110 protein-coding genes and 7 pseudogenes (1 of these 117 running past the window's edge) are annotated in these 113,321 nt (G+C 49.2%); 70 read left to right on the plus strand and 47 right to left on the minus strand.

Going from position 1 to position 113,321, the window contains the following annotated elements; all coding sequences use genetic code 11:
• The first annotated feature begins 65 nt into the window (after window positions 1–65).
• The 3 genes and pseudogenes from KDD30_RS18065 (at window position 66) to KDD30_RS18075 (ending at window position 2,907) form a co-directional block, all read left to right on the plus strand.
• Window positions 66–745: pseudogene (locus KDD30_RS18065) on the plus strand (C39 family peptidase).
• Between the two features lie 14 nt (window positions 746–759).
• Window positions 760–1,287, plus strand: coding sequence for a hypothetical protein (locus tag KDD30_RS18070; RefSeq protein WP_211651393.1), 528 nt, complete (start codon window positions 760–762; stop codon window positions 1,285–1,287).
• Window positions 1,288–1,560: 273 nt separating this feature from the next.
• A complete protein-coding gene (locus KDD30_RS18075; protein ID WP_211651394.1) occupies window positions 1,561–2,907 on the plus strand; it encodes a sigma-54 dependent transcriptional regulator in 1,347 nt (448 codons plus the stop codon).
• Window positions 2,908–2,995: 88 nt separating this feature from the next.
• On the opposite strand, the gene KDD30_RS24770 is transcribed toward KDD30_RS18075, so the two are convergent.
• Window positions 2,996–3,124, minus strand: coding sequence for a hypothetical protein (locus KDD30_RS24770; protein WP_256449244.1), 129 nt, complete (start codon window positions 3,122–3,124; stop codon window positions 2,996–2,998).
• Window positions 3,125–3,293: 169 nt separating this feature from the next.
• Entirely contained in the window at window positions 3,294–4,277 is a 984-nt protein-coding gene (locus KDD30_RS18080) for an endonuclease/exonuclease/phosphatase family protein (protein WP_211651395.1), read from the minus strand.
• Between the two features lie 222 nt (window positions 4,278–4,499).
• On the opposite strand from KDD30_RS18080, the pseudogene nrdD reads away from it, so the two are divergent.
• The 3 genes and pseudogenes from nrdD to KDD30_RS18095 form a co-directional block, all read left to right on the plus strand.
• Window positions 4,500–6,320: pseudogene (gene nrdD, locus KDD30_RS18085) on the plus strand (anaerobic ribonucleoside-triphosphate reductase); the annotation flags it as partial.
• Window positions 6,321–6,353: 33 nt separating this feature from the next.
• Window positions 6,354–6,854, plus strand: coding sequence for an anaerobic ribonucleoside-triphosphate reductase-activating protein (gene nrdG / locus KDD30_RS18090; protein ID WP_211651397.1), 501 nt, complete (start codon window positions 6,354–6,356; stop codon window positions 6,852–6,854).
• A 204-nt stretch (window positions 6,855–7,058) separates the two neighbouring features.
• Window positions 7,059–7,322, plus strand: a complete 264-nt coding sequence (locus KDD30_RS18095) for a DUF2960 domain-containing protein (protein ID WP_211651398.1) — start codon at window positions 7,059–7,061, stop codon at window positions 7,320–7,322.
• A 1-nt stretch (window position 7,323) separates the two neighbouring features.
• On the opposite strand, the gene KDD30_RS18100 is transcribed toward KDD30_RS18095, so the two are convergent.
• Window positions 7,324–8,142, minus strand: coding sequence for a hypothetical protein (locus KDD30_RS18100; RefSeq protein WP_211651399.1), 819 nt, complete (start codon window positions 8,140–8,142; stop codon window positions 7,324–7,326).
• Window positions 8,143–8,150: 8 nt separating this feature from the next.
• A complete protein-coding gene (locus tag KDD30_RS18105; RefSeq protein ID WP_211651400.1) occupies window positions 8,151–8,747 on the minus strand; it encodes a class I SAM-dependent methyltransferase in 597 nt (198 codons plus the stop codon).
• A gap of 242 nt (window positions 8,748–8,989) precedes the next feature.
• Here KDD30_RS18105 and KDD30_RS18110 point away from each other — a divergent pair, with 242 nt between their 5' ends.
• The 9 genes from KDD30_RS18110 to KDD30_RS18150 all read left to right on the plus strand — a co-directional run bounded on the left by KDD30_RS18110 (window position 8,990) and on the right by KDD30_RS18150 (window position 16,154).
• Complete coding sequence (locus KDD30_RS18110) at window positions 8,990–9,343, plus strand: DUF2750 domain-containing protein (protein ID WP_211651401.1); 354 nt, start codon at window positions 8,990–8,992, stop codon at window positions 9,341–9,343.
• Between the two features lie 158 nt (window positions 9,344–9,501).
• Window positions 9,502–10,053 (plus strand): hypothetical protein, encoded by a 552-nt coding sequence (locus KDD30_RS18115; RefSeq protein WP_211651402.1) that lies wholly within the window; start codon window positions 9,502–9,504, stop codon window positions 10,051–10,053.
• A gap of 11 nt (window positions 10,054–10,064) precedes the next feature.
• Window positions 10,065–10,463 (plus strand): carboxymuconolactone decarboxylase family protein, encoded by a 399-nt coding sequence (locus KDD30_RS18120; protein ID WP_211651403.1) that lies wholly within the window; start codon window positions 10,065–10,067, stop codon window positions 10,461–10,463.
• Between the two features lie 261 nt (window positions 10,464–10,724).
• Window positions 10,725–12,779 carry a PhoX family phosphatase gene (locus KDD30_RS18125; RefSeq protein ID WP_211651404.1) on the plus strand — a complete coding sequence of 685 codons (2,055 nt, stop codon included), beginning with the start codon at window positions 10,725–10,727 and terminating at the stop codon, window positions 12,777–12,779.
• 127 nt (window positions 12,780–12,906) lie between these two features.
• Complete coding sequence (locus KDD30_RS18130) at window positions 12,907–13,623, plus strand: triacylglycerol lipase (protein ID WP_211651405.1); 717 nt, start codon at window positions 12,907–12,909, stop codon at window positions 13,621–13,623.
• Window positions 13,620–14,195, plus strand: a complete 576-nt coding sequence (locus tag KDD30_RS18135; RefSeq protein WP_211651406.1) for a GNAT family N-acetyltransferase — start codon at window positions 13,620–13,622, stop codon at window positions 14,193–14,195. The genes KDD30_RS18130 and KDD30_RS18135 overlap by 4 nt, the downstream gene beginning before the upstream one ends.
• Before the next feature lie 7 nt (window positions 14,196–14,202).
• Window positions 14,203–14,364 (plus strand): hypothetical protein, encoded by a 162-nt coding sequence (locus tag KDD30_RS18140; protein ID WP_211651407.1) that lies wholly within the window; start codon window positions 14,203–14,205, stop codon window positions 14,362–14,364.
• Window positions 14,365–14,413: 49 nt separating this feature from the next.
• A complete protein-coding gene (locus tag KDD30_RS18145) occupies window positions 14,414–14,938 on the plus strand; it encodes a GNAT family N-acetyltransferase (RefSeq protein ID WP_211651408.1) in 525 nt (174 codons plus the stop codon).
• Window positions 14,939–15,197: 259 nt separating this feature from the next.
• On the plus strand, window positions 15,198–16,154 hold the full coding sequence (locus KDD30_RS18150; protein WP_211651409.1) for a diguanylate cyclase: 957 nt from the start codon (window positions 15,198–15,200) through the stop codon (window positions 16,152–16,154).
• Window positions 16,155–16,195: 41 nt separating this feature from the next.
• Here the strand turns inward: KDD30_RS18150 and KDD30_RS18155 are convergent, their stop codons facing one another.
• Window positions 16,196–17,488 carry a DEAD/DEAH box helicase gene (locus KDD30_RS18155; RefSeq protein WP_211651410.1) on the minus strand — a complete coding sequence of 431 codons (1,293 nt, stop codon included), beginning with the start codon at window positions 17,486–17,488 and terminating at the stop codon, window positions 16,196–16,198.
• 182 nt (window positions 17,489–17,670) lie between these two features.
• Entirely contained in the window at window positions 17,671–18,390 is a 720-nt protein-coding gene (locus tag KDD30_RS18160) for a glycerophosphodiester phosphodiesterase family protein (RefSeq protein WP_211651411.1), read from the minus strand.
• A gap of 571 nt (window positions 18,391–18,961) precedes the next feature.
• Here KDD30_RS18160 and KDD30_RS18165 point away from each other — a divergent pair.
• The 6 genes from KDD30_RS18165 to aroG all read left to right on the plus strand — a co-directional run bounded on the left by KDD30_RS18165 (window position 18,962) and on the right by aroG (window position 25,858).
• Complete coding sequence (locus KDD30_RS18165) at window positions 18,962–19,543, plus strand: nucleoside triphosphate pyrophosphohydrolase family protein (RefSeq protein ID WP_211651412.1); 582 nt, start codon at window positions 18,962–18,964, stop codon at window positions 19,541–19,543.
• 203 nt (window positions 19,544–19,746) lie between these two features.
• Complete coding sequence (locus KDD30_RS18170; protein ID WP_249199407.1) at window positions 19,747–21,039, plus strand: MATE family efflux transporter; 1,293 nt, start codon at window positions 19,747–19,749, stop codon at window positions 21,037–21,039.
• Between the two features lie 50 nt (window positions 21,040–21,089).
• Entirely contained in the window at window positions 21,090–21,917 is an 828-nt protein-coding gene (locus tag KDD30_RS18175; protein ID WP_211651413.1) for an alpha/beta fold hydrolase, read from the plus strand.
• Between the two features lie 24 nt (window positions 21,918–21,941).
• Window positions 21,942–22,892 carry a bile acid:sodium symporter family protein gene (locus KDD30_RS18180; RefSeq protein ID WP_211651414.1) on the plus strand — a complete coding sequence of 317 codons (951 nt, stop codon included), beginning with the start codon at window positions 21,942–21,944 and terminating at the stop codon, window positions 22,890–22,892.
• Window positions 22,893–23,054: 162 nt separating this feature from the next.
• Window positions 23,055–24,527 carry a cobyric acid synthase gene (locus tag KDD30_RS18185; protein ID WP_211651870.1) on the plus strand — a complete coding sequence of 491 codons (1,473 nt, stop codon included), beginning with the start codon at window positions 23,055–23,057 and terminating at the stop codon, window positions 24,525–24,527.
• A gap of 275 nt (window positions 24,528–24,802) precedes the next feature.
• Entirely contained in the window at window positions 24,803–25,858 is a 1,056-nt protein-coding gene (aroG, locus tag KDD30_RS18190) for a 3-deoxy-7-phosphoheptulonate synthase AroG (RefSeq protein WP_211651415.1), read from the plus strand.
• A 67-nt stretch (window positions 25,859–25,925) separates the two neighbouring features.
• Here aroG and KDD30_RS18195 read toward each other — a convergent pair whose 3' ends face one another.
• Entirely contained in the window at window positions 25,926–26,453 is a 528-nt protein-coding gene (locus KDD30_RS18195) for a DUF4136 domain-containing protein (RefSeq protein ID WP_211651416.1), read from the minus strand.
• Window positions 26,454–26,582: 129 nt separating this feature from the next.
• Here KDD30_RS18195 and KDD30_RS18200 point away from each other — a divergent pair, with 129 nt between their 5' ends.
• From KDD30_RS18200 to KDD30_RS18215, 4 genes are all read left to right on the plus strand, one after another.
• Window positions 26,583–27,083, plus strand: coding sequence for a hypothetical protein (locus KDD30_RS18200; protein ID WP_211651417.1), 501 nt, complete (start codon window positions 26,583–26,585; stop codon window positions 27,081–27,083).
• A gap of 122 nt (window positions 27,084–27,205) precedes the next feature.
• A complete protein-coding gene (locus tag KDD30_RS18205; RefSeq protein WP_211651418.1) occupies window positions 27,206–28,015 on the plus strand; it encodes a crotonase/enoyl-CoA hydratase family protein in 810 nt (269 codons plus the stop codon).
• Between the two features lie 89 nt (window positions 28,016–28,104).
• On the plus strand, window positions 28,105–28,683 hold the full coding sequence (locus KDD30_RS18210; protein ID WP_249199408.1) for a rhomboid family intramembrane serine protease: 579 nt from the start codon (window positions 28,105–28,107) through the stop codon (window positions 28,681–28,683).
• Window positions 28,684–28,694: 11 nt separating this feature from the next.
• Window positions 28,695–29,027: a DUF1840 domain-containing protein gene (locus KDD30_RS18215; protein ID WP_211651419.1), complete on the plus strand. Its 333-nt coding sequence runs from the start codon at window positions 28,695–28,697 to the stop codon at window positions 29,025–29,027.
• Between the two features lie 16 nt (window positions 29,028–29,043).
• On the opposite strand, the gene KDD30_RS18220 is transcribed toward KDD30_RS18215, so the two are convergent.
• Both KDD30_RS18220 and KDD30_RS18225 read right to left on the minus strand, forming a co-directional pair.
• Window positions 29,044–29,685: a DJ-1/PfpI family protein gene (locus tag KDD30_RS18220; RefSeq protein WP_211651420.1), complete on the minus strand. Its 642-nt coding sequence runs from the start codon at window positions 29,683–29,685 to the stop codon at window positions 29,044–29,046.
• Window positions 29,686–29,782: 97 nt separating this feature from the next.
• Window positions 29,783–30,421: an HAD hydrolase-like protein gene (locus tag KDD30_RS18225; protein WP_249199409.1), complete on the minus strand. Its 639-nt coding sequence runs from the start codon at window positions 30,419–30,421 to the stop codon at window positions 29,783–29,785.
• Window positions 30,422–30,573: 152 nt separating this feature from the next.
• Between KDD30_RS18225 and KDD30_RS18230 the strand changes: the two genes are divergently transcribed.
• The gene (locus KDD30_RS18230; RefSeq protein WP_211651422.1) at window positions 30,574–31,239 is read left to right on the plus strand and encodes an alpha/beta hydrolase; all 666 of its coding nucleotides are present in this window, start codon (window positions 30,574–30,576) and stop codon (window positions 31,237–31,239) included.
• Between the two features lie 34 nt (window positions 31,240–31,273).
• On the opposite strand, the gene KDD30_RS18235 is transcribed toward KDD30_RS18230, so the two are convergent.
• Window positions 31,274–31,654, minus strand: a complete 381-nt coding sequence (locus KDD30_RS18235) for a PH domain-containing protein (RefSeq protein WP_211651423.1) — start codon at window positions 31,652–31,654, stop codon at window positions 31,274–31,276.
• A 173-nt stretch (window positions 31,655–31,827) separates the two neighbouring features.
• On the opposite strand from KDD30_RS18235, the gene KDD30_RS18240 reads away from it, so the two are divergent.
• On the plus strand, window positions 31,828–32,568 hold the full coding sequence (locus KDD30_RS18240) for a sulfite exporter TauE/SafE family protein (RefSeq protein ID WP_211651424.1): 741 nt from the start codon (window positions 31,828–31,830) through the stop codon (window positions 32,566–32,568).
• 58 nt (window positions 32,569–32,626) lie between these two features.
• Window positions 32,627–33,082: a GyrI-like domain-containing protein gene (locus tag KDD30_RS18245; protein ID WP_211651425.1), complete on the plus strand. Its 456-nt coding sequence runs from the start codon at window positions 32,627–32,629 to the stop codon at window positions 33,080–33,082.
• Between the two features lie 64 nt (window positions 33,083–33,146).
• Here the strand turns inward: KDD30_RS18245 and KDD30_RS18250 are convergent, their stop codons facing one another.
• Both KDD30_RS18250 and KDD30_RS18255 read right to left on the minus strand, forming a co-directional pair.
• Entirely contained in the window at window positions 33,147–34,142 is a 996-nt protein-coding gene (locus KDD30_RS18250) for a hypothetical protein (protein WP_211651426.1), read from the minus strand.
• Between the two features lie 200 nt (window positions 34,143–34,342).
• Complete coding sequence (locus tag KDD30_RS18255; protein ID WP_211651872.1) at window positions 34,343–34,918, minus strand: glutathione peroxidase; 576 nt, start codon at window positions 34,916–34,918, stop codon at window positions 34,343–34,345.
• A gap of 480 nt (window positions 34,919–35,398) precedes the next feature.
• Here KDD30_RS18255 and KDD30_RS18260 point away from each other — a divergent pair, with 480 nt between their 5' ends.
• Window positions 35,399–36,448 carry a hypothetical protein gene (locus KDD30_RS18260; protein ID WP_211651427.1) on the plus strand — a complete coding sequence of 350 codons (1,050 nt, stop codon included), beginning with the start codon at window positions 35,399–35,401 and terminating at the stop codon, window positions 36,446–36,448.
• A gap of 76 nt (window positions 36,449–36,524) precedes the next feature.
• Window positions 36,525–37,619 (plus strand): hypothetical protein, encoded by a 1,095-nt coding sequence (locus KDD30_RS18265; protein ID WP_211651428.1) that lies wholly within the window; start codon window positions 36,525–36,527, stop codon window positions 37,617–37,619.
• Here KDD30_RS18265 and KDD30_RS18270 read toward each other — a convergent pair.
• Window positions 37,598–38,500, minus strand: coding sequence for a LysR substrate-binding domain-containing protein (locus KDD30_RS18270; protein ID WP_211651429.1), 903 nt, complete (start codon window positions 38,498–38,500; stop codon window positions 37,598–37,600). The two genes, KDD30_RS18265 and KDD30_RS18270, sit on opposite strands and share 22 nt — an antisense overlap.
• A gap of 177 nt (window positions 38,501–38,677) precedes the next feature.
• Here KDD30_RS18270 and hisC point away from each other — a divergent pair.
• The 9 genes and pseudogenes from hisC to KDD30_RS18315 all read left to right on the plus strand — a co-directional run bounded on the left by hisC (window position 38,678) and on the right by KDD30_RS18315 (window position 47,085).
• A pseudogene (gene hisC, locus KDD30_RS18275) lies at window positions 38,678–39,786 on the plus strand (histidinol-phosphate transaminase).
• 9 nt (window positions 39,787–39,795) lie between these two features.
• On the plus strand, window positions 39,796–40,572 hold the full coding sequence (locus KDD30_RS18280; RefSeq protein ID WP_211651430.1) for an ABC transporter substrate-binding protein: 777 nt from the start codon (window positions 39,796–39,798) through the stop codon (window positions 40,570–40,572).
• 218 nt (window positions 40,573–40,790) lie between these two features.
• The gene (locus KDD30_RS18285) at window positions 40,791–41,642 is read left to right on the plus strand and encodes a hypothetical protein (RefSeq protein ID WP_211651431.1); all 852 of its coding nucleotides are present in this window, start codon (window positions 40,791–40,793) and stop codon (window positions 41,640–41,642) included.
• Window positions 41,643–41,839: 197 nt separating this feature from the next.
• Window positions 41,840–42,877 carry a S66 peptidase family protein gene (locus KDD30_RS18290; protein ID WP_211651432.1) on the plus strand — a complete coding sequence of 346 codons (1,038 nt, stop codon included), beginning with the start codon at window positions 41,840–41,842 and terminating at the stop codon, window positions 42,875–42,877.
• An 89-nt stretch (window positions 42,878–42,966) separates the two neighbouring features.
• Window positions 42,967–43,485, plus strand: a complete 519-nt coding sequence (locus tag KDD30_RS18295) for a hypothetical protein (RefSeq protein ID WP_211651433.1) — start codon at window positions 42,967–42,969, stop codon at window positions 43,483–43,485.
• A 68-nt stretch (window positions 43,486–43,553) separates the two neighbouring features.
• Window positions 43,554–44,075, plus strand: coding sequence for a GNAT family N-acetyltransferase (locus KDD30_RS18300; protein WP_211651434.1), 522 nt, complete (start codon window positions 43,554–43,556; stop codon window positions 44,073–44,075).
• Window positions 44,076–44,215: 140 nt separating this feature from the next.
• On the plus strand, window positions 44,216–45,046 hold the full coding sequence (locus KDD30_RS18305; protein ID WP_211651435.1) for a patatin family protein: 831 nt from the start codon (window positions 44,216–44,218) through the stop codon (window positions 45,044–45,046).
• Between the two features lie 37 nt (window positions 45,047–45,083).
• Entirely contained in the window at window positions 45,084–45,632 is a 549-nt protein-coding gene (locus KDD30_RS18310; protein ID WP_249199411.1) for an ASCH domain-containing protein, read from the plus strand.
• A gap of 136 nt (window positions 45,633–45,768) precedes the next feature.
• Entirely contained in the window at window positions 45,769–47,085 is a 1,317-nt protein-coding gene (locus KDD30_RS18315; protein ID WP_211651436.1) for a DUF2254 domain-containing protein, read from the plus strand.
• 166 nt (window positions 47,086–47,251) lie between these two features.
• On the opposite strand, the gene KDD30_RS18320 is transcribed toward KDD30_RS18315, so the two are convergent.
• Entirely contained in the window at window positions 47,252–47,743 is a 492-nt protein-coding gene (locus tag KDD30_RS18320; protein WP_211651437.1) for a MarR family winged helix-turn-helix transcriptional regulator, read from the minus strand.
• Window positions 47,744–47,877: 134 nt separating this feature from the next.
• Between KDD30_RS18320 and KDD30_RS18325 the strand changes: the two genes are divergently transcribed.
• Both KDD30_RS18325 and KDD30_RS18330 read left to right on the plus strand, forming a co-directional pair.
• Window positions 47,878–48,786, plus strand: a complete 909-nt coding sequence (locus KDD30_RS18325; RefSeq protein WP_211651438.1) for a DMT family transporter — start codon at window positions 47,878–47,880, stop codon at window positions 48,784–48,786.
• On the plus strand, window positions 48,752–49,321 hold the full coding sequence (locus KDD30_RS18330; RefSeq protein WP_211651439.1) for an NADPH-dependent FMN reductase: 570 nt from the start codon (window positions 48,752–48,754) through the stop codon (window positions 49,319–49,321). The genes KDD30_RS18325 and KDD30_RS18330 overlap by 35 nt, the downstream gene beginning before the upstream one ends.
• A gap of 31 nt (window positions 49,322–49,352) precedes the next feature.
• Here the strand turns inward: KDD30_RS18330 and def are convergent, their stop codons facing one another.
• Window positions 49,353–49,868, minus strand: a complete 516-nt coding sequence (gene def, locus KDD30_RS18335) for a peptide deformylase (protein ID WP_211651440.1) — start codon at window positions 49,866–49,868, stop codon at window positions 49,353–49,355.
• A gap of 135 nt (window positions 49,869–50,003) precedes the next feature.
• On the opposite strand from def, the gene KDD30_RS18340 reads away from it, so the two are divergent.
• Window positions 50,004–50,288, plus strand: coding sequence for a hypothetical protein (locus KDD30_RS18340; RefSeq protein ID WP_211651441.1), 285 nt, complete (start codon window positions 50,004–50,006; stop codon window positions 50,286–50,288).
• A gap of 57 nt (window positions 50,289–50,345) precedes the next feature.
• Here KDD30_RS18340 and msrB read toward each other — a convergent pair whose 3' ends face one another.
• Window positions 50,346–50,789 (minus strand): peptide-methionine (R)-S-oxide reductase MsrB, encoded by a 444-nt coding sequence (msrB, locus tag KDD30_RS18345; protein ID WP_211651442.1) that lies wholly within the window; start codon window positions 50,787–50,789, stop codon window positions 50,346–50,348.
• 245 nt (window positions 50,790–51,034) lie between these two features.
• On the opposite strand from msrB, the gene KDD30_RS18350 reads away from it, so the two are divergent.
• The 4 genes from KDD30_RS18350 to KDD30_RS18365 all read left to right on the plus strand — a co-directional run bounded on the left by KDD30_RS18350 (window position 51,035) and on the right by KDD30_RS18365 (window position 54,438).
• A complete protein-coding gene (locus tag KDD30_RS18350) occupies window positions 51,035–52,015 on the plus strand; it encodes a rhodanese-related sulfurtransferase (RefSeq protein WP_211651443.1) in 981 nt (326 codons plus the stop codon).
• Between the two features lie 154 nt (window positions 52,016–52,169).
• Window positions 52,170–52,724, plus strand: coding sequence for a peptide-methionine (S)-S-oxide reductase (locus KDD30_RS18355; RefSeq protein WP_211651444.1), 555 nt, complete (start codon window positions 52,170–52,172; stop codon window positions 52,722–52,724).
• Window positions 52,725–52,851: 127 nt separating this feature from the next.
• On the plus strand, window positions 52,852–53,682 hold the full coding sequence (locus KDD30_RS18360; protein ID WP_211651445.1) for an arylamine N-acetyltransferase: 831 nt from the start codon (window positions 52,852–52,854) through the stop codon (window positions 53,680–53,682).
• A 99-nt stretch (window positions 53,683–53,781) separates the two neighbouring features.
• A complete protein-coding gene (locus KDD30_RS18365; RefSeq protein WP_211651446.1) occupies window positions 53,782–54,438 on the plus strand; it encodes a DsbA family protein in 657 nt (218 codons plus the stop codon).
• Between the two features lie 66 nt (window positions 54,439–54,504).
• Here KDD30_RS18365 and KDD30_RS18370 read toward each other — a convergent pair whose 3' ends face one another.
• On the minus strand, window positions 54,505–55,482 hold the full coding sequence (locus KDD30_RS18370; protein ID WP_211651447.1) for a DUF2860 family protein: 978 nt from the start codon (window positions 55,480–55,482) through the stop codon (window positions 54,505–54,507).
• 22 nt (window positions 55,483–55,504) lie between these two features.
• Window positions 55,505–57,049 (minus strand): bifunctional GNAT family N-acetyltransferase/carbon-nitrogen hydrolase family protein, encoded by a 1,545-nt coding sequence (locus KDD30_RS18375; RefSeq protein ID WP_211651448.1) that lies wholly within the window; start codon window positions 57,047–57,049, stop codon window positions 55,505–55,507.
• 163 nt (window positions 57,050–57,212) lie between these two features.
• On the opposite strand from KDD30_RS18375, the gene KDD30_RS18380 reads away from it, so the two are divergent.
• Complete coding sequence (locus KDD30_RS18380; protein WP_211651449.1) at window positions 57,213–57,701, plus strand: hypothetical protein; 489 nt, start codon at window positions 57,213–57,215, stop codon at window positions 57,699–57,701.
• 49 nt (window positions 57,702–57,750) lie between these two features.
• Here KDD30_RS18380 and dgt read toward each other — a convergent pair whose 3' ends face one another.
• Together dgt and KDD30_RS18390 are read right to left on the minus strand one after the other, a co-directional pair.
• Entirely contained in the window at window positions 57,751–59,244 is a 1,494-nt protein-coding gene (dgt, locus tag KDD30_RS18385; RefSeq protein WP_211651450.1) for a dGTPase, read from the minus strand.
• A 435-nt stretch (window positions 59,245–59,679) separates the two neighbouring features.
• Entirely contained in the window at window positions 59,680–60,102 is a 423-nt protein-coding gene (locus KDD30_RS18390) for a DMT family transporter (protein ID WP_249199412.1), read from the minus strand.
• A 98-nt stretch (window positions 60,103–60,200) separates the two neighbouring features.
• On the opposite strand from KDD30_RS18390, the gene KDD30_RS18395 reads away from it, so the two are divergent.
• Window positions 60,201–61,127, plus strand: coding sequence for a LysR family transcriptional regulator (locus KDD30_RS18395; RefSeq protein WP_211651451.1), 927 nt, complete (start codon window positions 60,201–60,203; stop codon window positions 61,125–61,127).
• Here the strand turns inward: KDD30_RS18395 and KDD30_RS18400 are convergent.
• From KDD30_RS18400 to KDD30_RS18420, 5 genes and pseudogenes are all read right to left on the minus strand, one after another.
• The gene (locus KDD30_RS18400; protein ID WP_211651452.1) at window positions 61,113–62,069 is read right to left on the minus strand and encodes a transposase; all 957 of its coding nucleotides are present in this window, start codon (window positions 62,067–62,069) and stop codon (window positions 61,113–61,115) included. The genes KDD30_RS18395 and KDD30_RS18400 overlap by 15 nt on opposite strands.
• Before the next feature lie 196 nt (window positions 62,070–62,265).
• On the minus strand, window positions 62,266–62,733 hold the full coding sequence (locus tag KDD30_RS18405) for an urease accessory protein UreF (RefSeq protein ID WP_211651453.1): 468 nt from the start codon (window positions 62,731–62,733) through the stop codon (window positions 62,266–62,268).
• Entirely contained in the window at window positions 62,717–63,313 is a 597-nt protein-coding gene (locus KDD30_RS18410; RefSeq protein WP_249199465.1) for a HupE/UreJ family protein, read from the minus strand. Before KDD30_RS18410 ends, KDD30_RS18405 begins: the two co-directional genes overlap by 17 nt.
• A 51-nt stretch (window positions 63,314–63,364) precedes the next feature.
• A pseudogene (gene ureC / locus KDD30_RS18415) lies at window positions 63,365–63,574 on the minus strand (urease subunit alpha); the annotation flags it as partial.
• A gap of 2 nt (window positions 63,575–63,576) precedes the next feature.
• A pseudogene (locus KDD30_RS18420) lies at window positions 63,577–63,917 on the minus strand (urease subunit beta).
• A gap of 1,079 nt (window positions 63,918–64,996) precedes the next feature.
• On the opposite strand from KDD30_RS18420, the gene KDD30_RS18425 reads away from it, so the two are divergent.
• A complete protein-coding gene (locus KDD30_RS18425) occupies window positions 64,997–66,412 on the plus strand; it encodes a cytochrome-c peroxidase (RefSeq protein WP_211651454.1) in 1,416 nt (471 codons plus the stop codon).
• A gap of 96 nt (window positions 66,413–66,508) precedes the next feature.
• Here the strand turns inward: KDD30_RS18425 and KDD30_RS18430 are convergent, their stop codons facing one another.
• Window positions 66,509–67,423: a pirin family protein gene (locus tag KDD30_RS18430; protein ID WP_211651455.1), complete on the minus strand. Its 915-nt coding sequence runs from the start codon at window positions 67,421–67,423 to the stop codon at window positions 66,509–66,511.
• 110 nt (window positions 67,424–67,533) lie between these two features.
• Window positions 67,534–67,842, minus strand: coding sequence for a hypothetical protein (locus KDD30_RS18435; RefSeq protein ID WP_211651456.1), 309 nt, complete (start codon window positions 67,840–67,842; stop codon window positions 67,534–67,536).
• Window positions 67,843–68,150: 308 nt separating this feature from the next.
• Between KDD30_RS18435 and KDD30_RS18440 the strand changes: the two are divergent.
• The 3 genes and pseudogenes from KDD30_RS18440 to KDD30_RS18450 all read left to right on the plus strand — a co-directional run.
• A pseudogene (locus KDD30_RS18440) lies at window positions 68,151–68,435 on the plus strand (GNAT family N-acetyltransferase); the annotation flags it as partial.
• Window positions 68,436–68,537: 102 nt separating this feature from the next.
• Window positions 68,538–69,037, plus strand: a pseudogene (locus KDD30_RS18445) (N-acetyltransferase family protein).
• A gap of 17 nt (window positions 69,038–69,054) precedes the next feature.
• Complete coding sequence (locus KDD30_RS18450; protein WP_211651457.1) at window positions 69,055–69,366, plus strand: cupin domain-containing protein; 312 nt, start codon at window positions 69,055–69,057, stop codon at window positions 69,364–69,366.
• Window positions 69,367–69,467: 101 nt separating this feature from the next.
• On the opposite strand, the gene KDD30_RS18455 is transcribed toward KDD30_RS18450, so the two are convergent.
• A complete protein-coding gene (locus tag KDD30_RS18455; RefSeq protein WP_211651458.1) occupies window positions 69,468–71,900 on the minus strand; it encodes a M9 family metallopeptidase in 2,433 nt (810 codons plus the stop codon).
• Window positions 71,901–72,407: 507 nt separating this feature from the next.
• Between KDD30_RS18455 and KDD30_RS18460 the strand changes: the two genes are divergently transcribed.
• Window positions 72,408–73,340 (plus strand): EboA domain-containing protein, encoded by a 933-nt coding sequence (locus KDD30_RS18460; protein ID WP_211651459.1) that lies wholly within the window; start codon window positions 72,408–72,410, stop codon window positions 73,338–73,340.
• Window positions 73,341–73,431: 91 nt separating this feature from the next.
• Here KDD30_RS18460 and KDD30_RS18465 read toward each other — a convergent pair whose 3' ends face one another.
• Window positions 73,432–74,502, minus strand: coding sequence for a hypothetical protein (locus tag KDD30_RS18465; protein ID WP_211651460.1), 1,071 nt, complete (start codon window positions 74,500–74,502; stop codon window positions 73,432–73,434).
• Window positions 74,503–74,899: 397 nt separating this feature from the next.
• On the opposite strand from KDD30_RS18465, the gene KDD30_RS18470 reads away from it, so the two are divergent.
• Complete coding sequence (locus KDD30_RS18470; RefSeq protein WP_211651461.1) at window positions 74,900–75,259, plus strand: hypothetical protein; 360 nt, start codon at window positions 74,900–74,902, stop codon at window positions 75,257–75,259.
• A 96-nt stretch (window positions 75,260–75,355) separates the two neighbouring features.
• On the opposite strand, the gene KDD30_RS18475 is transcribed toward KDD30_RS18470, so the two are convergent.
• Complete coding sequence (locus tag KDD30_RS18475) at window positions 75,356–76,660, minus strand: mechanosensitive ion channel family protein (protein WP_211651462.1); 1,305 nt, start codon at window positions 76,658–76,660, stop codon at window positions 75,356–75,358.
• 302 nt (window positions 76,661–76,962) lie between these two features.
• Here KDD30_RS18475 and KDD30_RS18480 point away from each other — a divergent pair, with 302 nt between their 5' ends.
• Entirely contained in the window at window positions 76,963–77,583 is a 621-nt protein-coding gene (locus KDD30_RS18480) for a class I SAM-dependent methyltransferase (protein WP_211651463.1), read from the plus strand.
• 86 nt (window positions 77,584–77,669) lie between these two features.
• On the opposite strand, the gene KDD30_RS18485 is transcribed toward KDD30_RS18480, so the two are convergent.
• The 4 genes from KDD30_RS18485 to KDD30_RS18495 are packed head-to-tail and all read right to left on the minus strand — an operon-like array spanning window position 77,670 to window position 81,086.
• A complete protein-coding gene (locus tag KDD30_RS18485) occupies window positions 77,670–78,659 on the minus strand; it encodes an ABC transporter substrate-binding protein (protein ID WP_371826138.1) in 990 nt (329 codons plus the stop codon).
• Window positions 78,545–78,934 carry a hypothetical protein gene (locus tag KDD30_RS24610; protein ID WP_249199413.1) on the minus strand — a complete coding sequence of 130 codons (390 nt, stop codon included), beginning with the start codon at window positions 78,932–78,934 and terminating at the stop codon, window positions 78,545–78,547. Before KDD30_RS24610 ends, KDD30_RS18485 begins: the two co-directional genes overlap by 115 nt.
• On the minus strand, window positions 78,931–80,376 hold the full coding sequence (locus KDD30_RS18490) for an ATP-binding protein (protein ID WP_211651464.1): 1,446 nt from the start codon (window positions 80,374–80,376) through the stop codon (window positions 78,931–78,933). Before KDD30_RS18490 ends, KDD30_RS24610 begins: the two co-directional genes overlap by 4 nt.
• A 14-nt stretch (window positions 80,377–80,390) precedes the next feature.
• Window positions 80,391–81,086, minus strand: a complete 696-nt coding sequence (locus KDD30_RS18495; protein ID WP_211651465.1) for a response regulator — start codon at window positions 81,084–81,086, stop codon at window positions 80,391–80,393.
• A 316-nt stretch (window positions 81,087–81,402) separates the two neighbouring features.
• Between KDD30_RS18495 and ptsG the strand changes: the two genes are divergently transcribed.
• Entirely contained in the window at window positions 81,403–82,845 is a 1,443-nt protein-coding gene (gene ptsG, locus KDD30_RS18500; RefSeq protein ID WP_211651466.1) for a glucose-specific PTS transporter subunit IIBC, read from the plus strand.
• A gap of 147 nt (window positions 82,846–82,992) precedes the next feature.
• Here ptsG and KDD30_RS18505 read toward each other — a convergent pair whose 3' ends face one another.
• A complete protein-coding gene (locus KDD30_RS18505) occupies window positions 82,993–85,308 on the minus strand; it encodes an FdhF/YdeP family oxidoreductase (RefSeq protein ID WP_211651467.1) in 2,316 nt (771 codons plus the stop codon).
• A 387-nt stretch (window positions 85,309–85,695) separates the two neighbouring features.
• On the opposite strand from KDD30_RS18505, the gene KDD30_RS18510 reads away from it, so the two are divergent.
• From KDD30_RS18510 to KDD30_RS18525, 4 genes are all read left to right on the plus strand, one after another.
• Complete coding sequence (locus KDD30_RS18510; RefSeq protein WP_211651468.1) at window positions 85,696–86,436, plus strand: response regulator; 741 nt, start codon at window positions 85,696–85,698, stop codon at window positions 86,434–86,436.
• A 21-nt stretch (window positions 86,437–86,457) separates the two neighbouring features.
• Window positions 86,458–87,897, plus strand: a complete 1,440-nt coding sequence (locus tag KDD30_RS18515; protein ID WP_211651876.1) for an ATP-binding protein — start codon at window positions 86,458–86,460, stop codon at window positions 87,895–87,897.
• Between the two features lie 106 nt (window positions 87,898–88,003).
• Window positions 88,004–89,245, plus strand: coding sequence for an ABC transporter substrate-binding protein (locus KDD30_RS18520; RefSeq protein WP_371826139.1), 1,242 nt, complete (start codon window positions 88,004–88,006; stop codon window positions 89,243–89,245).
• A gap of 53 nt (window positions 89,246–89,298) precedes the next feature.
• Window positions 89,299–89,805, plus strand: coding sequence for a histidine phosphatase family protein (locus KDD30_RS18525; protein WP_211651469.1), 507 nt, complete (start codon window positions 89,299–89,301; stop codon window positions 89,803–89,805).
• A gap of 70 nt (window positions 89,806–89,875) precedes the next feature.
• Here KDD30_RS18525 and KDD30_RS18530 read toward each other — a convergent pair whose 3' ends face one another.
• The 6 genes from KDD30_RS18530 to KDD30_RS18555 form a co-directional block, all read right to left on the minus strand.
• The gene (locus KDD30_RS18530; protein ID WP_211651470.1) at window positions 89,876–91,192 is read right to left on the minus strand and encodes a PAS domain-containing methyl-accepting chemotaxis protein; all 1,317 of its coding nucleotides are present in this window, start codon (window positions 91,190–91,192) and stop codon (window positions 89,876–89,878) included.
• A 653-nt stretch (window positions 91,193–91,845) separates the two neighbouring features.
• Entirely contained in the window at window positions 91,846–92,997 is a 1,152-nt protein-coding gene (locus tag KDD30_RS18535; RefSeq protein WP_211651471.1) for a hypothetical protein, read from the minus strand.
• Window positions 92,998–93,017: 20 nt separating this feature from the next.
• Window positions 93,018–93,782, minus strand: a complete 765-nt coding sequence (locus KDD30_RS18540; protein ID WP_249199467.1) for an outer membrane lipoprotein-sorting protein — start codon at window positions 93,780–93,782, stop codon at window positions 93,018–93,020.
• A gap of 75 nt (window positions 93,783–93,857) precedes the next feature.
• The gene (locus tag KDD30_RS18545) at window positions 93,858–96,197 is read right to left on the minus strand and encodes an RND family transporter (protein ID WP_249199415.1); all 2,340 of its coding nucleotides are present in this window, start codon (window positions 96,195–96,197) and stop codon (window positions 93,858–93,860) included.
• 220 nt (window positions 96,198–96,417) lie between these two features.
• Window positions 96,418–97,206 carry a TetR/AcrR family transcriptional regulator gene (locus KDD30_RS18550; RefSeq protein ID WP_211651473.1) on the minus strand — a complete coding sequence of 263 codons (789 nt, stop codon included), beginning with the start codon at window positions 97,204–97,206 and terminating at the stop codon, window positions 96,418–96,420.
• Between the two features lie 243 nt (window positions 97,207–97,449).
• Complete coding sequence (locus tag KDD30_RS18555; RefSeq protein WP_211651879.1) at window positions 97,450–98,607, minus strand: iron-containing alcohol dehydrogenase; 1,158 nt, start codon at window positions 98,605–98,607, stop codon at window positions 97,450–97,452.
• 170 nt (window positions 98,608–98,777) lie between these two features.
• On the opposite strand from KDD30_RS18555, the gene KDD30_RS18560 reads away from it, so the two are divergent.
• Window positions 98,778–99,683 (plus strand): AraC family transcriptional regulator, encoded by a 906-nt coding sequence (locus KDD30_RS18560; protein WP_211651474.1) that lies wholly within the window; start codon window positions 98,778–98,780, stop codon window positions 99,681–99,683.
• A gap of 56 nt (window positions 99,684–99,739) precedes the next feature.
• Here the strand turns inward: KDD30_RS18560 and murP are convergent, their stop codons facing one another.
• Together murP and murQ are read right to left on the minus strand one after the other, a co-directional pair.
• Window positions 99,740–101,194: a PTS N-acetylmuramic acid transporter subunit IIBC gene (murP, locus tag KDD30_RS18565; protein WP_211651475.1), complete on the minus strand. Its 1,455-nt coding sequence runs from the start codon at window positions 101,192–101,194 to the stop codon at window positions 99,740–99,742.
• Window positions 101,195–101,284: 90 nt separating this feature from the next.
• Window positions 101,285–102,190: an N-acetylmuramic acid 6-phosphate etherase gene (murQ, locus tag KDD30_RS18570; RefSeq protein ID WP_211651476.1), complete on the minus strand. Its 906-nt coding sequence runs from the start codon at window positions 102,188–102,190 to the stop codon at window positions 101,285–101,287.
• Window positions 102,191–102,425: 235 nt separating this feature from the next.
• On the opposite strand from murQ, the gene KDD30_RS18575 reads away from it, so the two are divergent.
• The 6 genes from KDD30_RS18575 to KDD30_RS18600 all read left to right on the plus strand — a co-directional run bounded on the left by KDD30_RS18575 (window position 102,426) and on the right by KDD30_RS18600 (window position 107,624).
• Window positions 102,426–103,289 carry an SIS domain-containing protein gene (locus KDD30_RS18575; RefSeq protein ID WP_211651477.1) on the plus strand — a complete coding sequence of 288 codons (864 nt, stop codon included), beginning with the start codon at window positions 102,426–102,428 and terminating at the stop codon, window positions 103,287–103,289.
• Between the two features lie 63 nt (window positions 103,290–103,352).
• A complete protein-coding gene (locus KDD30_RS18580) occupies window positions 103,353–103,715 on the plus strand; it encodes a hypothetical protein (RefSeq protein ID WP_249199416.1) in 363 nt (120 codons plus the stop codon).
• A gap of 82 nt (window positions 103,716–103,797) precedes the next feature.
• On the plus strand, window positions 103,798–104,457 hold the full coding sequence (locus KDD30_RS18585) for a DsbA family oxidoreductase (RefSeq protein WP_211651478.1): 660 nt from the start codon (window positions 103,798–103,800) through the stop codon (window positions 104,455–104,457).
• 390 nt (window positions 104,458–104,847) lie between these two features.
• Window positions 104,848–105,666, plus strand: a complete 819-nt coding sequence (locus tag KDD30_RS18590; protein WP_211651479.1) for a hypothetical protein — start codon at window positions 104,848–104,850, stop codon at window positions 105,664–105,666.
• 79 nt (window positions 105,667–105,745) lie between these two features.
• Window positions 105,746–106,588 (plus strand): hypothetical protein, encoded by an 843-nt coding sequence (locus KDD30_RS18595; RefSeq protein ID WP_211651480.1) that lies wholly within the window; start codon window positions 105,746–105,748, stop codon window positions 106,586–106,588.
• Between the two features lie 193 nt (window positions 106,589–106,781).
• Window positions 106,782–107,624, plus strand: coding sequence for a hypothetical protein (locus KDD30_RS18600; protein ID WP_211651481.1), 843 nt, complete (start codon window positions 106,782–106,784; stop codon window positions 107,622–107,624).
• Between the two features lie 114 nt (window positions 107,625–107,738).
• Here the strand turns inward: KDD30_RS18600 and KDD30_RS18605 are convergent, their stop codons facing one another.
• Window positions 107,739–108,170, minus strand: a complete 432-nt coding sequence (locus KDD30_RS18605; RefSeq protein WP_211651482.1) for a DoxX family membrane protein — start codon at window positions 108,168–108,170, stop codon at window positions 107,739–107,741.
• Window positions 108,171–108,392: 222 nt separating this feature from the next.
• Between KDD30_RS18605 and KDD30_RS18610 the strand changes: the two genes are divergently transcribed.
• On the plus strand, window positions 108,393–109,334 hold the full coding sequence (locus tag KDD30_RS18610) for a hypothetical protein (RefSeq protein WP_211651483.1): 942 nt from the start codon (window positions 108,393–108,395) through the stop codon (window positions 109,332–109,334).
• A gap of 224 nt (window positions 109,335–109,558) precedes the next feature.
• Entirely contained in the window at window positions 109,559–110,308 is a 750-nt protein-coding gene (locus KDD30_RS18615; protein ID WP_211651484.1) for a metallophosphoesterase, read from the plus strand.
• Window positions 110,309–110,404: 96 nt separating this feature from the next.
• On the opposite strand, the gene KDD30_RS18620 is transcribed toward KDD30_RS18615, so the two are convergent.
• Window positions 110,405–111,313 carry a DMT family transporter gene (locus KDD30_RS18620; protein WP_211651485.1) on the minus strand — a complete coding sequence of 303 codons (909 nt, stop codon included), beginning with the start codon at window positions 111,311–111,313 and terminating at the stop codon, window positions 110,405–110,407.
• A gap of 110 nt (window positions 111,314–111,423) precedes the next feature.
• On the opposite strand from KDD30_RS18620, the gene KDD30_RS18625 reads away from it, so the two are divergent.
• Complete coding sequence (locus tag KDD30_RS18625) at window positions 111,424–112,314, plus strand: LysR substrate-binding domain-containing protein (protein WP_371826117.1); 891 nt, start codon at window positions 111,424–111,426, stop codon at window positions 112,312–112,314.
• Window positions 112,315–112,349: 35 nt separating this feature from the next.
• Here KDD30_RS18625 and KDD30_RS18630 read toward each other — a convergent pair whose 3' ends face one another.
• Together KDD30_RS18630 and KDD30_RS18635 are read right to left on the minus strand one after the other, a co-directional pair.
• The gene (locus KDD30_RS18630) at window positions 112,350–112,568 is read right to left on the minus strand and encodes a deoxyribodipyrimidine photo-lyase (protein ID WP_211651486.1); all 219 of its coding nucleotides are present in this window, start codon (window positions 112,566–112,568) and stop codon (window positions 112,350–112,352) included.
• A 68-nt stretch (window positions 112,569–112,636) separates the two neighbouring features.
• Window positions 112,637–113,321, minus strand: the 3' portion of a protein-coding gene (locus KDD30_RS18635; RefSeq protein ID WP_211651487.1) for a LysR family transcriptional regulator. The gene runs 281 nt beyond the window's last position; 685 of the gene's 966 nt are visible here — the last part of the coding sequence; its start codon lies off the right edge, out of view; it ends in the stop codon at window positions 112,637–112,639.

A 113,321-nucleotide genomic window follows, 5' to 3' on the forward strand; every position in this document is an offset into this window, starting at 1 on the left:
ATAATAAATTCCTTAACAGAATGCGAACGAATTACCCTGTCAGTAAGATTGAAAAGGGTGTCATCATGAGATTGAAATTGGTAACCCTGGCCTTGACCGGAATCATGCTGAGTGCATCAGTCAGCGCACTGGATTATTTCCCCAGCCGAGGCGCATATAATGTGAAAGTGAAGAGTTATCAGGAGCAGATGTTTGGCGATGTGATGCGTCAGCAGTATGACTTTAGCTGTGGTTCAGCAGCCGTCGCCTCCCTGATGAAATATCACTATGGTATCGAGACATCAGAAAACACTGTCTTCAAGTATATGTTTGAAAATGGTGATAAAACCAAAATTGAAAAAAGCGGTTTTTCAATGTTTGACATGAAAGAATATATGCAGTCTGTCGGATTGGATGCCAATGGTTACCGGTTACCCCTCGATAAATTTCAAACTTTAGGTGTGCCCGCAATTACAATTGTGAATTTCGACGGCTATATGCATTTTGTCGTCATTAAAGGGATGAACAGTGATCAGGTTATTTTAGGTGACCCGTCCCGGGCACCATGGTCATGAAGATCAGTGAATTTAAACCCTATTATCGTGGCTCTGTGCTGTTGGTGAAAAACATGGTGAAAGAAGGGCGCGAGAGCTTTATTACTCAGGAAAACTACAGTGTTTATACACCATCCCCAGTGTCTGATGCTGTGACAAGGGATTCATTGTCAACGTTTAGTATTACATTGCCAGGTTCAAACGACTATTAAAGGCAGAGGCTAGTATGAATAAGCTATCACAATATGCAGTCGCCGTGACGCTCGGAGGCGCTGCTTTTATAGCAAGTACTTACGCGGATGCATACACCACCCCGCATTATGGTGTGTTGTTAGATGACAGCAGCCTGATCACGATGACAAAGTCGGAAATGTCCGCGATTCGTGGCGGTTTCTCGGCGGAGGGATCCTTGATCAGCATTGGTCTGAGCATCATCACCGCGCTTAACGGCGAAGAAATTCTGCGCTCTCATATTGCGAATTTCACCATCAGTAACGGTGTGCTCAGTACAACCGCAGGTTCGGCTTACGCAAGCGGAGATATGATTACTTTGCGGCAAGTCGGTGATAACAACACCTTTGAACGTCCGAATCTGTTGCCAAACAGCATTATGCAGGTCGTTCAAAACAGTCTGGACGGCAGCAGTATCCGTATCGAGCGCAGTGTAGATATTAATGCTGATCTGAATGGCTATATTCAGAACAGTGTCCTGAAAAGCCGACTTGAGAATGCAATATTGCATACAGGCTATTAGTTCATTTGTTGTAGAACATTGCAATAAAAGGCATAAGGTACAGCATTCGTCTGTACCTTTTTTGTATGCAATTTCGTCCCAAATGGTATGTGAGCTTAAAAAAATCTGATGGCAACGCTTTGCATAACTGGCTGAATCTTAGTTTATTCTGCTGTCTCACCGCTTTTCTCAAGACAATTCTTACTTCTGATACCACGCGGCCCTGCGCTTTCTTGCCTATATTTTTCAATGAACATTAATAATAAACGTGCATTGAATTGAAGGTGACTTCTGATGGTAGCTCAATGTCAAAATAAAGCTCTAAACGGACGGCTGGTGGCAATCGGATGTAACTACGAGCCTTGGATAGCGCTTCTGGAACAGTCAGGTTGGAAAACCCAGTGCTGTTATGACTTAAGAACGGTTGATTCAATCCTGGAAGAGTTCAGCCCCTGCATCTGCATCGTTGATTTAAGCAATAATGATTTTAGCTTAAACAGCATCTCTTTGAGGGCAAATAAAACCAAACAAGTAAGATGGATTGCTTTGATCAAAAAAGAGCAATTAAAAACTGACGCAATTTGCCAGTTTATTAATAACTTTTGCGTTGATTATTTTACGGTGCCCGTACCAGGCAGTCATTTATTAGATACTGTGGGACATCAGTTGGGGATGCTGGATATTGAATCCTCATCCTGGCATGAAATTACCACACAGCATGAAATGGGACTGTACGGAGAATCAAAATCAATTAAACAACTGCGGGATATGGTGCGTCGTGTGGCGTTAACGGAAGTGAACGTCTTCTTGACCGGGGAGAATGGCACGGGGAAAGAGCTGATTGCCAAATCAATTCATAACCTGTCGAAACGCAAACATGCGCCATTTGTCACCATTAACTGTGGGGCTCTCAGCAAAGATGATGAGAAGTTGAATTTCCTGAAACATGTCTCAGCCTCTGATGACGAAGAAGGCGGATTCAACGGCACCATTATGCTGGATAACGTGGAAGAGCTGACCCGAGAGTTTCAGGAGTTACTGCTGTCCTTTATACAGGCGCCAAGTAGTGATTCTCTGGATGGCGACTCGGCTTGTGATGTTCGGATTATTGCTGCAACCAGTGCGGATCTGGATGCGCTGGTGGCAAAAGGTGATTTCAGTAAAGAGCTGTATTACCGTCTGAACGTTTTTCACATTAAAGTGCCGACATTGCGTGAACGGGGCTCGGATATTTTTCTGCTGGCAGAAACGTTTCTGCAGAAGTTTGCTAAGGAGTACAGCACCATGGCGTCAAACTTCTCGGAAGACTCGAAACAGCTGTTATTGCGTTACAGCTGGCCGGGGAATGTTCGTGAATTGATCAATCAGGTCAAGCGGGCGGCATTGCTTGCTGAGGGAAATGAAGTCCGGGCCGAACACTTTGATTTGCCAAGTAAAGCGAACTTGAAGCAAAGCTTGCGCAATATTAAAGATGAAGCCGAGAAAGACGTGCTGGTTGCCGTACTGGAAACCCACCGGGGACAGGTTGCTTCTGCAGCGAAAGATCTTGGGGTGTCCAGAGCGACGATGTACCGACTGCTCAATAAACACAATATTGTGCCGGATGTCCGCCACTACAATTCAAACTTTATGCGAGAGTAGTGTGATCACACAGCCAGACAAAACTGAAACACCCCGCATGGCGGGGTGTTTTTTGTCGAATCAGGTTTTCGACCTGTCGGGAATGTTTTTACAGAGACAACAGAATGACTTCGTTGTGCTCATCTGATTCGGTATTGGTGAAGACACATTCTGGCTGGTCAACCATGAGTTCGTCCATGGTTGGCACAACCAGTGTGGCCAGGTTGCTGTAATCCATTTGTGTTCCTTACTGCTGAAAAGGGTTCACTGTTGTGTTGCTCAAACCCTAAATCGATTCAATGACACTATCATGACAGCGCATCGATGTGGATCCCCTTTTTTGTGTTGACGGCTCTGCCATTGATCTTTGTCCACAAATTCTCAGGGATATCTCTGAACATTGGTGTCTAGGTCTCAGTTGTATGCAACGGTAACCTCAGGACAATCGGACAATGATCAGACAAAGTCAAACGCCGTACGGCTTCCTGCGAAAATTTCAGCTGGTGCAGGTGTTCTGGTGTGACACCTGCTGCGAGATCTGCCGATGCCAGGAAGTGGTCAATCAGACGGGTGTAATGTCGGTAGCTGGCTTTTTTGCCCGGACGATTGAGCCGAACATAACATGAACCCTGAAGCGTCTTTGTCAGCAAACGGACAGAAGATCCAGTGAGCGTGTGAGAGAACCGGCTGTCGGGGTCGGCCATCCGGTGATTGAAGTCGCCGCCGATCAGAAAAGATTCTTGCTGGCTGACGCGTTGATCAATCCATGTCCGGAGTACATCACCCTGATAAGCCAAAACCCGGCAGGATGCCGATTGAGACTTGATGCGGGCGCTGTAACAGCCGGATTTCAGGTGAATGTTCAGCAGGTGCAGCGGCTTTCCGGTTTCGGGGTAAACCACGATGTAAGCTCCATATCTCAGCCGTCCACGCTTTGGCTGTTGAGCCGGTTTGGGGGCTCTGCGAACATTCAGTTCGGCCAGATCGTTCGGGTCTTCAACTCGCAGATGAGTTTTGACGGCAAACCCGGTGTACTGATTACCATCCCGGAAAGTCTCCTGTTTTCTGTGATGCCGGTCGGACAGATAAATCCGGTATTGACTCTCGGGCAGAACCTCAAGGAGAGCTTCGGCACGATCAACTTCCTGAAAGGCGAGCACATCCGGTGAGACTTCTGTCAGAAGCTTGGCGATATAAGCTTTATCCATCGTGGTTCTGGGCTGGTTTGCTGTGCCAAACCAGGCCATGTTCCACGTCATGATGGTGAGAAAAGACTGGGCTGGGATGCCAGAGGGCGGTGATTGTGCCGCCAGCGGCGACAGACTGAATAATCCTAAAGCGGCAGTCAGCAGCGCCGCCATCCCCCCTGTTTGTAATCGCCATCCTTGCATATCCAAAACACCTGCATTCCAAAGCAAAAAAGTCATTTCGTCTGAAGTGTAACCGACATGCAGGCATCCCTGATGCAGATCAAAGTAAGCTTGCGGCACTTGTCGCTAAATACACAATATCTTGTGTTCTTGATAATAACATTTTGCATATCTAGTGATTTTGGGGTGGGTGTGGTGACGGAGAAAAGGAACAGCGGGCAGCTGCTGGATGGCATGCTGGACGATATTCGCGGACTGATGGCGCAGACCGCAGCGGATTTGCTCAATGAAAATGCCAATAAAGACAGCCGGGTCATTCCGACGCAACGCGATCTGCTGGCGGGCATTGTGTCAAAGCATTATGCCCGGCAGTTTCTGCTGCCTTCGCATGTCGCGGCTGCGCATGAATCCGGCGAAATTCATTTTCATGATCTGGACTACGCGCCATTTTTCCCGATGTTTAATTGCATGCTGATTGATCTGGAAGGCATGCTGACGCAGGGATTCAAAATGGGGAATGCGGATATTGATACCCCGCGCTCCATCTCCACAGCGACGGCGGTCACCGCGCAGATCATCGCACAGGTCGCCAGCTATATTTATGGTGGTACCACGGTGAACCGGATTGATGAAGTGCTGGCACCTTATGTTACCCGCAGTTACCAGAAGCACCTGACGGTTGCTCGGGAATGGGAAATTTCTGATGTCAGAGCCTTTGCCCGCCAGCGCACGGAAAAGGAATGTTTTGATGCGTTTCAGTCGCTGGAATATGAAGTGAATACGCTGCATACCGCAAACGGGCAGACGCCTTTTGTCACCTTAGGATTTGGGCTGGGAACATCCTGGGAATCCCGGCTGATTCAGCAATCGATTCTGAAAAACCGGCTGGCTGGTTTAGGGAAGAACCGAAAAACCGCGGTGTTTCCAAAGCTGGTTTTTGCCGTGAAGGACGGGATCAACCACAAGCCCGAAGATGGCAATTACGATATCAAGCAACTTGCGTTGCAATGTGCTGCCAAGCGCATGTATCCGGATATTCTGAATGTCGAGCAGGTTGAAGCGATTACCGGCTCATTCAAAACCCCGATGGGCTGCCGGAGTTTTCTGGGACGGTATGAAGAAAATGGCACTGCGATTCATGAAGGCCGGTGCAATCTCGGGGTGGTCAGCCTGAATTTGCCCCGGATTGCCATTGAAGCGAAAGGGGATGAAGCGGTGTTCTTTCGTGTGCTGGATCGGCGACTGCTGCTTGCTCGTCAGGCTTTGATGTATCGTATTCAATCTCTGGATGGCGTGAAAGCCAGCGTGGCTCCGATCCTTTATATGGAAGGCGCTTGCGGGGTCCGGCTGAAAGCGAACGATGACATTGCGGAGATCTTCAAAAATGGACGCGCCTCTATTTCACTGGGATATATTGGCTTGCATGAAACGTTGACAGCTTTGTATGGGCAATCGACACATGTGTTTGACTCTGACGCTTTGCAACGCAAAGCACAGGCGATTGTACGCCATTTGCGAGCTGCCGTGGACCGCTGGAAGGACGAAACCGGGTATGGCTTCAGTTTATATGCGACACCGAGTGAAAACCTGTGCAGCCGGTTTTGCACGCTGGATCGTCAAGCATTTGGTGACATCCCCGGTGTGAATGACAAAGGATACTACACCAACAGTTTCCATCTGGATGTCGAGAAGCAGGCTAACCCGTACGACAAAATTGATTTTGAAATGGCGTATCCGGCCATCTCCAATGGTGGTTTTATCTGCTATGGCGAATATCCGAATATGCAGCACAACCTGGAAGCGCTGGAAGATGTGTGGGATTACAGCTACGACCGTGTGCCTTACTACGGCACTAATACGCCGATTGATGAGTGCTATGACTGCGGTTTTCAGGGGGAATTTAACTGCACCAGCAAAGGTTTTGTCTGTCCTGCGTGTGGGAATCATGAGCCGTCGCGGGTCTCCGTCATTCGCCGGGTTTGCGGCTATCTGGGCAGCCCGGATGCCAGACCGTTTAATGCGGGGAAACAGGAAGAAGTGAAACGCCGCGTGAAACACCTGTAATGGTGGCGCGCATCATGTTGTTCAGAGGTTAGGATGCATTATCACCAGTATTACCCTTGTGACGTTGTCAACGGACCGGGAACCCGCTGTACCTTGTTTGTATCAGGCTGTGAGCATCAGTGCCGCGGTTGTTACAACCAGTCGACCTGGCCGCTGCACAGTGGTAGGCCTTTCAGCCGTGATATGGAAGACCGTATTATTGCGGATTTGCAGGATCAGCGTATTCGCCGCAGAGGCTTGTCTCTGTCCGGCGGGGATCCGCTGCATCCGGCCAATCTGTCGGCAGTGAAACACCTGATACAGCGGGTCCGGCGTGACTGTCCCGGTAAAGACATCTGGGTGTGGACCGGTTACGTGATGGAAACCCTGACCCGTGCTCAGCAGGAGGTCACAGCGTTGATTGATGTGCTGATCGACGGCCCGTTTGTTCAGCATTTATCTGATCCTTCACTGCCCTGGCGTGGCAGCAGGAATCAGCGCGTGCTTCGTAAAGCCGGTTCTCAGGGGGTCTGGATGGAAGCCGTGGACAACTAGAGTTAACCCACTCTTTCTGCATGGCTTTTATTGATAACTCATGAAGTTATCCACCGTTTCTGTGTATAACTGTGGGAAAATCAAGTGAATGAATCAGAGCGCAGTGGATAAAGCACAGCGGTCCAGGCGCGTCCCGACTAGGCTTAGGCGGGATTATCCGTTACACTTCGCCCTTGGATTCATACAGAGACATCAGGTTTCACCATGGCACGTACCGTGAATTACACCTATAAAATGCAGGAGAAAAGCATCAGCTTTTCTTACAGTCAGTACCGTTCAATTCATGAAGCTGTTGCCGCAGCGGAAGGCATTGATCTCAGAGAATATCTGAAGATGGAGCAACAGGTTGAAGCTGTCTCCAGTGGTGAAAAAGCTGTCCGGGATTTTCGTGACAGTCACTTCCGTAAACTGGGCTTTGGCAAGATTGCTCTGGCACCGAAAGAGCACCGGGGAATCGGGGAAAAATAAGTCACGTCCGGCGTAGTCGCTGACGTAACATCAGATAAACCCACCCTCCGGCACATGCGGCCAGCACGTGTTTTACACAATGGCCGCTGATAATACCCTGTGTCATGCCCCAAACCTCCGCATCCAGAGATTCCGCTCCAATGGCCACTCCGTAGCACATGAATGCTGCCAGATAGTACGGTCTGTCCGGCCAGCGTCCCTGATAAAGAAGCAAAATTAAGGGCAAATGCAGAATGGGCAGCAACTGTACCAGCATGTAGGCGCTCAAATCGGCCGTGCCCGAAGCGGCTGTCGTCATCCAGTACCAATACACCACAGAGAACACCGCATAGATATTGAGCGGAAACAGCAGTTTTGTGCCCAGCGCGGGCCGGACATATTCGCTCAGAACGATGCAGTACAGCGAGACGAGCGCGATTGCACCGGGAATTCTGTCCAGCATCAGCCCAAACGGTGTTGGCAGCAAATCGTAATATACAGCACCAAGGCTGGTTGCCAGCAACGCTTGAAAGAAGAGGAAATAGGCTGTCGCAATTTCAGGCTCGACAACCCGATCGGCTTGCTTTTTGGGGATCAGACTGAGCATTCGGATCCCCATGAAACCGACAATCGCCAAAGGCAGACTGGAGACAATCACGTGCAAAGGATGAACATCGGATATCTGGCGGGAAGATGTGTCTGTGTCAACATCCGGAGGCAGGATCACCGGAGACTGCAGTAAAATCAGCAACACCAGTATGCAGGCCGAAGCAATCAGTAAGAGCGTTCGGATACGGTCAGAACGATACTGTGATAATGCCCGGGACGACTTCAGCTTCATGGAACGACTTACTTTTTCATCGCGATCAGGGTGTGGATGTGCCACTGGCGCTTTTCACCGGTGAGCCGGGCCGAAATTTCGTGCCTTTGCTGCCAGGACACCACATAGAACTGACTGAAGAGCCGCTCAAGTTCTGGCTTGCTGTGGGTCATGACTTTATCGGAATAGTCGGTTTCATCATGGTTCATGCCCAGAAAGTGGCCACAGAACAGCCCGCCCGGATAAAGGCATTGCACCATTTTTTGCCAGACGGCGTAAAAGTCCTGCCGCGGACAAAAGAATAAGGAAGCACTGGCATTCACCAGATGAGCTTTGGGGAAGCGGTACTCGCTGAATGTACAATGCTGAAGATCGAGTAACGGATTGGATGCAGCCAGCGGATGCGTTGACAGTTGTCTCAGGCTTTCCAGATGGCTGTCGAACGCATAGACCCGGTATTGGTTTTCCAATAAAAAGAAGGTATCGCGGCCCTGGCCGCATCCACAGTCAACGGCCACTTTGCCCCGAAGTTGATCGTCGAGTAACTGGTGTGCCTCAACGAGATGCGTGCGAGGGGGCTGCAAGGCAGATGGATGAAGATAAGATTGCCAGTCAATGGTGGCCATGATTACCTCGATAATGCTCACTTCGTGGTCAATACAAGTATAAGCATGCCCTCGGCAGGCGATCGTTCAATTCTTAGACGATACCCCAAACATCAAAAAATTGAGGATGCTCAAGGCGCTGGATCTCCCTTTCAGGGCGATTCGGGTATAAAAATTTGATCTTACATGTCCGGGAATCTTTGCTACTATTTGCGCCAACAGCCCGCTGAACCGCGAGCCCCTTAATGAAAGAGAGAATCGCCATGACGAAATTAACTGCAGACGTACAGAAGAATGCTGATTTGTTCTTCACCGAATCGAAAGAGACGCAAGTCGTGTATGGCCTGTGTAATGAAGAAGGGGATTGGTTGTCGGTTGATTCCAGCGAGTTTGAAGAATCTGAAGTGATGCCATTTTGGTCGAATGAAGCCGATGCAACTTACCATTGTGTCGAAGAGTGGGCGGAGTTCCAGGCGACAGCGCTGCCGCTGGATGTTTTTGCGGAAGACTGGATGGTCACTCTGGCTGAAGACGGTGTGTTGGTTGGTCTGAACTGGAATGATCGTCTGGAAGGGGTCGAGATGGAACCCCAGGATGTTGCGAAGCAATATCTGTAAATCTGTCATTCGCCAGGAAAACCGCCTATCGGGCGGTTTTTTTATTGATACGGTTCAATAACCTTGATTACTATCAATTTTTTGTGATGTTCAGGTTGAAAGCATGCTTCACGGGCGGTCTAATACGCCTCCCTGAAATACATGAACATGGAAGCATAATGAATCAAGGAAAAACGCTGCTTGCTGTCGCACTGGGATTGTCGTTAAGTGGCTGTTCGGTTCTGCAAGGATTACCTGAAGATAAAAGTACCGGCGCACTGGCGCTGTATCTGGAAACCGACCGGGATTCAGGCAAGCCGATGCCCTGTCGCTCAATTTCGGTTCGGCTGAATGAGGTGACAGAAGCCATCAATACTTCACCGGCTGTCTGGAGTGAAGAATCTTTCTATGATGAAAGTAAGCAAGCAACGATCATCCCCGGAATTCAGGCGGGCACGTATGTCATCAACGGGTTTCGCTGTTACGCAGGCGCCCGCGTTGTCTTTGAAAACTACGCGCGGTACATTGATCAGCCGACTTTCGAAGCCGTGACGATTCACAAAGGTAAAATTACCCTGAGCGGCATGGCGTTCGTCACCGGTCATTTCACGGATAAGGAAGGCCGTGTTTATTTTCAGTTCAGAGATGCAGGTTCCCTGAAGCAGGATGCGCTGATCAAGGCGCTGCGGGCCAATGACGATTACCGTGGCTGGGAGCTTGTTGCCGATTAATTGAGTGCAGTATGGCAGACGAAAAACGATATCAACAAGGACTGGCGAAACTCAGCGAGCTGGATCCGAATGCAGCAGAACATCTGAAAGCCAGCTTTCAGTCGATTTGCCCTGAGCTGGCCGATTTCATCATCGCCTTTCCTTTTGGTGAGGTGCTTTCCCGTGATGGGCTGGATTTTCAGACCCGCGAACTGGCGACCATTTCAGCGTTGACGGCGATGGGCAATTGTCAGCCACAATTGGCCAGCCATATTCAGGGTGCGTTACGGATTGGCTGCAAGCCGCAACAGATTGTGGAAGTGATTTTACAAATGGCTGTCTATGCAGGCTTTCCGGCAGCCATCAATGGCATGACGACTGCAAAACAAGCCTTCGAAGCGGAAGGTATTTTGCCGCCTGAAACGGCATAGTCATCTTCCGAGCAGGCCTTGTTCTGCGATGCTGATATCACGCCACACAGGCACTGGCCTGTGTGGCGTTTGTTTTTTGCGAACTCACCTAATTTCCTCGTTTTCCGACTTCACACCAGACAGCCGGACTGAACCCATGGTTTTTTAACCGATTGAAACCAAAGCGTCATTGAATTCACGCCTGCCTGTCATACCCCGCCCTCAGAATGTATGCCCGTCATGACACTGATGAATAAAAATACAGACAATTAGGGAAGACAAATGAGCAAGGCGACATTCGATCCAACCCGTTATAACAAGAGTGGTAATGAAACCTTTCAGGAAGTTCTCGATAAACATTTATCCCGCAGAACAGCATTGAAAAGCACGCTCGGTCTGGGTGCATTAACCGCTTTAAGTACTTTTGGTCTCGCAGGTTGCGGGAGCGACAATGATTCCGGGAAGTCCGGTCATGGGACTGACACCAATCCGGATGCAGCAAACCGGAGTACTGCGGTACTGAATTTTGATTCGATTCCAGGGTCGCTCCTGGATGCCGTTGCTGTACCAGCCGGGTACAGTGCTCAGGTGCTGGTGCCATGGGGTACGCCACTGAATACCAAAGCGAATGCTTGGGATAGCAGCGGTCAAAACTCGGATGACGATCAGGCCAATGCGATGGGGATGCACCACGACGGCATGCACTTTTTCCCACTGAACGATGCCGCAGATGATGGTTTGCTCTGCATTAACCATGAATATATCGATCAGGATGCACTGCACCCCGCGGGGCCAACGGAAGTCGGGGGGCTGAGAACAAGCGTTGAAGAAATCCGCAAGGAAATCAACGCTCATGGCGTGAGTGTGGTTCGGGTCAGGCTGATCGGCAATACCTGGCAGATCGTGGACAATGATCCGTTGAACCGCCGTTTTACGGCCGCAACCGTGATGGATATGGGAGGCCCGCTGGCTTATACCGGTTATCTGGAAACCCGGTTTTCACCGGATGGCAGCCAGACGCGCGGCACCCTGAATAATTGCGGCAACGGCTACACGCCTTGGGGCACTTATCTGACATGCGAAGAAAACTGGCCGGGTTACTTTGTCAATCAGGGCACTTTGACAGAAGATCAGAGCCGCATTGGTGTCTCTTCGTCCGGCACACGCTACGGCTGGGATGATCTGGCGGGTGATGCGGATGAACGTCTGGACGAGTTCAGTCGTTTTAATGTGACGCCTTCGGCGGCCAGTGCCGCAGGAGATTACCGCAATGAAGCAAACGGCTTTGGTTATATTGTGGAAATTGATCCATACGATGCGAGAGCAAGGGCGGTCAAACGCACAGCACTGGGTCGCTTCCGCCACGAAGGCTGTGCTTTCGGCAAGCTTGAAGAAGGCAAGCCGGTTGTTTTCTATTCAGGCCATGACTCGAAGTTTGAATACATCTACAAGTTCGTTTCAGATGCCTTATGGGATCCGGCAGATGCTAATCCAGTGAATCGTCGCGTCACCGGTGATAAGTACATGGATCACGGGACGCTTTATGTTGCGAAATTCTCGGATGAAGGGGTTGGCCAGTGGCTGCCTTTGACCCTGGACAGCCCGACGAAAGATGCGGGTGTGCTGGGGGATCATTTTGAATCGTTGGCTGCCATTTTACTGAACACGGCAGGGGCTGCGGATCGGGTGGGCGCGACCCCGATGGATCGTCCTGAGTGGACGACTGTCGATCCGTTCACCGGTACGGTTTATCTGACCCTGACCAATAATTCCAGCCGGACCGAAGGGAATGTGGCCAATCCACGTCTGAAAAACTATTACGGCCATGTCATTCGCTGGGATGAAGGGGATGACGCCACTTCCTTTCTCTGGGACATTTTCCTGTTTGGTGCGCCGTCGGATGCCGATGCAGCAACCAACCGGTCGGGTCTGACGGATCTGAATATGTTTGCCAGTCCGGATGGTCTTGCCTTTGATCCCCGTGGGATTCTCTGGGTGCAGACGGACAACGGCGCGCCGGATGTGACCAGCTACACCAATGACCAGATGCTGGCGATTGTGCCGTCTGCGATGGTTGACGCACAAGGAAAGCAGCAGGTCGTCACAGGTGAGAATCAGATGCAGCTGAAACGTTTCTTTGTCGGTCCGAATGGTTGCGAAGTCACTGGGTTTGCCATCAGCCCGGACTACAAATCGGTCTTTATTAATATTCAGCATCCCGGGAACTGGCCCTATTCAGAGAATGCTGCCGAGCAGACACCTGCCGGAACCACAGTGCGGCCCCGTGCGGCAACGGTTGTGATTCGTCGCAATGACGGCGGTGAAGTGGGCGTGTAACCGCTTCGTTTCTGAGCACACAGCCCGCAACTCAGTTTGCGGGCTTTTTTCGATTGTGGTATCCGAAATGGACGACTTGATGCATAATCCCCTGTTGTAAGAAGGATTTCTGTTCACCGGGACGTTGATGCACGCTTTCATTTTACTTTTTCTGATGTCGTTATTCGCGGCACCTTTAGCAATGGCTGCACAGGCTGGAATCACGTCGCCGGGGTGCGTTATCTTGCTGCATGGTCTGGCAAGAACTGCGCATTCGATGGATAGGTTAGCTGATGCGCTGTCAGATGCTGATTATCAGACGGTCAATGTGGATTACCCGTCGACCCAACATCCGATTGAAACCCTTGCTGCCACCGTGATTCCTGATGCTTTGTCTCAGTGTGATCACACGCAACCGGTGCATTTCGTGACACACTCAATGGGCGGGATTTTAGTCAGACAGTACTTGTCACAGCATGATTTGAACAATTTAGGGCGGGTCGTGATGCTGGCGCCACCGAATCAGGGCAGTGAGGTGGTCGACAGTTTTCACGATCTGGCGCTTTTTCAGTGGATCTACGGCCCGGCTGGACAGCAGTTAGGCACGGAGAGAACCAGTGTGCCCAAACAACTGGGCCCTGTTCATTTTGATCTGGGTGTGATCGCTGGCAACCGCAGTCTGGATTTTCTGACTTCCTGGCCATTACCTGAGCCGCATGATGGAAAAGTCAGTGTCCCAAGTACCCGGGTTGAAGGGATGCGTGCCCATCTGGTGATGCCTGCGACGCATACCTTCATCATGCGAGATGAAACCGTGATCGCGCAGGTTATTTATTTTCTGCAACATGGACGATTCCAACCATGAGTCAATCCCCGTTTTTATTACAGACGCCTCGTTTTTCTCTGACTGATTTCCGGCCATCCGATACAGATGATTACGTGGCCATGGCGACAGATGCAAAATACCAGCGTTTTTATAGTGAAGCCGACTGTGAAGAAGAGAAAATGTGCGCTTTGGTCGCTTTATTTATCCAACAGGCGACAGAGCGGCCACGGCAAGCGTATCAGCTCGCGATTCGCTGGCCAGCCGCTGAGGGAGAAAGCGAGCAGTTCGCAGGAACGGCGGGCCTGAGAATTGTGCGTCCCGGTGAAGCTTCGGTGGGTTGTGGTCTTGCCCGGGCTTTCCATGGACAGGCGATTGCGGATGAAGCCATGTCTGCGCTGATCCATTACGGTTTTGGCACGCTGGGGTTGAACCGCATTTATGCTGAAACGCTGGCGGATAACCGGGCGGCAATGGCACTTTGTCGCCGGCTGGGCCTTGAAGTCTCGGAAAGGATTGCAGATCACTATCACTTCAAGGGTCGTCCATGGGACGCTGTGATTTTGTCTGTGCAGCGTGAGCAATGGCTGAATCGCGCACAGATTCGAGAGTGAGGTCAGCATGAAATTTTTGATGAAAGTGGTTGTCGTTTTGCTGTTGATGGCTGCCAGCTTCTGGGCTGGCATGCAAGTTGAGCGCCTCCGCTATGAAGATGTTTGTCTTGATATGGGCGGCGGTAAGAATCCTGGCGATTATCCGATTTGTGTGATCCAATCACCGTAATGATGGAACGAGTTTTTAAAGATGCTGTTTCCATAACGGAGAAATGAACATGGAAGTGATTGAAATTCATCAACCTGAGCTGATTCACGGGCAACTGACGGAACTGCTCCAAAATTGTGTCGCAGATGGCGCGTCGATTGGATTTCTTCCGCCTCTCAGTACGGAAGAAGCCAGTGATTACTGGCTGGGAGTTGCTGCAGAACTGGGTGAAAACCGGAAGCTCTGGGTGGCAAAACAGGGTCGTCAGATCATCGGGACGGTGCAATTATCGCTGTGCGGGAAACGCAATGGATCCCACCGGGCTGAAGTGGAAAAGCTGATGGTACATACACAAGCCCGGGGGCAAGGTGCTGGCCGGGCATTGATGGTGGCCGCTGAGGCACAATGTGCAGCACTGAATCGAACCTTACTGGTACTGGATACCCGTGAAGGCGATGTTGCTTCAGAACTGTACAAAAAATTAGATTATGTTGAAGCGGGTAGAATTCCTGAATTTGCCAGAAGCGCTTCCGGCACTCTGGACGCCACGATTTATTTCTACAAGCAGATTGAAGCATCCCGAATCTTGCAGTAACCGAAAGCAGATGATGCGGGTACATGGTCGGATCTGGCTGTCGGTGACGAACAATGTGGTCGGCATCATCTGTATTTATACTTATAGTGATAAATGTTGATTTTTAATTATTTTTCAGGATTTTAGCGGTATTATTTTCTCCTGTTGAGTCCCGAGAGACTGGAAATCTCACAATAAACCCGCGCGAAAAGGTTCTTCTTAAGGGTTCATTGGTATATTTTGGGGGCAGGTAAAGCAACATGAATAAGGAAGGGTCGCAATGCTCGTGCCAGAGAAGCCCAGAGACGAAGTGGAACGCCTTCAAAGTCTCCATGCCCTGACACTATTAGACACGGATCGGGAAGAACGGTTTGACCGGGTCACCCGGTTGGCCCGGCGGATGTTTCAGGTCTCTATGTCGACAGTGACGCTGGTCGATGAAAACAGACAGTGGTTCAAATCCTGCATCGGCGCTGATGTGACCGAAACCCCGAGAGAGATTTCTTTCTGCGGGCACACCATTTTGGGAAATGATCCCTTTATTATTCCGGATGCGGCGCAAGATGCCCGCTTCAAGGATAACCCGTTGGTGACGGGTCCGCCGCACATACGATTTTATGCAGGTGTGCCGCTCTTATATGACAATGAGTACAAGCTGGGTTCGTTATGTATCGTCGATCAGCAGCCTCACACATTAGATGAAGAGCAAATCAAAGATCTGGTTGATCTGGCAAAAATGGCTGAGCAGGAATTGGCTGCGCTTTATGATGCAACCATAGATGAATTGACTCAGATCTCGAACCGGCGTGGTTTTGTCAAACTGGCAACGAAAAGCTTACAGCACTGTCAGCAGCGGGGGACGTCTTTCTCACTGGCTTTCTTCGACCTGAATAAATTTAAAGCGATCAATGATCAGCTCGGACATCAGGTTGGCGATCAGGCGCTGAAAGATTTCGCGATGTTGCTCAGCCAGAGTTTTCGGTATTCAGATTTATTTGCCCGGGTTGGGGGAGATGAGTTTGTCGTGCTTTACACGGGCATGAACGAGATGGAAACCCGACGGGCGATTCGCCGCTTTGAACAGAATGTCAGTGAGTTTAACCGCAGGCAGCACCGACCTTATCAGCTTCTATTCAGTTCCGGGCTGTATACCGTACCGGCTGGCCAGACAATGGATCTGGAAGAGATTCTTGCGAAGGCCGATTCCAGAATGTATCTCAATAAGATGGCACCCTGAATGAAAAACAGCCCCGTTTTTTACCGGGGCTGTTTTCAGTTTTACTTTTTCAGTTTCTTGGGGGCGGTGTTTTTATCCCGAATCGCGCGCTGTAACCGCATGCGGCGTTCCGCTGCGGATTGGTCCGGGTTATTGGTCCGGCTCTTCCGGTCCCGATACGCAGCTTTGGTATTCAGTTTTTCAATCAACGCATCCCGTTTTGCGGGTTCATAACCTTCCAGCAGTACCCGGCGAATCCGTTGTTTAATGATCTTCTCAACCTGCAACAGTGTCAGTTCTTCTTCACTGCTGACAAAAGAAACCGCATGGCCTTGCTGGCCTGCGCGTCCTGTCCGGCCAATCCGGTGAACATAGTCTTCTGCCAGAAACGGCATGTCGTAATTCACCACGTGCGGCAGCCCCTGAATATCCAGTCCACGTGCGGCGACTTCTGTTGCGACCATCACGCGGGCTTTGCCGGAGGTGAACTCTTCCAACGCGCGACGGCGTGCACTTTGTGCTTTATCGCCATGACACAGTACAGCTTTGATGCCGTCCAGTTTCAGTTCTTTCACCAGCTCGTTGGCGGTTTCTTTGTAATTGACGAAGACCAGCACCTGTTGCCAGTTCTTTTTGCCAATCAGTTCCGACAACAATTCACGCTTACGGTTTTCGTCGACCGGATAAACCACATGGGCAACGGTTTCAGCTGTCGAGTTTTCTGGCGTCACAGAAATGCGTTTTGGCTTGTTCAGAATTTCTCCGGCCAGCTTATTCATCAGGCTGGAAAACGTCGCCGAAAACAGCATGGTTTGCGGATGACCTTCAATCCCGTTCATGATGACGCGGATATCGCCGATAAAGCCCATATCCAGCATCCGGTCGGCTTCATCGAAGACCAGAAATTCAAGATTGCTTAAAGACAGGTTGCCCAGCTCAATATGCTCAAGCAATCGGCCAGGTGTCGCAACCAGGATATCTACACCGGATTCCAACTGCTTTTCCTGACTGGACATTTTCTTGCCGCCAAAAACAGCCGTCACTTTCAAATCCAGATACTGGCTGTAATCGGAAACATTCCGGGCAATCTGCTCGGCCAGTTCACGGGTTGGTGCCAGAATCAGCGCACGGGTGCTGAATCCTTTACGCGGTTTGGGTTCATCCACCATGCGCTGGATAATTGGCAGAGAAAAAGCGGCTGTTTTTCCCGTCCCTGTCTGGGCGTTCGCCAGAATATCTTCGCCGCGGCGGGCAGCAGGCATCGCTTTCTGCTGAATCGGGGTCATTTTTTCATAACCACACTCATCCAGAGCGCGAACAATTTCCGGTGCAAAATTTTGTGAAGCAAAAGACATCTCAGATTCCTAAAGACGGTATACCGAACGAAACGCACTGCTCAGACAGAGGATTCCGTTTGGTATGACAGACCAAACCCGGGATTATAGAGCATTTATTGTGATCTGTGGCACTAGATTTGTTTATTGGCTGAAAAATTAAACGTGGCATCTGAGAAATGGCCGGGATTTCCCCGGCCACTTTAGTTGATTGCCTGCAAAAGCAGCGGGGGATTATCGGTGATAATAATATCAACACCCCATTGATAAAATTGCGGGACCAGTTTGGGCTGATTCATGGTCCAGATATGCAGGTCCAGGCCTGCCTGTTTGATTTGGCTGGCCAGTGACGCGGTCAGCAAACGATGGTCCAAATGCAGGCTGAACAGCGCCATGGATTGAGCCAGTCTGAATAGATCTTTAGGCAGTTTGTCGCAAATCAGACCACGACGAATCTGTGGCATGTACTGCCGGCAATAGTCGACGGCTGCTTCTGAAAAGCTGGATAAGATGAGCGCATCGGGAGAAATCCCATTGTGAGCAATGGTCTCAGCGACTTCGCGTACTAAGCGCTCCGCTTCTGCTTCGTCGTGAACTTTAATTTCGAGATTGAGGTTCAGGCCGTACAACTGGCACGCATTCAGGGCTTCGTCGAGCGTCAGTATGCGTTCGTTCACAAACTGTGCATCAAACCAGCTCCCGGCATCCAGCGCTTTTAACTGAGCCAGGTTTAACTCGCGGACTTTCCCGCGACCATTGGTACACCGGTTCACCTTTTCATCGTGAAACATGACCGGGATGAAATCGGCGCAAAGCTGGGTGTCCATTTCAACCCATTTCAGGTGATGTCGTGCTGCTTCCTGTAAGCCAGCCAGGGTATTTTCAGGTGCCAGCGCAGCGGCACCACGATGTCCGGAAATCATATCAGTATTTACCGTTACTCATTGAAGAGACAAATGATTCTTGTTGCCGAGTATGAGCCAGGAATATAACAATTCAATGACGGCCTTACGACGATTTTTCACCCATCACCGCTCGTTTGTTGCTGCACCCATATAACTGCCGAGTTTCACAAAATAGGGACGATGGCACTGACTACACTGATACTTATGACAATGCTTGCGAAAAATTTTATCGATGAAGGACCGGCGAATTCGTTGCGGTACACTTTTACTCTGGCAGTGCGGACACATAAGAACTCCCAAACGCTAGAAATGAAAATGCATTCTATGCCACCAGTTGATAACTTCCGTGATGCGTGTCGCAAAATATTGTTGCATATAAAGCAGAGTGATATTTGAATTGATGCATTTGACTACTTCTTATGCAACACCAAGCGCTTGTCTGCTTTAACCGGAAGAACCATGAAAGCTTTGCCGGATGTGTGTTACCATCAGCCCACTTTTTCTGTGAAGGTCTCCGCAAGTCCAGATGGCAGACACGCGGGTCATTTCGGGCCGACACAATAATGATGAATCGATGAGGAAAATCAGTATGAAGCTGACTGTGCTTGATCAGGCATTGTTTGACCACTTGTATCGTGACATTCGAGAGTTTCGTACTACGTTTGATCTGGACATAGAAAATCCGTCGTCGCTGAACGATCAAATGGATCAGCTCCATACCTCGCTGGCTGTGGAAGAGATGACAGAATTAGCAGAAGCTGACTCTCTGGTAGAGCAGGCAGATGCGATTGTTGACTCAGTTTATGTGTTGATGGGCCGATTGGTTCATCTGGGCGACAGCAAAGTTGAGGATAATCTGGGCATCAGCTACCTGATTGATCTGCTGCTGCAGATTGCCCAGCGACTGAATATTGATTTTGTACCCTGCTGGGACGAAGTGCATGCCAGCAATATGAGTAAAGTGTGCAGAAACGAACAGGAATTTGCAGAAACCCAGGCTTTTTATGCCAAGCAGGGTGTAGAAATCACGGGTAGTCAGAAAGGAGATTACATCATCGCCAAGTGCGGCCAGGATGTAACACTGGAAGATAAAGTGATTCGTAAGGGCAAGGTGTTGAAATCCGTCTATTATCGCCCGGCTGATCTGGTTAAACTTGTCACGAATTCCTAACCGGATGACACCCGTTTTTGATCCCTGCCTCATGGGCAGGGATCACCTCCGAAACTTCTGCAAGACAGGCTTCGCACTGTCTGTATCACGCTTTACACTGTCTTCTATTTATCTGACGAAATTGATTTATGTTCCGAAGAATTGCAGCTGATTCACAGCATGCAGACTCGCTGCCCAGACAACTTTTTTCCATGACCTGGCCCATGATGTTTGGCGTACTTTCACTGATGAGCTTTCAGCTGATTGATAGTGCGTTTATTGGTCAGCTTGGTGTGCTGCCACTCGCGGCGCAAGGTTTTACGCTGCCGATGCAGATGATCATCATTGGGATTCAGGTTGGTTTAGGGATCGCAACAACCGCCGTGATCTCCCAGGTGCTTGGCAGTGGTGATGAAAACCGTGCCCGTCAGTTAGGCGGGCTCGTCGTTCTGACCGGGGCGCTGATTGTCGCCCTGATCGGACTGGTGATCTGGTGGTTACGGGAACCGATTCTGACGCTGCTCAGTGCGCCGGATGATGTCCGTCCGCTGATCGATGCTTACTGGCCATCATGGCTGGTCAGTGCCTGGGTGGGTGCCATGGTTTATTTTGCTTACAGCCTCTGTCGCGCCCACGGAAACACATTCCTGCCGGGGATCATGATGGTCGTGACCAGCGTATTAAATATGATCTTGGATCCGCTGTTCATTTTTACTCTGGATATGGGACTGGTTGGCGCCGCGGTCGCGACCATTGTTGCCTTTGTCATTGGGATGCTGATTATGTTCCCGGCGGTTGTGAAACGCCGCTGGATGTCACTGAACTGGCAAGGTTTGCATGTGGTCGCTTCGGTAAAAGAATTGCTCAATATCATGGCTCCCGCAATGATGAGTCAACTCATGCCGCCATTGGCGTCCATGCTCGCCACTAAGCTGGTTGCGGGGTTTGGTGCTGCTGCAGTTGCTGCCTGGGCATTGGGCTCCCGGCTGGAGTTTTTCTCGATTGTTGTGGTTCTGGCACTGACCATGTCGTTGCCACCCATGGTGGGTCGTGCTTTCGGCAAAAGAGATATGGAGACCATCTCATCGCTGATTCGGATTGCCGTCAAATTTGTTATGGTCTGGCAATTTGCCATTGCAGCAGTACTGCTGGCTTTATCCTTATGGCTCCCTGCGTTGCTGAGCAGTGATCCTTCTGTCCGGAATATCCTGATGCTTCACCTGCGTTGGGTGCCGGTGAGTTTAGGGCCGCTTGGAATTTGTATGATCATGGTTTCCGTCAGTAACGCACTGGGAATGCCAATGCGTGCGCTGGTGATTTCCTGTCTGCGTCTCTTCGCCTGTTTTCTGCCGCTGATCTGGCTGGGCGCCTATTGGGGCGGGATTCAGGGCCTGTTTATTGGCGCGATGTTTGGTAATCTTGCCGCCGGTTTTGTGGCTTGGATGTGCTTTCAGCAGGGGATGCAGAAAGTCGTTGCCAGGTACGCACCGCAAGTCATGGCAGAGTCCAACGGATAATCTGTCCAGCGTTCCAACGAATGAACAGAAAAATGAAGACTGGAGTATCAATGAGCAGTATCTATCCGGCCAGCAAAGCACAATTTGAAGGGATCTGTTATCTGGATATCGGGCAGGGGCCAGCATTGGTTCTTGGTCACCCCCTGATGTGGGACAGTGCAATGTGGCGTCATCAACTGGCCGAACTCAGCCAGCATTTTCGCTGTATCGTCCCGGATTTCTGGGGACACGGTGATTCTGATCCCGCTCCGGGGGCAACTGCGACGCTTGCAGATTATGCGGCGTCGGTACTGGCTTTGCTTGATCATCTTAAAATACAGCAGTTTGGCTTGGTCGGTCATGGCCTGGGAAGTAGTTGGGCGATTGAATGTTGCGTTCAGGCGCCGGGCCGGGTGAAGGCACTGGTGCTCATGAACAGCTTTGCGGGTCTGGAACCTGAAGTTGTCAATCTGAAGTACCAGGCGATGTTACGTGATGCGGATGAATCTCAGGCGTTTCGCCCGGCGTCAGTGGAGTCATTTACGGCCCTTCAGTTTGGTCAGCACACGCTTGCAAATTCACCTGAGCTGATTGAAGATTTTCGACAGCGTCTTGGCGCGATTCAGGGCAAGCAAGCACAAGCGCTGGCACAGGCCGGAAGAATGTGGTTTGGTCGCCGGGACAGCTTTGAAGATGCAGAAAAACTGGCTTTGCCCTGTTTGCTGATTGCGGGTGCCGAGGACAAGATCCGCTCTGTGCTCGAATCTTATCTGATGCTGGATGGGATGACGGGTAGCCAGTTACACCTGATCGAAGGTGCAGGGCATCTGTGCCCGCTGGAAAAACCAGGACTGGTTACAGAACATCTGATGAACTTTTGTCTGCGTGTCATGGACTGACGGCAATCATTACAAGGAAACAATATGCTAGGGACAGTCATCCGGCTCTTTCCGCTCTGGGCCATTTTGTTATCACTCTTCGCGTACCAGCAACCCGCGCTTTTCATTGACATGAAATCAGCAATCGTGCCTTTGTTGACGGTGGTTATGCTGACGATGGGGTTAACCCTGAAACCTCAGGACTTCTTGGATGTGGTGAAAAACCGGCGTGCGGTCAGCATTGGTATTCTGCTTCAATTCACCGTGATGCCGATGGTCGCGATTGTGATCAGCCTTGCGCTGGGTTTTAATCCGGAACAAACCGTGGGGATGGTGCTGGTGGGCAGCGTCGCCGGGGGAACGGCATCCAATGTCATCTGCTATCTGGCGAAAGGTGATGTGGCTTTATCCATTTCGATGACAGCCATTTCGACGTTACTCGGGGTCTTTCTGACCCCAGTGCTGACCGGAGCTCTGGCGGGCCTGAGTGTTGAAGTCCCTATGACGGCAATGCTGATGAGCCTGATCAAAATTGTCCTGTTGCCCGTGGTTGGCGGGGTATTGATTAATTCATTCCTATCGGGCCTGACACAAAGACTGCTTCCGGTGTTGCCATTGATTTCCGTGAGTGCGATTGTTGTGATTATTGCGATAGTGGTGGCTTTGAACGCTGCAAGTCTGGCTGTGATTGGCCCGGCCATCGCGCTGGCAGTGATTCTGCACAATGGGCTGGGATTGGCTGCGGGCTATTATGCCTGTCGCTTGCTGGGCATGCCTGAGATTGTGTGCCGTACCATTGCCATTGAAGTTGGGTTACAGAACTCAGGATTAGCAACGGCGCTGGCCATGAAGTTTTTTACTCCGGTGGCAGCGATTCCGGGGACGCTCTTTTCGATCTGGCATAACATTTCCGGGTCACTGCTGGCTGCATACTGGTCGAAGACGCCTCAGATGAAGCGCCCTTCAAAGCCGTCTGCAGATTTTTCAAAAGGGTGAGGTCTCAATTCATCGCGAATGACTCATTTTGAACGGATTTCTCTGATTGGAAACGGCCAGCCTCTTGCTGGCCGTTTTTATAAGACATATTGAATTTATTTTAGTGACGCTGTCACTTTTCTGGTGAGGAAAATAATTTTGCTACCCACGCATCAGGCTCTCATGGTTCAGGGAACCACTTCAGACGCAGGAAAAAGTGTGCTGGTCGCCGGTTTGTGCCGTGTTCTGGCCAGGAAAGGAATATCGGTCGCGCCATTCAAGCCGCAAAACATGGCGCTGAACAGTGCAGTGACCCAAGACGGGGGAGAAATTGGCCGGGCACAGGCTGTCCAAGCGTTTGCCTGCGGTATTGAGCCGACGGTGGATATGAATCCGGTGCTGCTCAAGCCCAATACGGATACCGGAGCGCAGGTGATTGTGCAGGGGAAAGCGGTGCAGGATATGGATGCAATTGGTTATCAGGGCTATCAACGCTTTGTTCTGCCACCCATTCTTGAATCTTTCAGTCGCTTACAGCAGCAGTTCGGCACGGTGCTGATTGAGGGAGCGGGCAGTCCGGCTGAAATCAATCTGCGTGAAAATGATGTCGCCAATATGGGCTTCGCAGAACCTGCTGACGTACCCGTCATCATCGTGGCTGATATCGATCGGGGCGGCGTCTTTGCACATCTGTATGGCACACTGGCCTTGTTGTCGGAATCGGAGCAGGCCCGCGTACAGGGCTTTGTGATCAACCGGTTCCGGGGCGATTTATCCCTGCTGCAATCGGGTCTGGACTGGCTGGAAGCAAAAACCGGGAAGCCTGTGCTGGGGGTGTTGCCTTATCTCCATGGTTTGATGCTGGAAGCAGAAGATGCCATCACCGATGCACAGGTCGACAAAGCGGACAATCCGCTTCAGGTGGTGGTCCCGGTACTCACCCGTATCAGTAACCATACCGACTTTGATGTGCTGAGAATGCACCCGCAAGTGAATGTCCACTTCATTGGAAAAGGACAGCCGTTACCACCGGCCGATCTCATTGTGTTGCCCGGCTCTAAAAGTGTGCGCAGCGATCTGGCTTATCTGCGCGAACAGGGATGGGACAAACAGATTGAACGGCATTTGCGGCTGGGCGGAAAAGTTGTCGGCATTTGTGGCGGATACCAGATGCTCGGAGACATGATTTCAGACCCGACTGGTCTGGAAGGTGAAGCCGGAGAAAGTCAGGGGTTGGGTTATCTGCCGGTTCAGACAGTTCTGGCGCCGGAGAAGCAACTCAAACGCTCTCATGGGCTTTTGATTTTACCCGGCGAGGCCGCAGTGCCGGTCCGTGGTTATGAGATTCATGCGGGGGTGACGTCTGGTGTCGATGGGGCGACAGCGCCTGTAACACTTGAAACGCCGGAAGGGCCGGTTGCTGATGGTGCCATCGGATTGTCGGGTCAGGTCTTTGGTACTTATTTGCACGGTGTCTTCGATGAACCGGCTGCATGCGATGCCATTTTGCGCTGGGCTGGACTGACGGCCTGCCAGACGCCGGATATGGAAAAACTCAAAGCAGCGCACCTTGAACGGCTGGCGGATGCGATAGAGACCCATCTGGATCTGGCTGCCCTCTGGCCGGAATGGGCCTCTTATTTTCAGCGTTTATGAATAAATGGATTGTGTGTTTAACTGCATATTTGAAAGCGAATAGTGTTTTGTGAGTCAAATCAGTGCTTATTTGATTTAATCTGTCGTTATTCTGTGTTTCGCATCCAAATTTGCTGATGCCCTGTGCTGAAAGTGAGTCACGCCGCTTGTAATTCAATTTCAATTAGCGTTTGCACATGCTGGTTGAAGGCGATAAGTTAATTGGCTGTTGGAGTAGATGATCGGCCTGATACTGACCATACCAGGCCATGACATGTTAATTGGAAGCAAGCAGTATGCATAAAACAGACGACGTAAGAATTAAAGAAATTAAAGAATTGTTACCGCCAGTGGCCGTGCTGGAAAAATACCCGGCAACCGAAAATGCGTCGGAAACCGTTTTTCAGGCCCGTGATGCCATCCATCATATTCTGAACGATGAAGATGATCGCCTGCTGGTGGTTGTGGGTCCCTGTTCAATTCATGATCCAAACGCTGCACTGGAATATGGTGCGAAGCTGAAAACCCTTCGGGATGAACTTAAAGGTCAGCTCGAAATTGTGATGCGGGTTTATTTCGAAAAGCCACGCACCACGGTCGGCTGGAAAGGGCTGATCAATGACCCCTACATGGATGACAGCTTCCAGCTCAATGATGGTTTGCGTTTGGGGCGTAAACTCTTGCTTGACCTGACCGATATGGGTATGCCAACTGCAGGTGAATTTCTCGATATGATCACCCCTCAGTACATGGGGGATTTGATCAGCTGGGGTGCGATTGGCGCGCGAACCACTGAATCTCAGGTGCACCGTGAACTGGCCTCCGGTTTATCCTGCCCGGTTGGTTTTAAGAACGGGACAGACGGCAACATTAAAATTGCGACGGATGCCATTGGTTCATCCAGTGCGCCGCACCATTTTCTGTCTGTGACCAAGTTCGGGCATTCTGCAATTGTTTCGACAGCGGGCAACGAAGACTGTCATATTATTCTGCGCGGCGGTAAAGAGCCCAATTACAGTGCTGACCATGTCAACGCTGTGGTTGAGCAATTGGCCAAGGCCGGTCAGCGTCAGAAAGTGATGATTGATTTCAGCCATGCCAACAGCCTGAAGCAATTCAAACGTCAGATGAATGTCGCCGAAGATGTTGGCGAGCAAATTGCACAGGGCAATCAGGCGATTTTTGGTGTGATGATTGAAAGCCATTTGGTTGAAGGACGTCAGGACATCGTGGATGGCAAGGTTGCCACCTATGGTCAGAGTATTACGGATGCCTGTATCGGCTGGGACGATACCGAAACCGTGCTTCGCCAATTAGCCGAAAAGGTTGAACAACGTCGTCAGCGCTCCTGATGCATGTCGTCTGAGGCATGAAAAAGCGAGGAGACTGACCATCTCCTCGCTTTTTCTTTTCTGGCAATTACCCTCTGGAAGGCGGATATTGGGCAAACATTTCGCCCACCTGCTCCTGAATAAAACTTTCTCTGGCGGCAGGCGTCATATTTTCAGTCAGTTGACGACGGGAAACTGAACGCCAGACAACTTTATTCGTTTTGTTATCAATCAGCTCAACGATGAGTTTGCCGTAAGTATATTCCCGGAACCGGACCGGCGTAGAATAAGCGATACTGCTGTATCTGTAGCCCACACCAAACCCAACGGAAGTGCCATAGGAATCGAAATCGGTCATCTCGCGAATGTAGGGATTCACGGTCAGATCGGCTTGCTGGTCTGATGGTTGAAGTCCTTTAAAGCGAAGCTCCCGCTTGATGGTTTCTTCCAGGCGGTCTTTGTCCAGGCTGACGATGGATGATTCGGCTTTCTCCGCAAACTGATAAGTCTGGTACTGACTGAAATCCACGCCAGCATTGTAGTCTGTTGCAACTTTGGCACTGCATCCGCTTAACAGAAGCAGGGCGCAGGGAATCATGATCTTCAACAACCGCATACCATTCATCCTCAATCTCTGAATGTAACTGTCTGTATTGAGTATAGCGTTTTCGGCTCTTGTATCATCTAGACTCAAACTGAACTGCCTGTATCCGGGTGAATCAGCGAGCTGTGACAGGAGTGAGTGATGAGAAGGAATCTGGCCAGTCTGATAGGATTCATCTTCATTGCATCGGGTTCGTTTCTGATTGCCGATGAGCAGCCGCCAGCCAGCGACTTTTCTGATCCCATCAGCCTGGTGGTGGATCTTATCCATCGCACCCAGGCTGATATTTCAGCAGAAACCAGGCGATCAGATGTATCGAATGGACCATTGTTCCATCCAGTGGCAGGGTATGCGGAATTTGAGCAAATCTGGTGTTTGTCGGCAAAATATTCTGTGCAGGCGCTTTCAGCTCGGGTTCAAGGATTTTGCGAGGCTCAGCAAGGGGAGATGCGCGGCGAATGGTGCAGTCATCGCACGGACCACCAGCCGCTATTCAGTGTGACATTTGATTGGGTTGGCAGCCAGTGTGCGCATCAGGGGACGCTGGCTGGCGTTCATGTATTCCAGCCCATCAAACCTGCCAATCCGGAAGGCTGGCTGCAATTTGCCGTCATGATGGGGTTTCTTCCGTATCAGCCCTGACGCTGGCGTTGTCTGCCGGTGAATCACATCTGTGGTGTCGGGCAGGTTTTCATGTCAAGGATGCTGCTTTTTATACGGTGATCGGTAAACTGGCCTGACCAGATACTTTGCAAGGATGTTCTATGACCCACTGGCAACGTTTGAAAGTGACGGAAAATGACGGAATCGTCACGGTTTCCCTCAACCGCCCTGAAAAACTGAACGCACTCGATGTGCTGATGTTTCAGGAACTGGATAAAGTCAGCCGCTCTTTACGACAGCGAAAAGATATCCGCGCCGTGATCCTGACCGGTGAAGGCGGCAATTTCAGCAGCGGGTTGGATGTGCAGAGCGTGGCAACCTCTCCGGCGAAGGTGTTGGGAATTTTGAAAAAGTGGTTGCCGGGGAATGCCAACCTAGCCCAGCGTGTTTCCAGAAACTGGCGCAAAATCCCTGTCCCAGTGATAGCAGTCATTGAAGGTCGCTGTTTGGGCGGTGGCATGCAGATTGTTCTGGGCGCTGATTTTCGGCTGGCAACACCGGATGCTGAACTGTCGATTATGGAAGTGCGTTGGGGCCTGGTACCGGATATGGCGGGTTTACTGTCATTGCGGGAACTGGTAGCGAAGGATGTTGCGATGAAGCTGACCATGACCGGAGAAATCATCGCCGGAACTCAGGCGAAACACATGGGTTTAGTCACTGAAATCCATGAGGCTCCCTTGGCTGTGGCAGAGGCATTTGCACGTCAGATCACTCAGGCATCGCCAGATGCCATTGCTGCCATCAAATCGACCACCAATCAATGCTGGACCCGGAGTGAGCGTTATCTGCTCGCCAGAGAAACCCTGAGCCAGATCCGTTTAATCCTGGGGAAAAACTTTCAGATTGCTGGCCACCGGCAACGGAACAAAAGTGATAAGGCGTACCAAAATCGTCAATCTTTCTGGTGATTTCATTTGTTTTCCTGAATTGTTGTCCCATGCATCTGACATCGACTTAGGTATATACTCTCTATACTGAATACTTGGAGGAAAGCCTGTTGGATCAAAGTGATAAAGATGCATTCCCGTTTATCGGGACTGTGGTTGTTCTGTGCTTCGTGATTCACGTTGTGAATATGCTGCTGGGCGGTATGCTGATGGATTACGGTTTGTTACCCCGGCATGTGACACATTCAATCGGGTTGGTGGCTTATCCGTTTATCCATGGTTCCTGGGGGCATTTGTTCAGTAACATGCTGTCATTTGCTGTGCTGGGCTATCTGGTGTCCCGCTCCGGGATGTCCCGGCTCATGGCTGTTTTCCTGATCAGCTGGGCCATCAGTGGGGCAGGGGTCTGGCTTTTTGGCCGGATGCATTATCATATTGGTCTGAGTGGGATTATTTACGGGCTTTGGGCTTATCTGCTTGTGTATGCCTTGTTGCGACGCAGTATCAAATCCATCGTCATTGCAGTGCTCGTGATGATTTTCTATGGCTCTATGCTGGCTGGAATTATTCCGGCACACAGCTGGATCAGTTATGAGAGTCACTTATTCGGGGTACTGGGCGGCGCGTTTGCCGGATATATCTTTGCCCGGCGAGATAAATCCCGGTCGTTGGCCAATGTTGAACAATAAGGGGAACAGACATGCTGATTACATTTCACAGTAAAGCCAGTGCGAACATCACGATGTTTGGTGAGGTTGCACAACAACTGATTCATATGATGGGATTTTGCGAAAATATCCCCGGTATCATCGACGTGGACGATGTCCCACAAGCGCTGGACAATCTGCAGAAAGCACTTGCTGTTACCCAGCAACAGGAAGCGAGTCAGGAAGCATCTTCTGAAGACACTTCAGATCCCTGGGAAGACGAAGAACCAAGGATCAGCATGCTGACCCGTGCCCGACCTTTGCTTGAAATGCTGGAATCTGCCATCGCAGAAGAGTGCACTGTGATGTGGGAATCTGACAGTTAAGGCTGCTGTGTTCGCATCATTCGACTAAATGAAGCGGTGCGAACGGATCATCGTCCGGATCATTGCGCCAGAGATACTCTGTATCAATGGCCACTTTCCGGGCGGTTTCTTCACCCATCAGAAAACAGATTAATCCCAGTGTCATATCCAGCCCGGCAGCTGTGCCGGACGCTGTAAAACGATGATCATCCTCAACCCAGCGGGCCACGGGTTGCCACTGAACTTTGTCGTTCAGTTCACTCACCCAATGATAATGCTGCTTATTGGTTGTGGCCGATTTCCCATTCAGTATCTCAGTCTGCGCCAGCAGTGCCGCTCCGGTACACACTGAACAGCAGATTCTGGCTTTACGCGTTTGATGGCAGAGCCAGGTCGTCAGGGCTGAATTTTCTAATGCTGCCTGAACCCCTTCACCGCCCGGAACCAGCAGAACATCGCAAAAAACATCATCTTCAAAGCTGGCATCCGCAATCAGTTTTACCCCTTGCTGGCTGGTGACCGGCGTTCCCTGTGCCGAAATCAGGCTGAGACTGACTTCATCGTCCAGCGCTGCGAGCAGTGTGGCCGGGCCACTGATATCCAGCAGGTTAAAATCAGGGTACAGCAGCATCAGGACATGGAGTCCGCTGCGTTTATCCGGGGCTAAAGCTTCTGTCATTTCTGCTCACTATTTTGGGCTGACTTTAGGTAAAGCATAGTTCCTTCGGGCCAGAGGAATAAATCAGCTCAGCCTGAAGTCGAGCCAGACTCAACCGTTAACCCGCGATCAACCGTAACAGTTGTGAGGGCTGTTCGAAGAGGTAAGCCGGTTGTTCATGGTCCAGCTCGTCCTGGGAGCCGTAACCCCAGAGTACGCCCGCAGCCTGCAGGCCGTTTTTGTGTGCCGCAGTTAAATCGACAGCCCGGTCGCCGATCATGATGGCGTGCTGGCTGATGGTGAATTGATTTTTCAGTGTTTCGAGTTGCTGCCACTTTTCAATGCCAATATCGCCGCCACTGACAAATTCAAACATGGCTTCCAAACCGAATAACGCCAGAATCTGCCGGGCAAAATCTGCACGCTTAGAGGTGCAGATGCCCATTCGGACTTGTCGCGAATGCAGCTCTGTCAGCGTGTCTTTGATACCCGCGTAGAGGGTGTTTTCTGCGTAGCCCACCTCGGCATACCGTTCCCGGTATTTTTCGACGAGACTGGCAATGAAAGCCGGATCCTGATTGTGAGTCAGTGCAATGAACGTCTGATCCAGAGGAGGGCCGATATGCGCAGCAATCTCGGTTTCTGCCAGTTCAGGCAGGTGATGCTGGGATAAGGCAAAATTAAAAGAACGAACGATGCCTTCTCTGGGATCGCTGATCGTGCCGTCCAGATCGAAAATGAGTAAATCATGCTTCATGATGAGGCCCCGGTTGACTTTGCTGAGATGAAATTCTGAACTGTCCTGAGTCAGAATCAAATGCATGTCATTGTATATGAATAAACAGTGCTGGTCATCGATTCCCGGATTGCGGTACAGTGACGGCTTCTTTGATCCATAAGGAAATTCTCATGCCGATTTTAGAATCTGTTGAGGTCAACCCGAAAGTAAAACCAACAGCAACCGTGATCTGGCTGCATGGCCTGGGCTCGAACGGACATGATTTTGAAGCCATATTGCCTGAGTTAAATTTACCTGCAAATGCACCGGTTCGCTTTATATTTCCTCATGCGCCGTCCATGCCGGTGACCGTCAATGGCGGCATGGTGATGCCTGCCTGGTATGACATTCTGGAAATGGGAATTGGCAGAAAACTCGACAAAGAGCAACTACTTGAATCGTCAGAGAAAATTTCAGGTTTGATTGACAGAGAGCGTGCCCGGGGGATTGCCAGTGATCGCATTGTACTGGCGGGTTTCTCGCAGGGTGGTGCCGTGGCTTATCAGACGGCGTTGACTTACCCGCACCCCTTAGCGGGGCTGCTCGCGCTATCGACCTATTTTCCTACGGCAAAGGGGATCAAAACCGCTGCTGCAAACCGACAGATTCCCATTGAAGTGATGCATGGCAGTTATGACCCTGTGGTTCTGCCATCACTGGGCAAAGCTGCGGTCGAGGATTTAGAAGATCTGGGATATGCGCCGCAGTGGCGCGTTTATCCGATGGAACATCAGGTTTGCATGCAGCAGGTGAAAGAGATTGCTGCCTGGCTGAAACACATTCTGAAGCTTGGCTGATTGCTTCTCAGGCCCGGCAAACTACTTTGCCGGGTTATTTTCCCGCGACTTTTTCAGCGAGCAATCCCTGAAGCTTGTAAATATTGGTCTTGCCGCTGAATGTCATACCTAACGGGTCATGCTGACCAGAAATCCAGATTTTCAATTCGGCATCCAGATCAAAATTCCCGGTCGATTCAACCAGAAACATGGTGATTGACTTATAGGGGACCGACCGATATTCCACTTTTCGCCCGGTGACACCTTGTTTGTCGATCAAAATCAGACGGCAGTTGGTCAGCACCAGCATATCCCGGATAAGTTTATATGCCAGTTCTATTTGTTCGTTTGGCCCAAGGATCGTCTGAAGCTCTTCAGTTGCCCCCGGAATATCCATTTCCCCTGCATTACCAAGTAACTTATCAAGAATACCCATCTTGATTCCCTTTTTGATCAGTTGTTTAATTTGTTCAGGTTAATACTGTGACACTGTTAAAACAATATGCTGATTTGAGTGTATGGCTAAAAAATCAGTTTGACTGCATATTATGTGTCTGTATATTCATACAGTAATTTTGTGGCGTACATAAATTTGCTTGAGGTGCTCCCTTGGTTGATTTTTCGGTATCTCTGTGGACGATTCTGGGGCTCAGCGGGATTGCAATGCTGGCGTCGGTCGTTGCGGCTGTGCTGGGTTTTGGTGGGGGGATGTTGCTGATTGCATCCATGCCAGTCTTTCTGCCAGCTGCGGCAGTGATTCCTGTGCATGGTGTGACGCAAATGGTCAGCAATGTCAGCCGGGCTTTTTTCTCCAGACGGGATATCGCCTGGCATCTAATGCCTGCCTTTGTTACTGGGGCTGTATTCGGCAGCTTGCTGGTGGGCCTGACGGTTGTTCAAGTTGCGATGGCCTATTTGCCCTTGTTTATCGGTGCATATATTTTACTGAACGTCTGGCATCAGGGCTTTATCCAATGGGTGAGCCGGTTTGAGTCTATGCTAATGGCAGGGTTTGTGCTGTCTGGACTGGGCTTACTGGTCGGGGCGCCAGGCCCGGTGTTTCACCCGATGGTGATGAAAAAAGTCGATGGGAAGCATCAGCTGGTCGCGACAACAGCCTTGATGATGACGATTGTCCATGCTTTCAAATTGTTGGTGTTCGGTGTGATTGGGTTTGCTTACCTTGATCAATGGCCGTTGCTGCTGGCTTTAATCGTATCTGCAATTGCGGGCTCTTGGTTGGGCACGCATATCCGTTATCGGACGCATGATCAACTCTGGACAACGGTCATGAAACTTCTGCTCAGTAGCCTGGCTGTGTCCATGATTCTGAATGCACTCATGAAATAGATTGCATTGCAAAACGATCAAGCAAAATGGGGATAGACCCTGTTCATAATGGAGATGAATGATGCAAAAGGAACAACTCGCTTCATGTTGGCTGGCTTATGTCGAAGTGAAAGGGCCGTATGGCGATAATTATCAACCTGCGCTTGAGACGCTGTTTCTCTGGGCCGACAAACACGGTCTTTCAGGCGGGCAATGTATTTTCGTGTATATGGACGATGTTGAAACTACACCGCCTCAGGATTGCAGAACACGGGTAGGGCTGAGTGTGCCTGAAGATACTCAGGCCGAAGGAAGCATCGAAACGATGTTCTTGCCCGGTGGTGACTACGCGACCTTACGAAAAATGATAACGGACAGCAGTCAGTATCCGCTGTATTGGCAACAACTGCAGCAGGAAATCTCCGAAACAGGAGATTATCAGTTTGATTTTGAGCGTCCGTGTTTCGAGTTGTATCACAGCATTGATGAAGAAAATGATATTTGCGACACCAGTATTTGTATTGCTGTGAAGTAAAAAAACATTCCTCAGGCTCGTTAAAACGGGCCTGAGGATGATGATATCGTAGCAAGCGAACAACTTAATCTGGTTCTGCCAGATCCATATATTCAATCATTTCAGCAAGCTGCCTGCTACGTTCTGCGGTCAGGATTCCCATCCAGGCTTCTTTGCTGATGCCCTGATTTAAGGATGCCAGTAAGCTTGCTGTTTGTTCGCGGTACTTTTTCCAGGCACGCTGAACACTTTCAACATCTTTGGCCGTGACTTCCAGATTAAAGTCTTCAATGGGTTCTAATTTGAGCCGTTGTGTCAGGTTGCTGTAGGTTTGTTGCAACATATAGTCGGCTTCATCGAACATTGGTATTTCATCTGGCTGATGTCCGGCAATGGTATCAATGATCTGTGAGAGATACCGGTCGTTTTGAATGGAGACCGACTCGATCCGAAACGCAGCATGGCTGGAGCCGCTGTGCAGTTCTTCGTAGGTTGCTCTGTGTTCAAAAAAGTCATTGGCCATCTGAACAGCGTCTTTGACCGCTGCTTTTTGTTCCGAAGACAAATGCTGTATTGCAGTTGTTTGGCGTTGAATTCGGGCTGTTTGCTGTTCTCCGGCAAATCGATTGGTACAAAATGCGGCACCCACACCACTGGTGATGTACTGACATAAATCAAATTTGAACGCGAGCTGATGCTGCCAGTGATCATAGATATCCATCACCGCATACTTTACTTCTGCAGGCGCGAATCCACCCTGACAGGCAATTTGCAATGTGAGTTGCGTTCTTTTTTGTTGCGGATATGCCGTGTTTTTTGAAACCTGTTCAGCGACTTCCCAGATTTGATACAGCGAATTATCTGCCAGAGCCTCTTGATAGGCTGTTTGATCAGACAGAGTCAGTTGCGTCGTCATTACGGGGCCAGCCTGCGAGCATCGTTGTGCTGTATTTGGGTCAGCGTAATGTTTTGCCGCGACGGGTTCAGCAGCAATCGCAGGAAAAGTGAACAGGTAAGTGAGAACAGACAGAGTCGAAATCTGTGTTGTGGCAAATGGGCCGATGATGTTGAGTCCTGACATAATGGAGAACTTGGTGGAACACAATGAATGCCGTTAAGATCGCAGGTTGTTCGCGAAAGAACAAGGGGAGAACGTAAATTTTCAGGGGAAGAATGATGCAGATCAGTTACATTCAGATCTGAATGAGTGTGGGCGTCATTCCACCGGGCCAGTTCTGAGTGAAAGCCGAATCATTTCAGGCACTGGCCCGGTTTTACAGATTAGTTTGTCTTTTTCAGCAGTTGCTCAATGCTATGCGTGAGCTGGCTGTCATCGGGTTTCGTGGTGCTGGCAAAAACGGTGACTACTTTGCCTTCCCGGTCGACCAGATATTTATAAAAGTTCCATTTGGGCGTCACGCCGGAATCTTCTGCTAATTGATGGAAGACTGGGTTGGCATCACTGCCGCGTACGGCACTGCGATTCACCATCGGGAAGGTCACGCCATAATCCAGATAGCAGATCTTTGCCGTATTCTCTTCGCTGCCGCGGTCCTGGAAAAAATCGTTCGACGGGAATCCAATGACCGCAAATCCCTGATCTTTGTAGGTTTGATAAAGTGTCTCCAGACCTTTGTATTGTGGTGTAAAGCCACATTGGCTGGCGGTGTTCACAAACAATAAGACTTTTCCTTTGAATTGCTCACAAAGGTTCATCTTGTCGGTGGAATTCAGTTTGCCAAATTCATGATCAAGCAAAGCAGGACATGTTTCTGTTTTAGCCTGAGCTGGAATCCATGCGGCAAGTGCAGCCGTAATTAAAGTGATCTGAAGGAATGGCTTGATGAATGAATGCATCATGTCGAGCTTCCTGTAAAAAGTAGAGAAGAATCAGACAATTTACCTGTCTTCGGTTCGTTTCGCGAGTAATTCATCAGCTTGATTGTAGGTGCCTGATGTATTGATCGCCAAACCGCTGCCGCTTTCACTGCATCAATCCCCTCTGGCTTTATGAAATGAGTATGAAATCACTCAAATTTTGAATTTATCTTTTGTTTTTGCCTGATTTTTTGTTTTAAGCAGCACTTATGTTCTAATTATTCGATAAAACAATTATTTACCTCCAGTTTTCAAACAAGACTATTTCGGGATCATGCTGGCGGGGCAGAGTTCGATTGTTTTTGTTAAATTTTTGTCATAAAAATTTTATGATTTTGATCTATTTTCCGACACGCTAGGCAAGCAAAGTGTCTGATATCGCAAATACTTTGTGCTGCGTATGGAGACAAACTTGCGCATTTCTGACAAGTACTGGACGACAACAGAAGAAGAATGAAGATGAAGACACTTTCTATTTGCCTTTCGTGGGCTGCGCTGTTTTGTGCGGGTACAGCACAAGCTGCAATGAATGATTATGCCGTGGTCCTGGTTCATGGTTTACAGCCGGACCAACTGAAATCCAGGCCGAATGCTGAACAGGTGACGCTTGAAGGCGCAGAGTACTGGCAGGATTTCTGGCTGGCTCATGCCGACGCCCGAATCGACTGGCCATCCCATGAAAGGATTGCCGGAAAGATTTCCACCGATTATGTCTGGCCAGCATTGAAATCATTATCTGAACAGGGAACCTGTCAGCCTGGGTGTGTTTTTGTCACACACTCAACCGGGGATCTGGTCACTCGCTACATCATTGAGAATCAGGCGAACTGGCTGAGTCAGGCTGGACTAGCGCCATTGAATATTGTGGCAACCTTCGACTTTGCAGGCGCTGGTGGCGGTTCTGAGCTGGCTGATGTCGCAGTGAACGTTGCGGAAGGCGGCGGCGTCTGGAATACCACTTTGCGATACGCTGTTTCGTTGTGGCTGGGGGAACTGCCGGACAGTCATAACACGGGTACGTTGAATGATTTGCGGGTCGCCAATGCCCGTCAGTTGGCCGCTTTACCGGACAGCCGGGTGCCACGGCTGCGCTTTGCGGGGGACAGCAGCGATTATCTGGGTGTGACATCCGGCTTCTTGCCCGGCCATGATGATGGTGTGGTTGCGAGCCATTCTTCTTGCGGCGCAAGCACAGTGGGAGACTTCAACAGTTGTTCGGTCAGCGTTGGCTATAACGGCAAACTTGCCCGCCAGTCGCGGGGTGTCAGCCAGTTCATGCCCTATCATTATCCGGTCCTGATGGGAGAAGACTACAGCCATAACGCGCTGATCGGCAATCGGCATCAAGGGGAAGTCACCACAGTGACTGATCAGGTGAATCTGGGAGACGGAAAATCTGTCCGGATCAATTCAACGGACGAGTGGTACTGGCTGAACGGCTATTACTACCGGTATGTCGATGGATCGGATTCTCAAACCATGTCTGAAATTGCCCGGCAGTTTCTGTAACCACGGTGCTCAGGCTTTGGCAGCGTCCAAAGCCTGATTGTTGTTCGGCCTGAAATCTCTCAGTTTGAGTTGAATCATGAAAAAACTGCAACGGATTGTTTTGATCGGTTCCGCTATCGGCTTGATCGGTGTTGCTGGCCGGTTCTTGTTTTCCACAGAACATGCGGCAGCAATGCAGGGGCAGTTGTCCTCTGCCATTGAGCCGGAGAGTCCTGTGCAAGCGTCGAACCTTATGGCAAGAGCGCAAAGGGCAGACAGGCGCACGGAGATTGTCTCTGAGGGTTCGCCTTCTCCGGAACCAGAAGCGGGAATTGTAATGCCCGTTGAGATGAAAGCGCAGTTTGCTGTGTTGTCTCAGGTTTATGCTTCCGAGCTGACGCACCCAGCTTACTCCCGGCCCTTAACGTCTGCAGATTCGCAGTGGCTGAATCCGAATCAGTATGAATTGGTGGCGACGCCAGTGCTGGACGGGCAAAGTCAGGCCAGTTTACGACTGGAAAAATTCAGGTTTTTCTATCCTGAGCCTGTTTCTGTGACCGTTCAAAGTGATCTTGCAGTTGAAGGGATGCAGGTTGAGCTGATTGATGTGGACACCAGAGAGCAATTGGCAAACGTCAGATTTGCCGGAAATCAGGCTCGTTTTGCTTCCCGGGATACCTGGCCGCAGGAAATCCGAATCAAAGCAACGGTGGACTTTGAAAGCGGGACAGACACCTTAACTTCGGACTTCCGTTTTGAGGTGCCGGTCGCCGAGTTGACTCAGATCGGGCTACCGGCGATCGACGGCGCCCATGTGAATATTCCGGGGATTTTGCTGATTGAGCGATCCGGCATTTACCGGATTCGGGGGAATCTGTTCACACAAAGCGGGCAGCCTGTTGCGGTGCTGACGGCAAAACAGACCCTGCAAACGGGTGAGCAGGGGATTCAGTTTCAGGCGCATCAAAGTGTGTTCTCTGGTGGGACAGGTCCAGAAACTTATGAACTGAGAACGCTGCAAATCGAAAAAATGTCCGGGTTTCCCGGCGAGCAAAGTCAGTATGGCATCAGCCGTCAGTCCGTTTGGCCGCTGGGACAGATTGACACCGGTCAGCTATCAAACGAGGCATATCAGCCCACGGCGGAGGAGCAATCGCGGATAAAATTTCTTCAATCCGCGGCTTCGGGCTGAAGCATGCTTGAATCGGTGTCTTCAAGAATCCAGTCAAACAACAGGCTCAGTGCCGGGGTTGGTGCGCTGTTTGGCCGCACCAGAAAATAGCTTTTTCCGGAAGGGACACGTTGCGGAAAAGGCATCACCAGACGACCCGCATTTAAATCTTGTCTGGCCAATTCGACGTCACCTACGGCAATTCCAAATCCCTGAATAGCGGCACTGACTGCGAGATCCAGCGTTGCAAAACGCTGGTTCTGTGTCGCCAGTTTTCCCTGATAACCCACATGGTCCAGCCATATTTTCCAGTCGGTTTGCTGCGCTGTCGCATGAAGCCAGGTCTGCTGACTGAGCTGTACCAGATCGGTCTGATCAGCATCCGGCCTGAGCAGACCCGGGGCACACAGCGGCGATAAATACTCATCAAATAACCGAAATGCTTTCATATCTTTCTGTGGTGTCTGTTCGGTATAGCAGATCGCCGCATCAAAGGGTTCAGAGGCGAAATGAACGTTGTGCATGATGGCGGAAGTCAGGGCGACATCAATATCAGGGTGCGCCTGTTGAAAGGTCATTAACTTGGGCAGCAGCCAGGAAGTAATACAGCTCGGTGCTTTCAGTTTGATTTGTTGCTTTTCATTTGACACCTGATCCACGGCTTTCTGCAGTTGTGCGAGCAACTGCTGGACCAGTGGCAGAAACTCATTGCCTTTGGTGGTCAGTGTCAGGCCACGCGCATGACGCTGAAATAAGCGGACCTTCAATTGTGCTTCCAGAGCTTGTATCTGGCGGCTGACCGCCCCCTGAGTGACATTGAGCTGTTTGGCTGCGGCAGTAAAATTGAGCTGCTCTGCGGTGATCAGAAAAGCCTGAAGTTCACGGGTTGAAGGTAATCTCATGCGTTTGTGTTTCCAGCTATGCATTTTTCTCATGGCTAGTATGCCGACATTTCGATTCTTATTTCAAATTTATTTGTTTAATTTATGTAAACACAAGATAGAAAGATTCCAGGATTGAATGCTTAGTCATAATTCTGGGTTTTGTTCAGTTTTTCATGCGCTGCGAAGAGGTGTGCTGTGACGTCGCTAGCTACGAAATTAGTACCAGAGATGGTAAAAAATCTCATACCCTACCAGTCTGCCCGCCGAATTGGTGGTCAGGGACATATCTGGCTGAATGCCAATGAGCTTGAAGAGAGTGAATCTTACGGAGAATCAGCGCGTTATAACCGCTATCCGGACTTTTTACCGCATGTGATTGAGCAGGCCTATCTGGAATATACGCAACAACAGAGTCTGGATGGGGCAGCCTTGTCGGGGAAAGTACTGGCTGTTCGGGGGCTGATGAAGGGATCGATCTGCTGATCCGCACCTTTTGCCAGCCGGGTCAGGATCAGATTATCGTGTGTCCTCCGACCTATGCGATGTATGAGTTTTGTGCTGATTCTATTGCGGTCAGGACACGTAAAATTCCATTGGCTGAGGATTTCAGTCTGGATGTTGCGGCCATTCTGCCACACCTGAGTGAGAGTAAATTGCTGTTTTTATGCTCTCCAAACAATCCGACAGGCAATGTGATTCCTCAGGCGCAAATGATCGCCTTGCTTGAAGCAGCAAAAGACTCAACACTGGTGGTGGTCGATGAAGCGTATATCGAGTTTGCACCCGAGAGCAGTGTGGTCAGTCTGATGGCACAATATCCGCATCTGATTGTGATCCGGACGTTATCGAAAGCTTTTGGTCTGGCATCTATCCGGGTCGGTTTCTTGCTGGCAGACAGCAGTGTGATGGGTTATGTGAAACGTTTGATTCCGCCTTATCCGATTGCAGATCCAAGTGCACTGATTGCGAAGAAGGCTTTGTTGCCAGAGGGGCTTCGCGCAATGCACGAACAAACAGAGACGCTGATTCGGGTTCGGAATGCATTTGCAGCGGCTGTTGCAGAACTGAGTTTTGTCGAGAAGGTTTATCCATCGTCGACCAATTTTGTTCTGGTGAAGTTCAATACAGATGATTGTCTGTATGAGTATCTGCTGCAAAAAGGTATCGTGACGCGAAATCAGGCTCATGATCCAAGGCTGCACCGGTGTGTCCGGATTTCTATCGGGACAGAATCAAGCATGCTGGAAACCCTTCAGGCTTTGAAGGATTATCCATTCAATACAATGAATCAAGCGACGGCGTAAGAGGGACGTATGATGAAAAAACAATTAGGACTGGCGCTGATGCTGGCCACCACGCTGACTTGTCAGCTTCAGGCTGCAGAGCGGCCGGTGAGACTGGCCTCTGACTTTACCTATCCGCCATTTAACTACAAAGATGCAGAAGGGACGCCGAGAGGCTTTGATATCGAAATTGCTGACGCATTGTGTCAGGAAGCGAAACTGAACTGTGAGTGGGTCACACAAAGTTGGGATGGTCTGATTCCGTCACTGCTGGCACGGAAGTCCGATGCCATTATGGCTTCGATGCGGATTACGGATGAGCGTAAGAAACGAGTGCTGTTCACAGACAAGTATTATCAGACACCAGCTCGTTTTGTGGCGCGTAAAGATGCCGGTTTCCAGATTGATACCGCCGGTTTGGACGGAAAACGTATCGGGGTTCAGTTGGGCACGATTCATGACCGCTATGTGACGGATATGTATGGCGATGTCGCCAAGATCCAGCGGTATACCGGCCAGGATGAGGTGTATCTGGATCTGGTCTCTGGCCGACTGGATGCTGCTTTCGGCAACTCAGATCAGCTGGCACTGGCCTTTCTGGACAAAGCACAGGGAGAGGGATTTCAGTTCGTCGGAGAAGCTGTGACCGATAAAGCCTACATCGGTGAAGGAACGGCACTGGCGTTGCGAAAAACTGATCAGCAACTGGTGGATAAATTTAACAAGGCAATCAAAACGATCCGTGAAAACGGCACTTATGATCGGATCGCCAGTAAGTACTTCAAGTTCGATATTTACGGTGAGTAATCCAAGCTGACCGTTGCAAATTGATCCGTGAATCAGAACTGGCCATCAGGCCAGTTTTTTGCTTTTGAGCGTCCTGATTTCATCATCACTGGGATGTGATGACCTCACGTTTTGCAGTACTTCCGACTATGCTTAATCATAAGCGCCGGAAAACAGACAGGATTTTCCCGGCCAGCCTTATATGCGAAGCGTGATTTCAGGCAGGGAGGGAAGCAGCAATGAAAGCCTTAGTCGCAGGCGGAAATACAGTGTTAGGTAAATATGTGGTCCGCCATCTGATTGATCATGGTTATCAGACGTTTGCGATGAGTCAGCAGCCGGAACAAGATAATCCGCTTGCCATTCCGCTGGCCGCCAAAGATCAGCAGCTCTCCGGAAAGTTCGATGTCGTGATTTGTTGTGCAAGGCCCGTCATTGCACCTTATGCGCAGGAATCTCAGTCGATTCACGCCGCCCCCTTGATGGCAGATTTAGAGCGTTTTGCAAAACCGCACGCGGCCAAGATTTTCACGTCAGGTATTGAAGTCTTCGGTTGTGCTCAGGAAGTCGTTGAAGATGATCTCTGCTTTGATCCGTTAACGGCTGCGGAAAGCGAGGTTGCTGCGCTTGAAAAAGCGATGAGAGCGGGCTGGACGGCACTGTTTGTTCCCACGCTCAGTTATGGTGGGCCGGATTGTCCGATCCGAACGGCAATCTTGCAGCGGGAATGCCCCAGAATTCCGGTACTGATTCCCGCATCCGGCCATTATTACGCAGCACATCTTGACGATCTGGCAGAGTTTCATATCACCATTGCAGAGCAAACAGTGCGTGAACCCGTGTATTTTCTTGCGGAGCGTCAGTGCTACAGTCCTGAAGATTTGGCCGATTTACTGGTCAGGCATGGTTGGGCTGAAGGGGTCACTTGCTTGTCATTACCCAGCTTTCTGAAACGTTACGGTCCGGAAGTGCTGGCACTGGAAACGATGCATGTCACTGTGCCCATTTCGGATGCGTTTGCACCGAAACATCGTTTGCCAAAGTATCTTGCTCAAACCCGCTTTGCCTCAGTCCCTGATCACCCCCAATAACCCGATGTCCTTCTGAAGATGAAGAATGAGTACCAATCTGGCAGGCAATAAATTCGACAAATACCATTTTAATGGCGGTTAATTCCGAATTTTTAAGTGATTGGTAGCGTATCGTTTTGCTGTTCGTTTGTTCTACTTGATTTATTTCTTTTTTGCCGTACTGTTAAGGCCTTTGTTTCATATTGGTGTGAGGCCTTATGCGTTATCCGTCTCCTTTGCAGCCCGGTAGTACCGTTGCGGTGACTGCATTCTCTTCCGGGGTGCCTTCAGCATGTCATGAACGTCTGGATATTGTGATTCAGGGGTTGCGTGATCAAGGTTTTAAGGTGCTTGAAGGTCAGTGTCTCCGTGAAAATCACGCCCATGTCAGTGCACCGGCAGCGGTTCGCACGAAAGAGCTGATGGATTTTTTGCTGGATGACCGGGTGGATGCGATCTTTCCCCCCTGGGGCGGTGAACTGGCGATGGAAATTCTGCCCCGGATAGACTGGGACTTATTACGTCACGCCAAACCGAAATGGTTAGTTGGATTTTCAGATATCAGCACCTTGTCTGCAACGCTGACGGCAACCTGTGGCTGGGCCAGCCTGCACGCTGCAAATTTAATGCAACTCCATCCGGCAGAGCAAGATCCTCTGACCTCTGCTGTGTTTTCAGTACTGAGTTTGCCGGAAGGGGAGTCTGTTGCTCTGGAGCAGTCAGCCTGTCACGAGCAAATACCGTCGAATTACGCTGCAGATCCGAATGCGCTGCTGGCTTTGTGTCAGCCAACACAATGGCAGTTGCTGTCGTCCGGACAGTTGAAAGGTGCAGTGCAGTTCAGCGGTCGGCTTATCGGTGGTTGTCTGGATACGCTGGGCCTGTTGTCGAACACGCCCTATCTGGATCTGAAGTATCTGAAATCACAATATCCAGCGGACGGGCTGATCCTGTTTCTGGAAAATTCGGAGCTGTCTCCGACAGCCATGGCTCGCATGCTCTGGACAATGAAGCTGAATGGCGTGTTTGAACAGGTGAATGGCATACTGATTGGACGGGACGGTTCTTCGAAGAAACATGAAAAGTCCCTGTCTCATGTGGCGGTGTTGGAGCAGGTACTGGCCGATTTACCGGTGCCCGTGGTGTATGACACCGATATCGGCCATGTTGCCCCCAATATGCCTTTAGTGAACGGGGCATTTGCTGAAGTCAGTTTTCAGGACGGGCAAGGGTGTATCCGGCAGACGTTCAGGTAATACATCCCGGATGGCAAGCGGCACTGTGGGGTGCAAGTCGGACTATACTCTCATGAATCATTTTCAATGCATGAGAAAAGCCCTGAACGATGAGAGACGACAACACTGCAGTGCTCTTTCAGCATGCGCGCTCTGCTTTGTCAGACGCGCAGCAGTATGCACGCCATCTGGATGAAAAAGCGGCTCGTTTGCTGGGATTGCATTCTGCGGTGATTGCGGGTTTCACCATTGTGGTGTTTGTCTCTTCCTCGCTTTTTCTGCCACCGCAGCATGGGGTTGGGTGGCTGGCTGCTATCAGTATCGGATTCACTTATGTGGGCCTGATCTCTGCATGGAGTCTGTTATTTCGGCTATTGCGTCCTGTTGCGGATTACGGTGTATGTTTACCGGACACCTGGCTGGAAGAGATGAAACAGCAGGGTGCGAATCAGAATGCTCATCTTGCGGTGGTCCGCTGCTATGAAGTGTGGCAAAAGCTGCATCAGAGTAATGGGCAGAAAAATTCCCTGCTGGATAAGGCTTACCAGGATATTGTATTTTCAGGCTGGTTGATTGCTATTTCTTTGCTCCTGTTGCTGGCAGCGAATTATCTGGCTCCGGCACTCTAAAATCAGCATACTTGGTGTCTCTGTCTGGAATCATCATGATTTCGGAATTGTGTGCATCAGGAGGGAAGATGCAGTTTGTTCACTGTACGTATGAATCTCACGGGGAAGCCATTCTGGCGATTTTCAACGACGCCATTTTGAACACCACCGCTTTATATGAGTATCAGCCGCGAACGATGGCCGTGATGCAAACCTGGTTCGAAACAAAACAAGCGCACGATTTTCCGGTGATAGGTCTGGAAAATGAAGCGGGAGAGCTGATGGGTTTTGCCAGTTACGGGACTTTCCGTGCCTGGGCGGCCTTTAAATACTCTGTGGAACACTCCGTCTATATTCACCCGGATCATCAGGGGAAAGGATTAGGAAAAGTGTTAATGGTGGCATTAATTCAGGCTGCCCGTTCTCAGAATTACCATGTGCTGGTGGGGGGGATTGATTCTTCCAATGCGGGGAGTATCGCATTACATAAGAAGCTTGGCTTTCAATATTCAGGCACCATTCAGCAAGCGGCTTATAAATTTGACCGTTGGCTCGATTTAGATTTTTACCAGCTGACACTGGAAACACCGTTACAACCTGTGGCGGGTTAAATCCATTGCCCCTGAATTGACCAGAATATGGGGCATTTCCAAAGAAGGACATCGGATGTTGATGAATTGTCCGCTCAGTATTGAAAATAGATGTAAACCCTTTCAGCCTGAAGGAAACTGAACCTCAAAAGGAGCCTGAGATGCAAACCCCTCAAAGTACAAGCGCCTTGGTTGTAGAAGGTGGCGCTATGCGCGGTATTTTTGCGACTGGTGTTCTGGATGGTTTTTTAGAACAAGATTATCGTCCGTTCGATTTTTGTATTGGGGTTTCTGCGGGTTCCACCAATCTTGCGGCCTGGCTGGCGAATCAGCCGGGTCGTAATTATAAAGTGATTACTGATTATTCCTGTCGTCCTGAATTTATCAGTTTACGCAAGTTTGTCCGTGGCGGGCACTGGTTGGATCTCGACTGGTTGTGGCAAGTCACCATTGATGAAATCCGGCTCGACCTGGAAACCTTCGGCGCACAACCGATCCCTTTATATGTGGTGACAACCTGTGTCGCGACGGGCGAGGCGGTATACACGCAAGCCACCGCTGCAAATCTGGAGCCGTTGCTGAAGGCGTCCTGTTCGGTCCCGATTGCTTACCGGGCGTTTCCTGAGCTGGATGGCGCGCCGATGACAGACGGTGGTGTTGCAGATTCTATCCCGGTGATCAGAGCTTACGAGATGGGAGCCCGGGAGATCACCGTGATTTTATCCCGGCCACTGGGTTATCGTAAAAAAGCCAGTCGAGCCACTTGGCTGGTGCGGCGAATGCTTGCGGATTCACCTCAGCTGGCGCAGGTGATGCTCAATCGCGCCCAGCGCTATAATCAGGCCATTGAATTTATTCAGAACCCGCCGGCCGATTGCAGTATCCGGGTGATTGCGCCGCCGGCAGAATTTGATGTCGGACGGGTGACAACCGATAAAAAACGCCTCGATGCCGGATATCAGATGGGCCTGGCTGCCGCACTGACAGACTGAGAATCTCTCTGATTCAGTTGAATGAACACGGATTGTGATGATGTTTAAGAATTTTTCCCCAGAGACACTGGCCGGACAATTTCAGCTTTCAACGGAAGCTGCCCATTTTCTTTCTGCGTATTTGGTGACTTTACCAGAAGCCCGGATTCTGGAGATTCCGAGTGTCAGCGCAGATTACTTTTGTGCGGATCAGGAAAATGCGGATCTCTGTGCAGCGTTGGTGCTGAAACGGCAGAAGCAGGCCAGTTGCAGCATGAAGTACTGGTATGAAACCGGCGATGAAAACGGGCCTGAGCCGATGCCTTGCGTTGGTCATCTTCAGATTGTGACAAACTGGGCGGGAGAGCCCGTTGCCATCACGCAAATCACAACAGTCAGTGAATGTCGTTTTCAAGACGTATCACCTGCTTTTGCTGCGGCAGAGGGAGAAGGCGACCAGTCACTAGACTGGTGGCGGGAAGCGCACTGGCAATTTTTCAGCCAGGAGTGTGATGCACTGGGGATTGAGATGACAGAAGAGGTGATGCTGGTGCTTGAGCATTTCAAAACGGTTTGGCCGGCAGCGTCACGCGACACACGGATCTGAGGGCTGCCTGAACCAAACTGATCAAGGCTGGTTTCAGATCGGTTAAATACTTCACCGGACTGCACTTTATTGCAAGTGGGCTGAGTGGTTCTGCTATCTTTAAACACATCTTCAGGTGCGTGATAGTTGGGCTGACATGAAAACCTACTGGATGAATCGCTGGGAAACGATCCGAAACAGCTTCTGGTTTGTTCCGGCGATGTTAGTGCTGATTGCGGTCGGGTTGGTCCGTATTGTTGTGACATTAGACCGTCATCTTCATCAATTCCCTGTCAGCTTGCCCGAGATAGGTTTTGCCGGTGGCGCGGAGGGTGCCAGAAGTATTCTGTCGACGATTGCAGGCTCCATGGTGACGGTTGCCGGTGTGGCGTTTTCGATCACCATTGTTGCGCTGACTCTGGCATCCTCTCAGTTTGGTCCCAGATTGCTGAGAAACTTTATGCGTGATCCCGGCAATCAATATGTGCTGGGCACCTTTATCGCCACCTTTATTTATTGTTTGCTCGTCCTCAGTAGCGTGACGGGTCAAAACGGGCAGATATTCGTCCCCCGAATTGCAGTGAATCTGTCTTTGCTGCTTGCGCTCATGAATGTCGGTGTCCTGATTTACTTTATTCATCATGTCGCGACTTCCATACAAGCGGATAATGTGGTGAATGGTGTGTACGAAGAGCTCAATCAGCATATTGAGCATTTTTTTCCGGAATCTCTGGGAGCGGCAGTTGAAACGCCTCAAAAGGTGCATTTGCAGCGAACGGGTATGTTTCACCGGACTGTGCCGGCTGCTGCGGAAGGATATCTGCAGGCTGTGGATCGGGCATGCCTGCAACAACTGGCGGCTTCCTCAGATTGCCAGATTCAACTGAGATACCGTGCCGGGGCATTTGTTGTGAAAGGCAGCTCGCTGGCGGTGGTCTCATCTGAGAAAGCCTTAGAGGAGACGCTGGATGATCAGCTTCAGTCTTGCTTTATTGTGGGGAAGATGAGAACACCAGAGCAGGATCCTGAATTCGCGATTCATCAGCTGGTGGAAGTGGCTGTCCGGGCTTTGTCTCCTGGGATCAATGATCCCTATACGGCAATGACCTGTGTGGACCGGCTCAGTGCCATTTTATGTACCTTGACGGGACGGGCTTTTCATCCGGCAAAATGGTATGACGACATGGGGACACTTCAGCTGGAAGAACCGGCACTGACATTTTCGGGTGTCCTGGCCGCTTCTTTTGATCAAATCCGCCAGCACAGCCTGACGGATGTCGCGGTTTCAATTCGTCTACTGGAAGGACTGGCACGGATTGCAAGTCACTGCCGGACGCAGGCGCAACAGCAGGCTGTTTCCAGTCAGGCAGAGATGATTTACCGTTCACGTCAGAACAGTCTGCCCGTTGAGGAAGACCGGGCAGATATGACGCAGCGTTATCAGGCCGTTCAGGATGAGCTGCGCCAGCTTTAATCCTTGATACCAATCGCAGTCAATCACGGGTCATCCTCGCTTGTTCAAATGTTCGATAACTGCGATATATTTTTTGATTGTAGAATCACGACTGATCTAAAAATCTGCCTTGTTCTCAAACATTCTCCCTGCGCTATTTCTGATGATTGACTGACTTTGATTGGTATTATTTCAGGTTGGATTCATGCGCCAACAGAAATTTTCGAAGCAGATTTGCCAGCTCAGTTTGCTCATCTTTATCTAAAACGGCCAGCATTCGATGCTCGTTTGCGACATGGGCTGTGACCGCCTGATCAATCAGTGCCTGTCCCGATTCCGTGAGTGAGACGGTGCAGCTGCGCCTGTCGTTATCGCTGGGCTGACGGTAGATAAACCCACGCTGTTCAAGCTTATCCAAGCGAGTCGTCATTGCGCCGGAGGTCAGCATGACTGTGTGGTACAACTGCGTGGGTGTGAGTGGCTCACCGGAGCGACGCAGGGAAGCTAGAATGTCAAACTCCACCTGTATCAGCCCGAACTTTTTAAAGACCTGATTGATTTGCTCCGTCATGATCTTATGGCCCCGGTACATCCTCCCGATCACACCCATTGGCGAACAGTCTAAATCTGGTCTGTGTTCCTGCCACTGTAACAGCAGTTTATCGACATGATCCTGCATGGTGAATTCCTGTATGCGTCATCGAATGAATGGTGAATTACTTACTTTTAATAAAGATACTTGATCTAAAGATAAAAGGCCACTAATCTATCTTTAAGTAAAGATACTTTTTCAGTTATGAAGGAACAAGACAAATGAACTATCTTTTGGCATTCATGGTTCCGGTGCTCTGGGGCAGCACTTATGCTGCGGTCGGGTTATTTTTGCAAGATATGTCACCTTACTGGGTCGCGGTATTCCGAGCGTTGCCAGCCGGATTGGTGTTATTGCTGATTCGCCCGAAATTGCCGCCATTGAGCTGGCAGCGTATGACGTTGCTGAGTTTCTGCAATATTGCCGCATTTTTCGTCTTGCTGTTTATTGCGGCATACCGCTTGCCAGGATCGGTTGCGGGGACACTTGGTGCAACCATGCCCCTTCAGATGATGCTGCTGCAATGGCTGGGCGAGGGCAAAAGGCCGGATCCTATTGCTGTGGTATTGGCTGTGCTGGGCTTGATAGGGGTTGGTTTATTACTCAATCCATCAGCAGATCTGGATCCAATCGGGACAGTCGCAGCTTTAGCGGGGACAGCACTGGTCGCGCAGTCAGCACTTTGGATGAAACGCTGGACTGTCAGCGACGCACTGGGGTTCACGGCCTGGCAGCTCGTTTTAGGTGGCTTCATGCTGGTCCCTTTTGCCTGGATGGTTGCCGGGGCACCGGCGGCAATCACGATGCATGAAGTCCCGGGACTGCTGTGGCTTGTGCTGTTAAACACTGCATTTGGTTATTGGGCATGGGTTCGCTCAGTCAACACGCTTGGCCCGAATGTGATGTCGATGCTTTCTCTGGTCAATCCGGTGACAGCCGTGATTTTGGGAATTGGTCTGGTTGGCGAAAGCCTTGGCATTCTGCAGTGGGTGGGTATAGGTTTAATTTTACTGGCTCTGTTATTGATGAAAAAAACAGCAAAGCGGGGACAGACATCACACGCGGGAAAACCGAAAGTAAAAGGAGTTCAGATCCATGAGCAAAGCAAAAATACTGTTTCTGTCCGGTAGCTGCCGAAAGCAATCCCTGAATAAACAACTGGCACACTATGCGTCGGGTGTTGCAGCTGAACTTGGCGCAGAGGTGACCTATATCGATCTGGCGGATTACCCGATGCCGCTTTACAACGGGGATCTGGAATCGGCTGAAGGAATCCCGGACAATGCCCGGGCATTAAGAGACATTTTTGTTCAACATCAGGGGGTTTGTATTGCCTCACCTGAGTACAATTCAAGTTTTTCGCCACTGCTGAAAAATACACTGGACTGGATTTCCCGTCCGGATGGGGAGGTGCCCGGGTTGGTTGCGTATCAGGGGAAATCAGCCTACTTGCTGAGCACTTCTCCCGGCCGGCTTGGAGGATTGCGAGGACTCACCATGTTGCGCATGGTACTGGGCAATATCGGTGTGCTTGTGATGCCAGATCAACTGGCGATTCCAGCCGGAAATCAGGCGTTTGATGCTCAGGGGGCGCTCACTGATCCACAACAGGCAGAAACTTTACAGGTGCAGATGAAACGCTTTATTGCACATTTGTCTCGCTGATCCCGTCAAAAAGCGGTTACGGCCGCTTTCGCTAGTTTAAACGGATTCGACGCTGATATTCAGACTCAGTGGCATAATCCAGTGGGTCAGCCCGGTCCAGAAAAACAATCCCGTTCAGATGATCCAGTTCATGCTGAAAAATGCGTGCGATAAATCCGGTCATTTCACACTGAATTTTCTCGCCGTTGAGCTGTTCATAGCTGACCCGAATATGCGTGGACCGCGGTACCAGTGCGCGGATGCCCGGAATGCTCAGGCAGCCTTCCCAGCCTTTTTCCATTGTGTCGCTCAACCGTTCAATCGACGGGTTCAGCATCAGAGTGGGGGTCATGAACGGGGCATTGGGATAGCGTGCGTTTGGTGCCGAGGCCACAATAAAAGCGCTGACAGATTCACTGACCTGAGGGGCTGCAATCCCGACGCCCTGGTGTCGTAACATCAGTTGCTCCAGTTCGGCAAAGAAAGGCCCATAGGATTGCCATTGTGAAGTGCTCAGTGTTTTGGCTTGCTGACGTAAGACCGGGTTGCCTAATTGTGCAATTTTCATCCTTGCCTCCTGAGACGTGCTTTAGTGCGTTATAACGCTTGTCGCCATCTGCTGCAACCTTTTGCGCTCAGAGCGCATTCAGCAACTATGCTTATGGGACAAATTCGCACGTGAAACAATTGGATGGAGCCTGAAATGGACAGAAAAGCTTTTGTTGAAAAACTCAATGCTCAAATGAAAGAACTCAATGCAGAAATTGACAAGCTGGAAGCGAAAGCGCAGCAATCCAGTGCGGAAATGAAAGAAAAATACCGGGACGAAATTAGCCATCTGAAGCAAAAGAAAACCGAAGCAAATCAGAAACTGGAAGAAGTGAAACACGCGAGTGAAGAGGCCTGGGAGGAACTGCGCCAAGGGGCTGAAGAAGCATTCACTTCAATGAAAAAGGCGTTTCAGTCGGCTTGGAATAAATTTAAATAAACCTCAAAAGTACCCAAGCAATCAGAGATTACTTGGGGGGCTGATTTCAGATGCAGATCAGCCCATTTTCTTCAGTGCGACGGCATTCATGCAGTATCTTAAGCCACTGGGCGCCGGGCCGTCCGGAAAAACGTGCCCTAAGTGTGCATCACACACCGAACATGTGGTTTCGATACGCTGCATGCCGTGGGACGTATCCAGATGGTAGTGAATCGCATTGGGTGTCACGGGCTGTGTAAATGAAGGCCAGCCTGAGCCAGAGTCGAATTTTTCACTGGCATCGAACAGCATGTTGTCACAACAGATGCAGGCATATTCACCAGGTTCAAACAATTCGCACATGTCAGATCCAAAAGGGCGTTCTGTGCCTTTCTGACGCGTGACATAATAGGCATCCTCGCTTAATTGCTGGCGCCATTCAGCATCACTTTTCTCCACCCGGCGTGTTGGTTCCGGGTTTTCACTGGCTGCATATTTCAGAACGGTTTCCCATGTCAGCATAAAGACCTCCAAGATTTGGGTACTGTCTATAGATAGAGTGCAGGTGAGGGAATTTCAAGCGGGTTGCATTGATATTCTGCTTTAGATTAGACCAGCGATGAAAAGAAATATTAACCATGTTATTTATAAGTGTTTATAAGCGAAAGTCTTGGTTATAATGCCGCGCTTTACGACAGGCTGCGCTTTGCTGCCTGATTGAACACAATGCTCTGGATTTACGATCCAGCCCGCACTGAGGAAAAACGATGTCCCAATACGTTGTCTGCGCACTGTACAAATTTGTTACACTGGAAAATTTTGAAGCGCTGCGCCAGCCTTTGCAGCAGTTGATGGAAGAAAAAGAAATTCGAGGCACCCTGCTGCTGGCGAAAGAAGGTATCAATGGCACGGTTGCAGCCAAGCGTGAAAATATTGATGCGCTGCTGGCCTGGTTCCGGAAAGATGAGCGTCTGGCAGATATCGTCTATAAAGAATCGTTTGATGAAAACCAGCCGTTCAACCGCTCCAAGGTGAAACTGAAAAAAGAGATCGTCACCATGGGAGTAGAAGGCATCGACCCCCGTCATGTGGTGGGCTCCTATGTGAAACCGAAGGACTGGAATGCGCTGATCTCTGATCCTGAGGTGTTCGTCGTGGATACCCGAAACGACTATGAGATTGAAGTCGGGACTTTCAAACATGCGGTCAATCCGAAAACAGAAACATTCCGTGAATTCCCGGATTACGTGAAAGAAGAAATGGATCCGGCCAAGCACAAAAAAGTTGCGATGTTCTGTACCGGTGGTATTCGTTGCGAAAAATCAACAGCTTACCTGAAAGAGCAGGGGTTTGAAGAAGTGTACCATCTGGAAGGTGGCATTCTGAAATATCTGGAAGAAGTACCGGCAGAAGACAGTCTGTGGGAAGGTGAGTGCTATGTCTTTGATGGCCGAGTCACGGTGAATCACGCGCTTGAAAAAGGTAATTACGCGCTGTGTAATGCTTGCCGCCTGCCAATTACCGAGCAAGATATGCAGAGTGAACGCTTCGAGAAAGGTGTCAGCTGTCCGAAATGTTTTGAGAAGCATACGGATGAGCAAAAAGCGCGTTTCCGTGAGCGTGAGAAGCAGGTTCAGCTTGCTGAAACCCGAGGTGAGCAGCACGTTGGTGGTGATGCAAAAACGATCATCGAAGCACGTCGTCAGGAAAAACTGGCCCGTAAAAAACAGCAGCGTGAGCAGCGTTAATCGCACTTTTCTCTGCTAAACGTCAGTAATCCCTGGTTTTTACAACGAAAACCGGGGATTTTTTGTTTGTGTGAAATTTCCTTCTCTCTGTTTGAAACCAATCAAGGGTGTGACAGGTCAAACTCTTTACACGGATAAATTGGAGAGGCGGGCGATGGAGACCATAGGATTCGGGGGAAGCTGTCACTGGTGCACGGAAGCGATTTTCCGTTCATTATCCGGTGTTTGTGAAGTCGAACAGGGCTGGCTTGCCGCTCAGGGCCACGCGGAATTATCTGAAGGGATTCTGCTGCGTTTTGATCCGGCACGGATTGATTTGTTCACGCTGATTCAAATTCATTTATACACCCATAGCTGTACGTCTAATCACGCATTACGACACCGGTATCGTTCCGCAGTTTATGCGTTCAGTCCGGATCAGCAACATGCCTCTCAATTGTGCCTGAAAGCCCTTCAGGCTGAATTCGAACAACCAATTTTGACCCAGGCGCTGAGATTCGACACCTTTGAGCCTTCCCGTGAGGAAATTCAGAACTACTTTTACCGAAATCCGGAGCGGCCTTTTTGCCAGATGCGGATCAGTCCGAAACTCGGTATCTTGCTGAATCAGTTCAGTGAACGGATTGATGAGAAGAAAAGACCGCTGATTGAGCAAAGCGTGCCACAGGCCGTTGAAGCACAAAGGAAAGCGCCGACGCGGACACTGTGACTGAGCGTTCTGAGATGGGTTAAGTCACCGCTATCGTAACGGATGAAGTGTTGAAAAAAACGATTGACCTCAGGTTAACCTGAGGTTTTATCTTAGCGCCATCGCATACTTTCTGAAGGCTGAAACGATGGACAAATATATACAAGCGTACCTGCAATCTCTTGATCTGGCTGAACCTCAGCATTCTCTGACGTGGGTTCAGTCCCTGCAAACGGCTCATCTGGCACGTTATCCGTTTTCAAGTGTGAATGTCATCCTGAGCCGTGATTTGAGCCTGGAACCGGAAGCCTTGTTTGACCGGCTGGTGTCAGAACGCAGTGGTGGTTACTGTTTCGAACATAATAAAGTCATTTTTCTGGCGCTGAAACATCTGGGCTTTGAAGTTCGCCCTCTGATTGGCAGGGTGATGCTGAATGGCAATCCGGACAATGGACGCTCTCATCGCCTGACCTTACTTCAGTTGGACGGAAAACAGTATCTGATCGATGGCGGATTCGGGGTCATGACCCCGCGTCGTATTATCGCGCTGGAAACTGGGGAAGCACAAGATTCACTTCGCTATGCGTATCATGTCGAGCCGGATGGCCGGGGCGGGTTCATGGTGATTGCCCGTCATGATGAGACGGCTCAGACTTTGTACCGGTTCGATTTTGCCGAATATGTGGAATCGGACTGCCAGATTGCACATTTCTACAGCGCTCAGTCGCCTGATGCGGCTTTTGTGAATCATCTGGTTGTTTCCAGAATTGTGGCTGAACGCAGAATGCTGATCCGTAATCTGACCTATTTTGAATACGATGACCAGCATCTTTCAGACAAATCCGTGGCCATTGAAGACAGCACAATGCTGTATCAATTGCTGAAAACGCAATTCAAATTGGCGGTGACAGAGCAGGAGGCCGCACACCTGTTTGCGCATCAGACCGCGAAGCTTCGCCAGATGCAGACGAACGGATGAACCTGATATCCCGGGCTTTTTTCTATCAGATTTATGTTTGCTTTACCGGAATGTTCGTTTATAAAAGGAGTTTGCCCTTTTTAAATGTCGGGAGGCACAATGGCTGCAATTCTTTATTATGTCCACGATCCGATGTGCAGTTGGTGCTGGGGATATCAGCCCGCATTCGCACGGTTGAAAGCCAAATTGCCGGAAACGATTGAAGTGCGTTCTGTACTTGGCGGGTTGGCCCCGGACAGTGATCAGCCGATGCCAGAAGAGATGCAGCAAATGCTGCAACTCACCTGGAAGCGTATTGAAGGTCAGTTGGGCACCACGTTCAATCATGATTTCTGGGCGACATGCCGTCCGCGTCGTTCAACGTATCCGGCTTGCAGAGCCGTGCTGGCGGCTGAATGTCAGGGGCAGGGGGATGCCATGACGGCTGCGTTGCAAAAGGCTTATTATCTTCGCGCCATGAATCCTTCCGATACGGAAACGCATTGTTTGCTCGCCGGTGAACTGAATTTAGATACGGATCGATTTGCACGGGATCTGGCCAGTCCGGCGGTGCAGGCGCTACTGGAAGACAATCTGGCGTTCACCGCTGCTCTGGGTGTTTCTGGCTTTCCTTCTCTGGTGTTAGAGATCAACGGGCAGCGATGGCCAATCGCTGTGGCTTACCGTAATGAGCTGACGACCTTGAATGATATTCAGGACAAGATGAACTGGGCAAATACGAAAGAGAAATTCAGCCGGTTATTTTTCCGTTCATAATTGAACCGCCGGGGGATTGCCCCCGGTCTTCAACATTTCAGTCTTATCTGACGGTCTTGAATGAAGTCAGAACCGATACGCCAGCCCGATGCTGTACAGGCTTTGATTTTCATCGTAAAAATCAATATTTGACGACAACGTGTCATATCCGGCCCGGGCAATCGCACTGACGTTCTGCCATTGGAACGGAGCCAGATAAATCAGGGTGATCGAGACGCCATACCGATTGTCTTCACGCACCTGCTGAAAGATTGGATGACGTTCGTCGTAATCGATTCTGGCGCCACTCGCACCCAGCATGAAGATGTAGCGGTGATAGCGTTGCTTCGCCGTCAGTTCCGCGCCATATCGCTGATTTGCGAGCGCTCCTCCTTGTGCGTCATCCCCTAAATAATGCAGTTGCCAGTCCAGGCTAAAATCCCGGCTGAAGGGCAGCGTCTGGCTGAGGGCTGCATAGTACAAGTCCCCTTCGCGTTTCAGAGCACTTTGTGCCTCGGTGTCGTAGCCTGCGCCACTGCGTTCATCGTCAATCCGGCGCTTACCACCGGCCAGTTCGAGCGAAACCTGACTGCCTGCAATGTTGTCATAGTCGAAGACAAAGCCGCGAATGGTGCGTTTCGTTTCCTGGCGGGGGGAGCCCGTTTGAAACGGGTCATCCCAGACTTCATTTTCAAAGAACCCGGGAATGAAGCCGAGACCAATGGCCGAACCATCATGCAGAGATTGAGTCACCCCCGCTTGCAGATAAAAGCTGCTGGCCATGCCGCCGAGCGCAGATTTAAAGTAAAGTGCAGTCGAAGGGGACAGTCCCAATTGTAAATTCCACATGGGGACCGGCAGTGTTTTTTCTTCATCTTTCCCGGGATCATTCAGCGAATTGAGCACTGAAGATTGCTCGGTACTGAGTTTGGAGTCATTTTTAAACCAGCCGAGATTGATGCTGACATCCCCGGAAAGACCCGGTTTGACCGTTTGCTGGGCTGACACAGAAAAAGCAGACAGCGCTGTCAAAGTAAGCGCTGTCTGACGAAGAATACGATGCATGTTGCTGTCCTTTGCAAAGGGGTTAATGTTTCTTTTTCTTGGGCTTTTTAGGCTTCATTTTGTAAAGGTCAAGCCGACGATGCTTTAGATTAGTGACTGAGCCCTGGTTATGCAACAGTTTCAGTTTTGATAAATCCACATCCGCAAAAATGATCATCTCCGTGTTGGCATTGGCCTCCGTAATAATGGCGTCATGCGGAAAATAAACGTCTGAGGGTGAAAAAACTGCCGACTGGGCATATTGAATGTCGACGTTATCAACCCGGGGTAAATTACCCACACTGCCTCCCAGGGCGACGTAACATTCGTTTTCGATCGCACGGGCTTGGGCACAGATGCGCACGCGCAGATAGCCGTTTTTGGTATCCGTCCAGAAAGGAACAAACAGAATCTGAACCCCTTCGTCGGCCAGTAACCGGCCTAATTCCGGGAATTCAACATCGTAACAAATCAGGATCCCAATTCGGCCTGCATCGGTTTCGAAGACTTTGACCTTATCGCCGCCGTCGATCACCCAGTCCCGGACTTCGTGGGGTGTAATGTGAATCTTGTACTGCTCGTCAATGTCACCATCGCGGTGGAGCAGGTAAGACACATTGTAGAGCTTGTCGTCTTTCAGATAGGGCATGCTGCCCGCAATGATATTGATGTTATAGGTTACGGCCAGTTGCGAAAAACGATGCCGGATTTCATCCGTAAACTGACTCAGGTAGCGAATGGCTTCCACTGAGTCTTTGTCGCGCGCCAGACCCATGAGCGGCGCATTAAAAAATTCCGGAAATAAAGCAAAGTCAGACTGATATTTCGACAGCGAAGAGACAAAGAACTCAGCCTGATTCATCAGATCTTCTACCGAAACGACCCGGCGCATGTGCCATTGGATGATCCCCAGGCGGATCAGCGTTTTTTCGGTCTGATGCACGGACAAATCTTCTTCATAAAAGATATTGTCCCATTCGAGCAGGGTGGCATAGCCTTTCGATTTTGCGTCTTCAGGCAGATATCGGTTCATCAGGCGTTTGACGTCAAAGTCATTCGATAGTTGAAATGAAAGAATCGGATCGTGAATCTCCCGTCGTTTCACCTTGGCAATGTACTCGGAGACGGGCATCTCGGACGCATACTTGTGATAGCCGGGAATGCGCCCGCCTGCCAGAATCGCCTTCAGATTATTCGCCCGGCACAGCTCTTTTCGTGCTTCATAGAGGCGTCTGCCCAGTCGTAAGCCGCGGTAGTCCGGATGAACAAAGACGTCCAGACCATACAGGGCATCTCCGTTCGGATTGTGGCAGGCCACCTGATTGCTGTCCACGATATCCAGATAGGTGTGATTCAGAGAATATCGGTTATAGCTCACTTGAATGGTCAGGGCCGCTGCGATAATTTTTCCTTTGTCTTCGATACAAATCTGGCCATCCGGGAAATTGTTAATTAATCCCATGATGGTTGACTTGGGCCAGGCACCGCCGACATCCGGAAATACCAGATCCTCCAGTGCGGCGAGTTGTTTGTAGTCTGACGGTTCGATGGTGCGCAAATTCAGTAAGGTTGTGTTATTTTCTTCCATAACTAATTGTTTTTCATTGTTGAAGACATTGGTATCAAGTATGGAACATCCGCACTGAATCGCCAGTCAGGGGCAATGTTGACATTGTTTGAACACAGTGTGATTGAATGTCAGCCATATTTAGATGCGGATGCTTCATGATCAATCCAGACTTGGAGGAACTATGAAAGTTCGTATAATTCAGCGTTATACCCTTGTTTTTACTTTGTTTACTGTACTCGGCTTGACGCCCCTTACTGTGAGTGCCGCCCATCATGAAAAAGAAGACGCGACGACCTCAGCAGAGCAAGTGAGCCAGGACACACAGGAACTGCTGGAATCCCTGAAGAAATATTCAGCAGATCAGAAAGATGAGGCGGTCAAAGCGACTCAGGAGGGCCTGAACAGCTTGGATAAAAATATCGACGAACTGCAAAATAATATTGAAAAAAACTGGGACAACATGGACCAGGCGGCGCGTGAAAAATCGAGAAAAACACTGAAATCGCTCCAGGAGCAGCGGGTGGAACTGGCTGAGTGGTACGGAAGTATGAAAAGCAGTTCTGCGGGAGCCTGGGAACATGTGAAATCAGGATTCTCTGATGCTTATGACAATCTGAGCCATGCCTGGCAGAAAGCCAGTGAAGAATTCGCACAGGAAGAAAAAGAATAAATCTGAACGCCCCTCGCTGAGGGGCGCTTCTATGAGCAAGACTTGAGGTTCAGTCTCGAACAGTCATCCGCTTATATTCATCGTAGGAAAATTGATCGGTCATACCGCTTATATAATCTTGTAAAAGTCGACAGCGATAATATTTTTCCCAAGCGGATATATATAAAGTTGGACTATCACTTTTTCTTTCTTCCATTGCTGAGTGATATGCTCTGATATGTTTTCCTGATAATTTATTTAGTAATCTTGACTCAAGTGGGAACTTTTTAATTGCATCTCTTTTATTATTGATTAGCTGTGAAAAATCATTTTCACTTAAAAGGAGCAATGGTTTGTAAATGTCTAAAAGACCTTGGATGATACGGTGGCCTCTGATTTCTTGCATTTCAACTTCAGGGTGACTAAATACTTCTTGGATAGCAACAGATTTGAACGCTTCAGACAAACTATGTGCAGAGCTTCCTTTGTTCAGTAAGCCACTATTATAAGTGCCATGGTAAACAGACTCTAGATTTTCATGAAACTGTCTGGCGGCATAGTTCACTAAAATTTGGTGCAGGTAAACTCGTAGTTCAATGAAAAATTGATTGTTTTTATCTATATCTTCGTCAGTATATTTTTGGAATGCTCTATCAAGTATTCTTGTTAAGCTGATCTTACTCCCAAAGTAATAATGTTCCTCAGCTTCAGGATTACTTCCGAGGTTTCGATACGCATTGATTATGAGTTCCTTTAACGCAGGAACCGTTAGTATTTTTTTCTCAACAGCATCTTCTATGTCAGCAAGACAGTATGATATGTCATCTGCAGCTTCCATAATGTAACAGAGTGGATGGCGGCATCCAGGCTCCATTTCCAATATGATTTGCATTTTCTCGATGAAATGCTGTTCTGATAGATAAAAACCAGGTTTTTTTCTTAGATTGTTAGCATTATTATTTGATTCATCACTTTCATAAGCTGGGCGGGTGTATTTTAATATTGCTGCAGACTGACTATAAGTAAGGTTAAGTTTCAGTAAAGAATGAATGAGGCGTATTGCTTGTGCATTTCCTTCAAAGTTGGAGATATCTTTTCTTAATATGTCGACCAGCTCTTCTGGTGTTTTATTTTCCTCTTGAATTATTTCCTCGACATTCGATTGAAACCAATCGGCTATTGCTTTTTCACCAAAATGACCAAATGGAGGGTTACCAATATCGTGCATTAAGCACGCCATTTCAACAACTGATTCCATCAGAGGAAGTAATAATTGAAGTTCTTCTTTGTTGATTATATCGTTTCTGTCAAGCCAAAACCCTACTTGTTGGACAATAAATCGTCCGACTTGTTGCACTTCCAGAGAATGTGTCAGCCGGCTTCGAACCGCAGCGTTACGCTCTAGTGGGAATACTTGTGTTTTTTGCTGTAAGCGACGAATTGCTGCAGAGTTAATGATTCTCCCTCGATCACTTTCAAAGGGGGCTCTTTTGATCTCGTAGGAGGTTGACTCATCATTTGGTCTTGTAATATTTAACTTTACTTTGAAATCCATGTTACTCATGCTCTCTCATCCATAAATGAAACCTGGTTATTTTGGTCATTTAAAGGTTAGGCTTTTGGTTTACTTTCCACTTGTTCTTAAAATGAAATTACACAATAGATAGTTATCAAGGTTGAAATATGAATTTAACATAAAAAAATAGTTGGGCTCGATTAAATAGAAATTATTATTCAATTTATGATCAATGATACTTTTTGATGAAAAATTAATACTATATATCAAAGAATTTACCGGGACAGACACCAGAAGCCACACAGCTTGCGGGGATGGCGACTGTCCTGATTGGGATGCTGATTGGGATGTTGTTGGCAACCCTGACCTGGCAGCGAAAAGCCGATGTTGTGCCTGCGCCAGCGGATTAATTTTAGCGGGACATTTTTTTAGGGGGACAGGCACTGTAGATCCTATGGGGACAGGCGCAGTTTCTCTGCTGCTTTATGGCTTATCCTGCTGAGTCTTGTTGAGAAAGATGCCCAGTAGAATGAGTGCTACACCTGCCAGATTGCAGAACATCTTGATTAGTGTCTGTCCCATGAGCATGAGAGCAAGCGAGCCTGCGATTCCAAGCGGACTATTCACGGTGATTGCAGCAAGTACCACTGTGAACGCTCCGGGAATCCCGCCCAGATAAGCCCATAGCGGGGTGTTGCCCCGGGTCTTTGGGACATGGGCACGACGGTGCGCATATTTGCAGAGCAAGACAAGCCCCGCGAAACCTGCGCCGACCCCATGCGCTATCCAGGATGCAGTGAGCGGTGAACTGTATTGGCCAGTAGGCTGTTCAGAAGAATCATTAGGGTTAGCAGGCCCCCGCCAGAGACGGCCAGAATAGAAGATGCGTGCGTCATTAATGTACACCGTTCAGTAATTTTCATTGATGTGCTTACTGTATACTGTATTCTTCAGGTTTATAATCCTTGGTTTGAATAACTCTTTGTTGAGGAATACTACACAATATGCTTCAGTTAGATACTTTTAGTGCAATCCCTGTGTTTGTTTGTGTTGTGGAGCAGGGCAGTTTTTCCGCTGCTGCACAACATCAGGGTATTACAAAATCTGCTGTGAGCAAGCGTATTGCTCAATTGGAATTGTCTCTCGGGACCCGATTACTGCATCGCACGACTCGCAGTTTGCGCCTGACTGAAGCAGGGGAGCAGTATTACGCCTGTGCTCAGGCTGCTGTCATGAAAGCGCAAGAGGGGGAAGACAGGCTCGCTCAGCAGCAAAAACAACCCAGCGGACAGTTAAAAGTGACTGTCCCCATGACGTTTGGGCGGCTACATGTTGCTCCGTTAATCCCTGAATTTTTGAAAGCGTACCCGGAAATCAGGCTCGATTTGTCGATGGAAGATGCCATGGTCGATATGGTTGAGGGCGGTTTCGATCTAGCCATTCGAATTGGTCATATTCCGGAATCAAGTTTGATCGCCCGCAAGATCGCCCCATGCCGTAGTGTATTGTGTGCTTCTCCTGAATACATTGCACAGCATGGCATGCCTCAATCTCCGGCAGATCTGCGTCACCATAATTGTCTGTATTACAGCTTTTTCCGAGGTGGTGCTGAATGGCGATTTGATGGGCCCACAGGGATAGAAAGTGTCCAGCCTCAGGGAAATTATCGCGTGAATAACAGTGAAGCGCTGCGTGAAGCTTTGCTGCACGGGACAGGCATCTGTCAGATGCCGACCTTTATCGTGGGCCCGGATTTGGCTGCCGGGAAGTTAGTGCCTGTCATGACAGATTATGCCTTACCCGTACACGCGATTTATGCGATGTTTCCGGAACGTAAACATTTACCTGCGAAAGTCAGGGTGCTGATCGATTTCCTGCTACTTCATTTGGGGACAGATCATCCTGCTTGGGATGCGCTACCTCGGTTGTGAAAACCGAAAACCAGTCATTCTTTTCCTGCCGAAATGATGAAGGTTTCGTTTTATCGTGGACGCTTCGCCCGCAAGTGATGCCTGACTGAGATGGAGCGCTGCGTGTATCCAGGTATCAGAACATAATGCCAACCGCTCCAGAATGGGTGGCTGGTTTGGGTGAATTTGTCCTTGTTTCTGTTCCCGGAACCGACGGCCAGTCCATTCAACCAGTTGAATGTAATCGACGAGCCGAATGGGAATCCCGTCTTGTGCTTGTATATCCCCGATCAATGGATAGAGTTTTGGTGTTTCTTTTTTCCCTTGATCGGCATTGATTCTGGATTGAATGGATGTGAAATCAGACGATTCGGGTGTGTCTGAAATGCCCGCACGAACAGGATTCAGGTCGACGTAAGCCATCGCGGCAATGAGTGCTTTGTCATCGAGTAATGCCTGACTTTTGAAGCGGCCTTCCCAGAAATGTCCAGAACAGGCATCCTCTTTGTTTGCTTCAGTCGCGATAAATTGATTGAGTAATTTCATCATCCAACTGATTGAATAGAGTCGTTCACGCCATAGATTGATGATTTTGAGTGCAGAAGCTCTTTCAGCCGTAGAATTAATTTCTCCACGTAAGTACTTCTGAATCAAGACTGGCGGGAGATGAAAGGTTATCCATCGGTCGATGACCTCAAGATCAGATAATGCTGAAGCTTGTTGTCTGTTGACATGAAGAACAAGGTGATAATGATTACTCATGATGGCATAGGCACAAATATCGATGCAAAAGACTTGAGTCAGAGCAAATAATCTTTCTTCGACCCACCCTCGACGGTGCTCATAGCTGACCCCTGTATCCTCATCAAAGCCACAAAGAAATGCGCGGCGGACGCAGCGTGACACGCAATGATAATACTCCGTTGCATCAAGGCAGATTTGCTGGTTTCTTGCTCTGGTCATGAATCTTACTCACTTTTGCTGGATGAATGTACAGTATCCGGCTTGCGCTCTCTGCGGAATCAGGGGGTGTCGAGAAATAGCGGTATTTCCCAAAGAAATGTAATGAAGAAGTTTGAATGTGATTGAATTTGAGACATCGGCCAGTTCAATGACGAATCTTGAAATGCCTGTCCTGATAAGCCGGTCGCGATAATTGCTAAAGTGTCTGTCCCAACAGCCCTCGTCCCAACAACCCGCGGAAAGATTGACATGAGATGACTGTGACATGAGATGACTGTCCCGGAGGTGCTTCATGTGCCTGTCCCGGTAAAGAAACACCCAGTTGCGCCAGCAGCGTGGCTGTTGCTCTGCCTCGTTGCTGTTTTTCGTTCGTTTCACGACAGGCATACAGCCATTGTTTCCAGTCTCGGACGGCGTCCAGATCTCCTGTTTCCCAGGCTTGATAGAGCCGTCTTAATGCGGGGAGTTCGAGCGGGGTCAAGCTTTGATTGAGTATGTTTCTGAGCCAGTCAGCGAGCGATGCTTTGTCACGGACCCAGCCGTGATCAACGGCCCATTCCAGCCCTTGTGAATAGGTGAATGCATCAATTGGCAGGGAAGGGCTGATGAGCTGAAACAGACGGAATTCAGCTGTGGTGTGTCCATCATTAAGAAGCCAGAGCAAGCATGACGCCACTGAAAGCCAGTAAAGGGCTCAGCCAGCGCGCCGGAACAGCACGCCCGATCAGATTGCCCGTGATCAGTAGTGCGGTTGCACTCACCAGCATGCCGGGTGCAAAAGCCAGAACCGCTGCCGCCGGTGCTTCAGCCCCGTGAGCCCACCCATGAGCCAGCAGCAGACTGAGAGAGAGCAGGGTTCCGATATTCGCGAGGTGGTTGCGTCTCGATGCCTTAAGTCCCAGTGCTGCGGCGACGATAAATACGGATCCCAGAATCAACGCTTCCATCCCTGAAAATCCACCGGTTAAAACGCCAAACACTAAGCCAAGCAAAATACTCGACAAGGCACTCACCATGAGTGACAACTGTTTTTTCAGACCCGGCGTCAGTGCAGAAAGAAATCCGACACCGAGCAGCATCGCGAGGTGGTCCAGTCCGGTCAATGGGTGAGAGACGCCTGCCATGAATGAACTTGCGATGACACCGGCTTCCTGACCGTGACCAACGTGAGCCAGAGTGGGGAAGGTAAGCAGCGATGAAGTAGCAGCGATAGTCAAGCGTTGATAAGTTTGTAGTGGGCTCATGTGAAGTTCCTTTTCAATTGGGTTGTAGACGTTATTCGTGATGGGAGTGAGATTGTTCAGAACTCGCCTTCGTACGCGTGGTGATGGCCGCTGGCCCATACCATCGCGAATTACTTTGCCTCCGCCAAATTTCACCTCGTCACCGTACACCATGAAATCCCGTTCGACTTCCAGCCAGAGTTCTGTATCTGCCAGACGCAGCTTATCGCCTGTCGTCGGGCCGAACATTTCGCCATAAGCTTGTCTGGACATTGTTGCCATCTTTATACATCTCCCTGATTTTCTTTTTCCTGAGGCAAGTCGAGTGGTCCCATGATTTTGCCCTGAAACCTAAAGACTTTCCGGTCGCCGGCAAAAGCCACCAGCTCTACCGTACAGCTCTGACCGGGTTCAAATCTTACGGCGGTACCGGCAGCAATATTCAGCCGGACCCCCGGGCCTTCTCCCGATCGAACTGAAGCGATTCATTTACTTCGTAAAAGTGGTAGTGAGAGCCTATCTGAACAGGTCGGTCACCGAGATTAGCCACCGTGATGCTGCAGGTTTCCCGGCCCTGGTTCAGGGTGATTTCTCCTGCGGCTGTGCGGAGTTCACCGGGAATCAGCGAGGAAGGTTTTGTGTGCCTGTCCTTGTTCATAGTCCTTGTTCATAACTGTGTCTGTCCCCGAAACATGTCGTGGGGAATCGTGCTCGTCCCTGCTTAAGATCACGTGGATTGACGCTCCTGAATATCTGAAGTGATTTGATTTTAGGGATTCTGAAAGGATTTATTTAACAAATAGCACATGCGAATCATTTGCGTTATCCCGCCTGAGAATTTTGCGGACTGCCCCTTGTTTAGTTTTCAAATCATAACTGGGACAGGCACCATAAAATCAGTCCCTTCTACATAGGAAGGCAAGACAGAGGCCAAATGTGACCCTATGTCTTATTTTTATTTTTCTATTGAATTTCAATGAATTAATTGGAAATTTATCAAGATGGCCTGTGCGAATCGAGATGAGTGTACACCGATGGTGCAACCGCTTAGATTGTTGCACTTTTTTGAGGGAGGTTGTTGGGACAAACACATCAAGCTGGGTTGTATTGAAGTGACTGTCCCTACAAGAGGACTTATCTGAATCTAGAATTTCTTCAGCCTATAAAACCATTTTATTAAACACAATAATTTTCAAGTGAATTGAAAAAGTAGTATGAATGGTAATTGTGTGAATGCTGTTTTTTATTGAGGTTAATTTTTAATAAGGTTAATGGTTAGAATCAATAATTCATTGTGGTTTTTTTGATTGAAATGTTAATTTTAATGATAAGTGGGTGCTATAAGCGGAAGTTGTATTTGTGATGGTGCTTTTTTGTGTTTTATTTTTAAGAATTGAGAATTTATTGCCTATATTTTTGATTACAATGAATTTCTCCTTTTTGAGAAAATTGGATTTATAAACTTAAGTTATAGTTGGTTAATCAATTTCTATTCTCCAAAGGCTACCCAGCTTGGTAGGTGGTTGATATGTGCGTGGGAAAAAGAAGAGGTTAACTTATGGCCATGCAAGCATCAAAAAGTAAACCCCTTGAGAGTATCAGTGCGTTTTTAAAACCAGCGAAAATAATAGGGGTATCAGTTCTGATAATGTCGGCGTTTTTTTCATTTAACTCGCAATCTAAAGGGGTGATAATGAATATCATTTGCAACCAATCGAGGCGTTAGGAAAAAGATTATTTTTTGAGAATATTTCTGATCCGAGCCGGATGTCCTGTGCGACTTGCCATGCTCCGAATACTGGTGGGACATATAATGTCTCGGGTGTTAACCTGCATCAGGTGGCAGTAACTGGTGCCAGGCCGCATTTAAGGCCAAAAGACTTGGCTGAGGGCGAGGAAAAAACAACACTAAAAAATGCAGGAGGACTGAAACCGCCGACCAATCAATATGTCAGTTTTATACATGAAAATGAAGCGAAAGGTCTGAAATCACTCCAACTTGCAAGGCTGGGGCCATGTGGAATTTTTCCCTGTGGAGGTGCTTTCTGGAATGGTCGTGCAAATGGAGATATTGTTCAAAACACAAATTTGATTTTTAATGCAAACGATGCCAGCGGACAGAAAAAAGGGTTTTACACGAAATATCTTGGTCCTCTTGCCGATCAGGCTTTTGCCAGTCCTTTTCTGAATCCTGTAGAACAAAACCACAAGAGTAAGGAGGATGTTTGTAGTCAGGTTGAGTCCACTGCATGGGGGAAAGAACTGTATTATTTAGCATGGGGTGTGGATTTAACATGTCAGTCTGAAGCGGAATCGGCCACAGCATTTGCACGTTTTGCTGTTGCTTTAGCGGCATGGCAAATGTCTGAAGATAATAATCGCTTTAACTCAAAACGGGATATAGCGCTTGCGGAAGACGATAATCAGCAATTCCCATTGAATGGTTTGACTGACCTTGAAAATGAGGGACATGATTTGTTCTATGGCCCGGCAAGATGTTCCATTTGCCATAACAGCAATGGTGCGAATGGTACTCATCCGTTGGAACGCTATACAGATGACAGTTATCACGCGATTGGCGTTCCCAGAAATTATGAGCTTCCTGGTTCTCCATTGCCGGATATTGGTTTGCATTCAACACTGATAAATTTGGGCCTAAATCCAGATGCAAATGATTTACCTTTTCCTCCATTCTCTGTTCAGAATGCATTTGTAGGTGCCCACAAAACGCCAACATTACGTAATGTTGATTTGCGGCCTGGAAAAGGATTTACCAAAGCATATGCTCACAATGGCTGGTTTAAGAGTCTGGAGAGTATTGTGCATTTCTACAATACCTCAGATGTTGCTGGTGAGACTGCAGCCTTGTTTGGTGTTGTCCGATGTCCGGATGGCATCGTGACTGAAAAAGACGCCCTTGCCAACAACTGTTGGCCTGAACCTGAAATACCTAATGCCCCTTTGCTGACCATTGGCGGCGTAACGGGGGATTTGGGTTTAACGGCTCACCAAGAAGCCGCAATCGTGGCTTACCTGAAAACCTTAACAGATACAACAATAGTTGAAGCTCCGAAACCATATAAAACAAGCAGTAAACCGCAGAAGCAAGGTAAAAAATAAGAGTGATGTTGGGGCAGACACATCAAGCTTGTATTGAGGTGACTGTCCCAGTAATTGAGCGCGGTAATAAGTGCGCCTGTCCTGATAAGAAAAGACTTATTCCGGCAGTGGAATAAACTCCGTTTCATCACCGGGTACTATCGGGAATTGCTGATTGCGCCAATCTTCTTTGGCTTGCTCAATCCGCTCTTTCCGGCTGGAGACGAAGTTCCACTCGATGAAGCGGGGGCCGATGTTTTCGCCTCCGATGATGGCGATTCGGGAAGGTTCTTTTGCTTCAATTTCAATGCCTTCATGCGGTGAGAAAATAGCCATGCTGTGTTCAGGTAGGACGGAGTCTTTTGCGCTGACCTGGCCTTGAGCAATGTATAGCGCTCGTTCATCGGCCATGGGGAGTGTCAGGCGTTGGCCGGGTTGAAGTTCTGCTTCTACATATAAAGTGTCCGCAAAAGTTTTGACTGGCGCGGTCACACCATAGGCTGTGCCCATCATCACACGCACGGCTACACCTTCAACTTGAAGTGCAGGAATCGTATCTGCCGGATAATGATGAAACGCCGGTTCGCATTCCTCATCCGGAACGGGCAGAGCCAGCCAGAGTTGAAGGCCGTGCAAGGTATGTGCTTTTGCTGTGACGTCATAGCGTTCACGCTCTGAATGAACGATGCCACGGCCAGAGATCATCAGGTTGATATCGCCGGGTTTGATAGGCTGCAGATGCCCTAAGGAGTCACGGTGAAGAATCTCCCCGTCAAACAAATAGGTGACAGTAGCAATACCGATGTGGGGATGGGGGCGGACATTGATGCCTTCACCGGCCGGGAAGTGTGCCGGTCCCATATGATCAAAGAAGATCCAGGGACCGACCATTTTTTGTTGAATGGTGGGTAATAAGCGACGTACTGAAAATCCACCCAGATCTTTTTCTTTCGGGGTCAGGATCTGAATGATTGCGCCGCAGGCCCCACTGGAATCGCAGTGTTGCTCTGCGTCTTTGAAAGTATTGCTCATGAAAACCACCTTGTTTGAAAGCCTTGAATGCTTTCAGTATGGAAGATCATGAGTAATGTGCGAGTGGGATGCTTCAGGGCGCCAATCGGCACCCCGGAGCGAATTTTAACTCAGCGGCTGGAAGGAATCAGACGCTGTACCGCAAACGACTGACCCCCTTCTTCGGAAATATTGATGGTCAGGGTATGTGCTGCTTCACGATGGCTGTAGACAAAAGCTCTGCCGTTTTGATCCGTGGTGTAGTGTGATTTCTGACTTGGGACAGTCACATCAACATTGGCCTGTGGCACGCCATCTTTTTGAACCTGAACCCAAGCGCCACCTCTTTGTGGAGATACATCAACAGTGAGTTCAGCAAAAGCGGATGCGGAAAGAGTCAGTGTACTCAGTACCAGCGCAGGTAGGAATGTTTTCATCATGCTTACTCCAAAATAAACGTGTGATGTGGAAAGGATGAACCGTATTGATGGTGTAGAGATTAAATGTGATTTAAATCACAATCCATATCAATTTATCTTTTGTCTTGTTCGAAAAATCAGAACAAGATTGGCATAAGAAATAAGCTATCCAACAATGCGATCTAACTTTATGATATGTCTGCGTTTGTCAGGAACGACACAGTATTCAGGATGGAACTATGACAGCCAATACGGAAGCACAACAGGTTTCTCTTCGACATGCCACTCTGGCAGACCTGGCTTTTTTATTCACGCTGCGTGATCTGACGATGAAGACTTATCTGGAGCAGGCTGGCGTGCCGGCTGACAGAGAAGCTTCGTTGGAGCGGATTTTGTATCAGTTTGAACATGCACAGGTGATTGAAGTCGATGGTCAGAATGCGGGACTGCTGAAAGTCAGTTATTCGTATGAGCAACGGCAGTGGTCTCTGCATCAAATTCAGATCTTACCCCAGTATCAAAATCGTCAGATAGGCCGCACTCTGATTGGTCAGTTGATTGAGCGAGCATCTGTAAAAGGTGACCGTGTCGCGCTGAGCGTACTGAAAATGAATCCGGCAAAGCATTTGTATGAGCGGCTTGGTTTTTACAACGTCGGTGAAACAGAACAAGAAATTCTGATGCAGTGCCAGCCTGGTGTTGCTCAGGGAAAAATGATTGATATTGAGCCGGTGACACGCGCAGAGCGTGCCCGGCTGGTGGATATTTTTCTTGAGTTAGAGGCGTATTATTTTGCTGATCAGGCAGCCTCTCAGTCTGAAATTGAAGCCTATCTGACCGATTCACTTTTTGCAGATCATTCAGGCGTCCGCGTTGTTGCGGCTTATACAGGCGGCGTGATTGTCGGGTTTGCGACTTATAGCATCCTGTATCCATCCCCAAGTTGTCCGGCCAGATGTATATGAAGGATTTATTCGTTGCAGCCAGCGCACGGGGTCAGAAAGTGGGACAGGCACTGATGCGGTACCTGGCAAAGTATGCTTTCACGAAGGGATGTCACCGTCTGGACTGGACCGCAGAGCGCACAAACCCTAGTGCCGGGCGCTTTTATCAATCCATTGGCGCCACGCAAGTCACAGAGAAAGAATATTACCGCTTTTCGGATGAGGCGCTGGCAGCTTTCGCATCTGGCAGCGACCAGACACGACAACATTGAAACAGAAAGGATTCAGGATGAAAGTGATTCGCAGTCAGGAATTTACCGCCCATCGGGCATGGGGAGCATTGGATATCGCCAATATGAAAGGGATCACGACCCGCTTGCATTGGACGGATCAACCCTACAAATGGCATATCAATGATGGTGAGGAAGTCTTTGTCGTGCTCGATGGTGAAGTGGAAATGTTTTACCGCGAAGCCGGTGTGGAGCGGTCTGTGATCTTGGGTGTCGGGGATATCTTTTATGCTGCGGTGGGCACGGAGCATGTCGCACATCCGAAAGGTGAGGCGCGAATTTTGGTGATTGAAACCGAAGGAAGTGTCTGACATAAAAAAGGCGCAGAACAATCAGGGGGAATGATACGAACTGCGCCAGTCGGAAGACTGCCTGGCGACAGAGACTGAAGCCAGCCGCTTTATGCCATTAATTAATAGACCGTGGCATAAATCTCAACGTTTGCTGATTCGCCGGTATGACTCAACATGAAATGGACATAACCGGATTGCTCGGATTTCAGTTCGATAAACTCCTGATGGCCCGCGTAGGTGGAGGCCGCGTCGTATAGTGTCTCCGTTGGCCAATGCGCCTGAGCTGCATACAAATTGGTATTTCCCGGCTGGTTGTCGGATGTCGGTGTCACCCAGACACGCACGGACTGTCCGGCATTTGGCACGTGAATCGCCAGATAACGCTGTGCTGAAACTTGTATTGTTTGCGGCTGATCCGCAGTCAGCACAATGGGCGTCAGATCATCAGCGGGCTGTGTTCCCGGAGGCGTTGGATTGTCGGCAGCCACCTCTGCAGATGCCGTCAGGGACACTTGGCTGAATGCTTCCCGGCCAGTCACGCTCAGGTAATAGCGACCCGGTTTAATGAATCCATCCGCTTGTGGTGTGAAGTCGAGGGTTTCGTTGCTGCCCGGCGCGAAAGCGGTAAAGTCGAAGTCGTAGTAATGGGCGATACGGCCAAAGCTGGCGTAGAGATCGGCATCACCGTCACCGGTAATACGCATAGAAAATTCCCGTGTTTTTGCCGGAATATCAACGTAGTACAGGTGCTCACTGTAGGCTTCGCCTGCCAGCGTGACTGGGGAGTTCAGGCTCAGTGGCGTTGCTTCATCAGGCGTTGGCTGCGGATCCGGCGCAGGTTCACCCGGTTCTTGCGTGGATTCAACGGTCAGCAGCCATTGGTTGAACGCAACCCCGTATGTATTTCCCAGTGTTTTGGCCGTTTGGGTCCATTGGGTGTAATCTCCCTGACGACCAGCAGACAGCAGAGTATTGACTTCGTCAGGATGGTTTTCCATCAGGAAACGCACGGCCAGATAGCCCCAGCGGTAAACTCTGTTCAGATCGTGATCATATGTTGTCGACAAGACTTCAGACAGAGAGTATGTCTGCTCCCGGGCCAGTTCGACAGCGGCTGTGTAGCCTTGTTTGTAGTGCATGTACTCCGCAAATCCTTCCAGCCACCACACCGTGTGACCCGGACTCAGAACGTCATTGAAATCGCCGTACAGATTGAAGCGGCCATCCAGATAATGCACATATTCATGTTCCAGATTCAAAATGCTATAGCCTTCGGCATATTCATTGCGGTATGCCACGAATCTGGCCTGGTTTTGCGGGTCTGCCGGATTTCCTTCCAGATACTGACCGCCGTTGTTGGTGGTATTGCCAAATAGGAAATTGGAATAACTGACGTAATCTGCATTGTTATCAAAAACAACAACTTCAACCGTATCATTCAGATCGTCTGTAACCGGCTGATAACCGGAATTCACAACCTGATGAAAATCTGCTTCTTTGTCGGCAAGGACCGCGCAGACGTCAGCTGCCTGAGCCTGTGTCATCTGTTGCGCACGGACGATCGCAGGACCTTCGCAGTTGTAGCGGAAGGGCATCACCATGGCTTCAAGCTTTGCCTTTGCGTCTTTCACGCCGAGTGATTCTGCTTTGTCGGGCGCAAAATAGTTGATCATTTCTGCAATGCCAACCCACATTTTGTTGCTCTTCCCACCCAGCGGATAACGCTGCAGCAGAGATTCAAGGATCGACAACACCTGCTGACGAGTGCTTTGGTGCGGCGAGACTAACAGGCGGCCCATCTCTCGTGCGGCATTGGTTACAATGAATTCAGCTTCAGTGCCGAGCGCCCATTCGTTATCCAAAACGAATTGATGTAACTGCGTCAGATATTCCGGATGTTGTGCCAGATCATCATAAAAAGTATCCAGGCTAATGTGGCCGCTCATTGCGCGGAACAAATTATTGAGTGCATCAACGAATTGAAGATCCTGTGCCGTTTCCGGTGTGAACTGATGCATCAGTTGCAGCTGATTTGCCATGGTCAGCGGCAACTGGCGGATGTTGTCGACCATCACCGTCATGCTTTTCAGAGCTGCGACTTGTTCTCTGCCGCTTTGCGCAGCGTAAGGGGAGGCCAGAAACGCGTTGATTGTCCCGGCAAGTGCGATATCCAGTGAGTCGGAAAAATCCCCGTACTGTGCTTTGTTCGGGTATCGCACGTAATAGGCGGCCCGGACGAATTCGCCCAGATTTTCAATCACAGCAGCTTGCTCTGCTCCACCCTGATACCCTTGGATCTGAAGCATTAACTGTTGCTGAATATTCAACAGGCTGTTCTCACTGAACAGGGTATTCAGTGTTTCTGGTGGCGCTGAGAACCATGCATTCCGACAATCCAAATCCGCCTGCTCAATGTCCGTGACAGGGGTTGGAGAAGCCAGTAAAGCTTCAATTTCGCAGGCAGGAGCTGCAGATGCGTTGTTCGCATAGAGACCAGCCGCAACAAGCAGTGCCAGTGCTGAGTGTCTGAAACCGGATTGTAAATTGTTCATATAAGCAACCTGTTGATTTGCGTGGAGTAAAGAAACGCGTTATACCAACAAGCAATAAAAATGCATTGAGTTGAATATGAAACTAAGATGTTGGTTCACAAAACAACAGCATCGTATATGAGGGAATCTGGATGTGAGCCATGGAAGTGACTTGCTGGAATTTGAGTATGGTGGCGGCGGGTTAGAACCCAATGTACGTTCTGAGCTGAAACTGAATCTCGCTCACTGAAATGCAAGTGATATTTATGTCAATTACATTATGAGAAACGAAAGAAATCACAAAATAAACCTTTCTATCAGGCCCAAGTCAGAGATTAGTCTTTATTCTCTGAAGGGACAGCTATATTCAACTCAAACAATATTAAATATTCCTTATGGAAATCCTCGCGACGGAATCGTCGATGGTGGGCCAGCCTCTGCTGCGTAATTCTTTGTCGTGGCGCTTGATGCCAGTCAGCATGAAGGGTCATAACCGGATGCAGGCCACCTGACAGTGAGAGAGCAATTATGTATTCCCGACGTTTTGATACGCCACTCAGCCATTTTTCTCCGGACGCATTACAAAGTGAATTAAATGTCATGCTGGATCCGGCATCTCGCACCTGGCTTCAGGTCGGCAGAGACAAAATCCTGGATTGCCGCACGCTCGAGCTGGCAGTGAATACCCTGTTGCTCACCAGTGCGATGGCACAACGAAAGCTGGGTGAAGAAGCACTCAGATATCAGCCGGAAGGGACGCACTGGCAGGTGGATCAGGCTGCCCGGTTACTCTTGCTGCTGACGCTCAGAAGCATTGTCCCAGCGGTGAACTGGCCTGAATTAATGCTTTCAATTTACCGTCAGTTTGATGTCAGTGAAAAGATTGTCACGGTTCGGGCTTTAGACTGGCTGGCAGCAAATCATGAGTTGAATCCCATTGCGGTGGAGACCGTGAATACCTCGAATCTCGACCTTTTCTCGGCGCTGGCACTGAAAAATGCTTACCCGGTGAAATTCTTAAATGAATGTACTTTTCTAAAGCTGATACAAAAAGCAGTGTTGCTGGACTTGAATCTTGAGCAGATTGAAGGTTTGCCGCTGCGTCAGTCGCCGGAACTGACCAAACTGTGTATGGATCTGGTGCGTGAGCGGCTACATGCTGAGCAGGATATTCCACCGAGTATCTGGCTGGGGATGCGATATCGGTATTTGTCTGACCAAGGTAAAGATCTCTATTTGGGTAATGTATTCTCAGAGTCTGAACAACATCAGTATTTTACGCTGTTAGGGCTGGTGAATAATGGAGCACAGGAATGTCCAGCCGACTTCTGGCAACAATTGGCGAAGTCAGCTTTTTCTATGGCGCCGCACATTCGTCCGCTTGCCGATGAGTTACTCAGTGAGGCGCGATTCTCGCGAACGTCTTCATGTTTCAATACCGGTCATTTTCGGACATCATAACGTCAGGGGACAGGCATGATTATTCGCCTTCGCTGAAGGTTTTTAGCGGGACAGTCACAGAAGAGAAACTGTGTCTGTCCCGTTAGTGCCGTTAGTGTATGTCTGCGGAGGTGGATGAATCCGTTGAGTAGTACACGTTACATGTCAGGGGATTTGAGCTTGCATACTGATTTCTGGGTTGACTCAAATCGGTATAACGGTCTCCCAGAGTGAGAGGGCCTGCGAAAATTGCTTCTGTAGCGATGGAGCAGGCATCATTGCCATCGGCTTCGGTACAAAAATCAGCAGGATAGACGGAATTTATCGCGCCAATGATGATGCCATTGCCTTCTTGCCCGCATTGCCAGTTAAATCCGGCCAGATATTCCCAGTGACTTCTGTGACCAAAAAGCAACCGGATCATGTCGTCCTCAAAAAGGCCGTTCCAGTTAAAGGTCCATAAGAAGATCGAATTGATATGTGACTTGTGAGAAATATCACCGCTGAGGTAATTCAGATTATTCATATCCCAGGAAGGGCCAGTGTGGGTGCCGAGATCCCCCAGAAATGGATTCCCGGCAGATAACCCACATTGCAGACCCCAGGTTTGACATTGCTGAGCCGCGAGATTGGTATCCTGGTTGCTGTCTGCTTCAATAATAAATGTGCTTTCTTTTTGCAGGTTTCTTTGAACAATTTCATTTCTGACAACTTGCGTATAAGCCGTATTTAACTGACTGGCTGGCCAGACACCCCAGTATTTTCGGAGGGTATTGTCACCGGTACCTAATGTATCAAACACAATGTGAGTCAGCGCCTGATAATCTGCGTGGGCTGCATTGTCGGTTTTTACATCCAGCCAGACAGCACCAATCTGGCTGTTGTTTATCCCTGAAGCGCCTGTCCCTGTACGGGCTGTCTCGAGAACATCCGATAAGTTATAGGCTGTCGTATCTCCCCGATGATAAGCGCACCATAAATCTCGCGTACAGCGGCGGTGGGCGGGTATGTTTTTGGCGAGCGATATATCCACTTCTATCGCATTTAAATGGTCGTCAATGGCGTGATTCACCGCAGCGGGGCTGTTGGCTCTGTGTGCAAACAACCATGCACCATTTGAAGCAAGCGTTTGATCAGGGCTGATGAAAATAACGATGAAAATAATATACAAACGTTTAAGCACTATCTCCTCCATGATTATTGTCGTGAACAATGAAACATTGTTTGTAAAACAATGCTGAGGCCAGCCAATTTATCATGATCTGGTTTTGTATAAAAAATCATGCAGGTGCTCTGCTCAATGGTGAATACCGGGGTCCCAAGAGGCGAGCTTAATGTGTCTGTCCCGATATGGGGGAGCATCAATGGATACATACGAAGAGACATAAAGTGGGGACAGGCACAGTGTTCTGCTTTTCCCTCAATTGGGACAGACGCATGATTGAGTAAGGTGCCTGTCCCGGTTAGATAAAACTTCTTTGAACATGTGCCTGTCCCAGTTTGATAAAACGTATTTAAGAAATCGGCCGAACAGAGCGCCATCTATTGATAGATCTTTGGTGAGAAAACTTTGGAGTAACATGAATGGGATCAAATCAGGCTTGAAGAAGTCGATCATCTATCTTGGCATGATGATTGTTCTGGCCTTTGTATTTCAATTGGCCGTAGGGCGTGTAACGTATCATACGACCACAATTGCAGCGTTCATGGTGTCCATCGCACTGGCGCTCAGGTTACAGTTGAAGCATGTGCCAGTGTTGTCTGTCCTCGTTGTGGCATATCTTGGTCTTGATCGTCAGATGCAATGGTTTTTGCTGGCTGGCCCGAAAGAGAAGCATGTCTACAGCATTGTATTGAATAGCATGTATTATTGTTTGCCTGTTGTTGGGGCTGTTCTGCTGGAAAAAGTTTGCCGGAAATGTGAACGCTGGATTGGTTAATGAGGCTCGGACCATGCTGAGGTCACAACCCAAACGAAACAGCCACATCCAAGATGTGGCTGTCTGATCAATTGGCGAAACGGCGTATCTCTTCAGTTAGTTGATGTTCATGAGCCCGGATGGCTTGTATTCATTGGTAACCGCTTCCGGGTTTTGAACTTGTGACTGAGCTGCGGATCGCCATTCACGGAAATCGTGCCCGGTCGGGGCTTGCGACACCCGTAATCCAAATTCTGGCAATACTGCAAACAGATGGTCAAAAATATCAGACTGAATCCGTTCATATTCCACCCAGATGGTTGTATTGGTGAAACAATAGAGTTCGAGCGCTATCCCGTCATGTGTTGGGGGTAACTGGCGTACCATCAATGTCATTTGCTGGTGAATATGCGGGTGATGACGCAGGTAACGCTCCAGATAAGCCCGGAAACTCCCCAGATTTGTCAGGCGACGGCCATTGATCCGGCAGGCTAAATCCGTTTGACTCTGAGCGTTATACTTGCTGATTTCTTCGACTTTGCCTTTCATGTAAGGCTCAAGCAATTGCGCTTTTTGCAAGTAGCGAATATCGGATTCGGACAGAAAACTGACGCTGGTTGCATCAATCAGCATGCTGCGTTTAATTCTGCGCCCGCCGGATTGCTGCATGCCTTTCCAGTTTTTGAAGGAGTCAGATATCAGCGCATAAGTTGGAATTGTCGTGATGGTTTTATCCCAGTTCTGAACTTTTACTGTGGTCAGGCTGATATCAATCACATCGCCATCGGCACCGTATTTTGGCATCTCCAGCCAGTCGCCGACACTTAGCATTTTATTTGCAGAGAGCTGTATTCCGGCGACCAGACCCAGAATTGGATCTTTAAACACCAGCATGATGATCGCCGTCATGGCCCCCAAACCACTCAGCAGAATCACCGGTGATTTACCAATCAAAATCGAAGTGCTCAGCAGCGCTGCGACCACAAAGAAGATTATCTTCAGGCTCTGGGAAATGCCGCGTAAAGGCATATTCCGGCCAGCCTGGGTCCGTCCGAGCAGAACTTCAATCACGCCAAGCACGGCATAAAGAGTCAGCAAGCTGTAGAGCACAATCCATAACGAGGTGAATGTCTGAAGAATTTCGTAAACGGCGCTGTCGTCAGAAAGCCAGAGCTGTGCCTGAATGGCAATGACAATCCCCTGAATCAAAAGTGCGAAGCGGCTGAACAGTTTTTTTCCGAAAACTGCCTGATGCCAGCGTGTTTCACTATGGCCGGTAAAACGGTTGAGCCACAGAATGACCCCACGATGCAGCACCAGATGAATCACAATAGAAATTGCGGCAATCAGGCCGAGGGCTTCGCCCAAATCAATCAATCGCTGAACATCAATTTGATGTGCGTTGAACCATTCCGTAATCATGTAAAAAACGTTGCCTTCTCTCATTCACTGGCGGCCAATGTAGCATGAAAGTACCAAAACAAACACGATTGGAAGGCGGATTTCGATGTGATTGCCGGGCAGGCTGATCTCTGGTGATGAAGGAGTAAACAACTGGAACCAAAGAGTCATATTTTCAAAACAATATGCTTGTTGTTGCACTTCAAATGCTGAATAATTGACAGATATGAAAATTTCATTTTTCGATGCATGTCAACGGGTGATGGCTGCTCAGTGAATTGAAATGAAGTGCACTTGGATAGACAGGGAGATCACAGAAATTCATGGATAATCGCGAAGAACTCTGGCGTCGGTATTATGAGCGAGCGTTGGGGCGTAATCACAACCAATTAGCTGAGAGAGCCTTCGAAATAAACCAAAGTGGTGTGGAGATCGTGGTGGATTGCGGCTGCGGGACAGGCAGTGATATTCAATTTTTCAGCAATCTTGGTTATCGGGTACATGGTTTTGATATCAACGCGGATGCGATTGCACTGTGCAGACAGCGCTTTTCAGAGAACCCGCAGGTCGAGTTGATGCAAAGCAGCTTTGAGCATTTTGATTACCCGGCGGCTGGCATTGTGTATGCCAGTAACAGTTTGTATTTTTCCTTACCCGATGTGTTTCAGGATACCTGGGCACATATGACTGATTGTCTGGTGAACCGGGGGGTATTTGCCGGGGATTTCATGGGTGTTGAGGACGACTGGGCGACAGGGCATCATCAGGTCATCAATGCGTTTACCCGAGATGAAATTCAGGCGCTTTTTCACGATTTTGAAATCATTGAATTGTCTGAGCGGAATGAAATGGGGTCAACGGTGCTGGGGAAACAGAAGCGCTGGCATACTTACAGTGTGTTGGCGGTCAAAAAAGAAAACCGGAGCCATCCGTTTATTTTTTGAACCTGCTGTGCCGTTGAAAGTCCGACGGTGCCAAGCAGAAAAAGGGGATGAACCGATTCATTGTGGTTTTTATCCCCCTTTGTTTTTTATTCTCCGCGCGGGATATTCTGCAGGTGCAGAATAAAATCGTCGGGCTTCATGGTCTCATCATTGAAATATCGGTAAATCTCACTGGATGTGGCTTGCTGAGCAATCGGGCTGACCGCCATGGAGTCCACAATACTGGGGATCATTTGCCCGGTTTTCGTTGCGGTTTCCATATCTTTCTTGGCATTGATTGAACAACTGTTGAAGCCATTCAGTTTGATATCACTTCTGGCAGGCAGTGCCCCTTTGACGCGATTGAAGGCCTTCAGAAATTCAGGGGAAGACAGGGTTTTGCTGACAACTGCCGCGGTTTGTTCATCCGTTCGCGGGCTGTTAAACAATGCGAAACTGTCCATATTGTAAATAAACCCCGGGTGTTCGGCAGGCGCCGGGTAGCAGGCTATATCCGTGGGCACTTTCGCATGACTGGCCAGCAGATCTCCCAATACCCAGTCCCCGGAAATCTGAAAGGCACGTTCGCCTTCAATTAAAAGCTGTGTTCCTTCATCCCAACGCATGTGCGACATGCCTGGTTTGACTAAACGGCTGATCGCTCGGAAGCGATGGAGGATCTCGTGCGTGGTATCGCTGTTCAGGACGGCAGGATCCATCTGGATGAATGCACGCTGGTAATAGTCTGCGCCCCCGTATCCAAACGCCAGATTTTCAAATAACAAAGCAACCTGCCATTGATCCTTCCCAAGTGCCAGCGGTTCAACGCCGTTTTTTTTCAGACGCTCGAACACATCAATGAGGGCATCCCAACTTTCGGGCACGGCAAGACCGTATTGTCGCAGGACTTTTTGGTTGATCCACATCCAGTTCAGGCGGTGGATGGCAATGGGAATCGCAACATAGCGTTGCTGGTACTGATTCACCTGCTGTGCCACGGGCAGAAGGTTGTCATGCCAGTTTTCATCTTTGGCGACCTGTTCAAGTTCATGCAGAAAGCCAAGCGCTGCCCAGGATTGAATCGAAGGGCCTTCCAGTTGAACAATATCCGGGGGGTACCTGCAATCGCCCGAGCCTGAAGAATCGACATCGCCGTATCACCGCCGCCACCCGGGATCGGTTGATCCAAGAGGCTGACACCAGCCTGTAACAGCGCATCTTTCACCAGATTAAAGGCTGCAACTTCACCTTTGGAAGTCCACCAATGCAGAAATTCAATCTCTTTGGGATCGGAAGTTGGTGCATTGTTGTTTGCTGTGGCCTTGCCAGAAGAGAAGCAAATCAGCAGGCACAAGAGAAAAAATGGTTTCATGTGTCGCTCGTCAGTCGGATATCAACAACCAGGCCTTGCTCAGGATGATTATGCAGCGTTAAATCACCCCCGTGGCTGCGTGCAATACTGCGGGAAATGGTCAGGCCCAGTCCAGAGCCCAGTTCATCTTGTGGGTTAACCCGAAAATAAGGTTCGAAGACTTTTTCGGCCCACTTTTTATCCAGCCCTGGTCCGTAGTCACGGAATTGGATCTGAATGTCTATCTCAGTACTTCTCATTGAAATATCGACTTTTTCTCCATATTTCACTGCATTATCAACAATGTTGTAGAGGCAGCGTTTAATCGCGAGAGGTTTACCCAGATACAACATGGGCGTGTCGGCCGAAAAGGTCACCGTATGCTCATTTCGATTGTAGTAACTGGCGCATTGTTCAAGCACTTGCGTGATATCTATCCATTCAGGCTCTTCATGGATATCGGTATCCCGGATACATTGCAGGGCACCTTTGAGCATCAGGTCAAATTCATCAAGTATCTTCTCGAACCGTGCTTTGGCCTGCTCATCGTCCAGCATTTCCGTCCGCAGCTTCAGGCAGGCAAGGGGCGTTTTCAGATCGTGAGATATCGCACCAAACAGCATTTCCCGATCACGGATATAGGAACGGACTCTGCGATTCATTTTATTGAATGCGCGCACGGCAGCTCTCGCTTCAAGACTGCCTTCTTCGGCGACTTCTTCCACATAGAGCTGTCCGCCCATCAACGTCGCTGCTTTGGCCAGTCGCCGAATTGGCCGGATTTCCTGGCGTAGCAGCCAAACAGTGCACAACACGAGTAACAGGGAGGATATCCCTAGGAATATCAGTTGCTTCTGATCGATGAACTGAGGGGACAAGGTTGAAAAGGGGACAGGCAGTGTTGCAGCCAGATAAAACCATTCGTTGTCGGACATCTGCACTTGCATGACCACAATGGGCAAATCCATATCGCCCAAAGCAAGGCTGTAACTGGCCCAGATTTCAGGCAGAGCATCCAGTTTAATGCCGGAGTTAAATACCCGCAGATCCTGGCGCTTGCTCAGGGCAACATGAATTTGGTTTGTTTTACGGATTTTCTGGTGGAGTATCTGGCTGGCGGTTGACAGCAGGATGTCTGTCCGGCTGTTCTGAGCCAGGGGCGTTGTGGGCAGCAGGCGTTGGTTAATCGAAATAAAAAATCGTGTCCCGCCCATTTCACGAATCTGGTTGAGGATCAGGTATCGGTAGTTCACGGGCAGCGCATGGAAATAGTTGTAGGTGTCCGCTGCATTCGACATCAGACTTTCCATGGTTTTTTTCAGGTTATCCACCTCTTTGCTGGCATTGGATTGGTACCAGATGAGTCCAGCAATCAGTTCCGCAATAATAATCACGATCAGCAGTGTTGCCCCGATGCGAAAAGTAATCGAGGAGAAAAGTGACTGAACGCTGCTCAACCTCATATCGCCCCGCAGCTTCAGGAGACAACATCGCTGGCAAGCATATACCCTTTATTTCTGACGGTCAGAATCAGGGTACGCTCATCATCATGTAAATGTTTTCTCAGCCGGCTGATTTGTACATCAATGCCCCGTTCAAAGGGATCGGCATCCCGCCCCCAGATACACCGGGCAATATCATCGCGGCTGAGCAGCTGATTCGGTTTATCCAGCATCAGGCTAATGAGATTAAAATCTGCCCCAGACAACTGAACGACCTCGCCGTCGGGACTGAGCAAGCGGCGTTTGAGCAGATCACAGGTCCAGCCGGAAAAGCGTAACTGATGGGGGGCAACCGGGTCATCCTGCGGCACTTGTGTGCGTCGGAGCAGGGCCTTGATCCGGGCCAGTAATTCTCTCGGGCTGAAGGTTTTGGTGATGTAATCATCGGCGCCGATTTCAAGCCCGGCGATCCGGTCGACTTCATCGGTGACTGCGGTCAGCATAATGATTGGCACATTCGAGCGTTTTCGGATCTGGCTGCATAAGGTCAGTCCGTCATCGCCCGGCAGCATAATATCCAGAATAATCAGGTGTGGTTCTGTGCGATGCAAATGCTCCCACATTTCTTCCCCGTCACATGCAGTGAGAACTTTAAATTCCGAACGGCCCAAGTATTCGGTGAGTGCATCCCGAAGTTCCTGATTATCGTCCACAATGAGTATGGTTTTCATATCCCTTGATTCCTCATACCAGTTCGTACGTCAGAGCATTGTTATTGTGTTTTGTGATGTTTTTGAAGCGCCAATGCTTGGAGTGCTCTCAATTCTTTTCAGATATTTGATTGAGGCACCAGATTTTGCGGCTTTGTTACATCGTTGAAGCAAAACCGCAGCAAGGTAATCAGTGCTATATAGCTTATTTTTCATCCACGCTGCAATTTATATGTGTAACAAAGCACTTACAAAATCATTCGCTTTTTTAACCTATCCGGTCTGTTAATTCTTTAATTTAGAGGCGGGTTATATTTCATTACACAAGGAATTGAACATGATCAGTAGTGCGTTTGGATTATTACAACGGATTGGCCGGTCGCTGATGCTGCCTGTCGCCGTATTGCCGGTGGCCGGCTTATTATTAGGGATAGGTTCCGCGAATTTCTCTTGGATGCCGGATTTAGTGTCTGACATTATGGCGATGTCCGGCGATGCCGTTTTTGGAAACCTCGCTTTAATTTTTGCCATCGGTGTTGCGTTAGGCCTGTCGGATAATGACGGAGCCGCCGGATTGGCAGCGACGGTTGGTTTTGCCATCATGACGGCGACTATGGGCGTGATGGCGAAACTGCATGGCATTGAGCCTGCAACGATTTTGGGTATCCCAAGCCTGAATACTGGGGTATTCGGCGGCATTATGATTGGTGCGGTGGCTGCCTATCTGTTTAACCGCTTCCATAATATTCGTTTACCTGAATATCTGGGATTTTTTGCCGGTAAGCGTTTTGTACCCATCATTACCGGGATCACCGCAATTTTCCTGGGGATCTTCCTGAGCTATGTCTGGCCGCCGATTGGGAATGCCATCGATAGTTTCTCGCACTGGGCTGCGTATCAGAGCCCGACAACGGCCTTCGGGATTTATGGTTTTGTTGAGCGTTCGCTTATTCCTTTTGGTCTGCACCATATCTGGAACGTCCCATTCTTCTTTGAAGTGGGTGAGTATGTGGATCCGGAAACCGGGAAGGTGATCAAAGGTGAGATTCAGCGTTATCTGGCCGGTGACCCAACCGCAGGGAATCTGGCAGGTGGCTATCTCTATTCGATGTGGGCACTGCCTGCCGTCGGTCTGGCCATTTATCACTCAGCACGCCCGGAAAAACGTGCGCTGGTCGGCGGTATTATGGCTTCTGCTGCGTTGACATCCTGGCTGACCGGTATCACTGAACCTATGGAATTCTCGTTCCTGTTTGCCGCCCCTGTGCTGTATGTGATCCACTGTATTCTGACTGGCATCGGCTTTGCACTGGTGACCACATTCGATATCCATCACAGTGTCACGTTTGCCCATGGCGCGATTGACTTCCTGATCTACTTCCCGCTGTCGCAAAATGCCTGGTTGTTCATCGTGATTGGTCCGCTTTGGGCGCTGATGTACTACACCATTTTCAGGGTACTGATTGCGAAGCTGAACCTGATGACGCCGGGGCGTGAGCAAGATGCGGAATCTGTCAGCAACTTGTCTGAAATTGGCACGGAACTGGCCGAGAATCTGATTCAGGCTTTGGGCGGTAAAGGCAATATCAAGCATGTGGATGCCTGCATTACCCGCCTTCGTGTGAGTCTGCGTGATATGGGGAAAGCCGATATTCCTAAAATCAAGCAGTTGGGTGCCCGGGAAGTGCTGGTGGTTGGTGATAATCTGCAAGCCATCTTCGGCACTCAGTCCGACAACATCAAGACTGAAATGAATGCAGTATTGGTTGCGTCGCAGTAACGCAACGTCGCGTGGTCAGGCTGAAGCAGAATTTTTGCGAAAGCTTATGCGGTGAACGGTTTGTTCCCTTCCCCCGGAATAAGCTGTCAATGAAAAGCCGGGTCGCACAGGTGTGATTCCCGGCTTTATTTTGTTCATTCGTCTGAGTCAGTAGGACGCCAGATCAATCCTTTCATCGTGAATCTGACTGGCTTTCAGGATAACGGGAATGGCTTTTGAAATGGGTGTATCACTCAGATCGCCTTTACTGTCCAGTGCAACCAGTGGATTGGTTTCCGGGAAGTAAGCCGCCAGATTACCAGCGGGGATATCGTAACCAATGAGTTTGAATCCTTTGACCTGACGTTCAATGCCATCCGCAGCCAATGAGGTGACATCAACCCGGTCACCCACATTCAGGCCCAGTGCTTCAATATCGGCCGGGTTCATCATGAGCACTTTTCGCTCGCCGGAAATACCGCGGTATCTGTCTTCAAACCCATAAATGGTGGTGTTGTACTGGTCGTGAGAGCGAACGGTCTGCAGTACAAACACGGGATCTTCACTGAGTTGCCGGAGGTTGGCAGCCAGCAGATGTTCCGGCAGCGGGTGTGTCTTGAATTCGGCTTTACGTGAATCCGTATGCCAGATCCGTTCAGCAGCACTGTTGCCCAGATAAAATCCGCCGGGTTGCTTGAGCTTCTGGTTCATGTCTGAAAATCCCGGAATGACATCTGCAATCAGCTCACGAATCCGATCGTAGTCTTCTGTCAGCTTTAACCAGTCCACGGGCTGTTTGCCGAGTGTTGCCTGAGCTATACCGGCGATGATGGCAGGCTCTGAACGCATTTCACCGGTATCACTTTCAACAACCCCTCCGGAAGCGTGCACCATGCTGAAGGAGTCTTCAACCGTGACCGATTGCGGGCCATTTTTTTGCAGGTCGATATCTGTCCTGCCCAGGCAAGGCAGGATCAGGCTGTCTTTGCCGGTGATCAGGTGCGTCCGGTTCAGTTTGGTGGCGATGTTCACCGTGAGATTGCAGTTCGACAGGGCTTGCTGCGTTAACCGTGTATCCGGCGTCGCCGACGCAAAATTGCCGCCCAGCCCAATGAATACTTTGCTCTCACCTGCGAGCATGGCCTTGATCGCATGAACGGTGTTGTGGCCATGCTGTGTCGGCGGTGAAAAGCCAAAGGTTGCTTCGATCGCCTGATTAAAGGCAGGGGCCGGTTTTTCGTTGATCCCCATCGTTCGGTCACCCTGCACATTACTGTGACCCCGAACGGGACAAACCCCCGCGCCGGGTTTGCCGAATTGTCCAAACAGCAACTGAAGGTTGGTAATTTCCTGGATGGTGTTCACGGAGTGCTTATGCTGCGTCAGACCCATCGCCCAAGTGATGATGACCCGCTCGGACTGCCGGTAAAGGTTCGCAGCATATTCGATATCATCCTGGCTGAGCCCGGATTGCTCAACAATGGCGGACCAGTCGGTCTGTTCCACTTCAGTCAGATACTGCGTCATGCCCGTGGTATGCGCCTGGATAAAGTCCTGATCGAAAATCGACGGGCGACCCGCCAGCATTTCGGTTTTGTCGGTTTCGAGCAGTGATTTCACCATGCCGCGAACCACAGCCATATCGCCGCCCAGTTTGGGCGTGAAATAATGACTACTGATTCGGGTTGCGCCGCCTGTCAGCATTTCAGCAGGAGATTGCGGGTTGGTGAAGCGTTCCAGGCCACGCTCTTTCAGGGGATTCATCGTCACAATTGCAGCACCGCGACGTGCTGCTTTACGCAAGGTGTCCAGCATACGTGGATGGTTGGTGCCGGGATTCTGGCCAAAGACAAAAATGGCATCAGCCTGATCAAAGTCTTCAATCCGGACGGTTCCTTTCCCCACGCCAATACTTTGCTTCAGTGCCACACCACTGGCTTCATGGCACATATTCGAGCAGTCAGGAAAATTGTTGGTGCCATAAGCGCGGGCAAAGAGCTGGTACAGAAACGCAGCTTCGTTACTGGCTCGGCCTGAAGTATAAAACTCGGCCTGATCCGGGCTTTCCAGCGTGTTCAGATGGTCGGCAATCAGGGCGAAAGCATCGTCCCATGAAATGGCTTCATAGTGGTCGGTTTGCGCGTTATAACGAACCGGGTGGCTCAGACGTCCCTGATATTCAAGAAAATAATCGCTCTGCTGTTGTAGCCAGCCCACCGGATACTGAGCAAAGAATTCAGGCGTGACCCGACGACTGGTGGCTTCCCAGTTCACGGCTTTCGCACCGTTCTCACAAAAACGAAAACGGCCGGGTTCTTCGGATTCTCCCCAGGCGCAACCCGGACAGTCAAAGCCATGATCCTGATTTGTTTTCAACAGGTTACGGATATTCCGGGTGACGTTTTCGCTTTTCACCAAATGACGGGTAGTACTGGCGAGTGCGCCCCAGCCACCGGCGGAGCCTTTATATTGTTTAATGGTCATGGTGATTCCTTTCCTTGTGCGGCACTGATACAGGCATGGCGAGCTCAATCGTCCGGGGTTGTGTGCAGGTCATTGGGATCGGCAACGATGACAGATGATTTTTTGAATGAGCAGGTCGATGCAATATCCTATTACGGCTTGCTTCATAAAAATGTAGCATTGACCACAAAAAGTGTAAGGATTGTACGAATTATCTGTCAATTCTGTGTCAAGTCATCATCGATAATATGAAGCAAGACAATCGCTTATGCAGCGCTGTGCTCAACAGCTGTTACTTGCGCGTTACACTGAACCTCAAGCGTTTTGTGCTGGAGTCTGGTATCTTAAGGCCTGAGCGGAATAAGCATTGCATGCTGTCATGGCATGGATTGAATTGAGGAATGCAGAATGATTGCGAACAAGCTGGTACTGGTTGTCGATGATGATCAGGAGATTCGCGAACTGTTAGAGGAATATCTGACCAAACAAGGTTTTCAGGTTGTGACGGCTGAGGACGGCGTCGCCATGAAGCGAGAAATGACCATCAGTGAACCGGATTTAATTTTGCTGGATATCATGTTGCCCGGTGAAGATGGTTTCGAACTTTGTCAGCATGTCCGTAAAACGTCTGATGTGCCAATTATTATGCTCACTGCAGTGTCTGACGAGATGGATCAGATTGTGGGGTTGGAACTGGGAGCAGATGACTACATTGCTAAACCGTTCAGTCCCCGGCAATTGATGGCACGTATGAAAGCGGTGATGCGGCGCGTGAAGTCGTCTGGTCCTCAGCCGGACATCAGCCAACAGGCACTCCCGAAAGCCTTTTTGTTTGACCGGTGGCGGTTGGATACGGCATCACAAATGCTGCAGGATATTCAAACCCAGCGCAGTTATGAAATGACCAACAGTGACTACGCATTACTCCTGTTGTTTTTAAGCCGGCCGAATGAAGTCCTTGATCGCGATACCATTTTCTATGCAACGCGGGGACGGGATGCCCAGCCTTCGGAGCGAGCCGTGGATGTTCAGCTGAGCCGCTTGCGTCAGCGTCTGGGGGATAAAGGCCGCCAGCAGCGCCTGATCAAGACAGTGCGCGGCAACGGTTATTTGTTTAATGCTGATGTCAGTTATGAAACCAAGGACTGAGCCTGTGCCGGTGGAAGGATGATGAACTGGAAGAAATGGTGGCCAACTTCGCTGATGGCCCGGACCCTGTGGTTTACATTGCTGGCCGTTTTTCTGGCCCAGATGATTGCAACGCTCATCTGGTACGGACAATCCAAACGTCGAGACCTGGAAGGGCTGGATTCTGCAGCGGCCAGTATGGCTACCATGTTCGCATCGACCGTCAATTTTTTTGAGTCCCTGCCACTGCAATATCGTCATATCGTGCTGGATCAGATCCGGAACATGGGGGGAACGCGGTTTTTCGTATCATTTAATGAAGAAGAAATCCGGATTGATCCGATTCCTGTTTCCCGCATGAAAAACACAGCCGTGCAGGCGATTGAAACTGTGTTGCACGATAAATTGCCGCGGCTGGATGTCATCCGGGTGGAATTTTCTCGCCCGGAAACACTGCATGTGTTGAGTAATGACATTCTCCTGAGCGATCTGCCCCGTTCCTGGGCTCATTACACTTTGAGTCTGGAGCCACTGAATCCACCGATTCTGGTTGTTCAGCTGGAATTGGCGGAAGGGGAGTGGCTCTACATTGCCGCATTATTACCGCCGCCTTACACGTCGCTGGAAGATGAAATCATTACCGGGCAGCAAGTGATGTTCTTACTGTTTATAACGGCCTTGTTATTGCTGTTTACCTACACCATGATCCGGCGTCAGACCAAGCCGCTCAGGCAATTGGCAGACGCTGCCAATGCGCTCAGCATGGATATTTATCAGCCGCAGCTCAAAGAAGAAGGTGCCAGTGAGCTGGTCACCGCAACCCGGGCGTTCAATCGGATGCAGCAGCGTTTACGCCGGTATATTGATGACAGGGAACATTTGTTCTCTTCGATTTCTCATGATTTGAAAACGCCCATTACCCGGTTGCGGCTTCGGGCGGAATTACTGGAAGATGACAGCAAAATCGATAAGTTCAATAAAGACTTAGATGAGCTGGAAATGATGGTGAAAGGCGCGCTTCAGACGGTTCGGGATACCGATTTGCATGAGAATCTGGTGCAGGTTGATCTTTCTGAGATGCTGCGCAGTATTTCGGAAAGCCATAACCGCGAGCAGATCCGGGTGCATTTGCCTGAGGTTGAGATTGCCCCTGTCGCGGGCAAGCCGCTCGCGCTGAAGCGTTGTCTGAGTAATCTGATTGAAAACGGTGTGAAATATGGGCAGACCGTCTGGCTTGATGTGGACGACTCCAGTGATGCGGTCGTGATTCGAATCTGGGACCAGGGGCCCGGCATTCCGGATGAGAAGATGGACTCAGTCTTTGAGCCATACGTCAGGCTGGCCAAGGATGATGAAGGTCATGGCTTAGGGTTGGGTATCGCCCGGAATATTTTACACGCCCATGGCGGTGAAATAACCATCCGTAATCTGAAGCAAGGCGGACTGGAAGTCACCCTGACGTTACCCCGGCTCATGGACTAAAGTCGTTCAGTACCATGGCATCCAAATTCAATTGGTTCAGAAACTCATGATGAAACAAGGTTCTGCAAGCAAAAATTGCTGGATACATCTGTCTTCAATCGTTGTGATGGCGACAGTGCTGGTCATGTCTTCAAAGGTGAGTGCAGCCGTGACGGAACCCAAGCGGGACGTTGAAGTGCTGCACTGGTGGACATCAAAAGGCGAGATGAAAGCTGCCAGAGTGTTGCAAGACAGCTTAGAGCAACAAGGCATTGCCTGGCGAAACTTTGCCATTGCGGGTGGTGGCGGGGAAAGTGCGATGACTGTCCTGAAAAGTCGTGCAGTGTCCGGAAACCCACCGACAGCGGCTCAATTGAAAGGCGAAGATTTGCAGGAATGGGCGATGCTGGGTTTTCTCACCCAGTTAGATCCGGTCGCTCAAAAGCAACATTGGGATCAGTTATTGCCACCCGTGATCAGTCAGATCATGAAATATCAGGGGCACTATGTCGCCGTACCCGTCAATATTCACCGTGTGAACTGGCTTTGGGTCAACCCAGCCTTACTGAAAAAAGCAGGCGCTGAGTTGCCAGACTCTCTGGCTTCGTTTTTTGCAGCGGCCGAAAAGCTGAAACAGGCGGGTATTGTGCCGATTGCTTTAGGCAGCGACCCCTGGCAGGAAGTGACTTTATTTGAGTCCATCGCGTTAGCGGTTCTGGGGCCTGAAGATTATCGGAGCGCCTTCGTGGATTTGGATTCCGGCCTGCTGAGCAGTGCCAAAATGGTTGAAGTGTTCCGCCAGTTTGACGCGATTCGTCCTTATGTTGACGTCAGAACCAAAGCCATGGAATGGAGTGATGCCAGTGCCATGGTTGTGGATGGTGAAGCGGCCATGCAATTTATGGGGGACTGGGCGAAAGGTGAGTTCACCGCGATGGGCAAAGTACCGGGTGTGGATGTACTTTGCTTGCCTGCGCCAGGCACACAAGGATTTTTTACCTACAATATTGATAGTTTTGCGTTCTTTAAACACGACGCCACCATGAATCTGGAATCGCAGGCACAAATGGCGTACACGATTCTGACGCCAGAGTTCCAACGTCAGTTCAACCTGGCGAAGGGGTCGATTCCGGTGCGCAACGATGTGCCTTTAACAGAGTTTGATCGCTGCGCTCAAGCATCGGCACAAGCGTTTCAGGCGAATGCAGAACACCATCAGCTCGTGCCCAGTCTGTCGCAGGGACTGGCGAATAGCAGCTATGTGCAGGCTGCAATTTTTGATGTGGTCACGGATTTCTTCCACAGTAAAAAAGCGGACCCGAAGCAAGCTGCCATGCGATTGGAAAGAGCAGTCCGGTCTGCCCGCTGATCGCTTTGTGCATGTGGTGTGGTCAATGATGAAGAAAAGGGAGGCTTTGCTTTATGAAATTACTGTTTGTGGTTCGTCATGCAAAATCGTCCTGGGATAACCCGGATTTAGATGACCATGACCGTCCGTTGAATGAACGAGGTCTTAAAAACGCTGAGGAGATGGCAAAACGCTTCGGCGCCTGGCTGGCGATGCCGCAGCGAATATTGTCCAGTACGGCGGAACGGGCCTTTCAGACCGCTCAGTTTTTTGAACAGGGGCTGCACCCGCATCCAACCGAGCTGGCAACCACGGTCGGCCTTTATACCGATTCTGCTCATGAAGTTGCAGAAATCATTCAGTCGGTTTCGGATGAGATTGATCGTTTGATGGTGGTTTGTCATAACCCGGCGATTAATGAATTGGTCGGGCGCTTTGGGCTGAAGATTGAGAATATGCCGACGTGTGGGGTGGCGGTTTTTGCTATTCATACGGATCAATGGAAAAACCTCGGGCCTGAAACATCAGAGGTGATTTTCTTTGATTATCCGAAACGCCTGATGAAGCCGGAGAAATCATGATCTGATTTGGGTTTGCGTCGGCTTCACGCAGTTGCCGCGAAGCCGACGATGATTTGTTGAGTGAGCTGCTTCAGCTTGCTTCAGACATTTTGCGAACCGCATCAACAACTTCATTCATGCTGGCTTCGATCTCATGAATCGCCTGGCTGGCTTCTTTCACCTTTTCCATACTGCTGTGCGCATGTGAAATGATATCCGACATCGAAGTGACTGCCTGTACGGTAAACTGACTGTTTTGTTTCACAAGGTTGTCGATTTTATCGGTGGATTCATTTGTACGAAATGCGAGCTGACGTACCTCATCTGCAACCACAGCGAACCCCCGGCCTTGCTCACCTGCCCGGGCTGCTTCAATGGCGGCGTTCAGTGCCAGCAGGTTGGTCTGATTGGCGATGCCTGAGATGGTATCGACCATGCTGGTAATGGTTTTGGATTGTTCTTCAAGCTGAGCGATCACGTCTGACGTCATATTCAAGGCTTCAACCATATGGGTCATTTGTTCGATGGCCAGATTGCCGGAATGACTGCCCTCTGCAGAGAGTTGGCTCGTTTTCACCGAAAGGTCGTAGGCCAACTGGCTGTTTTGATGTCCCAGCAGGACGTTCTGAGTAATGTCAGTCGCAAATTTGATGACTTTATAGAGCTTTCCATTGGCATCAAAGATCGGGTTGTAGGTGGCTTCAAGCCACAAAGGGTCGCCCTGACGATTGACGCGCTCAAATTTTCCGCCAAGGAATTGGCCCTGATTGAGTTGAGACCAGAAATCACGATATTCCTGAGATTTTGAATGTTCAGCGGTCACAAATAGCCGGTGATGCTTCCCTTTGATTTCTTCGAGCGAGTATCCAACTGTATTCAGGAAATTCTCATTGGCCGTCAGAATTCTTCCTTCGAGATCGAACTCAATAACGGCCATGGAACGCGAGACGGCCTGCATCTGGCTGGTATTTTCATGGTGAGCAGCAACACGTTCCGTGATATCCGCTGCAATTTTCAGTACCTTATAAACTTGGCCATCATCACTTTTTACCGGACAATAACTGGCCTCAAGCCAGATTTCCTGACCATTCTTTTTAAGACGCTGGAAGAGCCCTTTAGATTGTTTCCCTGTCGCAAGCTGCTGCCAGAAACGTTGATATTCAGGGCTGTTGCGGGTTTCGCTGGAGCAAAACATCTGGTGATGGTGGCCTTGAATTTCAGTTAAATCATAGCCCATGGTCTTGAGGAAATGGTGATTGGCAGTCATGATTTTTCCATCAGGAAAGAATTCAATGGTCGCGAAGGAGTCGTGGATGGCATTGAGATGTTGATTTGTTTCCAGACACTGTTTTTTTATCGCTTCGTACTCTTCAAGAGAGACGTTGTTCTTCTTGGATAAACCGAACATGTCACAGTCCTTGTTGATATATACCCTAAGAAAACATATAGCAGCAAATAATGCTTAAAAGATATTTTTCGAAGAGCCAGCACATTTTTAGTGAAAGCTAAATGATGCTGCTAATCTGCTGAAACACTCACATTTCATGTCGATATGTTCTATTAATGATTTTATCTATATATGTTCATGCTGAATACACTTACCTAAAGTATGGATACCAGATGCTTTCTGATCGATTCCTGAGCTGTTGGGGGTGTGGTTATTTATCGGACTTGTGATCTCTCTCCAAGTGTCAATGTTGTTAAAAACAGTGGTTCATTGCATCGCTGCATATTCTCGCTGATGTTGGTTGCAATTGTATTCTCTATCAGTATATCGAATCTCCTAGAGATGGGGGCGCATCTTCACTCGTAGCATGCCTAATATAAACAGGATTTTAATATTTTATTTATCAGTCAATGTTGCCTGATATGCCATGAAAAGCGGCGTGGAAATGGTATTCCAGTCTGGCGAAAATACGGGCTCGCCAATTCAGGGAAGCATACGCATCTTATTGTGACCGGATGAAGTGGCCACAGTCTGACGAGGCACTGTGAATCTGAATGAAAAATACCGGAGACAGGGATGCTCCGGCAAGGAAGATATCAAGTGATTGTGTTCATTCAGAAATAGTATTCCAGAGCGACCTCGATGAAATCATCTTTTCGGACAAAATACAGGGGGCTATCCAGTTTATCTGTGTTAAACCACCAGGCATTCGCACGCCATTTCCAGTTATTGTTGATTCGGGCGGATGCTTCAATTCTGCCGGTTGATTCCTGACTGTGATCCAAATCCTGATTGATTCCAAAGAGAATCTCAGTGCCGTCAATGTCATTGAAGGCAAAACGTGTACCCAAAAACAGATCATTCTGATTCAGGCTGAGGTCGCGGGAGTCATATTGGTACTCAGCGATCAGTCCTAAATCCCAGTAAGTATCAAATACCCCCACAATGGTATATTCAAAGCCGGTGACGGCTGCAGAGTGATTCTCCAGGCTGTCCCGATAGAGCGCTTCTAATTTCAGTAACCAGGAACCGAAAATGCCCTGAATATCAACACTGCTTTGTTCCATCTGGGCGTAATATGGCGTCAGGCTTGCGGTGCCTGGCAGAAAGTAGGGATCTCGGTTGGTGCCTTTGAAAAAGCTTGCCCCCACGTCCCAGTCACCAAAATAGTTGCTGTATCGCAGCGACCAGTCAACATGTGTCTGTTCGGCAGAAGACTCATAACGGGCATGGCCATTGACCGGAAGGGGTGTCCGAAGGCGTCCGTCGCTTCCGGCAAAAGTCCGTTCCCGAAAGTAGGGCAAAATAAAACCACTGACGTTTCCCCAATCCTTGACTGCGGTCAGGTTGATCATTGGCTGTCCCAATTTTTGTTCACCGTCTACAGATTCGACATTGTCGGTCTGGTTGATCACATCCACCAAATGGATGGATTCGGTGACCCCCCAAAAAACTTTGCCAACCCCGACCCGAAGTTCGTAATCCTGAATGAGTTGCAGATACATCAATTCACGAATATCGGCATGGGTCCGTTCATCGTCCATGCTATCGAGTCGCAGGAACGGCTGGATGGTGAGACGGGCGTCTCCGTCCTGAAATTCGGTATACCACTCTGGCTCAATCACGAGGGAGGTCTGGCTTTTATCCTGTCCTTGCAGGCCATCATGAATGAATTGACGTTGTTCTAAATTGATTTGGCCACTGAAACCAGCTGCCTCGACAGAGGCAGCCAGAAACAGGGGCAGTACAGCGAGACGAGAAGTCATACTTGCTCCTGTTCAGGAAATTATTTGGCGCGTTTCAGGCTGGCCTTGTTGAAGTCACCTTCATCAAGCCCATTGTTGAAAGTCAGTTCGTGCGTGGTCAGCACAGTCGACTTGCCGGTTTGATGATTTGTCATTGTCATTTTATGAGCGCGCCAGTATTTTCCAGAATACTGTTCGTAATCGTCGAAATTCAGCGTTTTGAGTAAGCTGTCTTTACGGTCATAAAATTCAATTTTGAGTGGGCGGTAATGTGCCTTGTCGACCCAGACCAGTTGCTTGGTGTAGCCTGAGTACGCATCAGTCGGAATTTGCTTTACTTTAAATGCAGCCTGACTGGCAACGCTTTCATCTCCCAGATAGGTAAATTCATACTTTTCAAGCTCGAATGAACTGAGATCTTCATAAGCAAATTCGCTGCCCATGAACGGACCGGATTTGTTGCGTGATGCAATGCGTTTCACGCGTTTTAACGCGGGCAGATAAAGCCATTGATCGTCGGGTTTGGTGGTGTGGGCAAAGTTGAGGAAAGCTGTTCCCTGAACATCTCTTGGTTCATCAAAGATGGTCAGTCCCTTGTCACCGTCATCGACGACCTCCAGCGTTTTAATACGCATCTTTCGGGTACTGCTTTCACCCTGAGCGTTGGATAATAGCATCGTCATATCTGCGATACTGTCTCCCCAGCCGGTGTCACGCGCTTTACGCTCTTTGGCAATCTCCATGCCCTGTTCATTGCCTGCGTGGCAAACGGCAGGGATCACTGCCATTCCCAGCGTGGCAAGCATGCCAATCGAGGCCAGCCATTGCGTCATTCGAGCAGTTTGATTTGTCATGATCGTTCTCCTAAAAATTCGGGAAAATTATTGGGTAATCGGATGATTCGTATCTGGCGCTGTGGCTTGAGGACTGTTCTGTGCCACAGGCTTACGGTCAAATAGCATCAGCATGGTTGGCAGTAACAGGAAGTCCACGACCAGTGCGATGAAAATAATCAGTGCGCTGAGTTGCCCCATATCGCTGTTCAGTCTGAAGCTCGAGCTTGCAAGGACCAGAAAACCGGCAACCAGAACCACAGTGGTGATCCACAGGGCCCGGCCGACAGTACTGAAGGCATAACGAACGGCAGCTTCGGCATTGCGGCCTTCTTTCCGGGCAATCTGGTATTTACTGAGGAAGTGCACAGCGTCGTCGACGACGATACCCAGGGTGAGCGTGACAACGACAGATAACCCCAAGTTGATTTCACCGGACCACAGCGACCAGAGACCAAAACCAAAGACTGCGGGCGCAATATTCGGAATTAAACTGATCAGCCCCAGGCGAAGTGAACGCAGCGCGAAAATCATCAGCACAGAAATGAGAACCAATGTAACTGGCAGCGTGCTCAACATACTTGCCATGTTCGTTTCACCGATGTGAGCAAACATCAGGTTCGGACTGGAAGCCATAATCTGATAGCCCGGTGCATAAGTGGCAAACCAGTCATTGATCCGTGTTTCCAGCGCAACCAGTTCTTTACTGCCGATATTTTTGGTCGTGAGTGTCAGCTTGACAGAGGATTTATCAACGTTGAGCTGATTGTTCAGATCCAGTCCGTAGGGCAGTGACATTTCATAAAGCAGCAGGTACTGCGCGGCTAGTTCACGGTCCTGCGGCATGCGGTACCAGCTTTCATCGTCGCCGTGCATGTTCATATTCAGGCGTTTGAACGTGTCACTCAAGCTGGCGACGTGATCCGTTTCGGGTTGTATCCGTAACCAGTCTGTAAAGTCGCGCAGAATCAGCAAAAATTGCGGGTCGGCAATGCCTTGTGGCTGGCCGGAATCAATGGCAATGCTGACAGTGGTCATGCCACTGATATTGTCTGCCATAAAGTCGGCCGCTTGTCGGAATGAACTGTCCGTTGCGAAATATTTGACTGGTTCATCATTGACGACGTTTTTCGGCAGCAGGAAGACGGAGCCTACAAGCATGAGGACAGAGAAAGGTAGAATGACTTTCCGGTGGTTCACAACCAGATTACCCAGCGTATCTGTCCAGGTGGTTTGTCCTTCAGGCTGAACAGCAGGTGCACGCATGGGCAGTTTTGCCAGCAGCGCGGGTAATAACGTCAGGGACAACACACAAGCGAGCATGATGCCCAGTGCGGCCAGATTTCCTAAATCACGCAGGATGGGGGAGTCGGATGCATTCATCATCAGGAATCCCAACGCTGTCGTCACAGAGGTAATCAGAATCGGCATGGTATTGAGCCGGGTACTGTAGAAAATGGCTTCGTGCTTGGTCATGCCCCGTTGCATCCCCTGGCGCAGGGTCGCAATCACATGCACACAGTCTGCAACCGCCAGCGTCAGCACCAGAGTCGGCACATTGACAGTGGCTGTGTTGAGGAACATGCCTGCCCATCCGGAGAGACCCATTGTGGCCATGACTGAACCGATAATGACAAGCAATGTCGCCAGTACCGCGGTGACTGTCCGCAGCATGAAGACCAGAAATACGAGTACAATCAGCAACATCACAGGCACCAGCGTGCTGCTGTCTTTTTGCGCCATATCCATGAAGGTACGGTTCATTGCCACGATACCGGCCTGATAAAAATCGACCTCTGGGTATTCGGCGCGATAGTTGTCGATCAATGCCTGTGTTGCATCCGTGACCGTAGTCATTTCTGTCGTTTCGTCAACTTTTGGCATTTGTAAAGTCACATTCACCACAGCCACATCACCCTGAGCTGAGATTAAGGCATCTCGCAGCAAGGGTTCATTGAGTGCAACAGCTTTGACTTTCTGAATGCGTTCTGCAGTCAGTGGATAATCTGCCAGAAGTAAATCTTCAACCAGCAAATCGTCGTCGATGGCTTCGGTGTGCTGATAATTTGATATTGAATCGACCCGGCTTGAAAAAGGAATTTGCCAGCTTTCATCAGTCAGTTGACGAATCAGAGTGAGTGTTTCAGAGGTAAAGACATTGCCATTCTTTGGCGCAACCACAAAACTGATGTTGTCGGTTTTACTGAAGGTGGCCTGGATGGTGTTGAATGCCTGAAGTTGCGGGTTATTTCCGTCGAAAAAAATGTTGTAATCGCCGCGGAAATAGAGGTTCTTGGCCCCAATTGTCGCTGCGACGATCAAGGCGATCATCGTTGCCATCACGAGATAGGCTCGTTTGATTGGCAATGCATATAGACTGTCTTTCATCACACTCTCCATTGGTGACGTTTCGTCAAAAATTGGCGTTTAAAAACCAGTTTTTCAACTGGTTGGTGTTCTAAACAACTTACAGGTTACTGAATTAGAGTGTCATTTCCCTGTAACAGTTTACTTCCTAAATATGCAAGAAGGAGAGTAAACAGTTTTTATGACTAATCGTCAACTATGGTGTGAAATTAACCCGCATAAAGCGGGTTAATCAAGCAAACTATCGACCAAGTTGTGACAAAAGTGAGATCTCTTCTGCAAAAAAGGTCTGCTCAATGTGTTTCCACAAGCGCTTATAGTCCTTTTCACTCGACAGTGGTTTCCAGTTCATTCCATCCAGCAGCATGTTCACGTTGTTCAGGACAGTGAACGGATCCTGAAGACGGTGAATACATCGACTGTTGGTTGCATTCATGATGAGTGCATTGGAACCCAGCGCAAGCGACCAATTTGCAAATACAACGGCATCCGTACTGACGGCGGCTGACATGGTCAGGCTTCCTTCGTCCAGTGCGTGATTAACGATTGCATCTGCGTTATCAATCATTTGCTCTTCAAGCTGGTTCAATATTTCCACGCGCGTTGTTGAGGCTTTATCGATGACCCAGGGGGTCTTTGCCGTCAACAGACAGGTTGAAAGAATCGGTTCAAGTCGGGCAAAAATATGGTATGCGACATGGACAGCCAATAAAATTTCCCGGCTGGTCCCTTCCATCCCCAATACCCGATTAAACAAAGCCATTTCTTCTTTAATGGCATGAGTGCACAGCGCAACAATGACATCCTCTTTACTGCAAAAGTGGTTATACACCGTTCCTTTTGAGTAAGGACTCATGGCTGCAAGCTTGTCCATGGTCAGGTTCGCAAAGCCTTCTTTGTTCACCAGATCTTTTGCAAGCATAATCAGCTCTTGATCGCGGTCTGCAATCGCCTGCTGTTTTTTTGTTTTTGGCACTCGCTCTCCAGAGAAGAGGGCGCATCGTTCTTTATTACAGTTCAACCCGAACATAACTTCCAACTATTGGCTGTCAGTTGCGTGAATACATTGCAACTCCTGTCTTGTAAGTTTAACACGATTACCTTAAGGGTAAATCATCAGAAAATTGACGATTAGTCAAAGTTGACCAATCGTCATAATAGTCGCTTCTGCATGGAGATCAAGACAAGCCTTGTGACTTTCTTCGAAAAAAATTGTGGTCGGATCAGAAAAACCGCCCCGGGAGGCGGTTGAAATACGAAGGGGAAGGATTGTTCAATGTGCCAAAGCGGTATTCAGAATCATTTCACTGTCTGCAATCGCTATGCGGCCATGTTCGCCCAGTGCGGTCATGCCATGTTTCTCCAGACTGCTGACCAGAACCTGAATATCAGATTCAGTTAATCCGGCATCTGTCAGGCGAACGGGAACATCCATGGCTGTGAAGAAAGCTTCCGTTTGAGCAATGGCTGCATCAATCCGGGTGTCTGCACTGCCTTCTGTCAGGCCGAATACGCGCTCTGCATATTGCAGCAGTTTCGCTTCCTTATCCTGACGACGCGCTTTCATCACTGCCGGCAAAACAATACTCAGCGTCCGGGCATGATCAATGCCGTAGTTCCCGGTGAGCTCGTGACCAATCATGTGCGTTGCCCAGTCTTGCGGGACGCCCACGCCAATCAGGCCGTTTAGGGCTTGTGTTGCAGACCACATAATGTTGGCTCGAACGGTCAGATCATTTGGATTTTCCAGCGCTTTCGGGCCTTCTTCGATCAGTGTCAGCAGCAAGCCTTCGGCGAATCTATCCTGGACTTTGGCGTCCACAGGAAAGGTCAGGTACTGCTCCATGACATGCACGAATGCATCGACAACACCGTTACTGATTTGACGCGGAGACAGGCTGAGTGTTGTGGCCGGATCCAAGACGGCAAATGCAGGTTGCACTTTTGCGGTCATGAAGCTCAGTTTGTCTTTCCCCCGTGAAACCACGGCACCTTTATTGCTTTCAGAACCTGTGGCGGGCAGGGTCAGAATACAACCGATGGGCAGCGCAGTTTCAACTGGGGCATGCTTTGCCAGAATATCCCAAGGGTCCTGACCTTTGAAGCAGGCGGCCGCTGCAATAAATTTAGTGCCGTCGATGACAGAACCACCGCCGACCGCAAGCAGGTAGTCAAATCCTTCGGTCTGAATTTTTTCGACGGCCTTCATCAGGGTATCGTACTGAGGATTTGGCTCAATCCCGGAAAACTCGGCCCACTGATGGTCAGATAAAGCCTGAGTGACCTGCTCATAAACGCCGTTCTGTTTAATGGAACCGCCCCCGTACAGTACAAGCACTTTACTGTCTTTTGGAATTTCAGCGGTGATCGCGGCAATTTGACCTTCACCGAAATGAATGCGGGTCGGATTGTGATAGCTGAATGGGTTCATCATTGCGCTCCAGATTGGCTTGAAGAATTATGCTGATGCTCAGTGTAGGTGACATGTGGATGATCAGTAATACACGATTCTGCTTAATTCTTGTCAATTCCTGCTTTAGACTGTGCACCCCTTGGTTTTTCCGAATGTGTAAGCCATCATCACCAAAAGAGGAAAATCAGATGAAAAAATCTCTGGCACTGGCGGCTTCACTGTGTGACCACCTTGGATTGAAAGACAGGCAAGGTAAGGTTGAGACAGCATTAAAGTCGATCAATCTGTTTAAAATTACACAATATCACCATGTCACACCGCAGATGTATCAGCAGGGTGTGGTGGTGATCTTTCAGGGAAATAAAGTCGGACATCTGAATGACTATCGTTTTGAGTACGACACCAAACATTGCCTGATTGTCTCAGCACCTTATCCGATCGCGTGTGAGACCTTTGCGTCTGAAGAGGCGCCGCTGATTGGGATTGATATCGGCTTTGAGCACAGCATGATCCGCCAGCTGGTTGATGAGATGGAGGCGCAATTAGGTCCGGACTATTTTGCTTTGCAGGCACAGAGTAAAGGGGTCGCAGCCTCGCCAATCACGCCACAGCTGGAACAATGTATAGAACGCTTGCTGGCAGTGCTGCATGATCCGTTGGATGCGCACATGCTCGGCCCTCAGATTTTGCGGGAATTCTTTTACCGTCTTTTGCAGGGAGAGCAGCGGACTTTGCTGGCGCAATACGTGAAGCAAGGCACAGCATTAGCAAGGGTTTCCGGTGTGATCGAGCATGTTCAGTCGCATTATGCGGAGAAACTGACGATTGAGGAGCTGGCGGAGATGGCGGGGATGAGTGTGTCGGCTTTCCATCGCGCTTTTAAGCAAGTCGTGACTGACCCGCCACTGCAATACATTAAGAAAATCCGGTTGAACAATGCCAAGCAGTTCATGGTTCAGGATGGGCTGACGGCCAGTGTTGCGGCAACGAGAGTTGGCTACGAAAGTCCGGCTCAGTTCAGCCGGGAGTTTAAGCGATACTTTGGTTTGCCGCCGAGCAAAATTGCGCAGATCGCTGAAGAGAGAGTGATGTAAGCAAACAAGAACGCACCCGTTGAGTGCGTTCTGTGGGCGAAAACAGTGATTCGCGGTTAACTTAAATCGACATTTTTTGTGCCGAAGAACCAGGTGACCAGAAAGCCTGCCACATAAGAGACGACAAGACCTGCTGCATAAACCGCCATGCCGGCAAATACACCGCTGGCGGAGGTCATCAGTGGCAATGACACCACGCCTGATGGCCCAAATACGGTATTGAGACCAATGGGCAGGCCCATAAAGGCGACCAGTCCAATGAAGAAGCCGCCGATTGCACCCCCGATACATGCCGTAATAAAAGGCTTCACGCGCGGTAAAGTCACCCCATAGATCAATGGTTCACCAATCCCGAGAATCCCAGGAATAATGGCGCCTTTAACCTGAGTTCTCAGCACGGCATCTTTTTTGGCTTTCATATAGAGCGCCATGGCAGCACCGACCTGGCCGCCGCCAGCCATCGCCAGAATCGGAAATAGGGAGTTAAAGCCCTGAGCGTCCATGAGTGCGAAGTAAACCGGTACAAACCCCTGATGGATACCGAACATTACAGAGATTAAAAACAGTCCGGCAAGAATGGCACTGCCAATCGGATTCCCGTTCAGGTGCAGGAACAGCCAGGACATACCGTCGTACAGGTACACACCAATCGGCATGATGACCACAAAAGTCACGGTCGCCATGAACACCAGCGTGATGGAAGAGGTGAGGATCATATCCAGATTATCCGGAATGAAGCGACGCACCTGACGTTCGACCGAAGCACCGAGAATACAGGCGATCAATACCCCAATGATATTGCCTCGCGGATCAATGGCATGGCCGAAAAAGTCATGGATACCGGCATAAACGCCGCTGGTGGCATCCGGGTTGTACCCCAGCACGAACAACGAGGCAATGATTGCGCCATTGACGCCGGAACCGCCAAAAGCCTTCTGAGCGTTATAACCGATCAGAATACTCAGGAAACTGAACAAGCCTTTGCTGAAGACTTTCAGAAACCCAATCAGATCGACCAGCGTTGCATTGGGATGTTCGACAGGCTGAACCAAACTCTGATCCAGCAGCGTCGCCACACCCAGCAGCATCCCGGCAGCGATAAAGCCCGGAATCAAAGGGGTAAAAATGGTGGCAAATTTGGTCAGGAAGCGATGGACTGCGCTGGTCTGCTTTTTCTTCATTTCCTGTTTCTGTGCAGAGGCGATGTCTTTTAGATTGTCGTGCTGAGGCTCAGCTGCCGCGATGCTCTCTGCGGTGGCAGCCAGCTGAAGATTCATCATCTCAGCTGCGGTCTGCGCTTTGCCCGGACCCAAAACGATCTGCAGTTGATCGTCGCTTTCGACAATACCCATCACACCAGCGATGCGTTTGATGGTTTCCCGGTTTGCCAGTCCATCGTTATGTAATCCCAGCCGGAGCCGGGTCATACAGTGGCCGCAATTGGCGACATTGGATTTGCCACCAATTGCGCCGATGATCTCGCTGATCATCGCGTCGGTTATTTTAGCCATTGGATTCCCTATCTTTTACACGTTATTAGAATCATAAGTCGGCCACTGACGGGGGAGCATCTGTGGCCTTCGGTTGTTTTTTTAAAAGTGTTATTGAGCGTTTTGAATTGCTTGGCGGGTGAAGCCGCTGCTGCTGACCAGAAGTGCCTGCGCTTCTTGCGCGTTTGAGCCGGTCAGAATCATCACAATGGCTGTTTTACAGTGGCCACCACAGGCATTGAGTGCCGACTCTGCGGCTTCACGGCTGGCCCCGGTGGCTGCGGTCACAATGTTCTTCTGGCGCTCAACCAGTTTGGCATTGGTGGCTTCTACATCCACCATCAGGTTGCCGTACACTTTACCGGTTCGGATCATTGCACCCGTCGTGAGCATGTTCAGGACAAACTTTTGCGCTGTCCCTGCTTTCATGCGTGAAGAGCCGGTCACGACTTCCGGGCCGACGACCGGCGTCATCGCGATATCGGCCAACTGAGACATCACACTGTCCGGGTTACAGCTGATGCAACCCACGGTTGCACCAATCGATTTGGCGTAGGTCATTGCGCCGATGACGTAAGGTGTCCGGCCACTGGCGGCGATTCCGATCAGCACATCATTTGCAGAAAAGTTCAGATGTTTCAGATCTTCTTCGCCAAGCATTTGATTATCTTCAGCATTTTCAACAGCGCGGAAGATTGCTTCCTGACCGCCAGCAATCAGACCGACAACCTGAGACGGGTCGCTGCCAAAAGTTGGCGGGCATTCACTCGCATCCAGAATCCCCAGACGGCCGGACGTACCGGCGCCAGTATAAATTAAACGTCCGCCCCGAAGAAAAGCACTGGCGATGGCATCAACCGCTTCAGCAACCTGAGGCAAGATACTTTCGACAGCCAGCGCAACTTTTTTATCTTCTTCGTTGATCACTTTGAGCATGTCCAGTGTCGAGAGCGTATCAATGGCCTGACTTGCAGGATTACGGCTTTCAGTGATCATGGCGTTTAAATCAATTTTCATGGTGTGGCCTTCAAGTTCTGTGTCTGAGTGCTATCATAAGGAATAAATTATTCTCGAGGATTGCGATGGATCACATATTTGATTATTCATCATTTGTGTCATTTTTGGAATAAAAAATTCAATACGACCTGCCAGAGGTTCAAGCGGAATAATTTATTGGATAGATTGGAATAATCAGGGATACTGAGGTTTGTCTTACCCCTTTCAATTGCCTGAGTTTCGGAGCCCAGACTGCATGACCACGCTTGCTAAAATTGACCACTATCGTGATGCGTTCTCACCCAGTGAACAGAAAATCGCTACCTTTATTCTTCAGGATCCAGATCAGGTGATTTCTCTGTCATCGCAGCAACTGGCTCAGCAAGCCGAGGTCAGCCAGTCCAGTATCGTTAAGTTCACACAAAAGATTGGTTTTAAAGGATTTACGGCCTTTAAACTTGCAGTGAGCGAAGAGCTGGGCAGAAAGAAAGCCATGGGACCGGGCACTGAACAGCAAGGATTACATAATCAGATCACCCGAGAGGACTCGCTGGAAATCATGGCTCAAAAGCTGGCGCAGGAAAAACAAAACTCGATTGTCGAAACCACGCACGCCATCGATTTTGCAGTGCTGGCAAAAGTCGTCGAAGCGATGGATGCAGCAGGAAAAATCCAATTGGTCGGGATCGGGGGGTCTGCACTGGTGGCGAAAGATTTAGGGTACAAGCTGCTGAAAATTGGCATCCCGGTGATTGCCGAGCAGGACAGCCATGTTCAGATCTCTGTATCACAAACCCTCAAAGCCGGGGATGTTCAGATCGTGATTTCTTACAGTGGCCGCCGGAAAGAAGTGTTGCTCGCTGCTCAGACGGCGAAAGCCAAAGGGGCGAAGGTGATCGCCTTCACTTCACTCCAGCAGAGTCCGCTTCGTGAGCTTGCCGACTGGAGTTTAGATACGCTGGCAGAGGAAACTCAGCTTCGCAGTTCCGCCATTTCCTCAAGAACAGCGCAAAATACGCTGACGGATTTACTCTTTCTCGCGTTGATCCAAAAACGAGACCAGGAAGCCAATCAGTTGATCAAAGACACCACTGAATTGATTCGCAACATGAACGCCTGAGTGGGTCTGCTACACTCTTAGCGGGACCAACTTCGTGGATAGACGGGCGTCGCGGAGGGGAAAATGTTCAGGTGGTTTGCATTGGTATGGATTGTGCTGGGACTGAGCGTCACCGGCACTCAGCCTGTGTTTGCAGAGACAACAGATGCCCGTTGCGATATCTATCCCCGTGGCGCAAAGCAACCGATCGGACAATATCTTTGTGTGCTGTCGGAGTATCACGGCTATGTCAGCATTCGGAGAGGCGATGGAGTTCAATACGATTTTCACCCGTCCCGAAATCAGCCCGGCAAATACCGGGACGGGCAAAACCGCCCGGTGTCACTCCGCGGCGATTTAGGCAAGAAAGGGGTGATTTTTGAACTCACCCATGAATCAATCTACGTCTACTGGGATACGTCTGTTTTGGCCGAACCTGCACTATAAGCTCACACTTTTCCGGCTTTTGGTTTGATTTCTGTTGGTCAGAGACTAAAAATCTGTCCAACGAAGTGAAGAGAGAAAGCGCATGTCTACACAGAAGCAGCTGACGATTGATATCGTTTCCGATGTGGTTTGTCCCTGGTGCTACATTGGCTATCAGCGCCTTGAACAGGCGATGAATACCTATCAGGGCAAAGTGCAATTTACTATCCGGTGGCATCCGTTCGAATTGAATCCGGATATGTCTGCGGACGGCCAGTTACTGAGCGAACATCTGGAAGAAAAGTATCAGATGACGCCGGAACAGAGTGCCGAGAACCGAGCCCGGATTGTTGAACTTGGAGAAGCCCTGAATATTCGATTCCAATTCACGCCGCTTTCCCGGATTTATAATACCTTCAGAGCGCATCAGCTCCTGCATTGGTCAGCCCTTTATGGCCGGCAGACCGATCTGAAACTCGCGCTGTTTGAAGCTTATTTCACCGAGCAAGAGAATGTGAACGCGCTTGAAGTGCTGTTCAGCGCTGTCGAACGCGCCGGATTAGACGCCGAAGAAGCCGAACAGGTCCTGAAAAACGACAAATTCAGCGGTGTGATTCGTGAAGAAGAACAAGCCTGGATTGAACAGGGCGTTAGTGCGGTGCCTGCATTTATTTTTAATGAAAAGTACCTTGTCTCTGGTGCTCAAAATACGGAAAGCTTGATTCAGGTAATTGATACTTTGCTGAGCGAGTCAGCCGAGTAATCCGCCCGCAAAAGACGAAACCAGCTGCGAATATCGTAAGCTGGTTTCTCTCCATGAGATTCCCGCCAGAATTCAAATTTTGTGATCTTTTCCCCAGTGTTTCATTTCAGTTGAAATGACAGGTGATTTCGTGATTTTGACTCGTCATTACAAGTCATGTTTTTCTCAGATTTAGGTTAATCTACTTGCTGTTGAACTTGAACCAGATGTCATGGGTTATGATTATAGTTGTCAGGCATGTAAAAAATCAAAAGGAATTCTTGAGAAAGAACTGCCATTTTACATTTCGGAATATAATGAAGTTCAAGTTTGATTGGATTATATCGAACACGTACAAAGATTGAGCTTTAATCTATTAAAGCAAGTGTTTACGGACAGGAGTATTCATCGTTGAGCCATCATTTCACACATCAATGCTACCAAAATATTCGTGATTCAATAATAAACGACTCGACTATTGCTACGAATGAAGAGCGTTTGGCTGAATTTATGAAAATATACTGTGATATAATCAAGAAGGAAAATCCATTACTCGCATGGGAAAGAGATAAATGGGAAGGAGGATTGCGAGGTATATTTGCATTTGTTATTTTATGCTCTGTTTTTATCTCATATGCAATATATTTTTTTGGAGATGAACACAATAAAGATGTGGGAATGATTTTAGGAATAGGCTTGATTTCAATCATTTCGTTCTTGATGTTAATCGTTTTATATCCTGAGAGATACCAACATAAGATGACAACAACAGGGATTTACATTCGATTCTATCGGAGAGGAAAAAAGGTTCGCCAGAGAACAATCAGGTTTTTTCTTTTGATCTCAATTCCAACTGTGATCCTGTTATTCTTGATGATGGGACCAATGGCTTTTGCGGGCGCTGGAGCTGGTGCATTAGGTGTTTTCTCAATTGCGGGTGTATTCAGGGAAAAAGATCCTGTAGAAATGGCTTTACCGTGGGAGGCGATTTTTTGCATTTATGTGAATGATGAATTTGGCTTTTTTTCGAGTGAGAAAGGATTTAATATTCAGTTTATGTTGGATTTGATTTGTGATAAATCAAATTTTGATCAGGTAAAACAAATACTGGATGCTCATACAATGAATCATTTAATTTATATGCGCGATTATTCTGTAGATTTACGCTCGGAAGAATTTAATCAGTTAATGGATATCGGTCGGAAAGAAGTACCATTTTTAGTCGATTGATTGTCATGTCTTATCAGCTTTTGCTCTCAGGAATATACCGTGCACTTGAATATTATTTACTTGATACAGAGATATGTGGATGAGCCGATTAATTTATCAGCGTCAGTATGAAAAAATTCGACAGGAAACTCTGGATGACTCTTCCCATGTGAATGACTCATCCCGCCTTGTTGCTTTCATGGATCGTTACATTGAAGTCATCAAGAATGAATCTCCGCTTGTTGAATGGGAGAAAACTGTCTGGGAAAAGGGGTTATGGTTTGGTTTGTTCTTCATGTTTTCTTTTTTCTTCATGGTAACTTTAACCGTTTATATTTATTTGGGTGATGAAGAAGTTGGGATTATGCTGGGGGGAGGTTTCTTGTCGATGATTTTATTGATTTCGCTGTTAATCTGCTACCCGGAGAAGCATGATTATAAAATCACTGACACGGGAATTTACTTTCGAGGATACAAAAGAGGGAAACGATTCCGGCAAGGTGCCTTTAAGATGATCATGATTGTTTGTGTCCCGATTTTTTTGTTTTTATTGTTTTATGGTGGCCCAACTATTTTTGCCGGTGCTGGAGCAGGTGCGCTTGGAATTTTCGCGCTACCTGCAATGATGAAGGAGAAAAAACCAATTGAGATGGCTCTGCCTTGGGAAGCCATTGCTATCTATGGTGAATTTAAGCAGAACACTATTTTCTCCAAAAAGAAAATGTTCATGATTCAATACTATATGAATATATGGTGCGATGGTGAGCTGACTAAAACTGTTGAAAAAATTATAAAAGAAAAGATGCGGAAAGATTGTATTTATACGACGGATTTTTTCGCGGAAGGTGAATCAAATGAGTATATTAGAGTAGAAGAGGTTTTAATGAAAGAAACCCCTTTCTTGTGGACTCCTTACCCAGGATATACCAATACCTTTCTTTGATTTTCTATTATGGATGGAATGTACCCATGAATGAACGCAATCAGATTCTGAAACGGGTGCTCCCAGAGCCCCGTTTTTATTCAGCAAGCAGGGTGTTATTCACCTCATTCAAATTGTCATATCTTATCGGGTTTTGCTTTCAGAAATATACCGTGCATTTGAATATTATCTTACTTGATACAGAGATATGTGGATGAGCCGATTAATTTATCAGCGTCAGTATGAAAAAATTCGACAGGAAACTCTGGATGACTCTTCGCATGTGAATGACTCATCCCGCCTTGTTGCTTTCATGGATCATTATATTGAAGTCATCAAGAATGAATCTCCGCTTGTTGAGTGGGAGAAAACTGTTTGGGAAAAAGGTTTATGGTTTGGTTTGTTCTTCATGTTTTCTTTGTTTTTCATGATAACTCTAGCCGTTTATATTTATTTGGGGGATGAGGATGTTTGGATGATCCTGGGAGGAGGGTACTTGTCGATAATGTTATTGATTGTCCTGTTGACTTGTTATCCAGAGAAACATCATTATAAAATCACTGACACGGGAATTTACTTTCGAGGATACAAAAGAGGAAAACGATTCCGGCAAGGTGCCTTTAAGGTGATCATGATTGTTTGTGTCCCGATTGTTTTGTTTTTATTGTTTTATGGTGGCCCAACTATTTTTGCCGGTGCTGGAGCCGGTGCGCTTGGAATTTTCGCGCTACCTGCAATGATGAAGGAGAAAAAACCAATTGAGATGGCTCTGCCTTGGGAAGCCATTGCTATCTATTGTGAATTTAAGCAGAACACTATTTTCTCCAAAAAGAAAATGTTCATGATTCAATACTATATGAATATATGGTGCGATGGTGAACTGACTAAAACCGTTGAAAAAATTATAAAAGAAAAGATGCGGAAAGATTGTATTTATACGACGGATTTTTTCGCTGAAGGTGAATCAAATGAGTATATCAGAGTAGAAGAGGTTTTAATGAAAGAAACCCCTTTCTTGTGGACTCCTTACCCAGGATATACCAATAACTTTCTTTGATTTTCTATGGATGGGATGTACCCATGAATGAACTTAATCAGATTCTGAAACGGGGGCTCCCAGAGCCCCGTTTTTTATTCAGCAAGCAGGGTGTTATTCACCTCATTCAAATTGTCAGGATGTCCTCTTTCCGATTGGTAATGTCAGTCGGTCAAAATCTCTGAGTACATACAGCGCAACACAAGCGGCCAGCATTGGCCATGCTGTAAAGAAAAGCAGGTTATTCAGGGGATCAAAGTATTTTGCCATAGAAGCCAAAGTAGAGCCTGCATGCATCAGCATCACGAGTAAATAAGTGATCTTCTTTGCGAAGCCACAAAGAAATGCGAGGACAAACAGAAGCTGTAAGACACCGAGAAGCATCGCCAATGGCGTTGATATCTCAAGTCCGTAGAAATGGGAAAAGACCTTTTGTGTATGTTCCGGAGCCAGTAATTTGTCCAGCGCCCAAACGAAAAAGACCAGCGCAATACTGACTCTGAGGCTGAGGAGCACGAAAGCCAGCTTTTGGGGGCGGGTGATTGTGTTGAATCTGTCATGGATCATCTCTCAGGTGAATGAATGTGGCTTGTTCTTGACCCAGAGCGGTCTCATAAAATTTCACCGGACGGAAAGGAAAAAGTCATCAGACAGCCTGTGTTCAGTTTTTATATCGTGTTTTGGTATCAATAGCAGAATTTGACGTCTGTTCAGGCGGGGTCATGATCGATTTTCTACAATCGTTGTTTTGTCTGAAACGAACCGAAATTCCAACCGAAGGATGTTCCCTTGAAAAAAAGATGCTGGTCCGCCGTATTGATGCTGAGTTTGTCTTCCTGTTTCTTCACCGGGATCGCCCATGCCCGGCAATCACCAGTACAGGTGCCCGGCACTGCGGTGACGATGAGCCCGCCGGATGGATTTGTTGTGGCACAACAGTTTTCCGGGTTTGCCTATCCGGGAACAAACGCCAGTATCTTGCTGGCTGAAATCCCTTCTGCGTCATTTACGCAGTTGACCGAGGTTTTTGCTGATCTGGCGCTGGCAAAAAAAGCGTTTGCACCCCAAGGCATCGACGTGAAGCGTCTGCTGAAAGTGAATCATCAGGGGAAAGAGCGATCAGTGCTTGTGGGTGTACAACGGGTGAATGGTGTTGATGTCGGGAAGTATATGGTACTGGTGCCGGGACAGTCCGGGGTGTTGCTGACCTACAATATTGTCCCGATCGAGCGTTTCAGTGAGCAAAGTATTGTCGCTTCTATTGCTTCTGTGACGATGGGGGATGCTTTAAGTGCTGCAGAAAAAGCTGCCGCGTTAGATTTCTCGTTCCAGGTGTTGCCGCCATTTCATCTGGCCGATGTGATGACAGGCTCCACCGCCATCCTGACATCCTTTACGGGGGTCGACCAATCCGGTAAAAAACCATTGATTTCTGTAGGGCGGTCTCTGACTGCAACCGCAATGGATGATCCGAAACTTTTCTCTGAGCGACTCGTCAATCGGGTGGCTGGCTTTGAAAAGGCAGCGACGATCCAGGTAAAACCCGTTCACTTCGCGGGGCTGGAAGGGTTTCGTGTCGAAGCGGTCAATCAGGACAGAACCATCATTCAATATACGGGGTTTGAGCCGAATGGCGCTTATTTCCGGCTGATTGCCGTGGGTTCAACACAGGCTTTAGCGGAGATCTCCGATACGGTTGATCAGATTGCACAATCTGTGAAGAAACGATAAGAATTCTGATGCTGATCAGGTAAGGTTGGCAGAGAAATTGATGTCATAGGGATAGTTATGAAAGGGTTCTGGATTAAGTTTGTCATCACCTTGTTGGTCCTTGCCGGATTGTTTGCCGGTGTTTTTTATTATGTACAGAGTGGTATTCAGTAATCGGTTTGGTTGTGCTTCAGGCTGGAATCTTGTCCAGTCTGTTTTCGGGTTGAAGTCACAAGGAGGGAGTCTTGGAAAAATATGCAGTGTTATCGGATATTCACAGCAATGTGTTTGCGTTGGAAGCTGTGGTTGAGGATGCAACCTGGAAAGGGGCGACGCGATTGGTCAATCTGGGAGATATTCTGTATGGCCCGATTGCACCACGGGCGACGTTCGACTTTCTGAAAGCTCACGATGTGATCACGATTTCGGGGAATCAGGACCGTCAAATTTACGCGTCCACTCAGGCAGAAATCGCGGCGAATCCAACTCTGCAGTTCATTCTGGAAGACTTAGGGGAGGAGCCGGTTGAATGGTTGAAGCAACTCCCGTTTGACCTGCAGATTGAAGCGGATCTTTATGCCTGTCATGGCACACCAACCGATGATTTGGTTTATCTGCTGGAAGATATTCGCTCGGGTTCACCTCAGGTGAAATCCGACGTGGAGATTATCGGGGCGTTGGGTGGGGTAACTTCAGGATTGATTTTGTGCGGACATACCCACATCCCACGCTGCATTCAGGTATCGACCGGGCAACGGGTGATCAATCCGGGCAGCGTGGGGTTGCAGGCTTATCTGGATGAATTGCCTTTTCCGCACGCGATGCAAAACTACACGCCTCAGGCGTCGTATGCCTTGATCGAAGAAGGCATTCATGGACAGTGGGATGTTTCATTTCACCGGGTCGACTATGATGTCGACCGTGCTGTGTCTGCTGCCAGGGCTCAGGGCCGGGAAGACTGGGCGCAGTGCCTGAAAACAGGTCGCTGTTCTTGAACACCTTTTGTATGAGGTTCTGCCTGAGTGGCAGGTTTTAGCCGGGCAATTGAAATTTGCCCGGCGGATTTCATGCTGACAGGGAAGCTGAAAGAATCAGCTTTCTTCAACTGGTTCAGCGCTGACGGTTGGATTCTGTTGGTAAGCAGCTGCTTTCTTCTTTGCTCTTTTTTCTTTCTGCGCCAGCCAGACCAGCGGCAGAATAATCATCACGGTTCCCAGAATCATCGGCAGATCAGGGATTTCGTTGAACCAGACCATACCCAGAACCACGGCACCAATCAGGCCGCTGTACTCAGCACTGGCGATTTTATTCGATTCGGCCGCACGGTAGGCCAGCACGCAGGCCCCTGCGTAAATCAGGATAAAGGCGCTGGAACCGGCAGCAGTCCAGAACGGCGTAAAGTCCCAGGGCTGGCCTTCCCAGACAGCCAGCGCCAGGGCAGCCGGCATACCTGCCAGATTGGTCAGCATCAGGGTCTGTGCCACGGTCTGATGTCTTGGCAATTTGCGGACCAGCAGGTTATTCCATGCCAGTGTGAATGCAACAACTAACGCGGCAATGGCAGCCCAGTTAATTTCGGTCGGACGGATGATCACCAGCACGCCCATAAAGCCAATGACGGCAGCACCGACTGAGTATTTCGACAGCTTTTCCTGAAACAGAATCATGGCTAGCGGCAGCATGATCAGCGGCGCTGCGTAGAAAATCGCATTTGCGGTCGCCAGAGGCAGACTGGTGATGGAAATGACCATGAAGACCATGCCCAGCAGCCAGATGTGACCGCGCAGCGCATGCCATTTGAAACCGGCGAAAAAGTCAGCGCGTTTGGTTGTGAAACAAAACGGAGCCAGAATCAGCACTGAGGTCAGCTGACGAAAAAAGACAAACTGAAAAATGGCCGTGTCTTCGCCCAGAGATTTAATCATGGCATCGGAGCAGACAGCAATGAGGTTGCCAACCACCAGCAGCATCATGGCAAAACCAACAGACATTTGAGGCATAAGCCGCTCCTTATTTTTGTTCTGAGAGAGAAATCAAGACGACAACAAACTGTGATCCGAAGCATAAACCAGCCAGAGTGATGAAGTATAATGATATAAATTTTTTTGGTATGAGTTTTTTCGATAATGAAGCTGCCACCCTCCGGGCTGTCCATTACTTTGAAGCGGTCGCCCGTTTGAACAGTTTTTCGCGTGCTGCGGAATTTCTGAGCGTGACGCAAAGTGCGGTCAGTCATCAGGTGCGTTTGCTTGAAGATTATCTCGGAGAAGAGTTGTTTCAGCGACAGGGCAGGCAACTCTCACTGACGCCGGTTGGCGAGCGATATTATGAGCAGGTCAGCCATGCGCTGGGGGATATTGCTCAGGCCAGCCAGCAAATCAGGGAAGGGGAAAGCGGCAAGATCCGTTTGGCATTGTACAGTTCGCTGGCCGTAAAATGGCTGATTCCGCGACTGGATAATCTGCGTCAGTTGCATCCGGAAATTGAGCTCACGCTGAATATGGTCAGCAATGACCCCAATTTCAGTGATGAGCTGGCCGATTGCTTTATTACTGTTTCCCCACCCAAACGCAGTCATTTTGTTTCAGAGCTGTTGTATCACGAGCAGTTGTATCCGGTGTGCAGTCATAAACTCTGGCATCAAATGCGCGACAAACCCTTGCCGCAAGCTTTGTGGGAGCACCCCTTGTTAACCACCCGCTCGATTTTTAAACATGCCAAACATGGTGAAGACTGGCACCGCTGGTGTCAGTTGGGTGGTTTTGAATTGCCGGAAACGGCACGCTTTCAGTTGTTCAGCCATATGCTGCTGGCTGCGGAAGCAGCGCGCTATGATCAGGGGATTACCTTTCTGAATGATTACCTGATGAATGATATTGACCGCCAGCAGCACTTCGTTCGCATTCCGATGCATGAGCTGCCCACGGGGACAGCTTTTACTTTGTCTATAAGAAATCACGGGCGAAACAGTCCTCCATCATCACACTGGGTCGCTGGCTGAAAGCGCAATGTGATGAACTGGACAGGCGGGGCTGATCAGAGCTTGTCCAGATTTGCCAGACAGTATTCCGCTCTTTCAAGCACGGCTTGACGTTGCGCACTCCACTGTGAAATCTGGCTCTGGAAATTGTCCTGAGTCTGTCGTGGCAGGTAGTACAGGCACAGCAGGTGATCGACCTGCGCAGCCGTTTGTTGCAGGGCCGGGTTATCGTGCAGTTGCAGATCGTCGCTGAATATAAACAGTCCTGTTGTCATGACCTGCCCCCAAAAAAGATGTATCACAAGTTTAGGCCGGAATGCGTGTGTATTTGACGATCCGGCGATCAGTTTTCAAGAATCTGTTGTGAGTGGCCGAGGCTCGCTGAATCTGCGCGATGAGCAAAATTGCTCTCGAAAGTCTGGCTGCTGGTGTAGATGGATTCGCGGACCAGCTCTGCAATTTCGACAATCAATTCAATCATGCCGGGCTGACGGGCCTTTTTGCGTGAGCACATAATGAACAGGGACTCAGATAGACGCGCAGATAAGTGTGGTAGCACAGGCACAAGCCCCTGAGTACCGGTGCAGAGATAAACAGGTAAAACCGCCAGCCCCATGCTTCGTTGTGTTGCGTGGCGCTTCGTCAGGTTGTTATCAAAATACTGACTGAGGACCGGCAGAGAGAATTTACTTTGCTGCGCATAGATGTTGGGCCAGTCCATTTTTCCCTGTGATTGGATCAGCAATCGGTGCTCGGTCAGATCAGCCAGAGACTCCGGCGTGCCGTATCGGGCCAGGTAATCCGGGCTGGCCGCAATGATTTTGTTGATATCGGCGACCCGCTGGTAATAAAAAGACGGGTCAGGCTGGGAGAAATTGAGGGCAATATCCAGATCATCTTCAAAGAAGGCCTTCTCGCGGCTGGTTTCGACCAGGTTGATCACCAGATTCGGGTAAGTCGTCATCAGTTGATCAATCACGGGTAACAGCAGCTGATGTGCCAGTGCCACTGAACAGGCCAGATTCACC

The sequence above is a fragment of the Photobacterium sp. GJ3 genome (assembly GCF_018199995.1).
Classification (GTDB): domain Bacteria; phylum Pseudomonadota; class Gammaproteobacteria; order Enterobacterales; family Vibrionaceae; genus Photobacterium.

What these genes read in the sequence shown, in the direction of transcription:
- KDD30_RS18355 (WP_211651444.1), top strand. Translation starts at nt 52,170, where the DNA reads ATGGAGACCATAGGATTCGGGGGAAGCTGTCACTGGTGCACGGAAGCG.
- KDD30_RS18110 (WP_211651401.1), top strand. Translation starts at nt 8,990, where the DNA reads ATGACGAAATTAACTGCAGACGTACAGAAGAATGCTGATTTGTTCTTC.
- KDD30_RS18170 (WP_249199407.1), top strand. Translation starts at nt 19,747, where the DNA reads ATGATGTTTGGCGTACTTTCACTGATGAGCTTTCAGCTGATTGATAGT.
- murP (WP_211651475.1), bottom strand. Translation starts at nt 101,194, where the DNA reads ATGGCTAAAATAACCGACGCGATGATCAGCGAGATCATCGGCGCAATT.
- KDD30_RS18490 (WP_211651464.1), bottom strand. Translation starts at nt 80,376, where the DNA reads ATGAGGTTGAGCAGCGTTCAGTCACTTTTCTCCTCGATTACTTTTCGC.
- KDD30_RS18625 (WP_371826117.1), top strand. Translation starts at nt 111,424, where the DNA reads ATGAGTTTTTTCGATAATGAAGCTGCCACCCTCCGGGCTGTCCATTAC.
- KDD30_RS18555 (WP_211651879.1), bottom strand. Translation starts at nt 98,607, where the DNA reads ATGAACCCATTCAGCTATCACAATCCGACCCGCATTCATTTCGGTGAA.
- KDD30_RS18315 (WP_211651436.1), top strand. Translation starts at nt 45,769, where the DNA reads ATGAAAACCTACTGGATGAATCGCTGGGAAACGATCCGAAACAGCTTC.
- KDD30_RS18130 (WP_211651405.1), top strand. Translation starts at nt 12,907, where the DNA reads ATGCACGCTTTCATTTTACTTTTTCTGATGTCGTTATTCGCGGCACCT.
- KDD30_RS18515 (WP_211651876.1), top strand. Translation starts at nt 86,458, where the DNA reads ATGAACTGGAAGAAATGGTGGCCAACTTCGCTGATGGCCCGGACCCTG.
- KDD30_RS18380 (WP_211651449.1), top strand. Translation starts at nt 57,213, where the DNA reads ATGAAAGTTCGTATAATTCAGCGTTATACCCTTGTTTTTACTTTGTTT.
- KDD30_RS18135 (WP_211651406.1), top strand. Translation starts at nt 13,620, where the DNA reads ATGAGTCAATCCCCGTTTTTATTACAGACGCCTCGTTTTTCTCTGACT.
- KDD30_RS18430 (WP_211651455.1), bottom strand. Translation starts at nt 67,423, where the DNA reads ATGAGCAATACTTTCAAAGACGCAGAGCAACACTGCGATTCCAGTGGG.
- KDD30_RS18075 (WP_211651394.1), top strand. Translation starts at nt 1,561, where the DNA reads ATGGTAGCTCAATGTCAAAATAAAGCTCTAAACGGACGGCTGGTGGCA.
- KDD30_RS18575 (WP_211651477.1), top strand. Translation starts at nt 102,426, where the DNA reads ATGACCACGCTTGCTAAAATTGACCACTATCGTGATGCGTTCTCACCC.
- KDD30_RS18595 (WP_211651480.1), top strand. Translation starts at nt 105,746, where the DNA reads ATGAGCCGATTAATTTATCAGCGTCAGTATGAAAAAATTCGACAGGAA.
- KDD30_RS18305 (WP_211651435.1), top strand. Translation starts at nt 44,216, where the DNA reads ATGCAAACCCCTCAAAGTACAAGCGCCTTGGTTGTAGAAGGTGGCGCT.
- KDD30_RS18280 (WP_211651430.1), top strand. Translation starts at nt 39,796, where the DNA reads ATGATGAAAAAACAATTAGGACTGGCGCTGATGCTGGCCACCACGCTG.
- KDD30_RS18185 (WP_211651870.1), top strand. Translation starts at nt 23,055, where the DNA reads ATGGTTCAGGGAACCACTTCAGACGCAGGAAAAAGTGTGCTGGTCGCC.
- KDD30_RS18265 (WP_211651428.1), top strand. Translation starts at nt 36,525, where the DNA reads ATGAAAAAACTGCAACGGATTGTTTTGATCGGTTCCGCTATCGGCTTG.
- KDD30_RS18550 (WP_211651473.1), bottom strand. Translation starts at nt 97,206, where the DNA reads ATGTTCGGGTTGAACTGTAATAAAGAACGATGCGCCCTCTTCTCTGGA.
- KDD30_RS18505 (WP_211651467.1), bottom strand. Translation starts at nt 85,308, where the DNA reads ATGACCATTAAACAATATAAAGGCTCCGCCGGTGGCTGGGGCGCACTC.
- KDD30_RS18480 (WP_211651463.1), top strand. Translation starts at nt 76,963, where the DNA reads ATGGATAATCGCGAAGAACTCTGGCGTCGGTATTATGAGCGAGCGTTG.
- KDD30_RS18455 (WP_211651458.1), bottom strand. Translation starts at nt 71,900, where the DNA reads ATGAACAATTTACAATCCGGTTTCAGACACTCAGCACTGGCACTGCTT.
- KDD30_RS18535 (WP_211651471.1), bottom strand. Translation starts at nt 92,997, where the DNA reads ATGACTTCTCGTCTCGCTGTACTGCCCCTGTTTCTGGCTGCCTCTGTC.
- KDD30_RS18350 (WP_211651443.1), top strand. Translation starts at nt 51,035, where the DNA reads ATGTCCCAATACGTTGTCTGCGCACTGTACAAATTTGTTACACTGGAA.
- KDD30_RS18215 (WP_211651419.1), top strand. Translation starts at nt 28,695, where the DNA reads ATGCTGATTACATTTCACAGTAAAGCCAGTGCGAACATCACGATGTTT.
- KDD30_RS18475 (WP_211651462.1), bottom strand. Translation starts at nt 76,660, where the DNA reads ATGATTACGGAATGGTTCAACGCACATCAAATTGATGTTCAGCGATTG.
- KDD30_RS18080 (WP_211651395.1), bottom strand. Translation starts at nt 4,277, where the DNA reads ATGCAAGGATGGCGATTACAAACAGGGGGGATGGCGGCGCTGCTGACT.
- KDD30_RS18165 (WP_211651412.1), top strand. Translation starts at nt 18,962, where the DNA reads ATGAAGCTGACTGTGCTTGATCAGGCATTGTTTGACCACTTGTATCGT.
- KDD30_RS18070 (WP_211651393.1), top strand. Translation starts at nt 760, where the DNA reads ATGAATAAGCTATCACAATATGCAGTCGCCGTGACGCTCGGAGGCGCT.
- KDD30_RS18545 (WP_249199415.1), bottom strand. Translation starts at nt 96,197, where the DNA reads ATGAAAGACAGTCTATATGCATTGCCAATCAAACGAGCCTATCTCGTG.
- KDD30_RS18580 (WP_249199416.1), top strand. Translation starts at nt 103,353, where the DNA reads ATGTTCAGGTGGTTTGCATTGGTATGGATTGTGCTGGGACTGAGCGTC.
- KDD30_RS18125 (WP_211651404.1), top strand. Translation starts at nt 10,725, where the DNA reads ATGAGCAAGGCGACATTCGATCCAACCCGTTATAACAAGAGTGGTAAT.
- KDD30_RS18095 (WP_211651398.1), top strand. Translation starts at nt 7,059, where the DNA reads ATGGCACGTACCGTGAATTACACCTATAAAATGCAGGAGAAAAGCATC.
- KDD30_RS18205 (WP_211651418.1), top strand. Translation starts at nt 27,206, where the DNA reads ATGACCCACTGGCAACGTTTGAAAGTGACGGAAAATGACGGAATCGTC.
- KDD30_RS18620 (WP_211651485.1), bottom strand. Translation starts at nt 111,313, where the DNA reads ATGCCTCAAATGTCTGTTGGTTTTGCCATGATGCTGCTGGTGGTTGGC.
- KDD30_RS18365 (WP_211651446.1), top strand. Translation starts at nt 53,782, where the DNA reads ATGGCTGCAATTCTTTATTATGTCCACGATCCGATGTGCAGTTGGTGC.
- KDD30_RS18260 (WP_211651427.1), top strand. Translation starts at nt 35,399, where the DNA reads ATGAAGACACTTTCTATTTGCCTTTCGTGGGCTGCGCTGTTTTGTGCG.
- KDD30_RS18105 (WP_211651400.1), bottom strand. Translation starts at nt 8,747, where the DNA reads ATGGCCACCATTGACTGGCAATCTTATCTTCATCCATCTGCCTTGCAG.
- KDD30_RS18520 (WP_371826139.1), top strand. Translation starts at nt 88,004, where the DNA reads ATGGCGACAGTGCTGGTCATGTCTTCAAAGGTGAGTGCAGCCGTGACG.
- KDD30_RS18220 (WP_211651420.1), bottom strand. Translation starts at nt 29,685, where the DNA reads ATGACAGAAGCTTTAGCCCCGGATAAACGCAGCGGACTCCATGTCCTG.
- KDD30_RS18250 (WP_211651426.1), bottom strand. Translation starts at nt 34,142, where the DNA reads ATGTCAGGACTCAACATCATCGGCCCATTTGCCACAACACAGATTTCG.
- KDD30_RS18160 (WP_211651411.1), bottom strand. Translation starts at nt 18,390, where the DNA reads ATGATTTCCGGACATCGTGGTGCCGCTGCGCTGGCACCTGAAAATACC.
- KDD30_RS18140 (WP_211651407.1), top strand. Translation starts at nt 14,203, where the DNA reads ATGAAATTTTTGATGAAAGTGGTTGTCGTTTTGCTGTTGATGGCTGCC.
- KDD30_RS18340 (WP_211651441.1), top strand. Translation starts at nt 50,004, where the DNA reads ATGGACAGAAAAGCTTTTGTTGAAAAACTCAATGCTCAAATGAAAGAA.
- KDD30_RS18320 (WP_211651437.1), bottom strand. Translation starts at nt 47,743, where the DNA reads ATGCAGGATCATGTCGATAAACTGCTGTTACAGTGGCAGGAACACAGA.
- KDD30_RS18470 (WP_211651461.1), top strand. Translation starts at nt 74,900, where the DNA reads ATGAATGGGATCAAATCAGGCTTGAAGAAGTCGATCATCTATCTTGGC.
- KDD30_RS18330 (WP_211651439.1), top strand. Translation starts at nt 48,752, where the DNA reads ATGAGCAAAGCAAAAATACTGTTTCTGTCCGGTAGCTGCCGAAAGCAA.
- msrB (WP_211651442.1), bottom strand. Translation starts at nt 50,789, where the DNA reads ATGCTGACATGGGAAACCGTTCTGAAATATGCAGCCAGTGAAAACCCG.
- KDD30_RS18195 (WP_211651416.1), bottom strand. Translation starts at nt 26,453, where the DNA reads ATGCGGTTGTTGAAGATCATGATTCCCTGCGCCCTGCTTCTGTTAAGC.
- KDD30_RS18375 (WP_211651448.1), bottom strand. Translation starts at nt 57,049, where the DNA reads ATGGAAGAAAATAACACAACCTTACTGAATTTGCGCACCATCGAACCG.
- KDD30_RS18150 (WP_211651409.1), top strand. Translation starts at nt 15,198, where the DNA reads ATGCTCGTGCCAGAGAAGCCCAGAGACGAAGTGGAACGCCTTCAAAGT.
- KDD30_RS18120 (WP_211651403.1), top strand. Translation starts at nt 10,065, where the DNA reads ATGGCAGACGAAAAACGATATCAACAAGGACTGGCGAAACTCAGCGAG.
- KDD30_RS18270 (WP_211651429.1), bottom strand. Translation starts at nt 38,500, where the DNA reads ATGAGATTACCTTCAACCCGTGAACTTCAGGCTTTTCTGATCACCGCA.
- def (WP_211651440.1), bottom strand. Translation starts at nt 49,868, where the DNA reads ATGAAAATTGCACAATTAGGCAACCCGGTCTTACGTCAGCAAGCCAAA.
- KDD30_RS18600 (WP_211651481.1), top strand. Translation starts at nt 106,782, where the DNA reads ATGAGCCGATTAATTTATCAGCGTCAGTATGAAAAAATTCGACAGGAA.
- nrdG (WP_211651397.1), top strand. Translation starts at nt 6,354, where the DNA reads ATGCATTATCACCAGTATTACCCTTGTGACGTTGTCAACGGACCGGGA.
- KDD30_RS24770 (WP_256449244.1), bottom strand. Translation starts at nt 3,124, where the DNA reads ATGGATTACAGCAACCTGGCCACACTGGTTGTGCCAACCATGGACGAA.
- KDD30_RS18360 (WP_211651445.1), top strand. Translation starts at nt 52,852, where the DNA reads ATGGACAAATATATACAAGCGTACCTGCAATCTCTTGATCTGGCTGAA.
- KDD30_RS18560 (WP_211651474.1), top strand. Translation starts at nt 98,778, where the DNA reads ATGAAAAAATCTCTGGCACTGGCGGCTTCACTGTGTGACCACCTTGGA.
- KDD30_RS18370 (WP_211651447.1), bottom strand. Translation starts at nt 55,482, where the DNA reads ATGCATCGTATTCTTCGTCAGACAGCGCTTACTTTGACAGCGCTGTCT.
- KDD30_RS18295 (WP_211651433.1), top strand. Translation starts at nt 42,967, where the DNA reads ATGAGAGACGACAACACTGCAGTGCTCTTTCAGCATGCGCGCTCTGCT.
- KDD30_RS18200 (WP_211651417.1), top strand. Translation starts at nt 26,583, where the DNA reads ATGAGAAGGAATCTGGCCAGTCTGATAGGATTCATCTTCATTGCATCG.
- dgt (WP_211651450.1), bottom strand. Translation starts at nt 59,244, where the DNA reads ATGAGTAACATGGATTTCAAAGTAAAGTTAAATATTACAAGACCAAAT.
- KDD30_RS18310 (WP_249199411.1), top strand. Translation starts at nt 45,084, where the DNA reads ATGATGTTTAAGAATTTTTCCCCAGAGACACTGGCCGGACAATTTCAG.
- murQ (WP_211651476.1), bottom strand. Translation starts at nt 102,190, where the DNA reads ATGAAAATTGATTTAAACGCCATGATCACTGAAAGCCGTAATCCTGCA.
- KDD30_RS18290 (WP_211651432.1), top strand. Translation starts at nt 41,840, where the DNA reads ATGCGTTATCCGTCTCCTTTGCAGCCCGGTAGTACCGTTGCGGTGACT.
- KDD30_RS18145 (WP_211651408.1), top strand. Translation starts at nt 14,414, where the DNA reads ATGGAAGTGATTGAAATTCATCAACCTGAGCTGATTCACGGGCAACTG.
- KDD30_RS18460 (WP_211651459.1), top strand. Translation starts at nt 72,408, where the DNA reads ATGTATTCCCGACGTTTTGATACGCCACTCAGCCATTTTTCTCCGGAC.
- KDD30_RS18285 (WP_211651431.1), top strand. Translation starts at nt 40,791, where the DNA reads ATGAAAGCCTTAGTCGCAGGCGGAAATACAGTGTTAGGTAAATATGTG.
- KDD30_RS18435 (WP_211651456.1), bottom strand. Translation starts at nt 67,842, where the DNA reads ATGATGAAAACATTCCTACCTGCGCTGGTACTGAGTACACTGACTCTT.
- KDD30_RS18155 (WP_211651410.1), bottom strand. Translation starts at nt 17,488, where the DNA reads ATGTCTTTTGCTTCACAAAATTTTGCACCGGAAATTGTTCGCGCTCTG.
- KDD30_RS18175 (WP_211651413.1), top strand. Translation starts at nt 21,090, where the DNA reads ATGAGCAGTATCTATCCGGCCAGCAAAGCACAATTTGAAGGGATCTGT.
- KDD30_RS18225 (WP_249199409.1), bottom strand. Translation starts at nt 30,421, where the DNA reads ATGAAGCATGATTTACTCATTTTCGATCTGGACGGCACGATCAGCGAT.
- KDD30_RS18325 (WP_211651438.1), top strand. Translation starts at nt 47,878, where the DNA reads ATGAACTATCTTTTGGCATTCATGGTTCCGGTGCTCTGGGGCAGCACT.
- KDD30_RS18495 (WP_211651465.1), bottom strand. Translation starts at nt 81,086, where the DNA reads ATGAAAACCATACTCATTGTGGACGATAATCAGGAACTTCGGGATGCA.
- KDD30_RS18410 (WP_249199465.1), bottom strand. Translation starts at nt 63,313, where the DNA reads ATGAGCCCACTACAAACTTATCAACGCTTGACTATCGCTGCTACTTCA.
- KDD30_RS18605 (WP_211651482.1), bottom strand. Translation starts at nt 108,170, where the DNA reads ATGATCCATGACAGATTCAACACAATCACCCGCCCCCAAAAGCTGGCT.
- KDD30_RS18300 (WP_211651434.1), top strand. Translation starts at nt 43,554, where the DNA reads ATGCAGTTTGTTCACTGTACGTATGAATCTCACGGGGAAGCCATTCTG.
- KDD30_RS18450 (WP_211651457.1), top strand. Translation starts at nt 69,055, where the DNA reads ATGAAAGTGATTCGCAGTCAGGAATTTACCGCCCATCGGGCATGGGGA.
- KDD30_RS24610 (WP_249199413.1), bottom strand. Translation starts at nt 78,934, where the DNA reads ATGAAACCATTTTTTCTCTTGTGCCTGCTGATTTGCTTCTCTTCTGGC.
- KDD30_RS18395 (WP_211651451.1), top strand. Translation starts at nt 60,201, where the DNA reads ATGCTTCAGTTAGATACTTTTAGTGCAATCCCTGTGTTTGTTTGTGTT.
- KDD30_RS18585 (WP_211651478.1), top strand. Translation starts at nt 103,798, where the DNA reads ATGTCTACACAGAAGCAGCTGACGATTGATATCGTTTCCGATGTGGTT.
- KDD30_RS18630 (WP_211651486.1), bottom strand. Translation starts at nt 112,568, where the DNA reads ATGACAACAGGACTGTTTATATTCAGCGACGATCTGCAACTGCACGAT.
- KDD30_RS18245 (WP_211651425.1), top strand. Translation starts at nt 32,627, where the DNA reads ATGATGCAAAAGGAACAACTCGCTTCATGTTGGCTGGCTTATGTCGAA.
- KDD30_RS18100 (WP_211651399.1), bottom strand. Translation starts at nt 8,142, where the DNA reads ATGAAGCTGAAGTCGTCCCGGGCATTATCACAGTATCGTTCTGACCGT.
- KDD30_RS18400 (WP_211651452.1), bottom strand. Translation starts at nt 62,069, where the DNA reads ATGACCAGAGCAAGAAACCAGCAAATCTGCCTTGATGCAACGGAGTAT.
- KDD30_RS18540 (WP_249199467.1), bottom strand. Translation starts at nt 93,782, where the DNA reads ATGCTTGCCACGCTGGGAATGGCAGTGATCCCTGCCGTTTGCCACGCA.
- KDD30_RS18180 (WP_211651414.1), top strand. Translation starts at nt 21,942, where the DNA reads ATGCTAGGGACAGTCATCCGGCTCTTTCCGCTCTGGGCCATTTTGTTA.
- KDD30_RS18230 (WP_211651422.1), top strand. Translation starts at nt 30,574, where the DNA reads ATGCCGATTTTAGAATCTGTTGAGGTCAACCCGAAAGTAAAACCAACA.
- aroG (WP_211651415.1), top strand. Translation starts at nt 24,803, where the DNA reads ATGCATAAAACAGACGACGTAAGAATTAAAGAAATTAAAGAATTGTTA.
- KDD30_RS18530 (WP_211651470.1), bottom strand. Translation starts at nt 91,192, where the DNA reads ATGTTCGGTTTATCCAAGAAGAACAACGTCTCTCTTGAAGAGTACGAA.
- KDD30_RS18525 (WP_211651469.1), top strand. Translation starts at nt 89,299, where the DNA reads ATGAAATTACTGTTTGTGGTTCGTCATGCAAAATCGTCCTGGGATAAC.
- KDD30_RS18510 (WP_211651468.1), top strand. Translation starts at nt 85,696, where the DNA reads ATGATTGCGAACAAGCTGGTACTGGTTGTCGATGATGATCAGGAGATT.
- ptsG (WP_211651466.1), top strand. Translation starts at nt 81,403, where the DNA reads ATGATCAGTAGTGCGTTTGGATTATTACAACGGATTGGCCGGTCGCTG.
- KDD30_RS18235 (WP_211651423.1), bottom strand. Translation starts at nt 31,654, where the DNA reads ATGGGTATTCTTGATAAGTTACTTGGTAATGCAGGGGAAATGGATATT.
- KDD30_RS18255 (WP_211651872.1), bottom strand. Translation starts at nt 34,918, where the DNA reads ATGCATTCATTCATCAAGCCATTCCTTCAGATCACTTTAATTACGGCT.
- KDD30_RS18115 (WP_211651402.1), top strand. Translation starts at nt 9,502, where the DNA reads ATGAATCAAGGAAAAACGCTGCTTGCTGTCGCACTGGGATTGTCGTTA.